At 53.5% G+C, this 100,189-nt stretch carries 86 protein-coding genes; 59 read left to right on the top strand and 27 right to left on the bottom strand.

What is annotated here, in order from left to right:
- Positions 1–208 precede the first annotated feature (208 nt).
- Genes argB through MRY86_RS22835 form a run of 5 tightly spaced genes read right to left on the bottom strand, consistent with a single transcriptional unit; the run spans position 209 to position 4,702 of the window.
- Entirely contained in the window at positions 209–979 is a 771-nt protein-coding gene (gene argB, locus MRY86_RS22815; protein ID WP_293568286.1) for an acetylglutamate kinase, read from the bottom strand.
- 1 nt (position 980) lies between these two features.
- Positions 981–1,928 (bottom strand): N-acetylornithine carbamoyltransferase, encoded by a 948-nt coding sequence (locus MRY86_RS22820; RefSeq protein ID WP_293568284.1) that lies wholly within the window; start codon positions 1,926–1,928, stop codon positions 981–983.
- A gap of 5 nt (positions 1,929–1,933) precedes the next feature.
- The gene (gene argC / locus MRY86_RS22825; protein ID WP_293568282.1) at positions 1,934–2,902 is read right to left on the bottom strand and encodes an N-acetyl-gamma-glutamyl-phosphate reductase; all 969 of its coding nucleotides are present in this window, start codon (positions 2,900–2,902) and stop codon (positions 1,934–1,936) included.
- Entirely contained in the window at positions 2,895–4,106 is a 1,212-nt protein-coding gene (locus tag MRY86_RS22830; RefSeq protein ID WP_293568280.1) for an argininosuccinate synthase domain-containing protein, read from the bottom strand. The genes argC and MRY86_RS22830 overlap by 8 nt, the downstream gene beginning before the upstream one ends.
- 14 nt (positions 4,107–4,120) lie before the next feature.
- On the bottom strand, positions 4,121–4,702 hold the full coding sequence (locus MRY86_RS22835) for a GNAT family N-acetyltransferase (RefSeq protein ID WP_293568278.1): 582 nt from the start codon (positions 4,700–4,702) through the stop codon (positions 4,121–4,123).
- A gap of 366 nt (positions 4,703–5,068) precedes the next feature.
- Between MRY86_RS22835 and MRY86_RS22840 the strand changes: the two genes are divergently transcribed.
- Positions 5,069–5,332, top strand: coding sequence for a DUF202 domain-containing protein (locus MRY86_RS22840; protein ID WP_293568276.1), 264 nt, complete (start codon positions 5,069–5,071; stop codon positions 5,330–5,332).
- Positions 5,333–5,557: 225 nt separating this feature from the next.
- On the opposite strand, the gene MRY86_RS22845 is transcribed toward MRY86_RS22840, so the two are convergent.
- On the bottom strand, positions 5,558–6,304 hold the full coding sequence (locus MRY86_RS22845; protein WP_293568274.1) for a hypothetical protein: 747 nt from the start codon (positions 6,302–6,304) through the stop codon (positions 5,558–5,560).
- Between the two features lie 676 nt (positions 6,305–6,980).
- Here MRY86_RS22845 and MRY86_RS22850 point away from each other — a divergent pair.
- Entirely contained in the window at positions 6,981–8,117 is a 1,137-nt protein-coding gene (locus MRY86_RS22850; RefSeq protein ID WP_293568272.1) for a DUF4407 domain-containing protein, read from the top strand.
- A gap of 17 nt (positions 8,118–8,134) precedes the next feature.
- Here the strand turns inward: MRY86_RS22850 and MRY86_RS22855 are convergent, their stop codons facing one another.
- Positions 8,135–9,997: a patatin-like phospholipase family protein gene (locus tag MRY86_RS22855; protein ID WP_293568270.1), complete on the bottom strand. Its 1,863-nt coding sequence runs from the start codon at positions 9,995–9,997 to the stop codon at positions 8,135–8,137.
- A gap of 360 nt (positions 9,998–10,357) precedes the next feature.
- Here MRY86_RS22855 and MRY86_RS22860 point away from each other — a divergent pair, with 360 nt between their 5' ends.
- Both MRY86_RS22860 and MRY86_RS22865 read left to right on the top strand, forming a co-directional pair.
- Positions 10,358–10,867: a hypothetical protein gene (locus MRY86_RS22860; protein ID WP_293568268.1), complete on the top strand. Its 510-nt coding sequence runs from the start codon at positions 10,358–10,360 to the stop codon at positions 10,865–10,867.
- Between the two features lie 170 nt (positions 10,868–11,037).
- Positions 11,038–13,026: an ATP-binding protein gene (locus MRY86_RS22865; RefSeq protein ID WP_293568267.1), complete on the top strand. Its 1,989-nt coding sequence runs from the start codon at positions 11,038–11,040 to the stop codon at positions 13,024–13,026.
- A 10-nt stretch (positions 13,027–13,036) separates the two neighbouring features.
- Here the strand turns inward: MRY86_RS22865 and MRY86_RS22870 are convergent, their stop codons facing one another.
- Together MRY86_RS22870 and MRY86_RS22875 are read right to left on the bottom strand one after the other, a co-directional pair.
- Positions 13,037–13,885, bottom strand: a complete 849-nt coding sequence (locus MRY86_RS22870) for a universal stress protein (protein WP_293568265.1) — start codon at positions 13,883–13,885, stop codon at positions 13,037–13,039.
- 275 nt (positions 13,886–14,160) lie between these two features.
- Positions 14,161–14,403, bottom strand: coding sequence for a thioredoxin family protein (locus tag MRY86_RS22875; protein WP_293568263.1), 243 nt, complete (start codon positions 14,401–14,403; stop codon positions 14,161–14,163).
- A gap of 337 nt (positions 14,404–14,740) precedes the next feature.
- Between MRY86_RS22875 and MRY86_RS22880 the strand changes: the two genes are divergently transcribed.
- Complete coding sequence (locus MRY86_RS22880; RefSeq protein ID WP_293568261.1) at positions 14,741–15,505, top strand: hypothetical protein; 765 nt, start codon at positions 14,741–14,743, stop codon at positions 15,503–15,505.
- A 220-nt stretch (positions 15,506–15,725) separates the two neighbouring features.
- Here MRY86_RS22880 and MRY86_RS22885 read toward each other — a convergent pair whose 3' ends face one another.
- Positions 15,726–16,337, bottom strand: coding sequence for an SPOR domain-containing protein (locus MRY86_RS22885; RefSeq protein WP_293568259.1), 612 nt, complete (start codon positions 16,335–16,337; stop codon positions 15,726–15,728).
- A gap of 257 nt (positions 16,338–16,594) precedes the next feature.
- Here MRY86_RS22885 and MRY86_RS22890 point away from each other — a divergent pair, with 257 nt between their 5' ends.
- From MRY86_RS22890 to MRY86_RS22930, 9 genes are all read left to right on the top strand, one after another.
- Positions 16,595–17,734, top strand: coding sequence for an ankyrin repeat domain-containing protein (locus MRY86_RS22890; protein WP_293568257.1), 1,140 nt, complete (start codon positions 16,595–16,597; stop codon positions 17,732–17,734).
- A gap of 246 nt (positions 17,735–17,980) precedes the next feature.
- Entirely contained in the window at positions 17,981–18,904 is a 924-nt protein-coding gene (locus tag MRY86_RS22895; protein ID WP_293568256.1) for a hypothetical protein, read from the top strand.
- The gene (locus MRY86_RS22900) at positions 18,901–20,076 is read left to right on the top strand and encodes an adenylosuccinate synthetase (protein WP_293568255.1); all 1,176 of its coding nucleotides are present in this window, start codon (positions 18,901–18,903) and stop codon (positions 20,074–20,076) included. Before MRY86_RS22895 ends, MRY86_RS22900 begins: the two co-directional genes overlap by 4 nt.
- 31 nt (positions 20,077–20,107) lie before the next feature.
- Positions 20,108–20,617 (top strand): hypothetical protein, encoded by a 510-nt coding sequence (locus MRY86_RS22905; protein WP_293568254.1) that lies wholly within the window; start codon positions 20,108–20,110, stop codon positions 20,615–20,617.
- 111 nt (positions 20,618–20,728) lie between these two features.
- A complete protein-coding gene (locus tag MRY86_RS22910; protein ID WP_293568252.1) occupies positions 20,729–21,145 on the top strand; it encodes a hypothetical protein in 417 nt (138 codons plus the stop codon).
- 181 nt (positions 21,146–21,326) lie between these two features.
- On the top strand, positions 21,327–22,082 hold the full coding sequence (locus MRY86_RS22915; protein WP_293568250.1) for a hypothetical protein: 756 nt from the start codon (positions 21,327–21,329) through the stop codon (positions 22,080–22,082).
- A 16-nt stretch (positions 22,083–22,098) separates the two neighbouring features.
- Positions 22,099–22,560 carry a CBS domain-containing protein gene (locus MRY86_RS22920; RefSeq protein WP_044219468.1) on the top strand — a complete coding sequence of 154 codons (462 nt, stop codon included), beginning with the start codon at positions 22,099–22,101 and terminating at the stop codon, positions 22,558–22,560.
- A 19-nt stretch (positions 22,561–22,579) separates the two neighbouring features.
- Positions 22,580–23,026: a CBS domain-containing protein gene (locus tag MRY86_RS22925; protein ID WP_293568247.1), complete on the top strand. Its 447-nt coding sequence runs from the start codon at positions 22,580–22,582 to the stop codon at positions 23,024–23,026.
- A gap of 316 nt (positions 23,027–23,342) precedes the next feature.
- Positions 23,343–29,870, top strand: a complete 6,528-nt coding sequence (locus tag MRY86_RS22930) for a M43 family zinc metalloprotease (RefSeq protein WP_293568245.1) — start codon at positions 23,343–23,345, stop codon at positions 29,868–29,870.
- A gap of 17 nt (positions 29,871–29,887) precedes the next feature.
- On the opposite strand, the gene MRY86_RS22935 is transcribed toward MRY86_RS22930, so the two are convergent.
- On the bottom strand, positions 29,888–30,424 hold the full coding sequence (locus MRY86_RS22935; RefSeq protein WP_293568243.1) for a YraN family protein: 537 nt from the start codon (positions 30,422–30,424) through the stop codon (positions 29,888–29,890).
- A gap of 201 nt (positions 30,425–30,625) precedes the next feature.
- On the opposite strand from MRY86_RS22935, the gene pheS reads away from it, so the two are divergent.
- The 10 genes from pheS (at position 30,626) to MRY86_RS22985 (ending at position 39,446) form a co-directional block, all read left to right on the top strand.
- On the top strand, positions 30,626–31,630 hold the full coding sequence (gene pheS / locus MRY86_RS22940) for a phenylalanine--tRNA ligase subunit alpha (protein WP_345894595.1): 1,005 nt from the start codon (positions 30,626–30,628) through the stop codon (positions 31,628–31,630).
- A gap of 11 nt (positions 31,631–31,641) precedes the next feature.
- Positions 31,642–33,009 carry a histidine--tRNA ligase gene (gene hisS, locus MRY86_RS22945; RefSeq protein WP_293568240.1) on the top strand — a complete coding sequence of 456 codons (1,368 nt, stop codon included), beginning with the start codon at positions 31,642–31,644 and terminating at the stop codon, positions 33,007–33,009.
- Positions 33,009–33,635: a hypothetical protein gene (locus tag MRY86_RS22950; RefSeq protein ID WP_293568238.1), complete on the top strand. Its 627-nt coding sequence runs from the start codon at positions 33,009–33,011 to the stop codon at positions 33,633–33,635. The genes hisS and MRY86_RS22950 overlap by 1 nt, the downstream gene beginning before the upstream one ends.
- A gap of 6 nt (positions 33,636–33,641) precedes the next feature.
- Positions 33,642–35,066 (top strand): Asp-tRNA(Asn)/Glu-tRNA(Gln) amidotransferase subunit GatA, encoded by a 1,425-nt coding sequence (gatA, locus tag MRY86_RS22955; protein ID WP_293568236.1) that lies wholly within the window; start codon positions 33,642–33,644, stop codon positions 35,064–35,066.
- Positions 35,067–35,080: 14 nt separating this feature from the next.
- Positions 35,081–36,889, top strand: a complete 1,809-nt coding sequence (locus MRY86_RS22960; protein WP_293568234.1) for a MutS family DNA mismatch repair protein — start codon at positions 35,081–35,083, stop codon at positions 36,887–36,889.
- Between the two features lie 139 nt (positions 36,890–37,028).
- Positions 37,029–37,238 carry a hypothetical protein gene (locus MRY86_RS22965; protein WP_044219445.1) on the top strand — a complete coding sequence of 70 codons (210 nt, stop codon included), beginning with the start codon at positions 37,029–37,031 and terminating at the stop codon, positions 37,236–37,238.
- Positions 37,229–37,621 carry a type II toxin-antitoxin system VapC family toxin gene (locus MRY86_RS22970; protein WP_293568230.1) on the top strand — a complete coding sequence of 131 codons (393 nt, stop codon included), beginning with the start codon at positions 37,229–37,231 and terminating at the stop codon, positions 37,619–37,621. Before MRY86_RS22965 ends, MRY86_RS22970 begins: the two co-directional genes overlap by 10 nt.
- A 324-nt stretch (positions 37,622–37,945) precedes the next feature.
- The gene (locus MRY86_RS22975) at positions 37,946–38,599 is read left to right on the top strand and encodes a peroxiredoxin (protein WP_293568228.1); all 654 of its coding nucleotides are present in this window, start codon (positions 37,946–37,948) and stop codon (positions 38,597–38,599) included.
- A gap of 218 nt (positions 38,600–38,817) precedes the next feature.
- Entirely contained in the window at positions 38,818–39,042 is a 225-nt protein-coding gene (locus MRY86_RS22980; RefSeq protein WP_293568227.1) for a hypothetical protein, read from the top strand.
- On the top strand, positions 39,039–39,446 hold the full coding sequence (locus tag MRY86_RS22985; RefSeq protein ID WP_293568225.1) for a putative toxin-antitoxin system toxin component, PIN family: 408 nt from the start codon (positions 39,039–39,041) through the stop codon (positions 39,444–39,446). The genes MRY86_RS22980 and MRY86_RS22985 overlap by 4 nt, the downstream gene beginning before the upstream one ends.
- 39 nt (positions 39,447–39,485) lie before the next feature.
- Here MRY86_RS22985 and MRY86_RS22990 read toward each other — a convergent pair whose 3' ends face one another.
- From MRY86_RS22990 to MRY86_RS23000, 3 genes are read right to left on the bottom strand one after another with little or no spacing between them, the layout of a single operon-like run.
- Positions 39,486–40,433 carry an FAD:protein FMN transferase gene (locus MRY86_RS22990; RefSeq protein WP_293568223.1) on the bottom strand — a complete coding sequence of 316 codons (948 nt, stop codon included), beginning with the start codon at positions 40,431–40,433 and terminating at the stop codon, positions 39,486–39,488.
- A 1-nt stretch (position 40,434) separates the two neighbouring features.
- Positions 40,435–41,766 carry a Gfo/Idh/MocA family oxidoreductase gene (locus MRY86_RS22995; protein ID WP_293568221.1) on the bottom strand — a complete coding sequence of 444 codons (1,332 nt, stop codon included), beginning with the start codon at positions 41,764–41,766 and terminating at the stop codon, positions 40,435–40,437.
- A 50-nt stretch (positions 41,767–41,816) separates the two neighbouring features.
- Positions 41,817–42,755 (bottom strand): SUMF1/EgtB/PvdO family nonheme iron enzyme, encoded by a 939-nt coding sequence (locus tag MRY86_RS23000; protein ID WP_293568219.1) that lies wholly within the window; start codon positions 42,753–42,755, stop codon positions 41,817–41,819.
- 264 nt (positions 42,756–43,019) lie between these two features.
- Between MRY86_RS23000 and fdhD the strand changes: the two genes are divergently transcribed.
- The 6 genes from fdhD to MRY86_RS23030 all read left to right on the top strand — a co-directional run bounded on the left by fdhD (position 43,020) and on the right by MRY86_RS23030 (position 49,615).
- Positions 43,020–43,871 carry a formate dehydrogenase accessory sulfurtransferase FdhD gene (gene fdhD, locus MRY86_RS23005; RefSeq protein WP_293568217.1) on the top strand — a complete coding sequence of 284 codons (852 nt, stop codon included), beginning with the start codon at positions 43,020–43,022 and terminating at the stop codon, positions 43,869–43,871.
- Between the two features lie 110 nt (positions 43,872–43,981).
- Complete coding sequence (locus MRY86_RS23010; RefSeq protein WP_293568215.1) at positions 43,982–46,324, top strand: FdhF/YdeP family oxidoreductase; 2,343 nt, start codon at positions 43,982–43,984, stop codon at positions 46,322–46,324.
- A gap of 137 nt (positions 46,325–46,461) precedes the next feature.
- Positions 46,462–46,803 (top strand): XisI protein, encoded by a 342-nt coding sequence (locus MRY86_RS23015; RefSeq protein WP_044219416.1) that lies wholly within the window; start codon positions 46,462–46,464, stop codon positions 46,801–46,803.
- A gap of 72 nt (positions 46,804–46,875) precedes the next feature.
- On the top strand, positions 46,876–47,877 hold the full coding sequence (moaA, locus tag MRY86_RS23020) for a GTP 3',8-cyclase MoaA (protein WP_293568209.1): 1,002 nt from the start codon (positions 46,876–46,878) through the stop codon (positions 47,875–47,877).
- 438 nt (positions 47,878–48,315) lie between these two features.
- Complete coding sequence (locus tag MRY86_RS23025; protein ID WP_293568207.1) at positions 48,316–48,870, top strand: methyltransferase; 555 nt, start codon at positions 48,316–48,318, stop codon at positions 48,868–48,870.
- A 10-nt stretch (positions 48,871–48,880) separates the two neighbouring features.
- On the top strand, positions 48,881–49,615 hold the full coding sequence (locus MRY86_RS23030) for a DUF6503 family protein (RefSeq protein ID WP_293568205.1): 735 nt from the start codon (positions 48,881–48,883) through the stop codon (positions 49,613–49,615).
- A gap of 13 nt (positions 49,616–49,628) precedes the next feature.
- Here MRY86_RS23030 and MRY86_RS23035 read toward each other — a convergent pair whose 3' ends face one another.
- Together MRY86_RS23035 and MRY86_RS23040 are read right to left on the bottom strand one after the other, a co-directional pair.
- The gene (locus MRY86_RS23035; protein ID WP_293568203.1) at positions 49,629–51,221 is read right to left on the bottom strand and encodes a sulfatase; all 1,593 of its coding nucleotides are present in this window, start codon (positions 51,219–51,221) and stop codon (positions 49,629–49,631) included.
- 21 nt (positions 51,222–51,242) lie between these two features.
- Positions 51,243–52,556 carry a DUF5009 domain-containing protein gene (locus MRY86_RS23040; RefSeq protein WP_293568201.1) on the bottom strand — a complete coding sequence of 438 codons (1,314 nt, stop codon included), beginning with the start codon at positions 52,554–52,556 and terminating at the stop codon, positions 51,243–51,245.
- A 93-nt stretch (positions 52,557–52,649) separates the two neighbouring features.
- On the opposite strand from MRY86_RS23040, the gene MRY86_RS23045 reads away from it, so the two are divergent.
- The 5 genes from MRY86_RS23045 to MRY86_RS23065 all read left to right on the top strand — a co-directional run bounded on the left by MRY86_RS23045 (position 52,650) and on the right by MRY86_RS23065 (position 59,515).
- Complete coding sequence (locus MRY86_RS23045) at positions 52,650–53,555, top strand: hypothetical protein (RefSeq protein ID WP_293568199.1); 906 nt, start codon at positions 52,650–52,652, stop codon at positions 53,553–53,555.
- Positions 53,556–53,753: 198 nt separating this feature from the next.
- Positions 53,754–54,035 carry a co-chaperone GroES gene (locus MRY86_RS23050; protein ID WP_282784359.1) on the top strand — a complete coding sequence of 94 codons (282 nt, stop codon included), beginning with the start codon at positions 53,754–53,756 and terminating at the stop codon, positions 54,033–54,035.
- A 36-nt stretch (positions 54,036–54,071) separates the two neighbouring features.
- Positions 54,072–55,706: a chaperonin GroEL gene (gene groL, locus MRY86_RS23055; protein WP_293568195.1), complete on the top strand. Its 1,635-nt coding sequence runs from the start codon at positions 54,072–54,074 to the stop codon at positions 55,704–55,706.
- Positions 55,707–55,862: 156 nt separating this feature from the next.
- A complete protein-coding gene (locus tag MRY86_RS23060) occupies positions 55,863–57,647 on the top strand; it encodes a serine hydrolase domain-containing protein (RefSeq protein ID WP_293568193.1) in 1,785 nt (594 codons plus the stop codon).
- Between the two features lie 335 nt (positions 57,648–57,982).
- On the top strand, positions 57,983–59,515 hold the full coding sequence (locus MRY86_RS23065; RefSeq protein ID WP_293568191.1) for a hypothetical protein: 1,533 nt from the start codon (positions 57,983–57,985) through the stop codon (positions 59,513–59,515).
- Between the two features lie 171 nt (positions 59,516–59,686).
- On the opposite strand, the gene MRY86_RS23070 is transcribed toward MRY86_RS23065, so the two are convergent.
- Positions 59,687–60,145, bottom strand: a complete 459-nt coding sequence (locus MRY86_RS23070; RefSeq protein ID WP_293568189.1) for a hypothetical protein — start codon at positions 60,143–60,145, stop codon at positions 59,687–59,689.
- Positions 60,145–60,984, bottom strand: a complete 840-nt coding sequence (gene tatC, locus MRY86_RS23075) for a twin-arginine translocase subunit TatC (protein WP_293568187.1) — start codon at positions 60,982–60,984, stop codon at positions 60,145–60,147. Before tatC ends, MRY86_RS23070 begins: the two co-directional genes overlap by 1 nt.
- 305 nt (positions 60,985–61,289) lie before the next feature.
- On the opposite strand from tatC, the gene MRY86_RS23080 reads away from it, so the two are divergent.
- The 4 genes from MRY86_RS23080 to MRY86_RS23095 all read left to right on the top strand — a co-directional run bounded on the left by MRY86_RS23080 (position 61,290) and on the right by MRY86_RS23095 (position 65,206).
- Positions 61,290–62,807 (top strand): GldM family protein, encoded by a 1,518-nt coding sequence (locus MRY86_RS23080; RefSeq protein ID WP_293568185.1) that lies wholly within the window; start codon positions 61,290–61,292, stop codon positions 62,805–62,807.
- Positions 62,808–62,824: 17 nt separating this feature from the next.
- A complete protein-coding gene (gene gldN, locus MRY86_RS23085) occupies positions 62,825–63,643 on the top strand; it encodes a gliding motility protein GldN (RefSeq protein ID WP_293568184.1) in 819 nt (272 codons plus the stop codon).
- A 112-nt stretch (positions 63,644–63,755) separates the two neighbouring features.
- On the top strand, positions 63,756–64,685 hold the full coding sequence (locus MRY86_RS23090; protein ID WP_293571967.1) for a calcium/sodium antiporter: 930 nt from the start codon (positions 63,756–63,758) through the stop codon (positions 64,683–64,685).
- Positions 64,686–64,690: 5 nt separating this feature from the next.
- Entirely contained in the window at positions 64,691–65,206 is a 516-nt protein-coding gene (locus MRY86_RS23095; RefSeq protein ID WP_293568028.1) for a gamma carbonic anhydrase family protein, read from the top strand.
- A gap of 17 nt (positions 65,207–65,223) precedes the next feature.
- On the opposite strand, the gene MRY86_RS23100 is transcribed toward MRY86_RS23095, so the two are convergent.
- From MRY86_RS23100 to MRY86_RS23115, 4 genes are all read right to left on the bottom strand, one after another.
- Positions 65,224–66,654 (bottom strand): transglutaminase-like domain-containing protein, encoded by a 1,431-nt coding sequence (locus tag MRY86_RS23100; RefSeq protein WP_293568026.1) that lies wholly within the window; start codon positions 66,652–66,654, stop codon positions 65,224–65,226.
- Positions 66,655–66,686: 32 nt separating this feature from the next.
- Positions 66,687–67,877, bottom strand: a complete 1,191-nt coding sequence (locus tag MRY86_RS23105; RefSeq protein ID WP_293568024.1) for a C40 family peptidase — start codon at positions 67,875–67,877, stop codon at positions 66,687–66,689.
- A gap of 33 nt (positions 67,878–67,910) precedes the next feature.
- Positions 67,911–69,554, bottom strand: a complete 1,644-nt coding sequence (locus tag MRY86_RS23110; protein WP_293568022.1) for a caspase family protein — start codon at positions 69,552–69,554, stop codon at positions 67,911–67,913.
- 314 nt (positions 69,555–69,868) lie between these two features.
- Positions 69,869–70,441 carry an alkylphosphonate utilization protein gene (locus tag MRY86_RS23115; RefSeq protein WP_293568020.1) on the bottom strand — a complete coding sequence of 191 codons (573 nt, stop codon included), beginning with the start codon at positions 70,439–70,441 and terminating at the stop codon, positions 69,869–69,871.
- A gap of 187 nt (positions 70,442–70,628) precedes the next feature.
- Between MRY86_RS23115 and MRY86_RS23120 the strand changes: the two genes are divergently transcribed.
- From MRY86_RS23120 to MRY86_RS23130, 3 genes are all read left to right on the top strand, one after another.
- Positions 70,629–72,998: a TonB-dependent receptor gene (locus tag MRY86_RS23120; protein ID WP_293568018.1), complete on the top strand. Its 2,370-nt coding sequence runs from the start codon at positions 70,629–70,631 to the stop codon at positions 72,996–72,998.
- A 21-nt stretch (positions 72,999–73,019) separates the two neighbouring features.
- Positions 73,020–73,835, top strand: coding sequence for a DUF4249 domain-containing protein (locus MRY86_RS23125; protein WP_293568016.1), 816 nt, complete (start codon positions 73,020–73,022; stop codon positions 73,833–73,835).
- 155 nt (positions 73,836–73,990) lie between these two features.
- Positions 73,991–74,674, top strand: a complete 684-nt coding sequence (locus MRY86_RS23130; protein WP_293568014.1) for a hypothetical protein — start codon at positions 73,991–73,993, stop codon at positions 74,672–74,674.
- On the opposite strand, the gene MRY86_RS23135 is transcribed toward MRY86_RS23130, so the two are convergent.
- The 4 genes from MRY86_RS23135 to MRY86_RS23150 all read right to left on the bottom strand — a co-directional run bounded on the left by MRY86_RS23135 (position 74,671) and on the right by MRY86_RS23150 (position 78,899).
- Positions 74,671–75,810, bottom strand: coding sequence for a mechanosensitive ion channel domain-containing protein (locus MRY86_RS23135; RefSeq protein ID WP_293568012.1), 1,140 nt, complete (start codon positions 75,808–75,810; stop codon positions 74,671–74,673). The genes MRY86_RS23130 and MRY86_RS23135 overlap by 4 nt on opposite strands.
- Positions 75,811–75,893: 83 nt before the next feature.
- Positions 75,894–77,315 (bottom strand): cytochrome c peroxidase, encoded by a 1,422-nt coding sequence (locus tag MRY86_RS23140; RefSeq protein WP_293568010.1) that lies wholly within the window; start codon positions 77,313–77,315, stop codon positions 75,894–75,896.
- 199 nt (positions 77,316–77,514) lie between these two features.
- Positions 77,515–78,108: an HD domain-containing protein gene (locus tag MRY86_RS23145; protein ID WP_293568009.1), complete on the bottom strand. Its 594-nt coding sequence runs from the start codon at positions 78,106–78,108 to the stop codon at positions 77,515–77,517.
- A gap of 266 nt (positions 78,109–78,374) precedes the next feature.
- Positions 78,375–78,899: a DUF4920 domain-containing protein gene (locus MRY86_RS23150; RefSeq protein WP_293568007.1), complete on the bottom strand. Its 525-nt coding sequence runs from the start codon at positions 78,897–78,899 to the stop codon at positions 78,375–78,377.
- A 396-nt stretch (positions 78,900–79,295) separates the two neighbouring features.
- Here MRY86_RS23150 and MRY86_RS23155 point away from each other — a divergent pair, with 396 nt between their 5' ends.
- From MRY86_RS23155 to MRY86_RS23235, 17 genes are all read left to right on the top strand, one after another.
- Positions 79,296–80,546, top strand: a complete 1,251-nt coding sequence (locus MRY86_RS23155) for an HlyD family efflux transporter periplasmic adaptor subunit (protein WP_293568005.1) — start codon at positions 79,296–79,298, stop codon at positions 80,544–80,546.
- Between the two features lie 42 nt (positions 80,547–80,588).
- Positions 80,589–82,016, top strand: coding sequence for a TolC family protein (locus MRY86_RS23160; RefSeq protein ID WP_293568003.1), 1,428 nt, complete (start codon positions 80,589–80,591; stop codon positions 82,014–82,016).
- 21 nt (positions 82,017–82,037) lie between these two features.
- A complete protein-coding gene (locus MRY86_RS23165; RefSeq protein ID WP_293568001.1) occupies positions 82,038–82,703 on the top strand; it encodes an ABC transporter ATP-binding protein in 666 nt (221 codons plus the stop codon).
- A gap of 22 nt (positions 82,704–82,725) precedes the next feature.
- Entirely contained in the window at positions 82,726–84,066 is a 1,341-nt protein-coding gene (locus MRY86_RS23170; RefSeq protein WP_293567999.1) for an FtsX-like permease family protein, read from the top strand.
- The gene (locus MRY86_RS23175; RefSeq protein ID WP_293567997.1) at positions 84,063–85,235 is read left to right on the top strand and encodes an FtsX-like permease family protein; all 1,173 of its coding nucleotides are present in this window, start codon (positions 84,063–84,065) and stop codon (positions 85,233–85,235) included. The genes MRY86_RS23170 and MRY86_RS23175 overlap by 4 nt, the downstream gene beginning before the upstream one ends.
- A 44-nt stretch (positions 85,236–85,279) precedes the next feature.
- Positions 85,280–86,650: a sigma-54 dependent transcriptional regulator gene (locus MRY86_RS23180; protein WP_293571968.1), complete on the top strand. Its 1,371-nt coding sequence runs from the start codon at positions 85,280–85,282 to the stop codon at positions 86,648–86,650.
- Positions 86,640–87,941, top strand: a complete 1,302-nt coding sequence (locus tag MRY86_RS23185) for an ATP-binding protein (RefSeq protein ID WP_293567018.1) — start codon at positions 86,640–86,642, stop codon at positions 87,939–87,941. The genes MRY86_RS23180 and MRY86_RS23185 overlap by 11 nt, the downstream gene beginning before the upstream one ends.
- 269 nt (positions 87,942–88,210) lie before the next feature.
- Entirely contained in the window at positions 88,211–88,903 is a 693-nt protein-coding gene (locus MRY86_RS23190) for a succinate dehydrogenase cytochrome b subunit (protein ID WP_293567019.1), read from the top strand.
- A complete protein-coding gene (locus MRY86_RS23195; protein ID WP_293567020.1) occupies positions 88,900–90,816 on the top strand; it encodes a fumarate reductase/succinate dehydrogenase flavoprotein subunit in 1,917 nt (638 codons plus the stop codon). Before MRY86_RS23190 ends, MRY86_RS23195 begins: the two co-directional genes overlap by 4 nt.
- Positions 90,816–91,562 carry a succinate dehydrogenase/fumarate reductase iron-sulfur subunit gene (locus MRY86_RS23200; protein WP_282773676.1) on the top strand — a complete coding sequence of 249 codons (747 nt, stop codon included), beginning with the start codon at positions 90,816–90,818 and terminating at the stop codon, positions 91,560–91,562. The genes MRY86_RS23195 and MRY86_RS23200 overlap by 1 nt, the downstream gene beginning before the upstream one ends.
- A gap of 23 nt (positions 91,563–91,585) precedes the next feature.
- Positions 91,586–92,194 carry a hypothetical protein gene (locus MRY86_RS23205; protein ID WP_293567021.1) on the top strand — a complete coding sequence of 203 codons (609 nt, stop codon included), beginning with the start codon at positions 91,586–91,588 and terminating at the stop codon, positions 92,192–92,194.
- A gap of 27 nt (positions 92,195–92,221) precedes the next feature.
- Entirely contained in the window at positions 92,222–93,043 is an 822-nt protein-coding gene (locus MRY86_RS23210; RefSeq protein WP_293567022.1) for a DUF2764 family protein, read from the top strand.
- Positions 93,040–94,815, top strand: a complete 1,776-nt coding sequence (locus MRY86_RS23215; protein ID WP_293567023.1) for a V-type ATP synthase subunit A — start codon at positions 93,040–93,042, stop codon at positions 94,813–94,815. The genes MRY86_RS23210 and MRY86_RS23215 overlap by 4 nt, the downstream gene beginning before the upstream one ends.
- 10 nt (positions 94,816–94,825) lie before the next feature.
- Complete coding sequence (locus MRY86_RS23220; protein WP_363325419.1) at positions 94,826–96,151, top strand: V-type ATP synthase subunit B; 1,326 nt, start codon at positions 94,826–94,828, stop codon at positions 96,149–96,151.
- Positions 96,152–96,157: 6 nt separating this feature from the next.
- Positions 96,158–96,754 carry a V-type ATP synthase subunit D gene (locus MRY86_RS23225; protein ID WP_293567025.1) on the top strand — a complete coding sequence of 199 codons (597 nt, stop codon included), beginning with the start codon at positions 96,158–96,160 and terminating at the stop codon, positions 96,752–96,754.
- Positions 96,751–98,535, top strand: a complete 1,785-nt coding sequence (locus tag MRY86_RS23230; protein WP_293567026.1) for a V-type ATPase 116kDa subunit family protein — start codon at positions 96,751–96,753, stop codon at positions 98,533–98,535. Before MRY86_RS23225 ends, MRY86_RS23230 begins: the two co-directional genes overlap by 4 nt.
- 29 nt (positions 98,536–98,564) lie before the next feature.
- Positions 98,565–99,017: a hypothetical protein gene (locus MRY86_RS23235; protein WP_282773688.1), complete on the top strand. Its 453-nt coding sequence runs from the start codon at positions 98,565–98,567 to the stop codon at positions 99,015–99,017.
- Between the two features lie 114 nt (positions 99,018–99,131).
- Here MRY86_RS23235 and MRY86_RS23240 read toward each other — a convergent pair.
- Positions 99,132–100,189: T9SS type A sorting domain-containing protein (locus MRY86_RS23240; protein WP_293567027.1), on the bottom strand; the 1,058-nt coding region annotated here is incomplete at its 5' end.

Raw genomic sequence — 100,189 nt, forward strand, 5'->3', positions numbered from 1 at the left:
CTAATCTATGAAATTTTCAAAGAACTTGCTCAGATGCTAAACATAGCATCTGACATTGAGTAGGTTTGCTGTGGCAAACCACTTAATCGTCAGTATAGAGTACCTCATTCAAAAAGATGAACAAAAGCGTTTGGAAGAAAGCCATAAGGTGAAAAACCACTTAAAGTTTAGGGCCTAGGCTATAGTTGTTTTGTTCCCTGCAGATGGACTAGTCAACTACTTCTGTCCCAGTCCCGGATTTCAAGCCCGCCAAATCCGCAATCACCGCCCGCTTCGCCCCCGCCTGCACCGCCCGGAAGGCGTTATCTAATTTAGGCACCATGCCGTCTACGATCACACCCTCTGCCCGGTAGGCAGCGTAGCTGTCTGGATTTAAGGACGGGATGAGGGATGCCGGGTCTTTGATATCTCGCATCACGCCGGGCTGCTCAAAGCAGTACTGCAATTCCACCTCGTAATCGGGCGCCAGCCCAACCGCAAGGGAAGCGGCAATGGTGTCCGCATTCGTGTTGAGCAGTTGCCCCTGCCCATCGTGGGTGATGGCACAGCAGACGGGGACTAAGCCGGCCTCCAACAGGGCCCGTAGCTGCTCCGCCTGCACACTGATCACGTCCCCTGCATAGCCGTAATCCACAGCGCCGCCCCGCCGCTTTTCCGAAAGGATAATATTCGCATCCGCCCCGCTCAGCCCGATGGCCGGGCAGCCGAGGGCTTGCAGCTGGGCGACGGTACGCTTGTTTTCCAGGCCAGCATATACCATCGTCACCACCTCAAGCGTGGCCTCATCGGTAAGGCGGCGGCCTTCGTGCATGCGCGGAGTGATGCCCAGGGCTTTACTGACTTGGCTGGCGCGCCGCCCACCGCCGTGTACCAGGATTTTATGCCCTGGTAGCTCATGGAAGTAGCGCAGGCAGTCGCTGAGGGCTTCGGGCTGCTGTAGCAGGGCCCCGCCGATTTTTAGGATGGTGAGTGTGGGCATGTTATTGGCTTTTCAGCAATTCTTTAATCGCCGCCATCGCCGCCCAGGTCCGGTTATTACTCTGCTCGAGATGCAGGGAGCGCGGACTGTCGATCACGGCGTCTGCAACTACCACATTGCGGCGTACCGGCAGGCAGTGCATAAAGCGGCCGTCATTGGTCACCGCCATTTTTTCCGGGCTGATCATCCAGTTGGCATCCTGGTTTTGCGCTTGCCCGTAGGCATGATAGGGCGACCAGTTTTTGACGTATACAAAGTCGGCTCCTTCCAATGCCTTTTTTTGATCGTAGATGACCGGGGTATCGCCCACGAATTCCGGAGCCAGCTCGTAGCCTTCGGGGTGGGTCAGGCAGAGGTCCACATCGGCTACCTGCATCCATTCGAGGAAAGAATTGGCGACCGCCTGTGGCAAAGCTTTGGGGTGAGGCGCCCAGCTCAATACGACCTTAGGGCGGTGGGCCGGGCGGTGCTCAGCTATTGTCACCCAGTCAGCCAGGGACTGCAGCGGGTGACGGATAGCCGATTCCAGGCTGAGGACCGGCACTTTCGCATGTGTTTTGAACTGCTCCAGTATAAAATCCTGATAATCGCGCTCGCGGTCTGTCAGGCTGGGGAAGGTGCGCACACCGATAATATCCGCGTACTGACTGATGACACCCGCCGCTTCCTTCACATGTTCTGCCTTATCGGCATTCATAATGGCCCCATCTTCAAATTCGAGCTGCCAGCCCTGACCGGCGTTGTGCACCATCACCTGCATGCCGAGGCGGAGCCCGGCTTTCTGCGTGCTCAGCCGGGTGCGGAGACTGGGGTTGAAAAACAAGAGGACCATCGTCTTGTGCTGCCCAATGGAAAGCAGGTCTTCCGGCGGGCTTTGCTTGAGCTCCAGGGCATTTTGAACCAGCGCTGCCGGGTCCGCTACATCGTGTACGGAAGTGAAATGCTGCATAAGGTTTAGAATTGAGAAGGTTTGAGCCGCAGGCCAGCCGCTTCGTCCAGCCCAAACAGCAGGTTCATATTTTGTACCGCCTGCCCGGATGCGCCCTTGAGCAGGTTGTCGATCATACTGACGATGAGAAGCTTGCCTTCATGCCAGTCGAGGTAAACGATGCCTTTGTTGGTGTTCACCACCTGCTTGAGGTCCGGATTGGTGGGCGAACAGAATACAAAGGGGGAATCCGTGTAAAACTCCTCGAACAGCTCCGTGGCTTTTTCAGCTTTCAGGTCCGTATACAGGTAGGCACTTGCGTAAATACCCCTGGGGAAATTGCCCCGCAGCGGCAGGAAGTTGATGTCCATATCAAAATCAGGCTGCAACATGCGTACGCTCTGCCCAATTTCCTGTAGATGCTGATGCCGGAAGGCTTTGTAGATGGAGATATTGTTGTTGCGCCAGCTGAAGTGGGTGGTGGCGGAAGGCGCCTGCCCTGCCCCGGTGGAACCCGTAACGGCGTGCACGTGCACATGGTCTTCCAGCAGCCCGTTTTTAGCCAGAGGCAGCAGCGCCAGCTGAATCGCCGTGGCAAAGCAGCCCGGGTTGGCAATACGCGTAGCCGAGCGGATGCGGTCGCGCTGCAGCTCGGGCAGGCCGTATACAAAATCATGGTCTTCGTTTTCCGCCCGGAAGTCCGTGCTCAGGTCAATGATGCGGACCTCCTCCGGCACTTCATTTTCCGAAAGGAAGCTGGCCGAGCGGCCGTGCCCCATGCAGAGGAAGAGCACATCCACACTGCCATAGTCTGCTTCGGCCTGAAAATGGAGGTAAGTCTCGCCCAGCAGGCTGGTATGCAATGCAGTGACCGGTTGGCCTGCCTGACTATTACTTTGTACCCAGGCGATTTCAACATCCGGATGATTGATAAGAATACGGAGCAGTTCTCCGGCCGTGTAGCCCGCTCCGCCTACAATACCTGCGTTAATCATCTTTTGATGCATTTTGCTGTACGAAATGGTGGATTTTTAGGTTGGTCGACAGGATTTTGGTGAAGCCTTTGACATCCTCCCCGCTCCAGGCCTTGTTCATCTCCCCGTACTGCCCAAAGCCGCTGTTCATCAGGTCGTAACCTGACTGAATACCAATGAGCTCAAAGCGGTAGGGGTGCAGTTTGACGGTAACGCTACCAGTCACTGTCGCCTGTGTTTCAGTCAGGAAGGTTTCGATATTGCGCATCACCGGCTCCAGCAGTTGCCCCTCGTGCAACAGCATGCCGTACCAATTAGCCAGTTGCTCTTTCCAGTACTGCTGCCACTTGGTAAGCGTGTGCTTTTCCAGCAAATGGTGCGCTTTGATGATAATGAGCGGTGCTGCCGCTTCAAAACCCACCCGCCCCTTGATGCCGATGATGGTATCGCCCACGTGCATATCGCGGCCGATGGCGTAGGGGGCTGCCAATTCCTGCAGTGCTTGTATGGCTTCCAGCGGGTGGGAGAAGGTATGGCCATTGAGCCCGGTAAGCTCTCCTTTGTTGAAGTGGAGGGTAGCCTCCTGTGGCTCTGTTTGCTTAAGTGGGCTAGGGTAGGCCTCTTCCGGCAAGGTTTGGTGGGAAGTCAGGGTTTCCGCGCCGCCTACACTTGTGCCCCATACGCCCTGATTGATGGAGTATTTGGCTTTTTCCCAGGGCCAGTCGATGCCATGCTTTTTCAGGTAGTCGATTTCTTCCTGCCGGGACAGTTGCCTATCGCGGATGGGCGTGATGACTTGCAGGTTGTTGCCCAGCACCTCGAAGACCAGGTCAAAACGGACCTGATCATTACCAGCGCCGGTACTGCCGTGGGCTACGGCATCTGCGCCCAGGCTATTGGCATATTTTACCGTCTCCAGCGCCTGAAACATCCGCTCCGCACTTACGCTCAGCGGGTAGGTGTTGTTGCGGAGCACGTTGCCGTAAATGAGGTAGCGCAGGCATTGGTCGTAGTAGGTGGGCAGGGCGTCTACAGCTTTATAGGATGCCGCGCCCAGCTGTAGGGCTTTCCTTTCCAGCGCTTTGAGCTCCTCGGAGGAGAATCCGCCGGTATTTACCGTGAGAGCATGCACTTCCATGCCTTTATCGGCGGTCAGGTGTTTTACGCAAAAAGAAGTATCGAGGCCGCCGCTGTAGGCGAGGACCACTTTAGGTGGTTGGCTCATATTTATTGAAGGGTTTAACGTTGGTTGACAATCATGTCGCTCCTATCGTAGGCCATGGCATCTGCCTCCTCTTTGGAAGGCGCGAGCATGGCTGTGCACAGGCACATCCGGCGCTGATTGCGGTCGAGGATATCATAGTTGGGGCAAGACTTGCAGCCGGCCCAGAAGGCCTCATCCTGTGTCAGTTCAGAGAAAGTGACCGGCCGGTAGCCCAGGTCGGAGTTGATACGCATGACGGCCATGCTCGTGGTGATACCGAATAGTTTGGCCTGCGGGTACTTGTTGCGCGAAAGCTCGAAAGCTTTGGCTTTGATTTGCCGGGCCAGGCCGTGCTGCCGGTACTGCGGGAAGACGATGAGGCCCGAATTAGCGACGTAGCGCTCGTGGCTCCATACTTCTATGTAGCAAAAGCCGGCTACCTTACCGTCCTGAAGGGCGATAATGGCGTTGCCATTCTGGATTTTAGTACGGATGTACTCGGGCTGTCGCTGAGCGATACCGGTACCACGGGCGCGGGCAGACTCAGCGTACTCGCGGCAGATTTCTTCAGCATAAGCCTCGTGAGCAGCGTCCGCTATTTGGATATCAAACTTCATGTGTCAAATTGATGCATTTAACATTTGGTACAGAGACCAAATGGTATTCAGATTGATGAATGCAAAACATGGTTTTATTTTCAGCAGGGAAAAGGAAAGGGTAAGCAAAGCTACACCCCGGACGGGTTATATGTTAAGTATACGCCCCTATGGGCGACGTGGGAAGCGTCGACGAGCACCTGCCGGGAATGTCCGCAGGAATAATGGTGAAGTGATAATATTTGCTACGTCGTGTTGCATTTAGACATGCAATCTATAGGAGATTTCAAGAAAATGCAAAATTTGCCCGGAAAAAATTAAAATTTGCCCTTTTGTGATCTAGTGCATTGAAGGAAAACAGCCAAAGCCAGAGATTTGCAGCAAAAAATGAGTCAAAAGGCACCCTTGATTACCCGAGATGTTTTGGCCATAGAGCGCACAAGACTGGCCAATGAGCGCACTTTTCTGGCCTACTTTCGAACTGCCGTCGTTTTTCTAAGTGCAGGATTTGCTATACTTGAGATGTCCGCCCTGGAGGAAATCCGGCCTCTTGGCTGGTTCCTCCTATGTCTATCCCCATTAATTCTGGCCGTAGGTATCGGTCGCTTAGTTTACATCCGCGCGCACATCAAAAAATACTATCAGTTGTGACAGTGCAGTTGCTTTTTACCGGCACAACCACTATATTTGAGGTACCAAACTACTTTTTAAGGAACAAAAACCTCCGTAGCTGAAGGGCTGCGGGGGTTTTGTTTTTTAATCTTCAGCCCAAAACTCAGGGATTATCACGTACCTGAGAAAAGGAAAAAGCCACACCCGGCAACTCCGGATGCAGCTTTTTTCTGGGCAAGTCAGTCAGATTGTGATTTCAGTGCTCTATTTCTCAACGTATTTTTTAGGCAGCTCGCCGGAAGCACTCACCCACTCCTGTAGTGCATAAGCAAATCCTCGGCCGGAGTGTTCTACCTTAGCCAAAAGGCCTTTCTTATTAGCTAGTTTGTGGAGGCTGGCATTCAGCTTAGTCTTGATCTGTGCAGCGCCCAGCTTTATGGAAGGTTCTGCCACTCCTATTTTCGTCAGTTCAGCAGTGGTCAATACTTTGCCTTTTTCATTGAGGCTTTTCAATACAAAATCATCCCATTCTGACAGGCGGTAGCCCGGGACATCCTCATTGGCAGGCGTCTCTTTTGCCGTTTGGCTCGCCTTGTCTTTAGCGGCCTTAGGCTTGGTTTCTGTCGTTGCTTTCTTTTTGCTTTTGGAGCCAGGCGGGCGCCCAGGGCCCTTTCCTTTTCCTTTTGTCTTGCCTGCCGCAGGTTTTGTGGCCTTTTTCTCTGTGGTTTTCTTATTCTTGGCACCCTTTGGACGACCGCGCCCTTTGGTCTTTGGAGCCGCTTTCTGCTCTTGCTCCTTTGCTTTTTCAGGAGTGGCCTCTACCTGAGGTACTTCCACGGTGGCTGTTGAAATTTCCAGGCCGAGCGCTCTTTCTGCTTCAGATAAGTAACCTTCCAGTTCGCTGACCATAGATTGCGTCCTCACCACCTGATATTGCAATTTTCTAAGGTCAGAAGTATACTTATTGATTAGATCCCTTAGTTCCAAAGGGGATAACTTTTTAAAATCCATTTTCTGTTATTTTTTTATTTCGTTCTCAATTAAAATGCAAAACTAATTAAAACGTTTAATTTACTGCCTTTTTTCTATTAAATTTCAAAATAGATAAAATAAGAGCGATAATCAACAATGAAGCAATGGCAGGCATTCTAAGTATTGATTTTAACATTGAAGCCTTATTTGTCCTTCCTGAATTTTAAAGATATAACCTATCCTACGTTGTATCATTATCCTGACAGCACCTCAAAAAATGGGCAGACTATGTTTATACTGACGATTAAGTGGTTTGCCATAGCAAACCTACTCAATGCTTGCCCGTGTCTCCTCACTTGTGGGCTTTGGCCACCGGAGACTATACTTAAAGGCAGGAGGGTCAGCATTTACACTGAGAAGTGGCTTGCGCCTGTCCTGACAAGCTACGCTTCGTCAGTGGCCGATGTCGCAAACCACTTCGTATTGCGTATAAAGTTTATCCCAACCACAAATCGAGTGCCCGGTTAAGCTGTTGAGGCTAAGCAGACCGCTCAACTGCCCAATCATCAGGCAGATAAAGGGTATTTCAAACCTCTCCATCTTATAGTCATCCAGCGTTTATCGAAAAAAATGGAGAATTTAACGGACATGGTGTAAGATTGGGGCATCACAAGGCGTTAACAGCCTGTTGTTCAAACCAAAACACCCGACCACTATGTCAAAGGTTAAGCAATTCCTACTGTATTGTTCCGGAGCAGATACGGCCATTCTCGAAAAGTGCCCCACAGATGAAAACAAGTTTATCGGCATCGGCGGTACGGTCCTTTTCACTGGCTTACTGGCATTTTTCTCTGCCGGCTATGCCGTGTATACTGTTTTTGACAATTATTTCTTTGCTTTCGTATTTGGCCTGATTTGGGGGCTGATGATCTTCAACCTTGATAGGTACATCGTAGCCAGCATGAAAAAGCGCGGAACATTCTGGAAGGACTTCGCAATTGCCTTTCCCCGCCTGCTGATGGCGGTATTGCTTGCGCTGGTCATTTCTAAGCCTCTGGAGCTAAAAATCTTCGAAAAGGAGATAAACGCCGAATTGCTGGTGATGGAACAAGAGGTCTTTAAAGACCAGGAGGCTACCATACAGGATCGCTACCAGTCGTCTATCCAAGCCCACCTCGACCGCATACAGGGGCTGCAAACCGAAATCAACACTCAGGCCGCCATACGTGACACACTCGCCCTGATGGCCCTAAAAGAAGCAGATGGCACTGGTGGGTCGGGCAACAAAAACCTCGGCCCTATTTACCGTGCTAAAAAGGCAGATGCCGATAAAGCGGAAGCCGAACTGCAAACCATTAAAATGCGTGCCCTCCCGTTAATCGCTGAGCAGGAGGCCGCAGTAACCGAGCTGGACAGCATGATGAAAGCAGACATCGCCGGGCTGGAGCGGGGCGCTTACGGAGGCATGGCGGCTCGCATGGAAGCGCTGCACCGGCTGGGCTCGGAAAGCGATGCGATTTACTGGGCCAGCATTTTTATCATGCTACTTTTCATAGCAGTCGAAACGGCACCAATTTTTGTCAAGCTCATTTCACCGCGCAGCCCCTACGACTACCTGCTGTACAACTATGAGCATGAGTTTGAGATGGACAACCTCGAAAAGGTAAGCCTCCGGAACAATGCCATCAAAAATAAGGTGCGGTTCGATACCGAAACCAGCCTGTACCGGACTCAGCAAGAGATCAAAATAGAAAAAGAGCTGACCAATACCTATCTGCGCCGCAAAAAAGAAGCGATTGAGCAGACCCCTGTGGAGTGGGAGCGCCCACCGTTCCTCCGGGAAGCAAGCTAGGCGTTCGCCCAATAGCATTAACCCAGGGCCTGTAGCCCTTTCAGTTCCGCTTCCGGCAAAGCCTCGAGCACTTCCTTGCCGTGCCGATACCCTTCGTCCCGAATGTGCTCATAGGCTTTCCAGGAGGCAAACCCAAATTTCTGCACCTTGGGATTGAAGTGGATGTCGAGGTACTGAATGGTCTCTTTGCGCCGGGCGGTACTGTACAAGAGCGAGGACTTGGTGATGATGCTGGTCATGGAAGGCATTTTGTACTTTCTTTTCTTCCTTCGGAATTTATCCCGCAGCAGCTCCCATGAAGTCGGAGTTTCATCAAAGTCCAGGGTATAATTTTTATCGGATAGAAAATCTACGCCAATAACAGAGCCCGCGCCCATCTTGCGCATCACGTCTACCGGGAAGTTATTGAAGTTGCCCCCGTCAACCAGGAGGTCATCCCCTAATGGGACAGGTGGGAAAACGCCAGGCACAGCTCCTGAGGCCGTAAGCAGTTTCACGGCCGAACCACGCGTGAAGACTTCCTCCCGGGCTTTGCTCAGGTTGCTCACCACCACGTGCAGCGGAATCCAGGAATCAGCCAGGTCAACGTCCGGATGGCCCGTCAGGCATTCAATAGCCCGGCTGATCATGTCCCGGAACCGCTTCCCTTTAATCAGGGAGACCAGTGGAAGCACATTCAGGTCTTTGGTCGGGTTGTAGGCTGCGGCTCCTTTCAGGCATTTATCGGTCTGCTCATAATTCGTATCAAAAGAAATCACTGCTGCCAGCATCGCTCCCGCACTCGTTCCGCCTACGATATCGACTGGCACACCCTTTTCCAGAAGGGCCCGGTATACCCCGATATGTGCAAAACCCTTAGCGCCTCCGCCTGCCAGGGTCAGCCCTATGGCATTGCCACACAAACTCCGCACCAGGCGGGGTAGGTCCCGCTGGTTATCCTGACGGATGTGAAAGTGACGGTGCAGCCACGGGCGCTGATCGAGCCATTTTACAGTTCCTCTCGGAAAGGGCGCGCCTGCCGGATGTTGCAGCACCAGTATCTTGGGGGCCATTCCAGAAGCGAGGGTCGTTTCCAGCTGTTCTTCCATAGGGGTCAGGTCAGGGCCGGCAGTGAAGGGGGCCCAGATCAAGACCTGATCAGCCTGCCGCATGCAGCGGCGGATCCAGCCTGTCTGTTCCGGTTGACCGGAAAAAAGGAGAAAGTCGTGTGCAGATTCTTGTTCCTCCAGCCAGTGGCTCAGGCGTTCTGAGGCCAGGTCAGGGGTGGCATTATCTGCTATTCCAAATTTTTCATGTACATCGGCTTCTGTTAGGACCTTGACGCTACCGATTTCCTGAAGGGCTTCCTGCAGTTGCTGGAAATACTTCGTGAAGTCCTCATTCTGATCCTGAGCGAGCAACAGCAGCGTCGCCGGTCGTTTGACCTGATGCTGCCCGGCATCATCTCTGCGCAGCCGCTTGATGATGCGCTTGGTAATGCGATGCCCTAACTTTGGAAAGTGCTGAAGGGCCTGAAAGTAAGCCTGGGCAGAGATTTTGATCAGGACACTGTCCCGTATCGCCATCACACCAGCCATACGGGGCTCCTCGGAATGAACGGCGATTTCTCCCACGACCTCTCCCCGGGCCACCTCGCCCAATACTTCAGAGGGGTTTCCTTCTCCGGCAGACCGGCGCAGCGCAAGCAACCGCCCCCGCACCAAAAAGTAAACGGCATCACCCTGATCACCTTCCTCAAAAAGATAATCGCTGCCGTGCAGCTTCACCCATTGGATGTGAGGCAAAAGAAAATCGAGCAGCGCTTCATCGAATTCACCGAATATTTCACCCAGGCCTTTGTGCAGCAGGTGAGTATCGTCCTTTTTTGTTGCAGAAAACATAAACCATCAATTTTAGTCACACGCAATCCATGTTATATTCCCCGGAGTATGGCACTACAGGAAAAGTCTTGCCTGCACCGCTCTGGCACAGACAGCTCCGACTTTTTAAGGGGAAATTGGTCTGACAAAAATCGATTAGACCCTGAAGGGAAAGCATTGTTGCCGCGTTTCCAGGTCTCCAAGGCGCTTTAACGCAGCCACAATATAATTGTTTTTGGGTAAACACCGAAACACGATGCCTCCTGAATTCCCCATCCCTCTCTGCTAGGAAATCAACAGTAAAGGTTAAAAACTCACCCTGATTTTTACTTCCAACCCCGGCTGGAAGTATCTTTGGCAGGAATAATCAAAGCAAAACGTATGGATTTAAGTCAGGCTGCTGTCCAGGTTTTACGGCAGGCGGAATATTGCCTGCCCCACCTGGCCTCCCGGCAATATACCGAACAACCGCAACTGTTGCAGGGGAGCTCCGTGGGGCAGCATACCCGCCATTTCATTGAGTTTTTTGAATGCCTGATTGAGCAAAGCCAGCAACCTGCAGGAGAAATTGACTACAGCAAACGACGACGCTCGCCCGAAATAGAAACCCAACCTGATAAGGCCCTTCTAAGGATCGAGGCGGTCTGCAAACAACTTTCACAGCTGGAAGCACCTCAACCGCTCCGGCTCCAATGCAATGACCTGCAAAAGATTGTGGCTTCCAGCACCATAGCCACTAACCTGGAACGGGAGCTGGTTTACAATATCGAGCATACCATCCACCACCTCGCCATTATCAAAATTGGCCTTGCCTTGGTAGCGCCTGAGCTAGTGATCCCGGAAACATTTGGCACCGCTCCCTCAACGATGGCTTTCAGGGCATTGCAGTAACTACCCGACTTTTGCCGGGCAACAGCTCCCACTGCCAAACTTTGTCCGGCATTTAAAGGCTAATTTGCTTATATTGATGCCGTATCGGCTAGCTTCAACGCTCCACGTCAATATACTAAGCCGTTGATGCGTAAAAAAGTAAGACTAGCCTAAGCAAATGCACAACCTTTATGTCACAAAGCCTGCCTATTCCACCTAATGAGGAAGAACGCCTGAGGGCACTGGCGTCCTACCAGATCATGGACACCCTTGCTGAAGAAGAGTTCGATAACCTGACCCGCATTGCTTCCCACATTTTCGACGCACCGATCGCACTGATCACCCTACTGGATGACAAGCGACAATGGTTCAAGTCCAAAATAGGCCTCGAAGTAGAGGGTACACCCCGGGAAATTTCCTTTTGCCAGTACGCCATAGTGGATGGAGAGACCCTTATCGTCAACGATGCACACGAAGATGAACGCTTTGAGGACAATCCGCTCGTAATCGGTGACCCCAATATCCGGTTTTATGCCGGGCACCCCATCACCAATGAGCAGGGGCACAGCCTGGGCACCCTTTGTGTGATTGACGATAAGCCCCGCTCCGTCACTGCAGAACAAATCGAATTGCTCAAGGGGCTTGCAGAAACCGCTATGAGCCTGATAGCGTGCAGAAGGGTCAACTACCGCCTAGAAATCTATAAACGCTTCTTTGATGAATCTCTGAACCTGATGTGCATCGTGGATATGCAGGGCATCTGCAAAGAGGTTAACCCCTTTTTCATGAGAAAGCTGGGCTGGGAACAGGGCGAACTCCTTTCCAAGCCACTCATGGACTTTTTCCACCCGGATGATCAGGAGCGAGCTCATACACAGCTGGCAAAACTCAACGAGGGCGAGCCCGCCGTAGAGTTTGAAAACCGCCTGCGCAAAAAAGATGGGTCTTACATTTGGGTACAATGGAACTGCCAGCCTGATCCTGCCGCCGGGCAAATGTTTGCCATTGCCTACGACATTACGCCACTAAAAGAAAAAAACGCCGCTCTTCACGAGGCCATCCACCACAAGGACATCTTCCTTTCCAATATGAGCCATGAGATCAGAACACCGATGAACGCGATCATTGGGTTTTCGGACTTGATGGAGCGAACTGAACTCGGGCCCACTCAACGGGAATACCTGGACGCCATCTCCGTGGCTGGCAATAACCTGCTGGCGATCATAAACGATATCCTTGACCTCTCCAAAATTGAGGCCGGCAAAATTGACTTGGAATCCAAGCCGCTGGAGCTAAAAAAGGTCATACAAGATGCCATCAAGCTTAGCCAGTCCAAGGCTGAAGAAAAAGGGCTCCGCCTGAGGGCTAGCCTGGACATGAACGCACCGGAATACATCATGGGCGACCCTACCCGCCTGCACCAGATTCTGGTCAACCTCATTTCTAATGCCGTTAAGTTTACCAATCAGGGCGGTGTAACGGTAGAAGTGGAGGTTCGGGACCGGGATGAAGAGCACGCGGATCTATGTTTTAAAGTCACAGATACCGGCATTGGTATTTCTGAGGAAGACCAGGAGCGCATCTTCAACCGGTTTGAGCAGGCCCGGCAGCCTAAGGAAGTACTCTTTGGAGGCACCGGGCTTGGCCTTAGCATCGTGAAGATGCTGGTAGAATTGCATGGTGGCCGCGTTGAGTTGGAAAGCCAGCCCGGTCAGGGGACGACATTCTCCTGCTACCTGCGCTTGCCGCTCGCCCAATCTCCTGAAAAACCTAAAGCAACAGATGTGGATACCAACTCAACCTTGAAGCTTTCCGGCGTACGGATATTACTGGCTGAAGATAATAAGCTCAATCAGAAACTCGGCTCGTTTGCCCTGAAAAACAACGGTGCCATCGTGGAATTTGCGGAAGACGGCGAAGCTGCCGTCGAAATGGCCCAAAAGCAGGCCTATGACATTATACTGATGGACCTGCAGATGCCAAAAATGAACGGCTATGAAGCGACCAAACAAATAAGAAAAACGGTGGAGGCTGAGACGCCTATCATTGCCTGCACAGCGCACTCCCTCGTTGGAGAACGAATGAAATGTATTGAAGCGGGGATGAACGATTACATCTCGAAGCCATATACCGAAGCTATCCTTGTGGAGGCTATTCAGAAAGCCCTTGATGAACGTTGACACCGAGGTGTTATCCCAGGATATGAGACGGGATAGACAACAACGGCATGTTGCAGTGGTACGACATTTCCTTCGCGTGGCTGTACCGGAGCAGTTCCTGGAAGAAGTTGCGCTTATGCGTGACCATCACCAGCACGTCTACCGAATGGGTCTCCATATACTTGGTCAGCCCTTCCCGGATATCTGTACTCTCGATTACCTCAAAGGTTGTATTTTCGTAAGGGACTAATTTATCCTTAAACTGATCCATTTCGTGCCGGTAATCTTCGGCGTGGGATAGGTCTACATTGACGCAGTGGATTTTAGCGTTGAAGGGCTGGCAAATCTCCACTACCTTTTGGAAAGCCTCTACTTCCTCATCCTGATAGTTCACAGCAAAGGCGATATCATCGATCTCTCCGTCAAACACTGCCTTTTCCGGAATAGCAAGCACCGGGCAATTGGCATTCTCCAGTACTTCTCCGGCCACACTGCCCATGAAAATCTCTTTCAACCCCCGCGCACCAGTCGTGCCCATCACAATCATTTCCACGCCTTCCTCTTTGGCCACCTGCAATATGGTTTCCACAGTGCGGCCAGGCTTGAGCAGGTGCTGTACGCTGAGGGCTTCAAAACCTTCCCGCTGCTGTATATCACGCAACACCGGGATCGAGTCCTTGAAATTCTCAAACTCATCCAGGTCATAGCTTTCGTAAAACTCGGAAAGGGTATGCGGCAAGCCTCCGCCTCTGACCTCTGGCTTTTGGTAAACGTTTAGGGTAATCAGCTCGGCTTCCACATTTTTAGCGATGTGCAAGGCGTAAATAAAGGCACGCTCTGCTGCCGCAGAAAGGTCGGTCGGAAAAAGGATCTTTTTCATGGTAAGTTGGTTTCTTTTGCTTAGAGCTCAACCAGGAAACCCGGACATGGCCCTTTAGGACAACATATAGAAGTATGAACCGAAAATTAGTGAATTTCGGAAAGTTGAATGCGATAAATGTGGGAATTTTTCAGATTATACGCTTAACAAAGTGGTTTGCGACATCGGAGCAGGCCACTTTCCAGCGTTTATGCCGACCTGTCTGCCGAAGTACCGACACGCAGGCAGGCATCAAGTCGGTTTGCTGTGGCAAACCACTTTATCGTCGGTATACTTCAAATCTTCAGCAACGACTTGAGCTCTTCTACTTCTAGTACCTGCCCGCTTGCCACCACCTGCCCGCCGATTTGCAGCGCAGGAATAGCTGTGATGCCCAGGTCCATCATCTCCTGAATATCAGAAACTTCCTCTATTCTCACCTCCAGGCCCAACTCTTTAGCGGCCCTTTGCATGTTGGCATGCAGATTGCGCGAAAGGTTGCAACCAAGCCCAAAAAGTCGTACTTCTGTATTAGTCATGGCGTTCAATTTGCCTGAGCAGGTAAATTCATGGAATTCGTAAGTAAACCGGTCCGCAGTACGTAAATGAATTCCGTACAGCTTATTTCACGGTTCAAAATTGCAGTAATACCTTTGTTATTCTATTGACATTTGTCAGCCCCCTTTCTGATTTTTCTCAAAAAAGGGGCTACCTTGAGGTATACTGTCAACGTTACCATAAATAAATTACTTGCCGATTAGTTCTGGTTTATGGAAGTGACTTTTATCACCCTGCTGTACTTTTGCAGCGTTCCTGCGGCCAGCCAAAGACTGTATATACATGCTTAGATACTTTATATTCTTATCCTTTTTGCCTTTGAGCACTATCCTCTGTGTGGCTCAAGGTGAAGAAACCCTTCGCGAGCTGCCTCCGGAAGCCATTCAGCTCTATCCCACCCTGGAGGATATGGAAGGTTACGCAGTTGGGCAGTACAAGGACTACCTGCTTATTTTTGGGGGGAGTATTCGTTCCAAAATATCGGATAACAATTACCAAAATTTTCCTAACCTTGATATCCTGCTCATTGATTTTGATGAAAACCGGGCAAGCGCCTATACGAATGGCAGCTTTGAGGGCAGCCTTGGAGAACAAATCAGCGCCACGGGGCTGTCTTATTATCAAAATGACGGCCTCCTCTATCTGCTAGGAGGCTATGGCTATAGCGAAACGCATAATCAATTTATCACCTTCCCCTATATCACCGTTATTAATGTGAAGCAAACCGTCCTGGCGCTCCTCAATGGCGTGGACCCAGTCGCTAGTTTTTACCAACTTTGCGACGACCGCATGGCTATTTTTAATGCCGAAATGGACTACAACGGTGATGAGTTTTTCCTCCTGAATGGCAAATTCGCGTATAAATTGCGCCCTTTTGCTGATAACCCGCAGTATGTGGAGGAAAAATACAATGAAGAGGTCCGCACTTTTAAGATAAGTAGAGACGGAGCAGATTGGCGCCTGGAGCATTTTGAGACCTGGTACGACCTTGAGACCTTTCAGGAGCAGTACGGCACGCTCATTCCGGAACGCATCGAACAACAACTACAACAGCTGCAACAGTCCAAAACCCTGAGCCAGTGACAATAGTCACCCTGCGCGCTGAGGGAAGTCATTTAGCTGGCCTGAAAACCCCATTACATTTGTAGTGTAAGCAGAAGAATTGATAGAGATCGATTCAAAGCTAACATGGTCAATTGGGTGTTCAATCATTTTTGCCGGAGTAGCGTAAGTTTTTTGAGACGAAACGATCAACCGGCTATACAGCCGCACTGTCAAATTTTTCAGTGCGGCTGTTTTTTTCCTATTTCTGCTTCACATAAGCCTCGACTCCCTTGCCAGACAGCTCTGATTTAAGGGATTTGGCATCGCTCAGCCCATCAAATCGGTCGACCAACGCGACGGCGTAACGCCCCCGGTCGAAAAGCTCTACGGAAGCATTCGTATACCCCATGCCTCTCAGCTTGCTAACCATTTCTTCGGCGTTATTGCGGTATTTGAAAGTGCCGGCCAGTACCATGTACTGCCCACTGGCAACAGAGGCATAATCTGACTCCGCTTTTCCCGAAGTGCTTCCGGGGCTCCGGCTGGAAGATTGCAGGTCACTGTCCGCAGCCTCGTAGGTAGGCTCCGCTTCTTCATACCCGGATTGCCCGCCTTCACCAGTATTACTATCTGCATTATCGGATACCGCCCCGCCTTCATCGTAGTAGCCATCATCAAAGGTCGCAGTGGTATCTTCTGGGTAGTACTCCTCTTCTGCATATTCATCCTCAGGCTCCGAAACCATTTGATCTGCACTAGCCGGGGCTTCCGGACTGCTCCCTAGCAGGTTGGTGGTCATGTAGATCAGATAGACGAGCGCGGCAACGCATACAGCAACAATAGCAATGGTGACATAATCGAGTCTTGACATAGTGACGATGGTGTTGTTTGGTGATGAAAATAGGTATTTTTTACTAACTGCCGTTAAATCTGTAACCAAGCTCAACTTTTAACAGCTTAAATGCAATATCTAAACGCTCCAATGGGTTAATGTTCCCGTCTGTCATCGACGCTTCCCCTGATAAAACTTTCAAATACCAAAAATCAATTGCTCATCCGGAGTACCTCTACGCTTTTGCCTGGAAGCCCGCCTGCGGCTTCTATTGTCAAACTCAAAATCCTTGGAACATGAACGCCAAATTGCTCAAAACCTGGATGATGGTACTCGGCTTTGCGCCCTTTTTCCTGACTGCGCAGGAAGCCGCTGCCCCTCAACCCAACGAAGCTAATCCGGAAACGGAAGAAAGCATCCCTATTGATGAAATGACGGAGGAACAACGCACGCAAGCTATCTTCAATGCAGTAAGCAGCGGAGATACAGAAGGGGTCAAGCCACTGCTCTCCTGCCTCACGTACTATAAGCACAATAAAGATGGGGAAACAGCCCTCACAAAAGCCATCAAACAACAAGACCATGCGATGGTGGCACTCCTGACGGAAGATGCAGTGATCAACCTCAAAAACCAGTCTGGAGAAACCCCGCTCACCCTGGCGATTAAGCAGGGCAACTTGCCCATTATCCAGCTCGTGATGCGCCGGGCCAAAGCCGGGCTGAAAAATGATGCCGGAGAAGCCCCTCTGTTCCTGGCTATAGACCTGGAAGACCTCTACCTCTTGCAGGAGCTCATCAGCCGGGGCGCTGATGTCAACCGCAAGTCGAATGGCATTACCCCTTTGGCCAGGGCCACCTTACAAGGCCAAATACAAGCGGTAGCCCTGCTCATCCGAAATGGCGCGGATCCCAGCATCCCCAATGACAACGGCGACCTGCCTCTCTACCTCGCTACCTCAAACGGGCAGGCGGTCATAGCGGGTATTTTGCTCCACAAAAGCCCACAAGCGGTTAAGGATGCCAACTGGACCACCAAAATCGGGCAACCGCTGATTGTGATCGCTACGGAACAGGGCTTCGATCAAATTGTCAAAACCCTCCTCGATTTCGGTGCCGACCCGAATCAGTTTGACCACCTCGAAAACACCCCCCTCAACATCGCCGCCGAACAGGGCAGGTATGCGCTTTCCAACCTCCTTGTGCAGTCCGGCGCTGATCCAAACCACGCCAATATCATGGGAACCACCCCCATTGCTGCTGCCGCTAAAAATGGCCACAACGAAGTCGCCAACCTGCTGGCAGAACAAGGTGCCAACCCCAATACCCGAAACTACGAGGGCATCGCCGCTACCGATTACGGGAGCTACCTCAATAACCGAGAGCTGGATGCCGTCATCAATGCCTTTGACCAAACGCAGGGGGCTGATAACCCTTAAAGGCATCCTAAGAACCGATTGATCCCCCATTACCTGACCGGGGCCGGCTTTGTGCTGGCTCTGGTTTTTTTATTTTTTAACCTCTTAGTTTGACTTTTAAACTAAGAGTACGTATACTTGTAGTGCAATAGATAGTTTTAAAACAAAACTAAGACTGTTTTTACTGAGGTTAGAGCGCCTTGTAAATCCAGGCAGGCTATTGTCCCTGGGGATTTCATTATTCTTAAATCCTAAAATTTAAACAAGATGGGTTATGCAAGATGGTCGAGTGATGCCTACCGGCATCTCCGGGCAAGTTATGCCAACAAGTCAAGAGACGATATTTTTCAGGCCAACCGCCACCGGCGGATGAATGCCGCTGTGAACCCGTATGGCCTCCGCGTACGGGAAAGCCGGGACTCCCAACGGCACCCTAATTCCTTAGCCATTGGAGTCTTCCTCGATGTGACGGGCTCAATGGGCCGCATACCGGAGCAGCTTGTGCGCTACAAGCTGGGGGCACTTATGAATACGCTGATTGCCCACGGCGTTGAGAGCCCGCATATCATGTTTTCTGCCATTGGCGACCACCTCTCTGATCAGGCTCCTCTGCAGGCCGGGCAGTTTGAGGCAGGAGCGGATGAGCTGAGCCATGGGCTGTCCAAACTGTGGCTGGAAGGCGGAGGCGGCGGCCAGATACAGGAGTCCTATCTTCTCGCCTGGCTGTTGGCGGGCCGGCATACCTCCATCGACTGCTTTGAAAAGCGGGGGCAGAAAGGTTTCCTCTTCACCGTAGGGGATGAAGCCAGCTGGGAACGGCTTTCGCCTGAGCAGGTACAGCGCATTATGGGATACCGCCCCCAACAAACACTTAATGCAGCCACACTGCTACGGGAAGCCCAGCGGATGTACCACGTTTTCCACATCCACATCAATGAAACCGGCTACCGCAACCACCCTGAAGTGATCGGCTTCTGGAAAAGCCTGCTGGGGGAGCGGGCCCTGATCCTGAATGACCATAATGCCCTGGCGGAGCTTATCGCCGCCACGGTAGCTGTGGTCAGTGGGCACCCATTTAAGCAAACGATGGCGGGCTTTGAGCCGGCTGCCGCGCAGCAGGTGTCACAGGCTTTGGCTCCGGGCACGGGCTGGAACAAACGGTCTTCTAACACAACCATTCTTCCATTATGAGCACACAGATTGTCATTGGGCTGGGCTACGGCGATGAAGGCAAGGGCCTGGCCACCGATTATCTGAGCCGCCGGGCGGCGCACCCTGTTGTGGTGCGCTTCTCGGGTGGCCATCAGGCGGGGCATACGGTGGTAGGCCCTAAAGGGGAGCGGCATGTTTTTTCAGGCATAGGCGCGGGCACTTTTCAGGGTGCACCTACCTTTTGGAGCCGGTACTGCACGTTTTCGCCCCCTGCCCTGCTGAGCGAGTATCAGGCATTATCAAAGCTGGGCTATCCGCCTCAGATTTATGTAGATGGCCTGTGCCCGGTCACCACGCCTTATGATATGGCGTACAATCAACTGCTGGAGCGCAGTCAGCGGCATGGCAGCTGTGGAGTAGGCTTTGGGGCTACCGTGGCCCGGCATTCGGAAACGCCCTGCCGGCTGTTTGCGCAAGACCTGGCCTACCCGGTGGTGGTGCAGCAAAAACTCCAAGCCATTGAGCAATACTACGTGCGAAAAGCCAATGGGCTGTTGTCGGCAGAGGACTGGAAAGAGGAGGCCCGCGCCTGGCAGGAACAGTTGCTGGCGGTGCTAAAACGCATCCATCTCACCTCCGAATCCAGCTTTTTTGAGCGGTACGAAGGAGCTGATTTTATCTTTGAGGGCAGTCAGGGTATTCTGCTGGACATGGACCATGGGTTTTTTCCGAATGTCACCCGGGCGCACACCACCTCCCGCAATGCTCAGGCCATTATCCGGCGCAACGGGCTGCCGGAGCCGGAAATCTTTTGCATCACCCGGGCCTACCAGACCCGGCATGGCAATGGTTTCCTGAGCAATGAAGGCATTCCTGCCACCCTGGTTCCCAACCCCAAAGAGACCAATCAGGAAAACGAGTGGCAGGGGGCACTGCGCTACGGCACTTTGGATGTCGACCTCCTGCGCTATGCTCTTCAGTCTGAGTCCAACTACTCCGCCGGGCAAAAACGCCACCTGTTCCTTACCTGCCTCGACCAGTTGCAAGGGCCGCTGCAGGCTACTCTTGGCGGAAAACGGCATACTTATCAGACACCGGATTTAATCGCCCGCCTCCTCCCGGGCATTTCCGGCATAGTTTACCAGAGCTACTCCGATGACGGGCAGCGGGTCAAAGGCGCTACTTTTACGGCAAAGGCCATAGGCAAATAATTATCTTTGCGCGGACCATAATCCGCAACCTATGACACTAAGGGAATTTTTTGACGCACTGACCAACGATCCGACTTATGTACTGGTTTACCTGTCCATCATACCGGTCATGGCCTTTGTGGCCGGTCTGACGGGTCAGGAGAAAGGGCATGAAGCGCCCTGGAAATACCTTTACTCCACGCTCATTTACTTCATTTGTGTACCAGGTATTTTTTCCATTACGGTCTCGGTATATCAATTTCTGTTTGAGCGGCGCAGCATTTGGGATGCCGATGTATTTGTGCAGGTTCTGCCCATTGTATCCATGGTTGTTACCCTACTCATCATCCGGCGCAACGTCAACCTGGACTACATCCCGGGCTTCGACAAGCTGGGTGGGCTGGTGATGATCATTGCCTCCACGCTCATTATTATGTGGTTTATTGACCGGATGCGGATCATTGTGTTTTCGTACCTGCGCTTTGAGTATGTCATTCTGTTTTTCATCGGCTTGCTGCTGGTCATCCGCCTGGGGTGGAAGCGGGCGTTTGGGAGTGCCTGAAGTCATTAGCAAATAAACGACATTTAAAATTCATTTTTTGCATCAGTGTTGCATCTTTGCAATTCCTGTATTACTTTTGCAACATCGTTGCATTAAATTAAAACTCAAAAGATGAAAATGCTGAAGTATTCCTGGTTGTTTATGCTGGCGCTTGCCGTAACGGTCTTCTCTGGTTGCGAAGATGATGATCATGATCACGACCATGGCGACAATGACATTACGATCAGTATCCTGGAGCCCGGTGCTGATGAGGTGGTGGCAGATGCCAGTGATGTGCACATTCATATCGAAATCGAAGCGACTGAAGACAACCACGACATCGATATAATTCTCCACCCGGACGGGGATGTATCTGACAAGATCATCGAAACGAACCTGCACGAACATGATCAGAAGGTCAGCTTTGAGCAGGATGTTGACTTGTCTTCCTACCCTGCGGGCACCAAGTTTCACCTGGAAGTGGAAGCCTGCAAAGATCACGACTGTGAAGAGAAGGAATTTGCTGATGTAGAATTCTCGATTCAGTAAGGCAAATTTTTCCACCCGGCTAAGCCTTAGCGCCGGTAGTGCACCCGTTGCATTACCGGCGTTTTTTATGCCCGCTTCCCGGCCACCACCTAAGTAAAGTCACTGAAAACCACTGAGAAAAGTCATCTGCTTTGCGCTGAAATTCCGGTTACATTTGAATAGAACATAAAACCAGCGCATCATGAAAACTTTCATCCGCACTACGATACTGCTTTTGGCGACTTTGCTGATGACCAGCGCTGGCAGGCGGGATGTGCGCCCCGGTATGGTGCAGTTTGACCGGGCATTTCTGCCGGCATTGGATTACACCCTGCACGCCAATACACACGATGCCAAAAAGGCGGTCTTCTACCTGGAATTCCGCTGGCGACGGCTGCGCGGTCAGCTTGCGCATCAGTACCCGGCAGAAACAGAGACTCTGCGCCGCATTGATAGTTGGCTGGGGGATGCGTACTATGCCATTGATGCCAACCGGCCCTACACTGCAGCCAATCAGCTGGAGCATGTGAAGTACGAACTGATGGTACTCCGTGGCCACTACGGCATCGACTACTACCTGGATGACCTATACGACTTTCAGGGCGGGCTGGAGCTGCTTACAGAAGCTGCCAACGATGAAATGCTTTGCCTTATGGACTGGGGTGAATTTATTGCCCTCGGCAAGGAGCTCCGCCTGGAATGGCAGTACATTATGCAAAAGCCTTTTGATCAGGAACTGTACGACTTTGACGACCAAACCGTCAAACGACTAACATACGAACAACGAGCAATGGCGGAAGCTCTATATACTTTCGCAAAAGCAACCAACCGGGCAGACCGGAATGCAGTAGCCACTGCGGCCAAAGACCTCATGCCTCACTACAACGAAGTACTCCGGCTCTTTGGCGACTACCAGTCTACACAAACCTTCTTTGCCCGGCACAACCTTATTAGATAACCGAAAATCGGCCATTATGAATCCGGACACACCTATTCGGGAAATTATGACAACCAACCTCATTACGGTTGGGCCCGACCGCACCGTAGAAGCCATTCAGGAGCTGTTCCGCGAAAATGAATTCCATCATATCCCAGTCGTTGACCGGGGCGAACGCCTGATCGGCATCATTAGCAAGGAAGATGTTTTCAAGCTGTCTTATGTACTGTCGCTGCAAACCACCGGCAAGAAGTATTCTGAAAAGGAATACCAAAGCCTGAAAGCAACCGACATTATGACCCGCTATCCGGTCACGCTTGACCCCGACGATACCGTGGGGCTGGCAGCAGATATCTTCCTGGCCAACAAGTTCCACGCCCTGCCCATCGTCGAGGATGATCAGCTAATGGGGCTGGTGACCACGCACGACCTGCTTTCGTACCGGTTTGGAGAGCCTATGCCTCCCAAGCAGGAAGAAGTATTCGAAGAAGAACTTTAAATCCGAAAAATTAGCAGCCATGACTGATAAAACCACCACCGTTGCTCAAATCATGAGCACACCTGTAATCACAGTGGGACCAAATGACACGATGAGCGATGTACAGGATATCTTCCGCAAAAACAACATCCACCACATCCCTGTGGTCGACGATGGCAGAGTGGTGGGTATCATCAGCAAGTCTGATTACTATCGCCTGCTGCACGGTTTCACCTTGTTCAAAACACAGAAAAGCGAGCAATACAACGATGCCATCATGCGCTCCCTCCTGGCCGGAGAAGCCATGACCCGGCAGGTGGCCACCCTTGCTCCCGGTGATTCGCTGGAAATGGCCGTCGGCTTTTTCCGGGAGAACCTCTTCCACGCCTTGCCGGTAGTGGACAAGGGCCGCCTCATCGGCATTGTGACGACTTTTGATTTGCTTACGCATGCTTATGCTACTCCGTTTATGATGGAGGAGCAATAAGTAAAGCGCATACACTTTCTAGTTTTCTTCAGCCGCTTCCGGAGCACTTCGGGAGCGGCTGATTTTTAGTGGAAAATCCTTATCTTAGGGGAGCTTTACATGACGCACGGGCCTGCAGACGAACCAAAACACGGTTTAGCCGGTCTTATATGCGACATTGCTTTACTGACGCTGTTTGGGTTTGGGCGGGTCAAACCTCCAACAGGTCAGCATTTCCTCGGTCGTCGTGGTTTAGCTACTGACGATCCTGTGGATGTCAGCACAGGTTCGCCCAAACCACTTCGTGACGAGTATATTTTCCACAATGCTCTCAGCTATGAAAACGCCATACCCATTGCTTTTCCTCAAAAGTGGCGCCGTCCTTTGCGGTGCACTTGCTTTTCTGATCATTACTGCTCCGTCTGCTGCAGGGCAGAAAACTTGCGCACAATCGCTGCTCCACGAGCGGCTCATGGTCGAAGACGCTGCCTACCGGCAGCGGCATTTAGCCTTTGAGGAAAGGCTGGCGGACAAGCGCTCCCGGATCAGCGGATCAGCCCGGTCCAATGACGAACTGCTCGTCCTCCCCGTTGTCTTCCATATCATTCAGAGCGATGACCAGGACCCCGTGCCGGATGCGCAGATGCAACAGGCCTTGCAGCACCTCAATGATGCCTTTGCAAATACCGGCTACTACAATGCCGCGCAGGGCAGCAATACCTACATTCAATTCTGTATGGCGCAGCGCACTCCAGACAATTTACCCTCCACCGGTGTGGAAAGGGTGACCTCCCCGCTAGCTGTGATGGAGGGGCTAGAAAACGACATTGAACTGAAAAACCTGAGCCGGTACGAGCCCCTGCACTACATCAATATCTGGGCGGTGGAGGATGTATGTCTGAACGGCAATTGCAACGTCACTGGCTACGCCAACCTGCCCGGTACGCACGGTCAGGACCGCGATGGTATTGTCGTAGATATTGACTACATCGGTACATCGCCCGACAGCAGCAGTCTCCTTGCTCACGAAATGGGGCACTACCTGGGGTTGTACCACACCTTCGAGGGCGGGTGCGAAAATGACAACTGCCTGTTCGACGGCGACCGCGTTTGTGATACGCCGCCCGATCAGACGACTGCCAAGCCGCCCTGCGACCAACCTGATAACAGTTGCTTTACCGATACCGTCGATGTTTCCGACAATAACCCCTTCCGCCCCCTAAGCCTGGGCGGGCTGGGGGATCAGCCGGATGACTACCGCAACCATATGGACTACAGCCGCCTGGAATGTGGCATTCATTTCACTCCGGGCCAAATCGAACGCATGCGGCTGTCCGCCCCGAACCAACGGCAAAGCCTCCTGAGTTCCTTCGGCTGCCGCCCGCCCTGCCCGGCACCGGTTACGGCCGATTTTGCGCCCCTGCCGGCATCCGTCCCTCTGAATGCGCCCATCCCTTTGGAAAACCTCTCGACTAATGCGGACACCTATGTTTGGTACCTCAACGACAGCCTGATCAGCACCGCCGCTAATCCGGTGTGGACGCCCGGCACCCTGGGCCCGCAGCAGCTCCAATTGGTAGCCATGAGCGGAGATACGCTCTGCCAGCCCGCAGTATTTCAGCAGCAGGTCACGGTCTTTTGCCCTGTTGTCCCCGCCTTCACGCCCACGGATACCACTGTGCTTGTCGGCGCCACGCTGAATTTTGAGAATACCTCCACCGGTGCCAATGCTTACCGGTGGTTCCTACAGGACAGCCTGGTCTCAACAGGAGATTCCTACATCTTCAGCAGCAGCACGCCTGGTTTCTACGAGATTTGCCTGGAAGCAAGCACCGGTCTCTGTGCCGAGGCTATTTGCAACCGTTTTCAGGTACAGGGGCCCTACAATGGTGGCCCGTGCGAGAATACCTTTATCACATCTGTCACAGATACTTTTACAAATGAAGTGGAGTTTCCACATCTAACGGATATCGAATTCGCCCCGGATGGTGGGTTATACTTTTCAGGCTATGTAGGCAGTAGCTTTTTCAATAGTCAGAACTCCTTCATCAGTAAAGTCAACCCGGATGGACAAATCGGTTGGACCAGACAAATTGATATTGACCCGGATTTGAGGATATTTCAGATTACCCCCTCCGAAAACGGTATAATAGCTTGCAGCGGTAATGGATTCAACTATGGGTTCAACTTGATGGAGATCAATACCCAAACCGGAAATATTGACTGGGCAGAAAGGTGGTGGGCAGGTCCCGACACAACAGTACTTATTCAAAACATAACCCCTCTTGAAAATAGCGATAGTTACTGGCTAGCTGGATACTACAATATTGACCTGGGAAATAACAACTACTTACAAAGAGACTTTTACGGCAAGTACAATAGCCATACCAATTCACTGGACTTCATACGGTCCTTCAATTACTATGAAAATGCCTACACTATAGACATCTCCGGCCCAATTGAAAACGCTGTTCTACTCAATGAGCATTTTTACCAGACCGTTCATTGGGCTGATTCGACCTCCAGTAATGTTATACTTGAAGCGCTACAGCCAGATGGAACTATACTTTTTTCCAAAGAATATTTACCTCAAGTTGACTCAGGCACAACTTATTTCCCTGGTGCTATGCTTGCCACCGAAGATGCACTTTTCCTGACCGGCACTGTCGCCACGGAGAATATTTTAGGTAGTGAGACACTAATAATTAAACTTACGCCAAACGGAGAGGTCATTTGGTCAAAAAGCTATAGTTCGGAGAGCTTACTTTACCTTCAAGGTGGATCCAGCCTTTCGCAAAAGGCCAACGGAAACATTTTATTGGGTTCACAGGGAGCATCAGGCACCATAGAGAACCCCAACAATTTTCACGCTTTTATAGAAATTGACCCTGATGGGATACCCGTGGAAGCCGTAAAGGTGGACAATACTACACTGAGCGACAACCACTTTTACACTTTTTACAAATTACTGCACCGGGACAGCACCACCACTTTCGTCACCATTAATGAAGACCTAAGCTTCGAAATCCGAAAAGTGTACGAAGACTGGACAGGCTGCACCCCTTTCCTCCCATTAGCAATAGAGAGCGAAGATGTGGCCGCCGAAGTCATTGAGCACCAACCCACTTTGGAAGATGTACCACTGGAATGCATCCCCATTACCGGGAGCACAAGCCCTTTTTACAGAAACCATGAGGTCACCTGTTACTTCGAGCCTGCCCCCTGCCCGCAGGCGGAAATCTGCGACAATGGACTAGACGATAACTTCAACGGGCTGACCGATTGTGAAGACGAAGCCTGCCCCTGCTCGGCGGACTGCGGGCAGACATTTGTCCAACTGCTAGATGCAGGCACCGGGGCAACCACACTGGTACAAGGCAACAACGGCGATTTCTACCTGGGCGGCCATGCGGGTGAAGCCGCTGCCATTACCCGCGCCACACTGGCGGGTAGCATCGTCTGGCAGTACACCTTTGACCTGAGCCCGGGCGCAGACCGCATCGTCCACCTGCGCCCCGACGGCAGTGGCTTGCTGCTGGGCGGCGCTATCGGACAAGCCGGGGACGAGCGCTGGGGCACCCTGTTCAAGTACGACCCGGTAGATAACGCCCTGCTTTGGTCGACCACCCTGCCACTTGGCAACAACGGTAGCCTCCGGAAAATCGCCCTGAACCCCGAAAATGGCCATCTTTTCTTTACGGGCAGCCTGGGGCAGGGCAACACCACAGCGGGCCTGCTGGGCGAAGTAGACACTGGTTCCGGGGCATTGCTCTGGCACCGGCAACTGGCGCAGGGCGATCAGGCTTTTCTGGAAGGGCTGACGGTTGTAGGCAGTGCCATTTACGCCACCGGACAGGCAGGTTTTGAAAACGGCCCGGGCAGCGCCCGCCCGGTCAATGCCGCCTTCACCCTGACAGGCGCAGAAGTCTGGTCGAGGCAGTACCTTGCTCCCCCCGGCGTCACCGCCCAACTCTCAGGAAGAGCGATTGCGCCGGATGCCACCGGGCTGATTTCCGCTTTTCAGGGCGCACCGGCGGGCACCGATGCGCAGGGTGAAGGTATCGTTGGGCTATACAAAACGGACTTCTCCGGCAATCTGGTTTGGGGCAGGGCCTTCGAGGTGCCCGGCTATACCGCGCTGCAGCCCGGGCTGGAACTGGTCAGGGCGCAGGATGGCTTCCTCCTGAGTGCGGTGGGCCAGGGAGAAAGCCAGGATTTGCTCCTCCTCAAAATCGATGCTGAAGGCAATCCGCAGTGGGCGAGAAAATATGGATTACCGGATCAAAGCACCCTTGCTTTCGCGGATGGCGGCGGCAACCGCATTTTGCAAACCGGCAGTTCCATCTATCTGGTGGGCACTTCAATAGATGCCGGAGGGACCGAAAATGCGCTATTCATCCGCACCAATCTGGAAGGGGACGTCCTGGAGGGGGAATGTACCTTCACCGCACCGGTCACCGTCAATGCAACCGACTGGGAGGTACTGCACGAAGAGGCCTACACCGCTCAGGCCCTGCCGCACAGCTTCGACCCGACCATTTCCCAGCCAGAGCCCGGGGTGGGCAGCCTGGGCAACACCTTCCTGTGCAGCCCACCGACCTGCGAAGACCTCTGTGTCCAAAACCTGGTACTGGAAGTTGACAGCGTATTCTGCAACGGGGACAGCCTGCGCACCCGAATCCGGATTTGCAACTCCGAAGCCGGCCCGTTCTTTGGTGCGTTGCCTGTAACTTACTACGATGGGGACCCGCAGTCCGGCGCAGTCGCAATAGACAGTTTTGTAGTACAGGTAGACAGCATCCTGAACAACCGCTGCGACACCCTTTGGCTTGACCTGCCCTATCCTTCGGGCACTGGATATCTGGTGCTGAATGACAACGGCAGCACCGCACCGCCTTTCGACCCGGAGACTGCTTTTGCCGGAGGTGCCATCATTGAATGCACCTATCTGGACAACCTCGCACCTTTGCCCTTGCAGCGCACCGCGCCGGTGGCGGACCTTGGACCCGATCAGGAAGCCTGTGAGAATGCCACCGTTGTCCTATCGCCCGGCAACTTTGACGAATACCTTTGGCAGGACGGCAGCACAGAAAGCACCTACACCATTTTCGATGCCGGTACTTTTTGGGTGGAAGTGACGAACCGCTGCGCCCTTAGCGATGCAGATACTATTCAGGTGACCTATACCGACCCCGTAGTGCTGAGGGCAGACCCGGCGGTAGGCTTCCTCTGCCCGGAGGATACCGTACAATTATCAGCCGAAGCCCTCAGCGGCTATACCGTGGAGTGGTCGCCTGCGGGCAGCCTGAGCTGTACCAACTGCACCACGCCCCTTGCCAGCCCGGACAGTACGACCCTGTACGTTGTCACCTCTGAGAATGGTGAAGGTTGTGCCAGCGTGGACAGCATTACCCTCAGTCTGATTCCCTGCGACCAAACACTGGACACGGTTGTCTGTGCCAATGACAGCCTTTTGCTTGAAAATTCCTGGTTCCTGCCCGGAGATACCGATACCCTGACCGATGCCTCCGGCGCACTGCAACTAATCCGGGTTGCACCTATTGATACCCAACTCGTGTTCCTGGATACGCTGGCCTGCGCTGCCGGGACAATCGACTATGCCGGCACCACACTCGCTCCGGACACCACTGCTCTATTCACCTTTACCAACGCGGAAGGCTGTGACTCTACGGTTGCCCTCAACGTCGGAGCAAGGCCACCCATAACCGGCAGTTCAAACCTACAGATTTGCGCGGGCGATACGGCAACGGTTTTTGGCTTGCCGCAGACCGAAGCCGGTACGTATGCTCAAACCTTTGCATCAGTTACCGGCTGCGACTCCGTCCACACTTTAACGCTGACAGTGGTTGATACCCCATCCGTTCAGTTGGATGATGCACGGCTCGATTGCACGACCCTGACAGGCGAATTGGAGGGCAGTCCTTTCGGGGGCACACCGCCCTACGCTTACACATGGAGCAATGGCCCTACCACTGCTTCAAATACCGAGCTGATGCCAGGGTTGTACACCATTACCATCACCGACGCTAATGACTGCAGCAATTTCGCCAGTGCTACGGTACTGGATGAGCTGCCGCAAATCGCCCTTTCGGTCCTTGTGGATTCCGCCTCCTGCTTTGGCACGCCCGATGGACAGATTACCGTTTCGGAAAGTACCGGCGGCACGCCTCCTTATGCCTACCGCCTTAACGATGGTGATTTCTCCGAAGACCGTCAGTTCGACAACCTGGAAGCTGGCGTCTATACCCTGTCCATTCGCGATGTGCGGGGATGCCTGAGCGACACCCAAATCGTGATAGGCAGCCCCCCTGAATTACTGTTAGCCCTTCCCGCCGACACAACTTTGGAGCTAGGACAGACGGTGGAGCTTGCTGCGCAGGTCAGTGGCGGGTCGGACTTGTTTGAATGGTCTCCTCCAGACGGCCTTGATTGTACCGATTGCCCCAACCCAATAGCCCAACCAGTAGAGACCACCACTTATCAGCTGCTGATCAGCACCCTGGAAGGCTGTACCACGGCGGAAAGCATCACCATTATTGTGGAGCGGCCCAGAAAGCTTTACATCCCAAATGTCTTTTCACCCAATGGTGATGGCAGAAATGATGTATTCCGGGTTTTCCCCGGTCCCGGGGTTCAGCAAATTGTACAATCACAGATTTTTGACCGTTGGGGCGGGTTGGTCTTTGAAGCAGGCAACTACACACCGGATGCCACGCAACCTACCTGGGACGGCACCGTTGGCGGCAATCTGATGTCCTCCGGGGTCTTCACCTATACGATTGAAGTGTTGTTTATCGATGGGCAGGTGGAGCGCTTTTCGGGCAGTGTGCTGCTTTTACGGTAATAAAGGCCCTGTTGGGGCTAAAACACCCGCGGCTCAAACCCCTCCGCATTCATAATCGCAGCGGAATCACCGGTGGCACGAATGACGAACAAACCTCGTTTTTCGGCCATATCTTCGCTGTTCTCTTCGGCGCGTAGGAAAGCAACGGCACCGTAAACGTTGTGGTCATGGTATTCGGACAGCCAGGTTTTTACCTGTTGCAGCTTTTTGATGTGCTGACGGACATGCTTCGTGCGCAAGGTAGTCTTGACTTCGATGACTACGATCTCTTTGCCATTGTGGGCAATGATGTCGAACTCATAGCTGTTGCCTTCGTAGTTGCCTTTCACACGGGTGGAGGTCCGGTTAATTTTGATGCCCTTTTCCTGAAGGATACGCACCACATCACCCTCAACCAGGGACTCCATGAGGCGCCGCCACTGTGATTCGAATAAGTCGAAAGCCTGTTGAATGCGTTTGTCGGTTTCCTTAAACCTTGCATCCGTTTCTTTGAACTTCGCGTCCGTCTCTTTGAACAGTTGCTTGATTTCTGCCCAGGTCAATTCTTCTGCCATGAGTAGTCCGTTTTGAATTAACGCTGAATACAAAACTCCTGTAAGGGCGGTTAAGTTCCCACCTCATCTTCCCCAACCCGCCTTTTACAAGCCCTCAGGCAGCATATCTACCACAATTTTTCTACCTTTGGGCGTCTTAAACTGGACTTGAAAAATATCCGAACCGCTATGTCAGCAGACACCTTCAGCAAAGTAGACGAAATGAAGGCGGCCATTGAGGCCGATCAGCCGGGCGACCTGCAGGCGCTTGAGCAGTTTCGCATCAAATACCTGGGCTCCAAAAACGTCATAAAGGCGCTGTTTGGGGAAATCCGCAACATCCCGAACGAGCAGAAAAAGGAGTACGGGCAGCGGGTCAACGCCGTGAAGGAAGCCGCAGAGGCCAAGTACAACAGCCTGAAACAGCAGCTCGAAACCGCTGCAGAAGAAGCGGCCGTCAAAGACATTGACCTGACCGCACCGGGCGAACCCATCGAACTGGGGTCCCGCCACCCGATTGCAGTGACCATGAACCGCATCATCCGCATCTTTGAGCGTATTGGTTTTGTGGTGGCCGACGACCGGGAAATTGAGGACGACTGGCACAATTTCACCGCTATGAATACGCCGGAAGACCACCCGGCACGCGATATGCAGGACACTTTCTACCTTCAAAACAGCATGGAGATGCTCCTGCGCACCCACACCTCTTCGGTACAGGCACGGGTGATGAAGCATACACAGCCGCCCATCCGCATTATTGCGCCGGGCCGGGTGTACCGCAACGAGACCGTCTCCGCACGCTCCCACTGCCAGTTCCATCAGGTGGAAGGCTTGTATGTGGATGAGAATGTCTCTTTCGCCGATCTGAAGCAGACGCTGCTGTACTTCGCCCGGGAGATGTTCGGGCCCGATGCCCAAATCCGCCTGCGCCCTTCTTACTTCCCGTTTACTGAGCCCAGCGCGGAGATGGACGTCTACCTCGGCACTGAAACCGAGAAGGACTACCGCCTCACCAAGGGCACCGGCTGGCTGGAAATCCTGGGATGCGGCATGGTTGACCCCGCTGTACTGGAAAACTGTGGTATTGACTCGACTAAGTATACCGGCTTTGCCTTCGGCATGGGCATTGAGCGGCAGGCCCTGCGCCTGTACGACATCGGCGACATCCGCCTTTTCTTTGAGAACGATGTGCGCTTCCTGAAGCAATTCGCTTCTACGATCTAGAAAAAACGACTATGAAACCGAGTATCCCAAAAGGTACACGCGACTTCGGCCCGGCTGAGGTCCTCAAACGCAATTACATATTCGACACCATCAGGGAAGTCTTCGTGCGCTATGGCTTTCAGCCTATTGAGACACCAGCCATGGAAGACCTCTCCACCCTTACCGGCAAGTACGGGGAGGAAGGCGACCAACTGCTGTTCAAAGTACTGAATAACGGCGATTTCCTCTCCAAAGCGGATGATCAGGCGCTGCAGGCTAAGGACTCGGCAAAGCTGGTCCCTTCCATTTCCAAGCGGGGGCTGCGCTATGACCTTACCGTGCCCTTCGCCCGCTTTGTGGCCATGCACCAAAACGATATTCCTTTTCCTTTCAAGCGCTACCAAATTCAACCGGTTTGGCGTGCCGACCGGCCCCAAAAAGGGCGTTATCAGGAATTTTACCAATGCGATGTGGATGTGGTGGGCTCGGAGTCGCTCATGTTCGAAGCCGAACTCGCACAGATTTACGATGAGGTCTTCCAAAAGCTGGGGCTCAAGGTGGTCATCAAGCTCAACAACCGGAAAATTCTGGCGGGCATGGCAGAAGCTGCCGGATTATCTGAAGACCGCTTCATGGACATGACTATAGCCATCGATAAGCTCGATAAAATTGGTATGGATGGTGTGAAACAGGAGCTCAGCAAGCGGGATATTTCGGACGACGCTATTGCCAAAATTGAGGCCATGCTGGGCACCACCGAGCTGGAAGCCCTGAAAGCCACCTTTGCGGCAAGCGAAACCGGGCTCAAAGGCATTGAAGAACTGGAAACGGTCTTCAGTTACCTCAATCTGGGCGACACCCACAACACCATCCAATTCGATATCACACTGGCCCGCGGGCTCAACTACTACACCGGCTGCATTTACGAAGTAGCGGTTGACCTGAGCGCACAGGGGCAGGAAAACATCAAAATGGGCAGCATAGGCGGAGGCGGCCGCTACGCCAACCTCACTGAAAACTTTGGCATGAAGACCAATGGTTCCGGTGTGGGCGTGTCCTTCGGGGCGGAGCGCATTTACGATGTCATGGAAGAACTCAGCCTCTTCCCGGAAGACAAAGCAAATACCCTCCAACTGCTGTTCATTGCCTTTGATGAGAAGGCGCACCGCTACGCTTTCAAAGCGCTGCAGCAGGTACGGGCAGCGGGCATCAATGCGGAGCTTTACCCGGAACCCACCAAGTTGAAAAAGCAGATGAAGTATGCCGATCAGCGGAATGTGCCTTACACGATCGTTATTGGAGACCGCGAGATGGAATCGGGCGAGCTGGCCTTCAAAAACATGGCGACAGGCCAACAGGAAAACCTCCAACTGAATGCGATCATAGACCAACTGAAGTGATGAAGCGTTTTTACCTCAGCTTATTGCTTTGTGCCATCAGCAGCCTCGTTATTGCGCAGGAGTTGCAGCTGGAAAACACCGCTAGCGGGCGTAGCTTTATCCTTAAGCCAGGCAGCACAGTCGATTTGCACCTGGATTTGCCCGCCGCTCAGATGGTTCGTACCAACAACCGGGTGCTGACCGGTGCGCTGCAGGCCCCGGAAAAAGGGCTGCTGCAAATCCTGCCCGTGCAGGAAACCAAGCAGTATATTTTTGAGAACGGGCTGGAGCGGGAAGACAATACCTATTATGAAGCGCTCCTCGGCCGCCAACCCTTCCGCCTTCCCCTGGAAGAGGTCAATTCAATCCATTACCGCACTCCGGCTATCGAGCACCTGAATAAAGCGGGCAAAATCCTGCTGGCTGCTGGCGCTGCCGGTGCGTTGCTCGTTGCTCCACTGGCCAGCATTGATTACGGTGAAGGCAGCTTCAATGGGGACCGCTACTTCCGCATCGCCGGGTACAGCCTGATTACGGCTGGCGTGGGCGTAGCTGTGAAATTTGGCACCCGCAAACGTAAATTTACCATCCTGCAGCCCGGCGAAAGCCCGGATAAAAACCGCTGGACCTTAAAGATGCTTAACTAATCTGCCATGCCCAAATTCACCCAACTCTCCCAAGTACGTACGGCTATTGAAGATGGCGACCTGACCTGCACACAGCTGGTGGAGTATTATCTCAATCAAATTGAGCAGCAGACACATCTGAATATCTATGTGGAGGTGTATGCGCAGGAGGCACTGGAACGTGCCCGTACTCTTGATGCCCGGTATCAGCAGTCGCCCGGAGAGCTTGGCCGGCTGTATGGAATGGTACTTTCGCACAAAGACGTCATCTGCTACGCCGGGCATGGCGTTCAGGCCGGCTCTAAGATTCTGGAAGGCTTTGAATCCCTCTATTCTGCCACCGCTATTGAGCGGCTGCTGGCTGAAGATGCCATCATCATCGGGCGGGTGAACTGCGATGAATTTGCCATGGGCTCCTCCAATGAAACCTCCCACTTCGGCCCTGTACGCAACGCCGCTGACCCGGAGCGCGTGCCCGGTGGTTCTTCCGGAGGGTCTGCGGTAGCCGTACAAGCAGACACCTGCCTGGCTTCCCTCGGTTCAGATACCGGAGGCTCAGTTAGACAGCCGGCATCGTTTTGCGGGGTGATTGGAATGAAACCTACCTACGGGCGGATTTCCCGCCACGGGCTGCTGGCCTATGGCTCCTCTTTTGACCAAATTGGCACACTGACCCATTCGGTAGAGGATGCAGCGCTGCTTTTGGAGGTCATGGCCGGACCGGACGAATTCGACAGTACGGCCAGCCAAAAGCCGGTACCATTGGCAGAGAAAATCAAGTCTGCTGCCTCCGGGAAGCGCATTGCCTATTTCCCTTCGGCCCTACAGCACGAAAGCATACAGCCCGAGGTAAGGGCCACTGCCCAGTCCTTCATTGAGCAACTGCAAGAGGAAGGGCATACGGTGGAGGGCGTTGAGTTCGACCTCCTTGATTACCTGATCCCAGCCTATTATGTACTGACCACTGCCGAGGCATCTTCCAACCTCAGCCGGTACGATGGCATCCGCTATGGCTACCGCAGCCAAAATGCCACTGACTTGCTGTCTACTTATCAGCAGTCCCGGACAGAGGGCTTTGGCACAGAAGTCAAACGCCGCATCATGCTTGGCACCTTTGTGCTCAGCGCGGGCTACTACGATGCTTACTACACCAAAGCCCAAAAGGTACGCCGCCTGCTCAAAGAAAAAACGGATGCCATTTTCCGGGACTACGACTTCATTATGATGCCCGCTGCACCGACCACCGCGTGGAAGCTGGGGGATAAATCCGCCGACCCTGTAGAGATGTACCTGGCGGATATTTTTACGGTACAGGCCAACATGGCTGGCATTCCGGCTATTTGTATCCCTGTAGGATCAGACGACGAAGGACTGCCCATTGGCATGCAGCTGATGGGGCCTAAATTTGCGGAAGCAGCACTGCTGAGCCTGGCCAGCACCCTGATCCGTTAATCAGAATACTTAACATGACCCGACCCAAATATACGGAACGCGTAGCTCAGTTTGAATCGGCTGCCGAAGCCCTCAGCCAGCGTTACAACCGTCTTTCCATCATTCGCCTGCTGATCTTTCTGGGGGGTATTGCTGCGGTGGTACTCCTCTGGAATGGGGCAAACGCTCTCGTGGGTGTGGTTAGCATAATTGTCTTTCTGGCAGGCTTCTACCGCTTCGTCACCTGGCACCAACGGTTGAAAGCCGAAGAACAACATCAGCGCAACCTCGCCAAAGTCAATGATTGGGAGGCTGCGGTGGAACAGCACGATTTTTCAAACTACGACGATGGCGCCCGCTTCCTTGATCACGGGCACCCCAATGCTATCGACCTGGATCTCTACGGGCCTTTTTCCATGTTTCAGTACCTCAACCGGGCGGTGACTGCCCTGGGACAGCAAATGCTCGCCCGATGGCTGGCCGAACCGGCCACACCTGAGGCCATCCAACAACGGCAGACAGCTATACAGGAACTCGGCCCAATGCTGGAGTGGCGGCAGCACTTTCAGGCCTACGGACTGGAAACAGAGGATAACCTGGAGCAAATCAGCCTGCTGCACCGATGGATGAAAGAGCCCCCTTTTCTGACTGACAAAAAATGGGTAGCTGCTGCCCTTTACATCATACCGCTATGGTCGGTTGCAGCTGCCGTAATCTGGGCGCTGTACCTGCCCTGGTACCTGGGCATTTTACTGTACCTGCCAGCCCTGCTTATCCTGCGGCGCTTCGTGGAACGGGTCAACGAAACGCACCAAAAAACAACGCATGCGGAACTAGCCCTGCGGCACTATGCACAGCTCATTCAGCATATTGAAGGGCAAAAATTCCAAAGCCCCCTCCTGCGTCAGCTCCACGATGAGCTGTCGACCGAAGGGCAGCCCGCCTCTGCTATGATCCGCCGCCTGTCCTATATCATCCGGCAGCTGAATGTACGCTACAATGCCTTTTCTTTTATCTTCAACATCTTTGGATTGTGGGAATTGCAGTATATCTACCGGCTGGAGCAATGGAAAGCCGCTGTACAGGGGCACCTGCCCAAGTGGTTTGAAGCCATGGCCAGTTTCGAAGCGCTGAGCAGCCTGGGCAATATTCATCATAACAATCCGGAATGGGCTTTCCCTACCATCACCGATGGTGCCGTGGTGGAAGCCGAAGAGCTGGGGCACCCCTTGCTGCACCGGGACAAGCGCGTATGCAATGATATCCATCTGCCCACCAATGGCCACATCAAGCTCATCACGGGGTCGAATATGGCCGGCAAGAGCACCTTTTTGAGAACGGTAGGCCTGAATATGGTACTTGCTATGGCTGGTGCCCCGGTTTGCGCCCGTAGCATGGCCCTCCCACCCCTGCAGGTCTACACTAGTATGCGCACACAGGATGCTCTGCAGGAAAGCACTTCCTCCTTTTACGCCGAACTCAAGCGCCTCAAGTTCATCATCGAAGCGGTGGAGGACACCGCTGACCATCAGCCGCCGCAGTTGCAGGCTTTTTTCCTGCTCGATGAGATACTGAAAGGCACCAACAGCAACGACCGGCATACCGGCTCCAAGGCGCTCATTCGGCAGCTCATCCGCAGCCGGGGCTCGGGCATCATTGCCACCCACGACCTTGAACTGGGGCAGCTCGAAGCTGAAGCCAACGGCACCATTGAGAACCTCCGCATAGAAGTGGAGATTCAGGATGGCGAACTGCACTTCGACTACAAGCTTAAGAAGGGCGTGAGCCAGTCCTTCAATGCCACCCTGCTGATGAAGCGGATGGGGATCAAGATTGAGGAATAAGCTTTACGGGCAAAATATTGACCTTTTTCTTCTAAATTTGTGTTGATTGTACAAATGGTTGAAATGCTACACTCTATATCAATAGTCTGTCATTCCGCCATGAAGCAACACAGCTGTTTCTCATTTAACGATCAGTAATATGCGGACTATCACAGTAGATATTATAAACGAAAAAGCACTGAACCTTTTACGGGACATGGAGTCTTTGGAGCTTATCCGTTTGAGAAACAGCAAGCCCGAAGAGCATGGAGAACCTGTAGACTGGACTAAGTATAAGGGAGCTATGTCCAAACAGCTTTTAAGCGAGATTGACCAACAGTTAGACGAATTGAGAGGCGAATGGGACTAAAATATCTTTGGGACACCAATACCGCTATTTATTACTTGCAGCAACAATTTCCGCCCTCAGCTGAAAAGTTCATCGATGAGACCGTACTGGATTCCAGTCCTGCGATTTCAGTGATCACCGAAATAGAGTTGCTCTGCTGGAAGACAGATTCGGAGAAAGATTTGATTGTTCTTCGTAACTTTATTCATGACGCCCAGGTCCTCGAGCTGGAGAAGGCTATAAAGTTAAAAACCGCAGAAATACGAAAGGCTCATAAAATCAAGCTCCCGGATGCAATCATTGCTGCTACTGCCCTGGCTCATGATTTTACACTACTCACCAGAAATGTCAAAGACTTCAAGCATATTGAAGGTCTAAGCCTCATTAACCCTTATGAAAAATAAGTGGGTGTGCTTTCTGAATAGTTTCACCTGTCCTTCCCTCAGAACCAAAAGGCGTTTAGGGTTAAGTTCTGCATCAGTCTGCTTATCTATCATTACTATTTGGATGCTAAAAAAGCATCTCTAAACAGTTCAACATTTGAGCAATTAAGAGTCAAAATATAATTCTGAATTGCACTGAAAAATAGAGGTCGCCGTCTTGTCGAAAGTATAGTTTTAACCAATAGCACCATAGAAAAACCTGATGCTTTGTGTGATAGCCGGCACATAACTCATGTCCATATGATCATAGATTTGTGTTATCAAATAATAAAACAAATAGAAAACATGGAAGATAACACCACGATCAATCAAATGCCGCGCATCGGCGATCAGGCACCTGACTTTACCGCCTCTACGACTACCGGACCGCTGAAGCTTTCCGAGTACAACAAAGACAGCTGGGTGATTCTATTCTCTCACCCTGCCGACTTCACACCGGTTTGCACGACTGAGATGAGCGCTTTTGCGGTTGACCAGCAATTCTTTGACGAGCGCAACACCAAGCTGCTCGGTCTTAGCATCGATAGCATTCACTCCCATCTGGCCTGGGTAAACAACGTAAAGGAAAAGACAGGCGTCTATTTCCAGTTCCCGATCATTGCTGACCTCGATATGAAGGTGTCTCAGCTGTACGGCATGCTGCACGATAAGGAGAGTACTACTGCTGCTGTACGCGCGGTATTCTTCATCGACCCTAAAGGCACCATCCGCCTGATGATGTACTACCCCCTCAATGTGGGCCGTAACATGGAAGAAATCAAGCGTGCACTGATTGCCCTGCAAACAGCAGACGAGTGTAACTGTGCCCTGCCTATCAACTGGACTCCGGGCGAAAAAGCCATCGTTCCTCCACCCAAAACACTGGCAGAGATGGACGAGCGCATCAAGAATACAGAATACGAAATGGTAGACTTCTATCTGGCGAAGAAGGATATCTAAGCCTGGATTAGAAGTTCGTCAAGACCGATAACGATAAGGAAATGGGCGCAGCAGGAATGTTGGGCTCATTTTCTTTTGGGCGGTAATAGGTGCTTGTAGAATATCTCGCCATTGATTTACCTGAAACACCTGTTAAGCTTGGGCGCAAATGTAGCCCAAGAAGCAGGGAACTTTAGGAAAGTGTTTTGTGTTATTTAGCTTTAAGCAACATTATAATAATGGACACAACAAAACAGCCTCCCTTAAACGAGATACAACTCACGCTAATCCGTTTGTTTAGCAGAGAAATGTCCTCTGATGAAATGGCACACATCAAACAGTTGCTGATGGATTATTACGAAAATGAACTACAAAAAGAGCTGGATGAGGTGATAGCAGACAAAAACCTTACAGCAGCTGACTTTGAAGAGCGCCTAAATCAACAACAACGTAATGCCCATTGAAAGTTGTCATTGACACCAACTGCTTAATCGTTTCCATTCCTCGAAAAAATCCTGAGTTTTGGCTATATAAAGCATTTTCGGATGGATTATTTGAATGGTTGGTTAGTAATGAAATTCTCACTGAATACGAAGAACAACTCTCTTCCTTTTACTCTCCTAAAACTGCCGACTTAGTTTTAAAAATTCTTTCAACTGCTCCCAATGTCACTTTTACTGAACCATATTTCCGATGGGGGCTTATAGAAACTGATCCTGATGATAACAAGTTTGCAGATTTGGCGATTTCAGCCAACGCCAACTATCTGGTAACTCATGATAAACACTTCAAAGTATTAGACACTATTCCTTTTCCCACCGTAAAAGTCGTTGACCTGCCCTCTTTCAGGCAGGCGCTTTTCTATTGATCGCCACTACTTTTTGATTTCGATCCATCGGCTAACATGCTATTTCCGTACCACCCAACCCTCACAATCCGGATAAGCCTGCAGCAGCCCTCCCCAATCCGCATCCGGCCCCATCACACTAATAGCAGACGCCAATGCATCAGCTGTAGCACAATCGGAGCAAAGCACCGTAACCTGTGCACCGTGCTGCACCCCAAGCCCGGTACGAGGGTCAATAATATGGCTATAGCGTTGCCCTTCCCAGCTGAGGTAGCGGTAGTGGTCCCCGGAGGTGGCGATAGCGCGGTGGGCCAAGTGCAGGGTGACCGATTGGAATTGTCCGAGGCTGTCTGTTTGCTGCACCTGAATGGCCCAGCCAAGCGCATCCGGCGGGGGCGACGTGACGCGGATATCTCCGCCCCCATCCACGAGGCTACTTTGGATACCATGGGCGAGCAGAACTTCAGTCATAGCATCCACTGCGAAGCCTTTGGCAATCCCTCCGGCATCGAGCTTAATCCCAGGCCGCAACACCTGCAGGCGCAGTCCGGGCAATACCTGAATGGATTCATACCCCACCCGCATCCGGGCTTCTTCAATCTGCTTCAAATCGGGAAACTGCTGTTGACGGAAGGCACGGCGCCAGAGCTTGGACAATGGCCCAATCGTCAGGTCAAAGGCACCCTGACTCAATACGGATAACGCCTGCCCCTGCTGCACCACTTCCCAAAGCGGGCGACTGACCTTCACTACAGCACCGGAGTCTAATTCGCTTAACCGGCTCAGCTCACTTTGCGCGTCGTAGTCGCTGAGGCGGGCATTGAGGGCATCAAGCGTATCAAAAGCGGCCCCGGCAGCAGTTTGAGCAAGACTGTCGGAATCTGCATACAGTATTACCCGAAACTCCGTCCCCATCTGTGGGCGCGTGAAGGCATAACGCTCTTGCGCACCTGCCACCACGCACCACAAACAGCTGAGCCATATTAACGGGCTGTGCAGATTCAACATCCTACAGCACCTTGGTTTCTCCAGGCACTGCGATTGGGTAAGTGCCATCTTCCCGCGGCATGACCTTCGGGTTCGCATCCCAGGCCAACTTCTCCGGCATCAGGCTGAGGTCCGAATTCAGGGCAGCGTCCCACTCAATGACTTGCCCGGAGTATGTCGCCATGCGCCCCATGATGGCCGTTAGGGTTGCCTTCGCACCATTCTCTGCATCTTCGTATTTGTAGTCGCCCTTAGCAATAGCTTCGAAAAGGAGGTCGTGCTCGTACTGATACGGATTCGGATCCTTTCGGTCGTTGTAATCCAGGATGTTGTGGCCACTGCGGGTCAGGATGACGCCCGGCTTCGGTGCTGTGCCATTGGTCCCGTGAAAAGCTTCCGTCACCATAGTGGGGCAGCCCTTGATATGGCGGCATTGGCTGTGCATGAAGGAGCCATCAGCATATTCGTACTCGACCATGTGGTGGTCAAAAATCTCACCATGCTCTGGCCCGGTGCGCACTTGACGGCCGCCCATACCGGATGCCCTCACCGGGTACGCCTGCTTGACCCAGTTGCCCACGTCGAGGTTGTGGATGTGCTGCTCATTGATGTGGTCGCCACAGAGCCAGTTGAAGTAATACCAGTTTTGCATTTGGTATTCCATCTCAGTTTGGCCTGGCTTGCGCGGGCGTACCCACACACCACCGCTGTTCCAGTACACACGGGAAGAAGTGATATCCCCGATAGCGCCCTCATGCAGCAGGTCGACCCATTTTTGGTATTTTTTTTGGTAATGCCGCTGCAGGCCCACCACTACATTCAGTTTTTTCTTTTTCGCCACTTCTGCGGTCTCCAGCACCTTGCGTACCCCGGGGCCATCCACGGCCAGGGGTTTCTCCATGAAGACGTGCTTGCCGGCTTTGATGGCGGCCTCGAAATGGTCAGGACGGAAGCCGGGAGGGGTGGCAATCAAAACCACATCACACAGATCAATCACCTGTTTGTAGGCATCAAAACCATGGAAACGGTGCTCCACGGGGACGTCCATACGGGCCGAATCGATTTCGTAATTAGGCATTTCCGCCTGCAGCTGCTTATAGCTGCTTTCCAACTGGTCCTGAAATGCATCCGCCATAGCGACTAACTTCACGGATTCTTTAACGGACATCGCCTGAAGGGCAGCACCTGTGCCCCGCCCGCCGCATCCAATGAGCCCGACTTTGATGGTGTCTTCGCCTGCTACATAAGCTTTGGCGGAAAGTATGGAGGGCGCCATCATCAGGCCACCCGCCGCGAAACCGGTCTTTTTGACAAAGTCCCGGCGTTTCATTTTTGAAGGTTGATCGTTCTGCATAGTCTTACAATTTTCTGGTTAGGTATTTTAGTGACGGATAAAAATAGATGTTACCACTTGATCGCTTTTCCGAAAAAAGCCTCTACTTCTTCCGGACTTGGCTGCTTTGCCGGCTTCACCAACCGAAACCCTACGAAGGGCGAGTCGGTATTCCACCAAAGGCTTTTGGGAATCTGCGGGTCGCGCTGCTGCCAGCGGATGGAGGACTTCTCGCGGGCCATACAGGTGCAGTCTTCCGCATCAGAATCAAAGGAGCCGCCTTTGACTACCCGCCCGTAACGTTGCTCCGGCACCGCCCATGGGTTGTTGAGTACTTCCTCCCCGGCAGTCTCCGGTTCGGTGTAGGCATCGATCGTCCACTCGGCAACGTTGCCTAAAAGGTCGTAAATGCCCAGCCCGGTGGGTGCCTTTTCACCAGCTTTGTGGTAAGTTTCTTCACTGTTTTCATAATGCCAGGCGTGGGCATCTAATTCCCCCATTTCTTTGGCGCTCAGCTGACAGGCATAGGCCCACTCCGCCTCGGTGGGCAGCCGGTAGAACTCTCCGGTTTTTTGGTACAGCCAGCCGCAAAAGAGCAGGGCCGCCTGCTGCGTCATATTCACGGCGGGATGGCGGAGCTCATGCCCCATGCCAAACGTTACATCGATATAGGGCGGAGTTGGGCGGCTTACCGCATCTGCCTCAAAACCACCGCCTTCCCAATTGCTCTCATAAGTGTCTTCTTCCCGGTGCTGGAAAAGGCTAAATAGGTCGTGCGTGACTTCATAGGTGCCTATCCAAAAGGGGGCTAACTTTGTTTTTTGAGTCACCTCGCCCCTCTGCCACTCGAAGGTCCCGCCGGGCAAATAGACCGTTTCCACTGTTACCGTAGTCCCGGGAATGGTTGTTGAAGAAGCCGCGCCTGTTTCGGGAGCCTGGGCTTGGATAGGGGTCCATATAGCCAGCCCCAGAAGCAGGGCCAACAGCGGGGCTTTCGTCCAATGCTGCATAGTATAGATTTTAGTTAAAGGACGTTGTTGCCGTCTAAATGTAATGAAAATGGAGGCAATTACAGAGCGGCTTGTGCGGTAAAGTCGCAGAAGGTCTACAAAAAAGAAAAGCACCAGCTACCTTAAAGCAACTGGTGCTATCCGTTTTGAATCAGACGGGTGATTTCCTACCGTGGCAGGGTTTGTAGTGTATGTATAGCCATGATGCGGCAGCCTCTGCTAAACCCCTACTCCGGCTATGGTGTTTTTCTAAAAAATCTGTCTATGCCCCAATCAGCCGGCATCAAGTCCACAACCATATTCCAATTCCATAACGGCCAGCGCAAGGAAAGAACCGATACGGTAGCTTGTGAAGAGCCGCTGGAAATCAAACTCGCTTTTGGCAAGGAAGTGCAACGGGAACACCGCAGCTTAGCCATCACCATGCGCACCCCCGGGCAGGATGAAGCTCTGGCTATCGGGTTCTTGTTTACGGAGGGCATCATCGGGCAAGCCTCGGAAGTGATCGGGGTACGGCATGTCGGGCAGGCACTATCTCCTGAATCTGAAAAAAATATTCTTCTGGTGGAATTATCGCCAGATACTTTGGTCGATTTTGAACAGCTTAGCCGGCATTTCTACACCTCCTCCAGCTGTGGGGTGTGCGGCAAAGCCTCCATTGAGATGCTACGAGCGGTCAATTTGTACTATCCACGGCATGGTTTTCCCACCTACAGCCCGAAACAAATTCAGCAGTTCCCTTGGCAGATGATGGACCATCAGCCCATTTTCGAGCAGACCGGTGGCATACACGCGGCGGCGGCTTTTGATGAGCAGGGCCAGCTGCTATGCCTGCAGGAGGATGTTGGCCGTCATAATGCTATGGATAAGCTGATCGGCCAGACGATGCGTACCGGTGATTTCCCCATGCGCAATCAGGCGGTCATGGTCAGTGGCAGGTTAAGCTTCGAGCTGGTGCAAAAAGCTGCCATGGCTGGCGTCCCTTTGCTGGCGGCGGTGGGTGCCCCTTCGAGTCTGGCGGTGGAGCTGGCGGAGTCGCATGGCATGACGCTTATTGGTTTCCTCCGGGGGAGGCGGTTCAATGTCTATACCGGGGTGGAGCGGGTGGTGGTTTAATCTGGAAATGTTTTTCTGCCTACTGTCTTTAGACCTTCCTCCTGATAGTTATATCAATATTTCGTACTTTGTACACCCCCGATTAATCACTGAACGACGAGGAGTAAATTATGGAGCCACAACCGGACGCGCAAGGGCAGGGACAGCAAGACAAGCCTGCCATCAAGGTAACAGGTGCACAGCCGCCACTGGAATTCACCGGGCTTAAGCTGAGCAAGCCAGCCAATACCTCAGCGGGCATCAAAGGCATTACAACGGCCTTTACGCACGCCACCCGCTATATGGCAGCCGGGCAGGCAGTAAAGACCATGTTCCGGCTCAACCAGAAAGGCGGCATCGACTGCCCGGGCTGTGCCTGGCCGGACCCTGACGACGAGCGTTCTAAACTCGGGGAGTACTGTGAGAATGGCATTAAAGCGATTGCTGAGGAGGCTCAGAAAAAGACCATCGGCCGTGCCTTTTTCCAACAGCATTCGGTTGCAGAGATGCGCCAATGGAGTGATTTTGAACTGGGCAAAAAGGGGCGGCTCGCGGAGCCTATGGTGCTACAGGCTGGCGGTACGCACTACGAGCCTGTCAGTTGGGAAGCGGCCTTCGAAATGATTGGGCAGGAGCTTCGCACCCTCGACACGCCAGACCGGGCGATTTTCTATACTTCCGGGCGGACCAGCAATGAGGCGGCTTTCCTTTACCAGCTCTTTGTGCGGGAGTACGGCACCAACAACCTCCCGGACTGCTCCAATATGTGCCACGAATCAAGTGGGCAGGGGCTGGCTCAAACGGTAGGTATCGGAAAAGGCTCCGTCACCCTTCCTGATTTTTACGAAGCGGAGGTTGTCATCGTTATGGGGCAAAACCCCGGCACTAATCACCCGCGCATGCTCTCCGCTTTGGAGCGCTGTAAGGAGAATGGCGGGCAGATTATCACCGTCAACCCACTGCCGGAAGCAGGGCTTCAACAATTCAAAAATCCTCAGCGGCCTGGCAAAATGCTGACTGGTGGCACAAAGCTCACCGACCTCTTCCTGCAGGTAAAAATTAATGGCGATATTGCCCTGCTCAAAGCCCTTATGCTGCAGCTTTGGTACGAGGAGCAAAAAGCGCCGGGAACGGTATTCGACTGGGATTTTATACAAGAGTACACCCAAGGGTACGAGGCATTTATCGCCGGACTGAAGCAGCACGATTTCGAAGACCTGGTGCAGGCATCGGGCGTGCCCCGGGCAGCGATTAAAGCCGCAGCCGAAATGCTGAAGCGCAAAAAGAAAATCATCATCTGCTGGGCGATGGGACTGACGCAGCATGAGAATGGCGTGGACAACATACGCGAAGTCGTCAACCTGCTGCTGCTCAAAGGCAGTATTGGCAAGGCCGGGGCAGGCACCTGCCCGGTACGCGGGCACAGCAACGTGCAGGGCGACCGGACCATGGGCATCTGGGAGGCCCCCAAACCCGCTTTCCTGGACCAGCTCAAGTCCGTCTTTGGCTTTGAGCCGCCCCGCAGGCATGGTTTTGCGGTAGTGGATGCGATCAAAGCCATGCATCAGGAACAAGCCTCCGTCTTCTTCGCCATGGGCGGCAACTTCCTTTCCGCTTCGCCCGATACTGAATATACAGCCGAAGCCCTCCAAAAATGCAGCCTGACGGTACAGGTTTCCACTAAGCTCAACCGCAGCCACCTGATTCATGGCAAGCGGGCCCTGATTCTACCCTGTCTGGGGCGCACGGATATTGACCGGCAGGAGTCGGGGCCGCAGTTCGTGAGTGTGGAAAACTCTATGGGCGTAGTGCACAGCTCAGAGGGTGTCCTTGAGCCGCCATCCGATACCCTCATGAGCGAGCCTGCTATCGTTGCAGGGGTTGCCCGGGCTACCCTGGGGGAACGAAGCAAGGTCGACTGGGCACAAATGACCGGCAACTACGACCACATCCGGGAAGCCATCGCCAAGGTCGTCCCTGGTTTTGAGGACTACAATCAGCGGGTGCGGGAGCCGGGCGGTTTTTACCTGCCCAATGGGGCGCGCAACCGGCAGTTCAACACACCTTCTGGTAAGGCTTTGTTTTCCGTAACAGCGGTGCCCCAAAAATCTGTTGACGAAGACGAGTACATCATGATGACCGTGCGCAGCCACGATCAGTTCAACACTACAATCTACGGGCTGAACGACCGCTACCGGGGCATCTACAATGAGCGCCGGGTGGTCATGATGAATCAGGAGGATATTGTACAGGCGGGGCTGAAAAGCGGGCAGGTCGTTGACCTGATCGGCCAATACAAAGGACAGGTACGCACCGCCCGGAAGTTTATCGTAGTCCCCTACGATATTCCCCGCCGTTGCATAGCCACTTACTTCCCGGAAGCCAATGTGCTGGTCCCCGTCGATGCTTACGCGAAGGGCAGCAAAACGCCGGCCTCAAAGTGGGTGGCGGTGCGGATTCGGGTGCAGGAGTAAATAAAACAAATGTTATGGCAAGGGATATCTATCATGATATAGTCGTAACTGCTCTGAAAGAAAATGGTAAAAGACGCTATTTCGGAACTAGGTTTGAAAATTTTGGTTGTTAATGTCAAGACAAAAAGCGTAGACTTATGGGTAAAATAGATTCCTACACGGAAAAGATAATACAAGTCTTACAGCAGCATGAGGCTTTTCGTCCCATTGGCGACTGGGTAGAATACGAGAACCAAGTCATTATTGATCGAGATAACTTACATTTTCAGTTACTTCGAGTTGGCTGGAAAGAACTGGAGCGCACACACCACTGCGTAGTCCATATCGACATTAAAAACAATAAAGTCTGGATTCAAGAAGACCGAACTGAAGTAGGCATCGCTAATGAGCTTATGGAGATCGGAATACCCAAAGAAGACATTGTCCTCGCTTTCTACGCGCCATATAGAAGAGCTCATACCGGCTTTGCCAAAGCATAAGCACCATGGTCCGCAAAAGCGAAACGAAAGGGCTGCGCTGCCTGATTTTTCAAACGCAATCCATTTACTCCAATGACCTTAACCAAACTTTACGACAACCATGGGCGCCACATCAACTATGTGCGCCTGGCTGTTACGGACCGCTGCAACCTCCGGTGCTTTTACTGTATGCCGGAAGAGGGCATTAAATACGTTTCCAAGGAAGCCCTTCTGTCTTACGAAGAGATGCTGCGCCTCATGCACCTGCTTGCGGGCATGGGTATTGAAAAAGTGCGGATTACCGGTGGAGAGCCCTTTGTGCGCCGCGATATGATCTACTTCCTGCGGCAGCTCTGCGCCATTGAAGGGATTAAAAAAGTCAATATCACCACCAACGGTACGCTGACCGAGGACCTGGTACCGGAACTTAAATCCATTGGCATCAACTCCGTCAACCTCAGCCTTGATGCGCTGGACAAAGGCCGCTTTTTTGAAATCACCCGGCGCGACGCCTACGATAAAGTGATGGCTACCTACCGGGCATTGCTGGAGCACAACATTTCCACCAAAATCAACGCGGTGGTCATGGAGGGCAAAAATATTGAGGATATCATCCCAATGGCTATGCTCACCAAAGCGGACCCGGTCAGCGTTCGCTTCATTGAGGAAATGCCCTTCAACGGGGAGGGCGCCCACTACGAAACTCTGGCCTGGAACCATCGCCAAATTCTGAAGCACCTTCAGGCCAGCTTTCCCGATATGGAGAAGCTGCCAGATCCGCCCTATTCTACTTCCTACAATTACCAAATCCCCGGGCACAAAGGCTCAGTGGGTATTATCGCCGCCTATAGCCGGACGTTCTGCGGCACTTGCAACCGGATCCGCATCACCCCCAAGGGCATGCTCAAGACTTGCCTCTACGACGATGGCGTCTTCAACATCCGGGATATTATGAGGCAGGGCGCTACGGATGAGCAACTGAAGTCCACCTTCCTGGAAGCGCTGGGCAACCGCGCCAAAGATGGCTGGGAGGCGGAGCGCAACCGGTCATTTGGGCTGCCAGTACAGGAATCAATGTCTACGATTGGGGGGTAGGACCTTATGCACAGGAGAGAAGGGGCTGCTAAGGAAACTTGCCAATCTTTGGAGAACCCCTCGCTGACGCTGCGTAAAAAAATCACTATTGGGCGGGCAAAGTGCATTTAGAGTTGCCTGGGAGCTACAGGTTCCAGGTGCTTGAATAAGTGCCGTTATTCTTTCTGCGAAAATCCTCGTCCATACGGACTCCGGTTTTCTCGTGCCTGATTAAGGAGCGTTACTTGTTCTGCGAAAATCCTCGTCCATACGGACTCCGGTTTCTCATGCCAGATTAAGGAGCGTTACTTGTTCTGCGAAAATCCTCGTACTTTAGCGGTCTGTGCTTTACACTCCACAAACCTAATCTCAGCCCCGTGAATAATTGAGCAACCAGTTTGCGGCCGGGATTGGAGCATACAAGCATAAGAGACATCTTGCGACTTTAATAAAAAATGAATGGGAACGATAGAATTTTTCAGAGAGGGCATTCGGAACCTCCAAACGGTAGGCACGCTGACCCGCAGCTCCAAGCAGCTCTGCAAAGGCATGATCAAACATATCGATTTTGAGCAGGCTAAGGTCATTGTGGAACTGGGTGCCGGCGACGGAGTCATTACCAAGCACATCCTTCGCAGCATGCGGCCCGATGCGAAGTTGATTGCCTTTGAGGTCAACCCTAAATTTTGTGCGCTGATGCGGGAAATACAAGACGACCGGCTGATTGTGGTAGAAGATTCCGCTGAGCATATCGGCAAATACCTGGAGGAAGCCGGCGCTGAAGAAATTGATTTTGTCGTCTCAGCTATCCCCTTTGTTGCCCTTCCAAAAGAGCTGGGTCGCCTGATTGTTGGAAAAGCACATCAGTACCTTAAAAAAAGTGGCTTGTATATTCAGGTGCATTATTCTCTTGTTATGCGGCCGCTGTATAATGCTATTTTTGGCAATGTAGATACGAATTTTGTGCCCATCAATGTGCCTCCTGCCTTTGTTTTGGTGAGCCAGAAACGATAAGCGACCCTAAATGAACCGACTCCTGCTATTCCTGCTTTTAGTTTCCGCCTGTAGCCCTGCTCCAGAGGCTAATGAATCGGGAAGTGAATTGCCTTCTGCACCTGATGTCCTCCGCCAAAGCCTGCAGTTTCATGACCCACAGGAGCAATGGCTAACCAGTCAGTTTCAGATGGTGATCGATGAGCCCCGGACTAACTTCCCGGAGCGGCAAAGCACCATTCTGATCAATTTGCCTGAGCAGATCTTCGAGGTTACTCGGAATTACGAAGGGACCATCGTGCGGCGGGGTATTAACACCGACCGCTGCTACAGCTTTATTGATGATCAGGCCGTAGACCCTGCCGACTCTGCTACCGTAAACCAATACCGGTTGCAATGTGACCGCACTCAGGGCTACCAAAGCTTTTACCAGCTGTTGACGGGGTTGCCGATGGCCTTGTTTACCCCGGAAGTCTCCCTTGGGGAAACCGTCGATGCCGTAGAATTTGGACCCTATGCCTGCTATGCCGTCTCCGCCCGCCTCAACAATCCCATCATCAGCGAACAGTGGATCTTTTACTTCGACCGGGCCGATTATCAGCTCAGAGGATACCGGGCTGCGGGCGAGGGCGCTGCGGAATACCTGGAGCTCGACGGGCTTGTCTCGTTCAACAATATGCAGCTGCCCCGCATGCGGCATTGGTACAATCTGGCAGACACCACTTACCTGGGCTCAGATATCGTGATTAACATCGAAGCGCTTTAACAGCACAGCCCGATCACTTGTCTGCCTGTTTGTACAGGTCAATATAGTGCTGATCCAATTTCTCCGAATCTTTGTACTTCACCCGCAGGGCCTGTAGCTCCTTTTTCAGCTGTGCCCGGATTTCTGAGTAGGCGAAATCATTGATCAGGTTGTTCATTTCCAGTGGGTCACGCTTGCGGTCGTAGAGCTCCCAGGTATCGATATCATAGTAGAAGTGCACGAGCTTGTAGTCCTCCGTTACGATGCCGTAGTGCCGTTTCACCATATGTACGGCCGGATACTCATAGTAGTGGTAGTACACCGCCTCCCGGTCCCAGGCCGAGGTGTCTCCTTTGAGCAGAGGCACCAGGCTTTCGCCCTGCATGTCATCGGGCGCTTCCACACCGGCTACTTCCAGCAGCGTTTGGGCGAAGTCGAGGTTTTGTACCATTTCGGTCGTTACGGAGCCGGCCTCCACCTGCCCGGGCCAGCGCACCAGCAGTGGGGTTTTGAAAGACTCATCGTAGATGAAGCGCTTGTCGAACCATCCGTGCTCGCCCAGGTAAAAGCCCTGATCGGAGGTGTAGACGACGATGGTATTTTCAGTCAGCCCGTTCGCATCCAGATAATCGAGCAGGCGGCCAACATTCTCATCTACTGCCGCGATGCTGGCCAGGTAGTCCTGCATGTAGCGTTGGTAACGCCACTGCATTTTCTCCTTTTTGCTCATATTGGGATAGCGCTCCTTAAAGTCTTCATTCATTTTGCCGTAAGCAGCGTGCCAGGCGGCTTTTTCTTCAGGTGTCATGCGCTCTACTTCGTGCTTGAAAGCATTAATATCCCAATCCGTGGTGGGCTCAATGCCCAGTTCCTCCATCACTTCCGGATAGATTTTGGAATCGCCCGACCAGTTCATGTGCTCCAGGAGGTTCATCTCCGCCTGTTGGGCTGCTTCACGGCCTTCATAATCGTCAAAAAGGGTTTCCGGCTCCGGGAAGGTCTTTTTTAGGTACTCTTCGTAGTAGCGCTGCGGGGGCAGCCACTCGCGGTGGGGCGCCTTGTGCAGGTACATCAGCATGAAAGGGCGGTCCGGATCACGGCGGTTGTCCATCCAATCGAGGGTAAGGTCGGTGATGATATCCGTGGTGTAGCCTTTGATGATCGTGTCTCCCGTGTTGGTGATGAAACGGGGGCCATAGTATTTGCCCTGTCCCGGCAGGATTTTGAATTCATCCACCCCCTTGGGGCTATTCCCAAAGTGGAGCTTGCCAAACATAGCGGTTTGGTAGCCCGCATCCTGCAGCAGCTGCGGGAAGGTCACGTTGGTGGTATCAAAAGGAAAACGGTTATCAATTTTGCCATTGATGTGGCTGTGCTTCCCGGTAAGAATGACCGCACGGGAAGGCGCACAGATGGAATTCGTTACGCAGGCATTGGTGAACAACATCCCCTCCTGAGCCAGCCGGTCAATATTTGGCGTTTGGATCAGCTTATTGTTGTAGGCGCTGATGGCCTGATAAGCGTGGTCATCGGCCATCATAAAAACGATATTGGGCCGCTCCGGCGTGCCCTGCCCGAAGGAAAGACTGGCCCACAAAAAACACAGGAGTAAAAAAGATAATCTCATGGTATAGCTTGGTTTTAACTTCTAAACTTTGATGTAAATCCGATTGCGGTACAGCAACCACGCCAGCGCCCAGAAAAACAGCACATTCGTGATGGCAAACGCCAGGGAAGCATTGTAGGGGCTGAGAACCGAAGTGTAAAAAGTATCGTAAATCCAGGTTTTGAGTGTCACGGCCTGTCCGCCTGCCTCCCAGCTGATGGTATAGCTCAGTTTTGCAACGAAGCCTGACAGGACGAATACGAATAAGGCATTAGCCCCATACACATAGAATGGCTTACCCCAGGTAGTGTAACCTTTCACATCCGCCAGCCAGTAGATGAGACTTAGAAAGACGAGGGCAACGCCACTGCTATGCAGGACATAGGAGCTGGTCCACAGCGCTTTGTTGATAGGCAACGCCAGGTTCCAGAGCTCGCTTAGCGCAATAAGCACGACGCCGGCCCCAAGGAGCCCCAGAAAGCGCCGGTGGTCATCCGCTTCGTTCTTCATCCAGTAGGTCGCCAGCATACCGCTTATGCCGGTAGCAATAGCGGGCAGGGTACTCAGCAAGCCTTCCGGGTCCCAGGTTTTGGATTGGCTCCAAAGGTGCCCGGTCCCCAGCAGCGTTCGGTCGAACCAGGCGCCCAGATTGGTCTCCGGCTCCAGATTGGGCGCAATGCCGCCCGGCACCGGCACGAGGGCCATCATGCCCCAGTAGCCCAGCAGCAATGCCAGGGCGATCCCCAATTGCCCCTTCCAGGAAGTATTGAGAAAAAGCAGGGCACAAATGGCATAAACGATGGCGATCCGCTGCAGTACTCCTGGAATGCGCAGGGTGCTGTAATCGGCATAAAACAGCCCAATGAGGGCAATGCCTGCGCCGGAAGCGAGGACGAGGTACCATGACCGTTGCGCGAGGGTGGCCTCTACCGGTTTTTGCCCCAGAGCGACGCCCCTCAAAAACAAGCTCACCACAAATACAGCAACCAGCACATAGTGCAATAGGAGCAACCCCGATGGTATAGCGGCTGTGAGTTTGAAATGCGGAAAAGCCGCCAACAGCAGCCCCAGTCCGAAAATGAGCAGACTGCGGATGCCAATTTTGCGTAGAATTTGCCCCTGTGGCTGCCCCAGGCGCTTGCCCAGCGCCAGCGGGGTGGCCATCCCCACCGCAAAAAGGAAGAAGGGAAACACCCAGTCCGTGGGTGTCCAGCCGTGCCATTTGGCATGCAGCAAAGGTGGGTATACCGTAGACCAGGACCCCGGGTTGTTTACCAGGATCATACCGGCAATGGCCAGCCCCCGGAAGATGTCGAGGGAGATGAGGCGTTGATTTTTCGTTGTTGTGGCTGTCATTTCTGGTTTTAGCAATTGGTAACCTGAAGAAACAAAATTTATTTTTGCCCTGCCAACACCATAAGTAGTTTGACATAAATAAAATTGCACCCTATGCCCCGAATAACCCTGCTCTACCTGCTGCTCACCGTCACCATTGCTCACCTCCGGGCGCAGCCGGTGGAGGTGCAGCCGTATGCCGGAGGTACGCTTTTAATTACCGCTCTGCCTACCGCCCCCTTCCCGGCAGCCGCCCGGGCAGATGGGCACGACTACAACGGGCAGCACTATCTACGGGAAAAACATTATCAGGACAGCACCGTAGCCATTTTTATCCCGGCAGGGTTTGAGCGGAGTGACTCGGCTGATTATATCGTCCACTTTCATGGATGGTGGAATAGCGTGGACAGTGTGCTGGCCACCTTCAATCTCCCGGAGCAACTCGATGCTTCCGGTAAGAATGCCATTTTGGTGATCCCGCAGGGCCCCCAAAACGCACCGGACTCTAATGGCGGAAAGCTGGAAAACAGCGGAGCCTTTGCCGCCTTCCTAAAAGACGTCAGCCGTGTAGCCGCCCGCCACCTGAACCTCCGTAGCCTGCCGCCCCGGCACCTCATCCTCTCCGGTCACAGCGGAGGTTACCGGGTCATGAGTTACATTCTGCAGCAGGGGGGGCTTCCGGAGCTGATCCGGGAGGTGTGGCTGTTCGATGGGCTGTACGGGCAACTGGAAAAATATGCGATGTGGCTGGAACGGGGCGGGCCGCGCCTTGTCCTGCTCTACACCGATGAAGGGGGTACTGACTCCACCACTCTTGGCTTCCGGGACAGCCTCAAAGCCTGGGGGCTCCCATTTACGGAAGTGGAAAGCAGAAACGGGCAACCGCTGCCTGCCCTGCCGGACAGCGGCACGATTTTCTGGCATACGGACCTGGGGCATAATGCGGTACTCCACGAGCGGCAGCAGTTTGTGCACTTGCTCAGGCATTGCGCATGGCTTCAAGACAAGCGTAAAAAATGACAGGTTTGACATTTTGACAGCGCTGACAGCCTAAATTAATTGCTAACCTCTGGTACCTCCCTCTGACTTTTTGTCACTCACCCATTTTTGCTACAGCATGGAAAACGGAATTGGCATCTGATTTGCTTGTCGAATTTTCAGACACCGCCCTTTCTGAATGCTGGTGTCAGGCAATTCATCACCAAAATTTTGTTTGACATGAGTGAAGTACACTTCAAACCGATCAACGACCGCGTGGTGGTAAAGCCACTACCGGCAGAGGACAAGACCGCAGGAGGCATCATCATCCCGGATACGGCTAAGGAAAAGCCACAGCAGGGAGAAATCGTGGCAGTAGGCCCGGGCAAGGAAGGCGTCAAGCCAACCGTAAATGTAGGTGACCGGGTACTCTACGGCAAGTACGCCGGACAAGAGCTGAAGTACGCGGAGGCCGAGTACCTCATCATGCGCGAAGATGACATCCTGGTCGTCCTCAACTAATCTTCATTTTGGTTAACGCTCAAAAACTTTTGAAACATGTCAGCTAAGGAATTGAACTGGGGCAATGGTGCCCGCGAACACCTCAAAGCCGGCATTGACAAGCTGGCCAACGCTGTTAAAGTGACCCTGGGCCCTAAAGGCCGCAACGTGGTCCTGCAGAAAAGCTTCGGCGCGCCCCGCGTCACCAAAGACGGGGTAAGCGTGGCTAAGGAGATTGAACTTTCCCACCCGCTCGAAAATATGGGCGCTCAAATGGCCAAGGAAGTGGCCAGCAAAACGGCCGACCTCGCCGGTGATGGTACCACTACCGCTACCGTTTTGGCGCAAGCTATGATCACCGCCGGGCTGAAGAACGTAACTTCCGGCGCAAGCCCGATCGACCTCAAGCGGGGCATCGACAAGGCGGTAAAAATCGTGGTGGACAACCTCCACAAGCAAGCCGAGCCGATCAAAGGCAATTTTGAGAAAATCCGTCAGGTAGCGACCATCTCTGCCAATAACGACGAGGAAATTGGCAAGCTGATCGCCGATGCGATGGAGCGCGTAACCACCGATGGGGTCATCACCGTAGAAGAAGCCAAAGGCACAGAGACCTACGTGGACGAAGTGCAGGGCATGCAGTTTGACCGCGGCTACCTTTCGCCTTACTTCGCCACCAATACAGAGCAGATGGTGACCGAGTACGACAATCCGTACATTCTGATCCACGACAAGAAGATTTCCAATGTCAAGGATATCGTACCGGTGCTCGAGGCTGCTTCAAGAGAGAACAAGCCACTGCTGATCATTGCGGAAGACATTGAGGGCACAGCGCTGAGCACCCTTGTGGTCAACCGCCTGCGCGGCACCCTTCAGGTGGTAGCAGTGAAAGCGCCGGGCTTTGGTGACCGCCGCAAGGCTATGCTGGAGGACATTGCCGTGCTGACCGGTGGTACTGTCATCAGTGAGGAGCGCGGCTACAAGCTGGAGAATACCACCCTCGATCTCCTCGGGCAGTGCGAAAAGATCAAGGTGGACAAGGACAACACCACGATTGTGGGCGGCAGCGGCACAGAAGACCTGATCCGGGCCCGTGTCAATCAGATCCGGCAGCAAATTGAGCAAACCACATCCGACTACGACCGCGAGAAGCTGCAGGAGCGCCTGGCAAAGCTGGCCGGCGGAGTGGCTGTCCTGCACGTAGGCGCGGCCACAGAAGTGGAAATGAAGGAGAAGAAAGACCGCGTAGACGATGCCCTGCATGCGACCCGGGCAGCCATTGAAGAAGGCATTGTGCCTGGCGGTGGCGTATCTCTGGTCCGCGCCATTAGCGCCCTGCGGCAGGTGAAGTTCGACAATGAGGATGAGTTTATCGGAGCAAGCATTGTGAGCAAAGCCCTTGAGGCACCGATCCGCACGATTGCCGGGAATGCAGGGGTGGAAGGCAGTGTGGTGCTGCAGCGCGTACTCGATGGCGAAGGGGCTTTTGGGTACAACGCCCGCACTGGCAACTACGAAGACCTCAAGCAGGCCGGCGTGATCGATCCTGCCAAGGTTTCCCGTATTGCGATTGAGAACGCTGCTTCCATTGCTGGCATGGTCCTGATGACCGAATGCACCATCAATGATGCGCCTGAGCCTAAGGACAAAGGAGCGACGGCTGGTGCCGGCATGTACGATGACATGATGTAAACCACTCTGTCTTTTTAATGGACGCTTGCCCGCCTCTGGCTACTGCCGGGGCGGGCATTTTGTTTGTGCAGGCTGGCGGACTGGGGGATTTCAAATTTTGCTTTATTTTTGTTGCTGATGATTGCTGCGCTTTCAAAAAACCAAACCCTTACCGAGATGACGCGCCTGAAAAATGTTTGCTTTCTGCTGTTTATCCTGGCCCTTCAGGTTACCGCTACAGGACAGCCCTACGATCAAATCAGCAAATACGCCAAATCGAGAATCGACTACCACTTCAAGGCTATGCTGAAAGCCAGAGCAGTGGTTGGTGCGAGTATTGCCATCGTTGATAATGGACAGATTGTGTACGCCACCGGCTATGGCTTTGCCGACCGCGAGCGCCACCTCGCCGCCGACGAGCACACCCTGTACCGGGTAGGGTCTGTCACAAAATCGTTTACTGCCCTGTCGGTACTGCAGTTGCAGGAGGCAGGACAATTGCACATCAATGACCGGCTGGGAGCACATTTGACCGATTTCAGCATAAAAAGCCGGGAAGATGGCCGTCCCCAGCCCGTGTATATCAAAGACGTGCTTACGCACACGGCGGGCTTGCCCAGCGACCTGCTCAATGGCTTTTTCGCCACCAATCCTCCGGACCAGTCCTGGTCCATTGCAGCCATGAACAATCAGTACGCCATTGGGCCGGCGCAGCACCTGATGGCTTACTCCAACATAGGTTATGGCTTGCTGGGAGAATTGATTGCCCGGAAAAGCGGGCAGTCCTACGCTGACTATTTACAAGCGCATATTTTCGAGCCCCTGGGCATGGACCATACTGGCCTATTGTCTCCCGGCGCACCTTTTCCGGAAGGGTATGCACGAGCTTACATTGACGATATGGCTATGGATGAACCGCCCCTCAGAGATGTAGCGTCAAGTATGGTGCACAGCAATGCGATAGACCTGGCACGCTACACGATGCTCCACCTCAATCAGGGCGAACTCAATGGGCAGCAGGTATTGAACCAAGAATTGTTCCAGGCCATGCAGCAAAACCAGCTTGGAGCGCTCACCATTCCAACCCGGAGGCAGTATGGCTACGGCTTGTTGCTGGAACCTATGATGGTCAAAGACGCGAAGCGGGGCGACACGACGATGGTAACCTACAGCGGGCATTCCGGAAACACCTACGCCTACCACGCCTCCTTTGGGTACATTCCGGAACTCGGCATTGGGGCAGTAGTCCTTACCAATACGGATAAAGGCCAGGCGTTGGCCCGTGCGGCTGAACTCCTTGAGCTTTATGCCGAAACAGAAAAGCAGCTGGACCTGCACCGGTACAATACGGCACCTCATCCCCCATTGGAACTGGCCACGGCTGAAGAAAGACTTGGCACCTATAATTCGTGGTTTGGACCTGTAAAAGTGGAGCGGCCCGACAAATTCAAATTCAAATGGCGCAAGTATAGAGTTATCATGAAACGCGAGGGTGAAGGCCCCGCTTTTACCGAGACCATCCTGCGGTATGGCATTTTCCCCAAAAAAAGGAAAGACTGGGAGTACACCTTTGTCAGAATCGGGGGTAATACCTATCTCCGTTGGAGTAACCCTTCCTCTCAAGCCAGCGCTATACTCGGCAAAAGAGTGGCCCCACAGCTCGTAAGTGCCACCTGGAAAGCAGCGTTAGGCACTTACGAGCTAACCGGAGATCCGTTTCCTGTCCCACCTGAGTTCCCTTACCGCACGCAGGGGACCACCGCCACGCTCCGCCTAAAAGACGGCGTGCTTCTTTTCACACTGGAATCGCCCGTAGAAAGGCTCAATACGTCCTTCCTCCTGCACCCTCTGAACGATCAGGATGCAGTCGGCTATACCTATGCCCGGAGCACCGGCCACACGGTTTCGGTATTACCCGGTGGGAAGCTGTTGTTTAGCGGTTTTGAATTTCAGAGAGATTGACGTTAGTGGCCCAGGGTTAAACTTCCTTTTTGTGGGTCACTTTTTTAACAGCATGCGAGAGAATGAAATCTTTTTTCATCCGCTTTTTCCATACTTTAAAGAAAAAAACCAGTTGGTAAGACGATTAATTAATCAACTCACTCCTGCAAAGCTAGCTGATTAATTTTTTCAAGTCAAAGACAAAACTGCCTATGTCTAACACCCCATTTTGGTGAATAAAAAATTACAACCATTCCGTTTTTAGATTTATATTTAACTTAATGACCAGATTAAAAGCGCGAACTCCTAAATGCTCATTAAAAATCTGGTGTCCCCACACCCCAACTAACGCTAACATGAAAGCGCTACGTGAGCTTGTCGACATCGTCACCAAGCACAAGAAAAAGCAAATGGAAGTGATCGGACTGGACAAAGACAGCCCGAATCGTTACGATGAATTCTATGATCTGCTCGTTACTGAGCAACTATCCACAGAACAAGATGCGGCTCAGCATTTCTTTGGGAAAGACAAGTCCGCTTCCTTTACCCAATACCGCAACTTCCGCAATAAATTCTTTCGTAGACTGGTTAATGCTGTCTTTTTGCTGGATGTTAAGAAGCCAATGTTCAATGAATTGCAGACTGCTATGTATCATATTCGGAAGAATACAGCTGCAGCAGGAATCTTAGCTGCTAAAGGTGCTACACATGCCGCTATTGAGCTGGCAGAGAAAACCATTAAACCTGCAATACAGTATGAGGCGACTACAGAAATACTGGAACTGGCCAGGCTTATCAAATTCAAGTATGCATTTTTAACCGATAATCATGAAAAGCATTTGGAAGCTCAAGCTATTGTCGATAAAAGCCTTTTAGACCTTAACCTTTTAGTAAAAGCAGAAAGCTTGTATTATGATATAACTAAGCACTACACCACCTCAAGAAGTACAAAACCAAAAGTAGCCGCACTAGCAGAGAAGTATAAAAGAGAACTTGAGAAAGAATTAACGAAAAGTGAGTCCTTTAAATTCAGATATTTTTATTTTTTGATTGCCAAGTTGTCCTATACTACCCGTAATGACTACCGTGGCTCTATGAAGGTTTGTAGGGAGGCTATTTCAGACCTAAAAAGAAGGAAAGCAGCTCCCCCTTCAGTCATTGCAGCCTTTCTACGCCCCTTACTTGTAGCCGCTACAATGCTAAAACAATTTGATGAAGCAGAATCGGCAGTAGCTGAGCTTACTAGCTCGAACGTCCCTGGCGCCCACAATTGGTACAAAAGCATGGAACTCATCGTCCTCTTCCGCCTACACCAGCAAAACTATCAGGAGGCTTATCGGGTTTTCAAACAAGCCCGGAACCACAAGCGGTTCTCTCATCTTTCGGCAGCCAATAAGGAGCAATGGTACCTCTTTGAAGCTTACGTCCATCTACTGATTGCGATGGGTAAGATTAAGCGTTCAGAGGCAGAGGAAAAGCGTTTGAAGCTCCGCCCGGCCCGGTTGCTTAATCAGATGCCGCTGTTTTCTAAAGATAAGCGGGGGCTGAATATTCCTATTCTAATCGTACACGCCATTTACCTGCTCCACCTGCGCCGGTACGAGGAGGCATACGACCGTATGCAGGCGCTGGAAAAATACGCCGACCGGCACCTCAAAGCGGCTGATGACAGCTTCCGGTCCTACTGTTTCATCAAAGCGCTCTCTAAAATCCCAGCTTCTGACTTTAACCCGGAGGCGGCACAGCAAGCCACAGCAGATATGCTCCGGGAAATGGGAGCGCAACCGCTGCAGTTTGCGGATACGCAATATGAATTGGAGTATATGCCCTACGAGCACCTGTGGGCTTTGGCTATGGAGGCTCTGATGCGATCAGACCGAATCATTTGATAATATTTTCACGCTAAAGCCCTGATGGCTGTCTGACCTTCAACGGTCAAAAAATAGGACTCAATCCAATAGGCGCAGGCAAGATGCGTACTTCAGAAGCTAGGCTACCACCCAAAAGCATAGTACTGCTGCTCTCCGGGCACATCCTCACAGATACCCTACGGGGGAAGATTACCTTTCCTCCTCATTTAATAGCTGCGCCTTAAGCTCAGGATAGGCGGCGAAGTAGCCATCCACAAGGTGGCGGCTGGCCAGGAAAAAGATGCGCTTACCAAAAATGCCGGACTCCCGGAATTGAACGGTGGCGAGCTGCAGGAACAGGAACCGGCTCAACCGGAAGCTGGAAACGTTGTGGAAAGGGTAGCGGGCTGTCTTAAAGTAGTTGGTGACGTACAGGAAGTCGCCATCGGCTTCCACCCGCTTGAGGCGTAGGAGGGTGAAGACAAACAAGAGCACCCCGGTAACATAGAAGAAGACCATGCCCCCTTTGAAATAAATCGCAGGCGTATTGCCCACATAGTCGTATTGATAGAACACGGCAGCAAGGGTGCTCGCCCCAAAAAAGACAATCCAGAAAACCGGAATGAAAAACTTCAGCAGTAAAGTCGCATTACTTGATAGTCGGTGCATTAAAATTCTTCGTTTTCTCGGTTAACGCGGGCGGAAACTACAATACTGACCTCGTACAGGATATAGAGTGGAATGCCGATCAAAAACTGCGTGACCACATCCGGTGGGGTGATCATGGCGGCCAGCATCAGGACACCGATGATGGAGTGCCGACGGTATTTTTTCATGCCCTCCGGCGTTACCAGCCCTATCTTAGAAAGGAAGTAGACGATAATGGGCAGCTCAAAGATCAGCCCGGCCGGAGCCGTAAACATGATCATGTAGTTAATGAAGGACGACATCGTGGGGGTATTCTGAACGCCTGGAATCTGGTAGCCTGCGAGAAAATTCACAGCGAATGGCGAAATGATGTAGTACCCAAACAGCACACCGAGCATAAACAAGCCTGAGCAGATGCCCACCATGCCACGCGCCGCTTTCCGCTCTTTGGAATACAAGCCGGGCTTGATGAATTTCCAAAACTCCCACAGCACGTAGGGGAAGGCTATAATCAGCCCCATGATAAAGCAGACCTTGATGCTCATGATGAACGGCTCACCGAATCCCGTAGCAATTTTTGGGAAATCCGGTGGCACAAAGCACATCATATCCCCCAGGCCTACCGAATTTGACAGGCTGCAAATGGCGCGGTAGGAAAAGAAATCCGCTTTGGTCGGCCCGAAGATGACCGTATCAAACAGCCACCCCTGAAAGAAGAACAATACAATACCCAGGCCCACCACGGCTACAAGAGACCGGATGATGTGCCAGCGCAGCTCTTCCAGGTGCTCCAGGAAGGTCATTTCCTGAGTCTCTTCCCCGGTACCGAGCTTGTCTACGTCTATTTGGTCGAGTGGCATATGCGTCTGCTAATTTTCATCTGCAAAAGTAACAAAAAACCGGTCCCCGGCAATTTTAACATTTAGCCCCTGTAACGGATGCTAACCACAGCATTATAAGGGCACAACATCGGAAAAACCGAGGGTAAAACCTTCGCTCCTCTGTCAAATTATTTACTAGTTTTTTAGGACCATCGTTTCATCTTATTTTTTAACCGGGCCAGGTAAGCACCGCTGCACCTGACTGACTGTCATTGCACTGTACCGGCGTATTGGCTTGCGCACTATGCATGTCTTGCTACCGCTTTGCCCACAACCAAACGATCATGTCCATACCTAAAGATCCGCGGCAGCTGATGATCAACCTGATGTACATTGTGCTGACCGCCCTGCTGGCCCTCAATGTGTCTGCCGAAATTTTGGAGGCCTTTTTCACTATTGACCGCAGCCTGGGCGAGAGCAGCGCCGTGGTACAGTATTCCAATGAGCAGATGCTTCAGGCTATACGGGAAGAAGCGGAGGCTTACGAACAGTACCGGCCCTATGTGGCTAAGGCCGAAAAGCTGGGTCAAATTACCGGGCAGCTGCAAGAGCAGCTCCGGCAGGTCAGGGCGGATATTGTGGAGGCCGCCGGCGGGCTCGATCAGCAGGGTATTCCCGTAAGGGAAACCGACAAGGATATCCCCACCCGCATTCTCATCAATGAGGGGCATGGCAAAGCACTCAAAACGGCTATCCTGCAGGCCCGGCAGGATCTCCTTTCCCTCATTGAAAACGAAGAACAAAGGCGCCGGCTGGAAGCTAGTATTCCGCTGAGCATACCCGCTCTGCCCCCAGATGCCACTCAACCTACCTGGGAAGCGCATACTTTTCAGCAAATGCCCGTAGCTGCAGTCCTGCCTATTCTGCGCAAGTTTGAGAACGATGCAGAAGTGGCTGAAGCCGCTATCCTCAACTACTTCCTCAGCAAAATGGGCGCGCAGATTGTCATGGATGCCTACGAAGCCGTTGTCGCTGCCCCCGAAAGCTACATCATTCGCGGGGACACCTATCGAAGTGAGATTTTCCTGTCGGCCTACAGCAGCACCGCTGACAATATCCGCATTAGTGTGGATGGGCAGCCGCTGCGGGTAGAGGGTGGGAAAGCCACGTTTACCACTTCGCCCGCCCGCCCCGGGCAACATGAGCACATCGCCCGGATCGAGCTGGAAGATCCTGTGACGGGCACCGTGCAGCGTTTTGAGCGGCCGTTCCGGTTCCAGGTAGGCGAACAGGCAGTGGCCGTAGCCGCCGATAAAATGAATGTGCTTTATGCCGGGGTGGACAATCCGGTCACCATCTCAGCAGCGGGTATACCAAGCGCAACGATGAGGGTCAATGCCAGTGGCACGGACCTGCAGCCGCTGGGTGGTAGTGCCTATATCGCCCGGCCTGATCAGCCTGGCAAAGCTGTCATCACGGTATCCGGCGAAGGCTTGGCTCCAGTTAACTTCGAATACCGGGTTAAGAAAATACCGGACCCCGTCCTGGAAATTGCTCAAAAGCGCGGCGGCACCCTGCCTGCTGGTACTTTCCGGGCACAACAGGGTATCATCCCGGTGCTGGACAACTTCGACTTCCAGGCGCGTTGTGAAATCACCGGCTTTGAGGTCGTCCGCAAACCCGAACAGGCCGATATCGCAGTAGCCCGCAATTCGGGCGCCCGCTTTGCCGGCACTGCCCGGCGCCTCATCGACGCGGCGGAGCATGGAGATACCTACTACTTCAATGAAGTAAAAGTGCGTTGCCCGGGCGATACCGGCCCGGCCCGCGAACTGAACAGCCTCATATTCAAAATTCGTTAACTCAAAACTGAAGGAAAATGAAGTATTATCTGATCCCCGCGCTGAGCCTGCTGCTCGCGCCCCTCTTTGCGCAGACCGAAAGCACCCGGCTGCCGCTGAATGACATCACCCACCGCACCCTCACCCACGAAGAGCGTCCGCTGCCCTATCCGCCAATACGGGAAGCCGACATCCTCTGGGAAAAACGCGTGTGGCGGGTCATTGACACGCGGGAGAAAATCAACCTCCCTTTCCGCTACCCCAAACAACCTTTTGTGACCCTTTTGACCGAAGCAGTGGAGTCCGGCAGGCTGCAGGCGTTTAGTACCGCTAACGACGAGTTCAGCCTGCCGCTTTCTCAACAGGAAGTCACCGGCATGCTCTACCGCATTGATACGGTACCCATCTATGACTTTGACACCGATACGGAAATTTATCAGGTGGTTAAGGATGAGCTCAATCCGGAAGATGTCAAGCGCTTCCGCATTAAAGAACACTGGTTTTTTGATACCCGGACCTCTACCCTTCAGGTGCGCATCCTCGGTATTGCCCCCCTTATTGAGGAGTACGATGACAACGGCAACTTCCGGTACGAGCGCCCCCTGTTCTGGATTTACTACCCGGATGCGCGCGAACTACTTGCTCATGCAGAGGCACCAACCGATGGCCTCGCCCACAGCCCCATGAGCTGGGCTGATGTTTTTGACATGCGCAAATTCTCCAGCTACATCATGAAGGCCTCCAACATACACGATGAACGCCTGGAAGGCACCTATACCGGTGTGGACCTCCTGCAGCAATCGCATAGGCTGGAACAGGAAATCTTCAATTTTGAGCATGACCTTTGGTCTTATTGATATTTGTTGGCCAGAGCACAAAAGTCCATTCTAGTTGTTACTTTTGCGGCACGCTTAAAAATAAGCGTAAGGGGCGCAGGAAAGAACTGTGCCCCGCCGCAGAAGAAAGATTATGGAGATATTAATGTATGCCGGGCTGTTTATTGTTAGCCTGGGTGTGTTGTTGAAGGCATCAGACTGGTTTATTGACTCCGCGGAGCAGATTGGCTTATCGCTGGGGGTTTCGCCCTTTATCATCGGAGTCACCATTGTGGCATTTGGCACTTCCCTGCCGGAACTGGCCACCTCTATCGCCTCTGTGCTGAGTGGGGAATCGGAAATCGTTACCGGCAATGTCGTGGGCTCCAATATCACCAATATAGCCCTGGTGCTGGGGCTGGCGGCTTTAGTCGTTGATAAAATCGAACTGGAATACAACATCTGGCACGTGGATATGCCCTTCCTATGGGGCTCTGCCTTTTTGCTATGGTTTGTGCTCAGGGATCTGCATTTTTCGCTCTTTGAAGGCATTCTCTTCATCATGGGCATTGTGGTCTTTCTGGCCTACAGCTTCAAAAGCGAGCAGGAACCCGAAGAAATCGAGCGGCCTACTGTAACCTGGAAAACCTACACCATGCTGGCCATAGGCGGGGCTTTTGTGTACCTCGGTGCCGATTACACCATTTTGGCCATTCGCAAACTATCCACCTTTGCCGGTATTGATCCGGAAATCATCGCGCTGTCTGCTGTAGCCCTGGGCACTTCCCTGCCGGAGGTCATTGTGAGCCTCAATGCTGCCCGCCGGGGCAAGGCCTCTATCGCGGTGGGCAATGTACTGGGCTCCAATATTTTCAATACGTATATCGTGATGGGCGTCTCTTCCTTTTTTGGGAAGCTGGTCATCCCCACCAATATCAACGAGCTGTTCCTGCCCCTCATGGTGGCCATGACGATCCTGTTCGGCATCATGGCTAACAATAAAAAAATCACCCGCTGGGAAGGCGTACTTCTGCTGATGTTCTACGCTTTCTTCTTCGGGCAGCTTATCGAATCCGCAATCTAATCCTTATGGCACTGATCAAACCTGTAAAAGGCATCCTCCCTCAATTTGGCGACAACTGTTACCTGGCTGAAAATGCCACCATCGTTGGCGATGTGCAGATGGGTGACGACTGTAGCGTTTGGTTTCAGGCCGTCATCCGGGGCGATGTGCACCGCATCCGCATGGGCAACAAAGTGAATGTGCAGGACGGCGCCGTTATCCATTGCACTTACCAAAAAGCGCCGACAACCATTGGCAACAACGTCTCCATCGGGCACCGGGCGCTGGTGCACGGCTGCACCCTAAAAGACAACGTGCTCGTGGGCATGGGCGCTATCGTCATGGACCACGCCGTGGTGGAAGAAAACGTGCTGATCGCAGCGGGTGCGGTAGTCCTGGAAAACAGCCACCTGGAATCCGGCTACATCTACGCTGGAGTCCCGGCACGCAAAGTTAAAGCCCTAAGTGCGGAAGCCTTCAGCGATTCCATAGAGCGGATTGCCAACAATTATGTGATGTACAGCAGCTGGTTTAAGGAGTAGCCATCCGCTGACAGCAATTACTCTTCTTCGAACTCAATCGCCATATTGTACCGCCACTGATTGAAGTACAAATTCCCCCCACGCCATTCCACCTCGCCCCGCTGAAAGTCCACTGTTTCACTGCGGGGGTGCACCTTGGCCGGGAAGAAATCGCCGGAAAAGTCATCGTTGACAATCAGGCGGTAGGCATCAGCTCCGCCAAAGAAAAAGCGTTGGGCTTCCGGGTGGTCTTCAATGGCCTGTAGGTTGAAATCGGGGTCAACGGGCACCCAGCCCATCCCCTCGAAGTACAGCTCCGACCAGTCGTGCAGGTTTTTGCTGACCGGATACAGAAACCACCCGCTTTGCCACTTCGCCGGAATGCCCACATAGCGGCAGAGGGTGATAAACAGCAAGGCTTTCATTCCGCAGTCCCCGCGCTGATTTTCGATACAGTAGGCTGGGATATTGGGCATGGTAGAATACTCCAGCGCACTCGCCCAGGGAATATTTTCGCCAATCCACTGATAGATGAGCCAGGCTTTTTGGACGGGGTCCTGCTCATTGCCAACGATGTCCTGAGCGAGCTGCTGTACCTCCGGCGTGAAGCGGATGTGCTGTGCCCGCTCCTGCGTGTAGAATCGGTACAGCATGGAGGCCGTATCGTAAGGCTCCACTTTCGCATTCCGCAAATCCTGCCAGTGGTCGTAAGCCGTGTAGGATACTTCGTACTGAAATTCCGTCCACTCCCCCGCCACTGCCGGCTTTTCCATGTAAATGGACGTATGCGGATAGCTCAGGGGCGAAATAATGTAGTGCGGCTCACTGGCATTGAGCAATTGCGGAGCAGCCAGGCGGTCGCGGCTCGGGCGGGGATAGGGCAGCCAGGCGCGGATCATCTCACCGTGGGGTACGGCATCGGGCTTCACGCGCAGGGTGTAAGTAAGCTTAAGGGTGCGGGGACGGGCAACGGACGCCTCTTCCCCTTTTACCGCCTCCACCGCGCGAGGCAGGTAGGCCTGCAGAAAACTGTCCAGCGTTTGGCTGCCGGGGCCATCCACTTCCTCCTTCCGGGCTTTGGCCTCTGCATTTACCCGGAAAAGGTTCCACACGGCATTGCGGAAGTAGCGCTTCTCGCCCTCAATAACGCGCATTTCCAGCTCGCCGCTCTCCTCCCAGGCCTGTAGCTGTGCATCGGTCAGTTTGGGAAAATAAGCGCCTAGCGTCTCCCGGATGTAGGCTTCATCCCGCGAAAAGTCAAGCTTAATACGGTCGAGCAGTGCGGACTGTAGTTGTAGCTGATAGGCAGTGGTTTCTTTTAGCCCTCCTTCAGCAATGCGGCTGGCCATGAGGTCCTGAGCGGTCCGGTATTCCCCTTCGGCTATAGCCTGATCAATGTCAGGAAAGCCGGTCTGAGCGGACAGAGGAATCATCATCAGCAAGATTAGTGCAGACAGTAAGCTTCGCATGGCGTATGGACTTGATTTTTTTATTTGATATGTTAGTAGCCCGGCACTTCCGCTAAGGGCAATATCCCGTACTCCGTGGGCTGATCCACGAGCATACGCTTCGCCCGTACAAAAGACGTCAGCCGGTATTCTGTAAAGGTGGAATCGCCCCGGCGCAGGCTTTCTTCCCGTACCTGCCCGGAGGCGTGAATGATCGCGCCGTCGCCCTGATAAATGGCTACATGGGAAATCTTCTCCGGCTTGTCGGCGGTAGCCTTCCTGCCAAAGAAAAGGAGGTCACCGGGGAGGAGGTTGGAGAAGGTGGTATCGGTTTCTACTTCCACGCCAGTGTGCACCTGCTGGGAAGCGTCCCGGGGCAACATCAGCCCGTTAAGGTAGAAAACCGTTTTGGTAAACCCGGAGCAGTCCACGCCTTTGCCAGAGGTGCCGCCCCAAAGGTAAGGGCGTCCCATGAAGCGGCTTGCGGTACGGAGGATGTTCTCCGCCGTAGGCGAGCGGCTGTCGAGCCAGGCCTGATAATCCATGGCTTCATCGGCCATAATGTAGGCTTCCCGGCCATCGGGGTACTGTACTTTCGTAAAGCCGCCCTCCTGTCCGAGCTTGCGCAGGATATTGCCGGCCACCAGATCAGAAACGATGCCTGAACCGCCCGGGCTGCTGTAGGAAAAGCCAAAATCCGGCAGGTAAATCACCCGTTCGCTATTGACCCAGGCCTCTGCACCGGCCTTATCGGTCAGCTCAAAGCCTCCGGAATCCAGCCAGCCCAGGTAGCCATCTGGGGTTTGCACGAGGTACCAGCCGTCTTCTTTTTTGAGTACGTTGAGCAAGGTGCCTAGAGTGGATTGTGTAGACAACTCAGAAGAATGCCCCGGCTTAGAGCGAATATTGCAGGCGGAAAGATTCACGATGCCGTAATGCAGGCCTTCCAGGGCTTCATCCGGCAATTGCTGCACTGCGGTGGCGTACCCCAATGCTTCCGCTTCTGATTCCAGGGCTTTTTTAGCATTAGGCAAATTGGTTTCGCCGGTGAGCAGCCACTGACCGTCCTGCTGTTCAGCGCGGATATCGAAGAGGGCCACCCGCTTGTCGGGAGCGTGGGCAGCCTTGAGTTGGTCAATCAGGTTGGAAAGCTCGGTTGGTGGCTGTGGTGCCTCCGTCTGCCCGCCGGAGTTGCAGCCTGCGGCGAGCAGTAGGAAAGCCAGGGCAAAAAGAAGGTTTCGCATCTTTTTTACCGGGAAGATAAAAAACTCTGTTCACTAATCCTCCCGCACCACCGCAATCGGCATACGGTGGTCAAACTCACCGGTGAGCGTTGGCGTCTGCACATTTCCGGTATAGCGGCGCACCTGCTGATGCACAAAATCAAACAACTCCTGAATATTCACGATGCCGTCGTGATTGTTGTCTGCTTCTCCTTTCAGCCCGCGCACCATGAAGTGGCTGAAAATACCGGAACGCAGCCCGCCGTCCTCCAGAGAGTACTCTTCCCCTTTGGAGGACATCATGAGGGCCAGTCCGCCCTTGGTATCTTCAAAGGCTTTGTACAACCGGCTGAGATCACCGGCTGAACCACCGCGGCGCGCCAGCAAGCTACCGGAGTGGCAGGCATCCGCGAGTACGACTTTGTGCTTGGCCCGGCTGTTCTCAAGCATAAACTTGATGTCTTCGTGCATGAGCTTGTTGTGGTAGCCATCGTAGTCCACCGGCATGAAGAAACCCTGCAGGCCATGGCCGGAGAAGTAGAACAGGATCACATCATTCTCGTCGGCCCGCATAAAGGTAGTGCGCATGGCTTCCTTAATATTACGATAGGTCGCGTCTTCATCGATGAGCAACCGCATTTGATTATCGGGGATAGCACCGCCTTCCGGGCTCTTCAGAAAAGCATAAAGCTGATAGGCATCATCATCCGTATAGCGCAGGGTAGGCATGTAGGAGTAGGTCGCCGCACCAATAATGACGGCCCAGATTTTCACTTCGGGGTCTCTTTCCACCGCTACCGGCATTTGCTGATCGGTACCGCCTTCTATGAATAACTTTTTGGCGGGCTTGCCGAAGTCCCAGATCGCGCCCACCACGCGGCCACTTGCGTAGTACATCACGCCCCGCCCGTGCGGGGTATGGTCTTTCCAGCTGCCCATGTATTTGCTGCCGCTTACGTAGTATACGGTACCATGCCCTTCCGGCTGCCCCTCCCGGAAGTCGCCCACATATTTGGAGCCATCCTCATAGGTAAACTTGCCTTTGCCATTTTGGCAATAGATGTTGTTGCAATTGCGGAGGTTGGTGGTGTCGCCTTCGTAACCAAATTTGCTCCAGTCAGCCAGGTACTGCCCATCCGACCATTCGCCAACGATCTCCTCGCCATCCGGAAAAGACAGGTTGCCCCGGCCGTGGCGGTCATTGTCTTTCCATTGGCCGTCGTAGACAGAGCCATCCGAGTAGTACATCCGGCCCATGCCATTGAACTGCCCGGCCATGAAGCCGCCCTCATAGCGGTCCCCATTAGCGAAATGGAAAGTCCCTTTGCCGGATTGCTGCCCGTTCACCCAAAAGCCTTCGTAGCGGTTGTCATTGGCATACGCCATAATGCCGCGGCCATGAAACTTGTTGTCCCGGAAATCGCCAGTGTATTTGTCGCCGTTGGGATAGGTGAGAATGCCACGGCCTTCTTTGAAGCCATTTTTCCAGTCGCCGGTATATTCCCGGCCATCGGAGAAGATCAAGGTGCCGTTGCCCTGTGGCTTGCCGTCCCGGAAGCGGCCCTCGTAGCGGGCACCGCTGGGGTAGATGCAGACGCCTTCCCCGTTGATGCAATCGCCAGACTTGCAGTCAATCTGGGCAGTTAGCGAAATAGTCAATACAGTGCTTAAAAGTGCAAATAGTGCAGCCCTCCTCATGGTTGTGTTGTTTTGGTGCCCTGATGCTGCCACTTCCAAACGTAAAAAATTACGATGCGGAATTAGCCATCAAAGCTGGTGTTCAAGCAGGCTTTAGGGTCAGGTGTAAAGCCCAAAGAGTAGTTGTCAAGTGTAGGGGGTATTACCATAAGGAATAGCTCGGTTTTGGATGTCAGTCAATATGTTTTTCAAAACTGCACAACGGGTGCATGTATTGCCAAGTTCAAAACCTTTAATAAAACATTAGGACTTTTTCGATGTATGTCGTCGTTTCCCGGACAGGTGAAAATCACCTGCTGGACAAGCCCGGCCCATCAGCTCCTTTTCTTCACATACTCGGTCAAAATGACGATTTGCTGCCCTTCTACTTTGCCTTCGATCTGGCCGGCATTGTCGTGCACCAGTGATATGCGGCGCACGGCGGTGCCCCGTTTGGCCGTAAAATTGGCGCCTTTGACTTTCAGGTCTTTGATCAGGGTCACGGTATCTCCGGCTTCGAGTACCTGTCCGTTGCTGTCGAGGTGGACCAATGCATTTTCATCCGGTAGCCCGGCTTTTGCCCAGGTTAGGGTATCCTCGTCCAGGTACATCATATCGAGCAGCTCAGCGGGCCAGCCCTCTCCGCGCAGGCGGTTGAGGATGCGCCAGGCTACGACCTGTACCGCCGGGACGGTGCTCCACATGCTGTCATTGAGGCAGCGCCAGTGATTGGGGTCGAGATTGTCCGGATCAGTAAGTTGCGTATGGCAGGCCCCACAGACCAGAATGCTTTCGGCTACGGACGGGGCATCAGCCGGCGGGACCGTATATACCTCAAGGGATTCCCTTTGCCCGCATAGCTCGCAGGCCTGGCCGCTGCGGGCCATCAATTCTTTCTCTACAGACATAGTGACTTTTTTGGCTGCCGCAAAGGTAGGATAAACCCGGCATTCATTCGTCGGGTAAGGCCATCTATTGGTCGGGAACGGTGTCAAGTTGGCAGCATTCTCAAAAAAAGACAGGGGGGAGGTAGGGGGCGCAAGCATCAGTATAGCGATTCCGACACACTTTAGAAATCATCCGAAAATCAAAACCATGAAAAAGCGAGCCATTTTGGCCAGCCTGCTTTGCCTGTTCATCATTCAGGCAGGGATGGCACAAAACGAACCTCAGTACACCCTCAGCGGGTACATCAAGGACAGCAGCAGTGGAGAAGAGCTGTTGTATGCCAATGTCCTTGAGCCTACCACCAGCGCCGGGGCCACCACCAATCTCTACGGATTCTACTCCCTCACCCTGCCTGCCGGGCAGTACGAACTCACGTTCACCTACCTGGGCTTTCAGTCGCTTACCCGGGCCATCACCCTGAGCGCAGACACGGAGCTGAATGTGGAGCTCACGCCCTCTTCCGCTGTCCTGCAGGAAGTGGTGGTGACGGATAAGGCCGCCAACGAATCCGTGAAGCAGGTAGCCATGAGCCGCATCGCCCTGCCCATTGAGGACATCAAGAAAATGCCTTCCCTGATGGGCGAGCCGGATGTGATCAAAACCATCCAAACCCTGCCGGGCGTAACGAGCGCGGGCGAAGGGACCTCCGCCTTCTTCGTGCGGGGCGGCAGCGCTGATCAAAACCTGGTGCTGCTCGACGAGGCGCCGGTCTATGATGTCAGCCACCTCTTTGGGCTCTTCTCGGTCTTCAATGCAGATATCATTAAGAATGCCGAGCTGTACAAGGGCGGTATCCCCTCCAAATACGGAGGCCGGTTGTCTTCCCTGCTGGAAGTGACCACCCGGGACGGCAACGCCAAACAATTTTCCGGCTCAGGCGGCATCGGCATTCTGGCGGCAAAAGGCACCATTGAAGGGCCGATTGTCAAAGACAAAGCCTCTTTTATCCTGGCGGGCCGCCGCTCCTATGCCGACTTGTACACCCGCAATAGCGAACAGCTGGACGGCACAGCGGTCATCTTCCACGACCTAAATGCCAAAGTCAACTGGAAAGCAAGCAACAAAGACCGCTTCTTCCTGTCTGCCTACAGCGGGCGCGACATCTGGCAGTTTGATGATGCTTTCCAAATGGACTGGGGGAATACCACGACCTCTTTCCGCTGGAACCACCTGTTCAGCGAGCGTCTATTCTCTAACCTGACGCTGATCTATAGTGACTTTGACTACGCCCTGCAGGACAAGGACGAAGTGCAGGGCTTTGAGTGGATAGCCAATCAGCGGGAAGCATCGCTGAAGCAGGATATGACCTTCTTCCTCAATCCGGACATCACCCTAAAATTTGGTTATCAGGGCATCTACCGCCGGTTCACACCGGGCACCATCACGCCCAATGGCGACGACAGCATCTACGAAACGACCGAGATGCAAAAGCAGTTTGCCCTGGACCACGCCCTGTACGCAGGCGCAGAGCATCAGGTGAGCGACCGGCTGAGCCTGGAGTATGGCGTGCGCTACAGCCTTTTCCAGAATATTGGCGAGGGCACAGTCTATGACTATGCGGAGCCAGGCAATAACGGCAATATCGAGGTGGTGGACTCCACCGTCTATGGCAACTTTGACATCATCAAAAGCTTTCAGAATCCAGAGCCCCGGTTTGGTGCCCGCTTTATGATCGACGACAGGCAGTCCCTGAAGCTATCGTACAACCGCATGGTGCAGTACGTGCATCTGGTTTCCAATTCGACGGTGCCCATTCCGTTTGCGACCTGGTCACCGAGCTCACCCTACCTCGACCCGCAGCGGGCAGACCAACTGGCAATGGGCTACTTCCGGAATTTGCAGGACAATACCTACGAGTTCTCAGCAGAGGCTTACTACAAGAAATCCACTGATGTGACCGACTTTGTGGATAATGCCCAGCTGTTTTTCAACCCACACATCGTGACCGAGTTCCGGCAGGGCGAATCCGAAGCCTACGGGCTGGAGCTGTTCCTGCGCAAAAACAAGGGCAGCCTGCGGGGCTTCGTCAGCTACACCTGGTCTAAGGCCGAAATGGACGTGCCGGGCCTCAATGCAGACCAACCATTCCCCGCCAATCACGACCGCCGCCACAACCTGAATGTAGCCATGAACTACGACATCAACAACCGCTGGAATGTGGGGGCCAACTTCACCTACGCCACCGGCCGCCCTATTACGCTGCCGGTCGGGCAATACGAGTTTGACGGCTACCTGGCCAACTACTACTCCGAACGCAACGGCTACCGCCTACCAGACTTCCACCGCCTCGACCTTTCTGCCACCTACGAGCCTAAGAAAAACGAAGGCCGGCGGTGGAACAACAGCTTCAGCTTCGGGGTGTACAATGCGTACAACCGCAAGAACCCCTGGACGATTTACACCCAGACCAAACAGGATGATGACGGCAACATCATAGGCGATGGCACCGAGAAGGAAGCCCGGATGGTCTACCTTTTTGGCGCAATGCCCTACTTCACCTGGAACTTTAATTTTTAACCACCCGAATTGACCCACACCATGAAAAATATTATCATTATTCTCTTGTCTGTGATTGCGCTAAGCAGCTGCGATGAAGTCGTCGAGTTAGACATTCAACAGGCCGAGCCCAGGCTCATCATAGAGGCCCTGGTTACCAATCAGCCAAGCCGGCAGTATGTACAACTCACCCGGACTATTCCCTTTGGGGCAAAGGAAAAGGTACCCACCGTCAGTGGAGCATCGGTAAGTGTTTCGGATGCGTATGGCTATGTGATGGACTATACAGAAAGTACGCCAGGCTACTATGTACCTGCGGAGCCTTTCGCGGGGACACCCGGCATTACTTACACCCTTCATGTGGAAGTGGACGGACAAACCTACACCGCTGAAGAGGTGATGCAGGACGTCTCACCCCTGGACAGCCTATCCGTGCGGGAAGACCCTGCGGAAAAAGCCGACCCGGAAGAGGAAGGCCGGTTCTACGAGGTCCTCATCTACGGTAAAGAACCACAGGAGACTGAAAACTTTTACCTGTTCAAGTTTTACCGCAATGACACTCTTTTCACGAATGACGGCAGCTGGATTTTCGCGTATGACGACACGATACTGGGGGGCAATATTCAGGCACTTCCGGCCCCGCTCTACTACGCCGCATCAGACAAAGCAAAACTGGAGATGTACCCCATTACCCGGCAGGCTTACCGGTACTATCTTGATCTCAGTTCCAATATCAACAACGATGGCGGCATGTTTAGCGGGCAGCCTGCAAATGTGCGGACCAATATCGAAGGCGGAGCATTAGGATACTTCCAAGCTTCGGTCCTACACACGCTGGAGACAGAGGTGAACCCGTAGCACTCTGTTTATCAAAAGAAGTAGCATAGCCCGGTGCAGCCCTTTTTGCGCCGGGCTTTTGTTTTTTGAACACCTGCTCAGACCGTCCGTTAAAGCAGTAGCAAAAGCAACGGTTGGTGACGATTGCCATTTCAGCCGTCAAAAAAACAAAAACTATGCTGTACTTAAAACAGAACATGCTCGTACTCGCCTTACTGACTTTCAGCTTTGGAATTGCCCTTGGGCAGCCTTTTGCAGAAAGCGAACGCTCCATGAGCAAGGGCGTACACAACAGTTTCCTGGTGGACTTTCAAATTGGTGAAGCCGATGACATCGCTGACCTGTGGGTGGACTACCAAAAGGACTTCGATGCCCGCAATCCAAAGAAGAATGATGCCGGCGAATACTTTGGCGATAATGCCGAGATCGAAGCCATCAGCGCCAATACGATTGACATTTATTCCACGGTAAAATCCAAGAAGCCGGCACCGGGCGCTATCGTGACCATCTGGTTTGACCTGGGCGGCGCTTACCTGTCCTCCGCTACCCACCCTGACCGCATGGAGGGTGCCCGCAACTGGCTGGAAGGCTTCCGCAATTTCGTGATGAAGGAATACGCCGAGGAAGCCCTGGAAGCCGAAGAGGACAAGCTCAAGGACATGGAAAAGGCGCTCAAGGATGCCCGTGATGCCGAAGAAGACATTACTGAAGACATCAAGGAAATGGAAGCCGAGCTTGCTGAACTAAAGAAAAGACTAGGCAGTGCGGAAAAGGACGCTCAGATGAAAGCCGAAGCCGTCAACAAGCAAAAGCAGATTGTGGAACAGGCCAAGGCGAGAGCGAAATCGCTTAAGAATTAATCCGGTGTACCGCCTTCCCCCCCGGAAGGCTCGCCCTGGGAAGTGAACTCCGGTGCACCGTTCTGTGCATTTGTACCTTCTTTGAACGGTGCCCATTCCACCCGTGTCCGGGGCAGGCTTTCGGGGTACTCTTTTTGTATGAAGGTAATCAGCCCTTCGCGGACCTGGCAGCGCAAGTCCCAGGCTTCCGATGCATTGCGGGCACTGGTGAGGGCACGTATTTCCATGGTGTGCCGGTCGGCATTCGTAACCTGTACCACGTTGACGCGTTGGTCCCACAACGGATTGCCCTCCAGCAACTCGGTGAACTTTTGCCGCAAGGCATCCACCGGTACCCGGTAGTCCGTGTATAAAAATACATAGGCCAGGAGCTGTGAAGAGCTGCGCGTCCAGTTTTGGAAAGGCTTTTCGTTAAAGTAATTCAGCGGAACTACCAGGCGGCGCTCATCCCAAATGCGGACGACCACGTAGGTAAGCGTAATCTCCTCCACCCGGCCCCACTCATTCTCTACGATCACAACATCATCAATCCGGATAGGCTGTGTAAAGGCCAGCTGAAAGCCCGCCAGTAGGTTCGCGATCGACTTTTGGGCGGCCAGACCAATGATGATACCCGCTACGCCGGCTGAGGTCAGCAGGCCGGTACCCAATTCCCGTACCTTATCAAATTGCAACAGAATGAAGGCTACCGCTACAATGAATACCACCACAGAAACCACCCGCTTGATGTACTGAAACTGTGTGATGATTTTGCGCTCCGTCAGGTTATTCTCCTTGGTGAGGCGGTAGCGGTCGCGGACCAAATCGCTCACCACATCGGTCAGTTCGATCAATGCCCAGCCACCGAATACATAAATGAGGCTTTCAAACAAGATGCTGAGATTGCCTGCTACCCGTTCACTTACTTCAATAAAGGCTATGGCTATATTCAGCCCGACCACCACGCCCAGAAAGCGGGCAGGGCGGCGGAGATTCCGGTTAAAGGATTGAAAAGGCAGGCTGTCCCGGCGCTCTCCGTACCAGTGGATCCCTTTAAAAATGCCCCAAAAGAGTACGAAGCCGGCAAGCCCTGCCAGTACAAGCTGTATTAAAGGCAGTAGCCAGGCATAAGAGGTTGCTAAAAGTTGGTCAAACATAGACAGGCTTTTTAGAGGTTATCCAAAATAGGGTACTACAGATACAACTCGTCTTTTGCCCGGCTTTGTTCGATCCTGGTTGCTTATTCGAAAACAATGGGCTGAGTGGATGCCCCGTTTTGCCCCTGCAATACCAAATAGTACAAGCCCGGCGCCAGTTGTTGGCGGTGGAGTTGCAGGGCCGGTTGGGAGACTGTCCAGGAGCGGAGTTGCTGCCCGTTGCTGTTCATCAACCTGAGCTGAGCCGGCTGTCCCGACCAGTTGTCCAGGCGCACGGTAAAGGTAGAGCTGGCAGGGTTGGGAAAAACCATCCATCCCAATTGTGGCAATGGCTCCAGTGTAGAGGAAGGTGTACCGCAGAAGGGGTCTGACCAGCGCTCATCCGTAATAAAAACTTCATCGGTCAGGGTGTGGAGAAAGGCAACGAGGGCCTCCTGTTCTTCCTCCGTCAGGTCGAGGCGGCGGGGCGGCCCGCTGGGCCCGATACGGAGCTGATGAGACAAATTAGGATGAGGCTGCACGTTGCTGTTGTAGTGGTCCACCACTTCCTCCAGCGTTTCGAAGCGGCCATCGTGCATGTAGGGGGCAGTCAGCCCAATATTGCGGAGGGAAGGCACCTTGAAAAGCCCGATTTCCTGCGGGATACCGGTTACACCTCCCAGGCCCGGGTCGATAGAGGGGTCGGTATCCAGGCCGTTGTTGCGCGCCTCGGACGCAATGAAAGCATCTGTTCCATGGCAAACGGCACAATTCCCCAATTCCGGATCAAAAAAGACGGCTTTACCGAGGTTCTCCTGATCCGTAAAGTTGGGCAGCGGGCCCTGATTCGGCGGGCCCGGAGGGGCCTGCTGCCGTCCCTGATCCCATTTGGACTGATAGCTGACCATCGAGCGGATGAACTGGGCGAGCGCCCGGGCAATGCGGTCTTCTGTGATTGCAGCATCGCCATAGGCACTTTCAAAAAGGGAAGGATAGAACTCCGTGGTTTCCAGACGGTAAATAAGTTCGTCCAGCGTAAGTCCCATTTCCACGGGGTCCTGAATCGGCAACAGCGCCTGTTCTTCCAGGGTGCCGGACCGCTCATCCCAAAAGAAATGCCCGTTAGGATAATACTTAGCCATGCTCAGCCCCATGGAGTGCCGGGCGGTATGTTCCCCATCGAAGCCTTCGCTCAGCGCGGCATCATCCGAGAAAGCGAGTTCCTGTTTGTGGCAGGAGGCGCAGGCTACCGTTTGGTTGACCGACAGGCGGGTATCGTAAAAGAGGACCCGGCCCAGGGTTGCCCCTTCATCGGTGACGGGGTTATCAGCGGGTGTATTATCTGCACCCTGAATGGGGGGCGCATTGAAAAAAGGCGGCAAAGGCAGGTTGGCATAATTGAAGGGCGCTTCTTCAGGCAGGTCCAGGCAGTCATTACCAACAGGGTCAAAATCGGGGCCGAATGCCGTTAGGGCTAACAACAAAGCGAAAACAGCGGTGAGGGTTACGATCCGGGGCATAGTCATAGCAGTAGGGTGTTTTTGTGTCACCTTTAGACTAGACAAAAATAGGAAAGTTTAAACGGGGAAAAGAGTGGGAGAGAAAAGTAGGCAGCCCCTACAATTAAAACTAGTGAGTGTAGCTAGGGGCTGCTTACAAAATTTACGCCTATATCATCAAACTATAACGTAAACGGCCGGGCAGCCCAATGCGCTGCTTTGCGCACTAATTTTTTTCGTATTCGGCTACAAGTTCCTTTAATTCAGACAGGTAGCGCTGTTTTTTGGGGGCGCGCCGCTTGCGGTTGGTGTGGGTAAAAAAGCTGTGCTGTTCCAGAAAACTGACCTGAATGCGGTTCCAGGCTTCCTCAGAAGTGAGCACATTGGAGGCTTTAAGCTCCTCAAAAAGGGTACGGCCAATATCATAGAAATCGTCACGGCCCAGGTAGTCGAGGTCGGCATCACACATGATTTGCTCCAGTTCATTGTTGGGAGTCTGTGGGATTTTAGTGGCCATGATCATACCGCAGATGCGCTCGATTTCCTTTGGTTTGTAGCCGTAGCGGGGCAGGTGGTCGCGGGCGATGCCGCAGCCGAGGCGCTCGTGCTCCTGTGCGGAGATGGTAAAGCCGGAATCGTGGAACAGGGCGGCTGTTTTCAGCAGCATCTCCTCGTAGGGGGTCACCTTTTCGTAATAGCAGAGCTCCTCTACGGTGTACAGTACATCAAGCGTGTGATGAATGCCGTGGTAGTAGAGCTGATTACTAAGTTCGGATTCCAGTTTGTCGAGGATAAAAGCTTTCGCTGCGTGAAAATTCATGGTTTAGCTTTAATGCCGGTACCGGTTGGTTTCCTGCTGTTCGTTTGATGATCGGCTCCTAAATTTAACCACTTCGCACGGATTACGCAAGGGGAGTGCTTGCGCACAAAGCCGAAGGCAGTCTGTTTCAGGGGTCTTTTAACGAAACGGAAGTGGCAATTCTTATGCAGGGTGGGATTTTTTTTGGGTTTGCGGGCAATAAAAAAATCGCGACCGCAGCAGTTGTTGCCCCGATCGCGATTCCGTTCTGTCTGAAATATTAATTTCTATTCCTCCAGCAGCAGTACACCGCTCGCCAGGAACTTTGTTTCCTTTTTAGGCTCGGTGATGGCCTCAATTTCTTCCTGTGACTTGCCTGCGTCCTCAGCGTAGTGGCGCAGCTCGTCTACCGGTGTTTCTTCCACGAATGCGTAGCCGTCCATGATGACCTTGCGGCCAGCGATGTCCTTAGGCATGAAGAAGCCGTAGTCCTTAAAGCGCACCATGATGGGCTCTGCGTCCGGATCGTCAGAAGCGATGGTCATCCAGCAGCCTTTGGCCTGACAGACTTCCTGTACCGTACCGGTGAACTTAACGGCTACAGAGTCCGCAGCTTCAGTTTCCATCTTGCTGCTCAGGTCCTGATAAGAAATGGCCCCATCGGCAGTGATGGCTTCGCCAAAAGTTTGCGGCTCGGCAGGCGCTTCCGTTGCTGTGGTTTCAGTAGTTGCTTCTTCCGCCGGAGCGCTTTCGGAATTACAGGAAAACAAGAGGGCGGCAAAGGTGCCGGCAAATAATAGTTTCTTCAACATGATTTCTTGATTTTGATTTCTTTACGGCCTTTTGGGGCGTAGCAGCGCAAAGATACGGGCTCTGGAGCAGGTTGCCAATATTATATGAAGGAATTGTCGGATGAGTGTGTACAGTGAGGACTAGCGCATGAAAGCGGTTTCAGTTCCAAAACGGTGTTCAATGCATGCTTCAAAAAGATGAAAGGCCTGATGCACGGTGAGTGGGTAAGGCGGCTATGCAAACCCAATTAAGGCTTCCATCCCACGTTGTTTGAACTACCCCAACGCCCACTTCCAAACACCAACCGTCCGATATCGAACAGGTAGCAAAAACCCGAAAGCGTAAAACCCTGTTAATCAACACCTCTATTTTTGGCACGACTCCTGCACCCCTCTCAGCAAAACAATACCTGAGAGATGGACCGACCAATATCTGACACCAAGAAAAAGCGCCGCCTGGGCAAAAACGCCCTCCGCATTACCGGGCTGATTGCTGTATTAGTTGGCGCCCTGTTTGTGCTGCGCAGCATGCTCACCAAAGAGCTGGACCGCAAAGATTTTCAAACAGCTACCGTTGAGGTGGGCAAAGTGGAAGAGGCCATCACCGCTTCCGGGCTGGTCGTGCCGGCCTTTGAGCAGCAACTCACCGCCCCTGTCACCGCTGCTATTCAGGAGGTGCACCGGCAGTCTGGCGATCAGGTGGAGCGGGGAGACACCATTCTCCAACTCGACGAAGAATACATCCGCCTGCAGTACGAATCGCTGGCCGATCAGCTGGAGCTGAAGAAGAACAAAATCACCCGGCTACGGCACGAGTACGACAAAAACATTCAGGACCTGGCTTACGAAAGCGAAATCAAAGCCCTGCAAATCTCCAGTCTGGAGGCTCAACTGGCAGACACCAAGCGCCTGCGTGAAATCGGCTCCGCTACCCCGGAGGAAGTCGATCAGGCTCAACTACAGCTGGATATTGCCCGCCTGGAAAAGCAAAAACTGGACAACGAACTGCGCTTCCGTGAACAGGTCCTGCCCGGCGACCGCCGCAACCTGGAACTTGAAGTCCGCATGGAGGAAAAGAAAAGCAGTGAGCTCTCCCGAAAGCTTCGGGAAACGAGCGTCATCGCACCCCGCTCTGGTGTCATCACCTGGATTAATGAAGACCTCGGCAAGCAGGTCAGCGAAGGCGAACTCCTGGTCCGTCTGGCCGACCTTCAGCGCTACCGCATCGAAGCGACCTGCTCCGACCGCTACGCCGCTCAGGTCAAAATAGGGCTGCCGGTGCGGGTGCGCATCAATCAAACGGACCTGAACGGGCGCATCTCCACTATCCTGCCGGCAGTGGAAAACAACACCGTGGCCTTCATCGTCGAGCTGGACGAGCCCGACCACCCCAAACTGCGCCCCAACCGCCGCGTGGAGGTCTTCCTCATCGCCAATGCCCGCGAGCAAGCCCTGCGCCTGAAAAACGGGCCGGCCTTCCGTGGCAAAACCATACAGCCGCTGTTTGTCGTGGACGGCACGGAAGCCCGCCGCACGGAAGCCCGCATTGGCCTCACTAGCGTCGACTACGTGGAGCTGCTGGAAACCGACCTGCAGCCCGGCCAGCAAGTCATCATTTCCGATATGGCTGCCTACGAACACCTGGATAAAATCAAGCTCGAAGAATAAACGCTCGCTGCCACCCATTCACAAGCGATCAAAACCTAAGCCATGAAACGAATCATCACCTTCTACCTAAGCCTGTTGCCCATCGCCCTCGTGGCACAGGTGCTGCCCGACAGCCTGCAACTGGAAGCCTTCCTCCAACTGGCCGAAGCGCGCAGCCTGGACCGGCAGCAAGCTGAAACAGACCTGGAACTGGCAGAGCTGGATTTCCGGTTGTTCCGCGCCAGCCAGCGGCCACAAATTCTGGCGAGCGCCAATCTCCCCAACTACCAGCGTACCGTAAGTGAAATTGTGCAGCCAAATGGCACGGTGCTCTTCCAGCCCATCCGCAACAACAACAGCGCCCTGGGGCTACGCCTCACACAGGCCATCCCGGCTACCGGGGGCACCCTGTTTGTGCAAAGCAATCTGCAGCGCTTCGATGACTTTGAAGGGAACAACTCCCTCTACAACGGCATTCCCGTCCGCATAGGACTGGCACAACCCCTGTTTGGCTTCAACGAGCAAAAGTGGGCGCAACAACTGGCGCCCGTACGCCTGACCGAAGCGCAGAAGCAATACCGCGCCGACCGGGCTACCATCCGTACCGCAGCCACCCGACTGTTTTTTAATTTCCTTTATGCCCGTACGGAACTCGACATCGCTATTGCCAATCAGGAAAGCAATCAGGAGCTGTTCGAAATCGCACAGGAACGACATAACCTGGGCAAAATTTCGGACAGCGACCTGATGCAACTACAGGTCAGCCTGCTTTCTGCACAGCGCAGCCGCCGCAATGCAGAGCAGACCTACCGCGACCGGGCAGCTCAAATCCGGGCTTTCCTGGGCTTGTCACCGGAGGCAGACCTGCCTTATCCCAAACGGCCAGGCACGCCTCCCGAGGTTACCCTTGAACCGGAAGCAGCCATTGCCGAAGCATTCAAAAACCGCCCGGAGCTGGACCGATATGCCCGCCGCATCCTCGAAGCCGAACAGGAAGTGGCCCGCGCCAAAGGGCAGGGCGGCTTTCAGGCTGACCTGATCGCTTCTGTGGGCTGGACCCGTTCGGCTCAGGACCTGGAGCAGATTTACCAGTCGCCACTGAACGAACAGCTGATACAGGTACAAGTGAGCGTACCTATACTGGACTGGGGCGCACAGCGTAGCCGCGTAGCCCTGCAGCAGGCCCGCCTCGAACTCGAGCAGCGGCAGGTTCAACAGGAAGAACTGGATTTTCAGACCGATGTACGGCAGACCTTGCAGCAGGTCCAAAACCTGCAGCAGGAGGTACAACTGGCACAATCCCTGACCAACCTGGCACAGGAGCGCTTCCGCATCGCACTGGAAAGCTACCGCCTCGGCGGCATTGATATCACGAATCTCATCATCAGTCAGCAGGAGAAAGACCTGGCCATGCGCACCTATATTTTCGCCCTGGGCGACTACTGGCAGGCCTACTACGAACTGCAGCGGCTGACTTTAATCGAATTTTAAATTTTCAAAAATACCTACGCCATGATACAGCTTGAAAACATCACCAAAGTCTATCAGACCAAAGTCATTGAAACCACTGCCCTTGACAACATCAACATCGAAGTGCCGGAGGGCGAATTCCTATCCATCATGGGCCCGTCCGGCTGCGGCAAAAGCACCCTGCTCAACATCATGGGCATGATTGATGAGCCCACTACCGGGCAGGTCACGGTTGCCGGAAAGTTGGTGGGCAATTACCACTCCAAAGCCACGGCCCGTTTTCGCAATGAGCAACTGGGCTTCATTTTCCAGAGCTTTCACCTCATCAATGAGCTGTCGGTCATCGATAATGTGGAGTTGCCGCTGATTTACCGTAAGGTGTCAGGCAAGCAACGGCGGCAGATGGCCGAAGCGGCCCTCACCCAAGTCGGGCTAAGCAACCGCATGAAGCACTTCCCCTCGCAATTGTCGGGCGGTCAGAAGCAGCGGGTAGCCATCGCCCGGGCCATCGTCGGGCAGCCGCGCATCATTCTGGCTGACGAGCCTACGGGAAATTTGGACTCCGCCATGGGCAACGAAATCATGGACATCCTCATGCGCCTCAATCAGGGACAGGGCACGACCATCGTCATGGTCACCCACGATGAAACCATGGCCCGCAAGACCCACCGCCTGGTCCGCCTTTTTGATGGGCAGCAAGTATCCTAAAACCCTGTAAAACGAACTTCTTATGTTTAGCAGTTATTTCAAATTAGCGATCAAGGTGCTGGGGCGGCACCGGTTCTTCACCTTCATCAGCCTTTTCGGCATCAGCTTCACCCTGATGATTTTGATGGTGACGACTTCCTTCCTGGAGACCGAGCTGGGCAGCCATCCGCCCCTGACTGAAAAAGACCGCATGGTCCTCCTGCCCCGCCTCATCATGAAGCAGATGGTGACCGACACTACCTGGTCTGTAGACACCACGATGCTCGATGGGCAGCCTGCTTACGACAGCACCTTCACGGTGGGTAAGAAGCGGCAGAACAGTTATTCTTCCTCTTCCCTGAGCTATTCCTTCCTGGACCGCTATATGCGGGATATTCCAGGTGCGGAAGCACACAGTTTTTTCTGTTCGAATACCCAATTTGATATTTTTATCAACGGCAAAAAGCTCAACTTTAAAACCTTGTACAGTGATGCCACCTACTGGGAAATTTTTGACTTTAACTTTCTGGCGGGGCGCCCCTTCCAGCCTTCCGAGGTGGAGCGGCAGGTACAGGTAGCGGTATTGTCGCGTAAAGCCGCCGTGGATTACTTTGGGACAACAGAGCAGGTAGTCGGCCGCAGTATCGAGATGGATGGGAAACAACTGGAAGTCATCGGCATCGTGGAGCAGCCTTCCAACTCCAAGGATTATGTGACCTCAGAGGTGTACCTGCCACTCACCCTGATGTCAGGGTCTGCCCTGACGGAAACTGGCTTCCACGGCCCATTTGCAGCCGTCTTTCTGGCAGAAAGCCCGCAGGCCCGGTCAACAATCGTGGAATCGATCCGCCAAAAAGCCGACCGTATCCCATTGCCTAACCCGGAAGACTACAACAAGCTGGAGCTCATGCCGGCTACAGTGATCGGGCTGTATGCCTATTACATGATGCCGGTACAGGACGACCCGGAAGGCGCGCTGCAAATGTTTACCCTGGTAGCCATCGGCCTCATGCTGTTGTTTATCCTCCTGCCCACCCTCAACCTGATCAACCTCAACATCAGCCGGGCCATGGAGCGCTCCGCAGAAATCGGGGTGCGCAAGGCTTTTGGGGCGTATTCCGGCAGCATCCTGGCACAGCTTGTGTTTGAGAATGTCGTGCTGACTTTCCTGGGCGGTGTCCTGGGATGGGTCTTTGCCCTTACCCTGATTTACCTGGTCAATGACAGTCAGGTGCTGGGCGATACCCAACTGCAGTTCAACACCGCCGTCTTCCTGTACAGCCTGCTGATCTGCCTGGTCTTTGGCATCCTTTCCGGCCTGCTGCCCGCCTACCGCATGTCCAAACTTCATATCGTGAACGCCATAAAATTCAATGCCCTATGATACGCCATATCTTTCAACTGGTCTGGAACAAGAAGCGGAGCAATGCCCTGCTGTTCCTCGAAATCTTTTTCGCCTTTGCCATTCTTTTTCTGGTGCTGACCTGGGTGACCCGCAACCTGCGCCTTTTCAGTACCCCCCTGGGGTTTGAAACCGAAAACACCTGGATTGTCCACCTCGATTTTTACGATGCAGAAGACACCCTGGCCGCATCGGAAACCAAAGTCAGGCTGCGGGAAGAACTGCTGGCCCTGCCACAGATAGAGGCAGCTTCCTACGGTGGCGATGTGAGCCCGTTTGGTGGATCTACCTGGTCGACCAATAACGACAACAACGGTTTTATGATCCAAACCCACCTGGTATTCGCCGACGAGCACTACAAGGATGCAGCCAAGCTGCAACTGGTACAGGGGCGCTGGTTTGACGAAACAGACCGGGATGCCAGGTACAAACCTGCGGTCATTAGCAAAAAGCTTTTCGATGAAAGCTTCGAGGGCCGCAACCTAAAGGATAGCGTGTACACCATTGACGGGGAAAATAAAATCGTCGGTGTAGTGGACCACTACAAGTACCACGGCGACTTTTCACCGGAGTACAATGTGACCTTTTTCTACGAGCCCTCCTCCGCTATTGACATGCCCAATCTTCATCTTTTACTCGCACCGGGCACACCGGTCGCTTTCGAAGAGGAAGTCAACCGCATCGTCACCGATGTCACCGGCAAGAGCGATTTCACCATTGAGCACCTCCAAAAAAGCCGGGATCAGGCTGCCCGGAGTGTATGGGTGCCTATGATCAGCATGCTGAGTATTTGCGGATTTCTGGTGCTTAACGTAGCGCTGGGCCTGTTTGGCGTACTCTGGTACAACATCAGCAAGCGGCGGGCGGAAGTAGGGCTCCGGCGTACCCTTGGCGCGAGCCGGACAGAAGTAAGCCTGCAGTTTGTAGGAGAAATCATGATCGTAAGCCTGCTCGCCCTTTTGCTTGGGGTCGTCTTTGCAGTACAACTCCCTCTGATGGGTGTGCTGGAAGGTGAAATCGAAGCCTTTGACTACTACGTCGCCATGGGGGTGGGTGCAGCCTTCATCATTGGGTTGGTCTTGCTTTGCACTTTCTATCCGTCGCAGGAAGCCGGACGACTGCAGCCTGCGATTGTGCTGCACGAAGAGTAAGGAAAAAGCACCCTATCCCACATAATTTAACTACTTTTCATCCTATGAAACCCAATTCAGCCCATATCCTGATCATTGACGATGACGAAGCGGTCTGCGTTTCAATGAAGCTGCTGCTCAAGCGGGCAGGCTACAGCACCGCTTCCATCAACCGGACTCAGGACATGGAAGAGGCGATGGCTAAAACACTGCCTCATCTTATCCTCCTTGATATGAATTTCACGATCGACACATCGGGGCGGCAGGGGCTGAGGGTCTTGCAACAACTACAAGCCAAACATCCGGAAATTCCGGTGGTGCTGATGACCGCCTGGGCGACCGTCCAACTGGCGGTGGAGGGTATGAAGCTAGGGGCCCGCGACTTCATCGCCAAGCCCTGGGACAACAAAGCGCTGCTGAAAACCATCAAAACGCTGCTGGATTTGCAAAACCCAGCGGATGAACCCACACCTTCTAATGTAGGTTTTGAACACATCGTAGGTGAAGATCCGGCTTTCCTGGAGACGCTGGCGGTCGCCAGACGCATCAGCCCCACAGACGCAAGCGTGCTGATCCTGGGCGAAAGCGGCACCGGCAAGGAGGTCCTGGCAGAAGCCATCCATTATCAGTCGGAGCGGCAGCAGGCGCCTTTTGTGCGGGTCAATCTGGGGGGCATCAGCTCCAGCCTTTTCGAGAGCGAGCTGTTCGGGCATAAGAAAGGCGCCTTTACCGATGCCATCGCTGAGCGCGAAGGGCGGTTTGCCAAAGCCAACGGCGGCAGTATTTTTCTGGATGAGATTGGTGATCTGCCCCTGCCCAATCAGGTGAAACTGCTTCGGGTACTGCAGGAGAAGACCTTTGAGCCCCTGGGCAGCAGCGAAACGCTCCGGGTAGACTGCCGCGTCATCAGCGCCACCAACAAAGACCTTTCCGCCATGGTCGCAGAGGGGACTTTCCGGGAAGATTTGTTCTACCGCATCAACCTCATTAAGCTCACCCTGCCGCCACTGCGGGACCGCCCGGGCGATATCCCCCTGCTAGCCGATCATTTTCTGGCAACCTTCAAGCGCAATTATCAGCGCCCGGAACTGCACCTAAGCCCGGGTGCAAAAAAGTGGCTGCGCCAACAGCGTTTCCCCGGCAATATCCGGGAGCTGCGCAACCTCATTGAACGCAGCGTGCTTGTCTCCGGAACGGCTGCACTGGAAGCGGCAGACTTGCAGCAGCTCTACCAGCCGGCAACGGGCCAATTGCAGGGCGGCCTGCCCCTGCCTGAAGTCGGTAAAGCCTCGTTGGAGGAAATGGAAGTAGAAATGATCCGCCGGACGCTGCGCCACCACGATGGCAACATCACCCTCGTGGCTCAGGACCTGGGGCTGACCCGGTCTGCAGTATACCGCCGGTTACAAAAATACGGAATCCCCTATGCGACTTAACTGGCAATACTTCCTGTACATTGGGCTCCTCCACCTGCTGCTGGGAGTTCTGGCGTATTGGCTCCTGGAAGAAGCTACCGCCTGGCTGCTGCTGATCGAGTTGGGGCTGCTGTGCTCACTGGTCATTGCCTATGTGCTGTACCGCAAGTTCACCCATCCGCTCCGTCTGCTCGGCAATGGCATTGAGGCGATCAAGGATCAGGATTTTGCAGTTCGTCTGCGGCCCACCGGCTCTCTGGAGATGGACCGCCTGGTCAAGGTATACAACCACATGCTGGACCACATCCGGGAGGAGCGGCGGCAGGTGCAGGAACAGCACTATTTCCTGGACCGCCTGATACAGGCCTCTCCGGCAGGTATCGTCCTCCTTGATTACGACGGCCACGTTACGGAAATCAATCCTATGGGGCTGGAACTGCTAGGGCTGGAAAAGCCGCCGGTTGGACAAAGACTGGAAGCTGTAGCTCACCCTTTGCTGCAGGAGCTTGCCCAATGGCAGGTTGGCCAGTCGGGTATTCTTTCCGGAAAAGGACAGGAGCGTTACCGATGCGAAGTGGTGCAGTTTATCCACCGGGGCTTCCACCGCCGGTTCCTCATGATACAGGAATTGTCAAAGGAAATGCTGGCCACTGAGAAGCGCGCCTACGCTAAAGTCATCCGCATGATGGCCCACGAAGTCAATAACTCCATTGGTGCCATCAACTCCATTCTGCAGAGCACCATCGAAGCCTATCCTGAAGTGCCCGGTGACGAGTTTGCCGAAGATATTAAAGCCTCGCTTGCCGTTGCCCATCAGCGCAATCAGCGGCTGAACCAGTTTATGCGCAACTTTGCCGAAGTGGTACGCCTGCCCGAGCCCAACCGGGCATGGGTAGCGATAAGCGAAGTCCTGGAGCGCGTAAAGCAGTTGATGCTTCCCCTGGCCCAACAGCAAAATACTAATCTTGAACTGGAAATCCCCGACCAGCCTATCCGCTTCGAAATCGACGAAGAGCAAATCGAGCAAGCCCTGGTCAACATGGTCAAAAACGCCTTGGAATCGCTCGGCAGGGGCGGCAACATCAAACTGATGAGCACTGCCCACCCCGCTCAGATCGTGGTAGCCGACAACGGTCCGGGCCTGCCGCCGGGTGCTGAGCAGGAATGGATGTCTCCTTTCTTCAGCACCAAGCCCGACGGTCAGGGCATAGGGTTGACCCTCATCAAGGAAATTGCCCGGCAGCATGGTGGCCGCTGTGAGCTGGAAACCCTGCCCAATGGGTGGACGGAGTGCAGAATCCGCTTTCATTGATTTACAACAATAGACTTCCAGCCTCAGCGCTTTGACAGTGTACAGCTTTGCGGCTCTTGAAAAGCACAGCCTGAGCCGATGAACGCAAGCACGACTAAAATACAGTGCATGTTCAGCATATATGCGCCCCGTTTTTTTAATTTTTGACAACTCTCACCCCACTGCGATGACAATTGTCACCCCCCTTTTTGGCGATGGCCCTTAGCTTTAAGTCCAGAACGAAAAGAGAACGAAAAACCTCTTTTCCTAGATCGCAAAACAAACAAAACATGAGCCGAAGCCTATTCCTTAGGGACAGCGTCGTGCGCAAGAACCTTATGGCGCTCACCGGATTGTTCCTGTGCCTGTTTTTAGTGATTCACCTTGCCGGCAACCTACAGCTCCTTCTGCCCGCCGAACAAGCTCAGGTGCAGTACAACCACTACTCAGAGCTGTTGTCCCATAACTTTTTCATCAAGGCCGTTTCCTATGCCCTTTACGCAAGTATCCTCGCCCACGCTTTGTATGCGCTGGTCCTGACACTCCGGGCGAAGCAGGCACGCGGCCCGCAGGGCTATGCCTACGACAAGCGGGGACAGGTTACGCCCTGGTACGTACGCAATATGGGCGTGCTGGGGGCATTGCTCCTGGCCTTCATCATCATCCACATGCGCGACTTCTGGTTTCAGTACAAGTTTACCGAAATGCCGCTGGACGCTGAGGGGCGCAAGGACCTCTACACTATAGTCGCCGTTGCCTACCAACAGTTTTGGTACGTTGCCCTATACGTGGGGGCTATGCTTGTACTGGGTTTCCACCTGCTGCACGGCTTCCATAGTGCATTTCAAACCCTGGGGCTATACCACAGCAAATACAACCGCTGGGTCAAATGGGCCGGCTATGGGTACACCTTTATTATAACCGCCGGCTTTACCATCATCCCCATCTACATGTACTTCACCCAAAACCAGCCCCTGCCATGAAATTAGACGCGAAAATACCAGAGGGCCCGCTACAGGAAAAATGGAACCGCTACAAAGCGACCTGCCGCCTCGTGAGCCCCAACAACAAGAAGAAACTGGACATTATCGTCGTGGGCACTGGCCTGGCAGGCAGCTCTGCAGCCGCATCCTTTGCGGAAATGGGCTACAAGGTCAAATCCTTCTGCTTTCAGGACAGCCCCCGCCGGGCACACTCGGTAGCGGCGCAAGGTGGTGTGAATGCCTCCAAGAACTATCAGAACGATGGCGACAGCGCCTTTCGGATGTTTTATGATACACTAAAGGGGGGCGACTTCCGGGCACGCGAAGCCAATGTTTACCGCCTGGCAGAATGTTCTGCCAACCTGATCGATCAGGCTGTTGCGCAGGGCGTTCCTTTTGCCCGCGAGTACGGCGGGTACCTGGCCAACCGCTCCTTTGGAGGGGTGCAGGTCCGGCGTACGTTCTACGCCCGTGGCCAAACCGGTCAGCAGTTGCTCCTCGGGGCCTACTCTGCCCTCAACCGGCAGGTGGCCGAGGGCAATATCGAACTCTTCTCCCGTCACGAAATGCTGGAGCTCGTGCTCATCGATGGCAAGGCCAGGGGCATCATCGCCCGCAACCTGGACACTGGTGAGATCGAGCGCCACGCAGCTCACGCCGTTGTACTGGCGACCGGGGGGTATGGCAAAATTTACTACCTCTCCACCCTGGCGATGGGCTGTAACGGCTCGGCCATCTGGCGGGCGCATAAAAAAGGCGCGGGGTTTGCTTCCCCAAGCTGGACACAGATCCACCCCACCTGCCTGCCGCAATCGGGCGACTATCAGTCCAAACTCACACTGATGTCGGAGTCCCTGCGCAATGACGGCCGCATCTGGGTACCCCAAAAAGCCAATGACCCTCGCGAACCAGGCGATATCCCTGAAGACGAGCGCGATTATTACCTGGAGCGCCGGTACCCGGCCTTCGGCAACCTCGCACCCCGGGACATCGCTTCCCGTGCCGCTAAGGAACGCATCGATGCCGGGTTTGGCGTCGGTCCACAGCGCAACGCAGTTTACCTCGACTTTGCCCACGCCATTCAGGAGTACGGAGAAGATACCATCCGGGAACGCTACGGCAACCTCTTCCGGATGTATGAGAAAATTACCGGGCATAACGCCTACCAACGGCCAATGATGATTTCCCCGGCTGCCCACTTTTCTATGGGCGGGCTATGGGTGGACTATGAGCTCATGACAAGCATTCCGGGGCTCTATGCCATCGGAGAGTGCAACTTTTCCGACCACGGGGCCAACAGACTGGGAGCCAACTCCCTGCTGCAGGCTTGTGTGGATGGCTACTTTATTCTGCCGTACACCATCGGCAACTATCTGGCGGATGAGCTGCGGGCGGGCAAGATCAGCACTGATCACCCCGCTTTCGCGGAAGCAGAAACGCAGGTCCGGGAGCAGCTGCAACGTTTCCTCGACATCAAAGGCAACCGTACTGCTACCGACTACCATAAGGAACTGGGCCTGCTGCTCTACGATAAGTGCGGAGTACAGCGTACAAAAGAGGGGCTGGAAAGCGCTATCGAAAAAATCCGGGCACTGCGGGCCGATTTTTGGGAAAACCTACGCGTACCCGGCACCTCTGAACACGTCAATACCGAGCTGGAAAAAGCCGGCCGGGTTGCCGACTATCTGGAACTGGCAGAGCTGATGTGCTACGATGCCCTCACCCGGGACGAGTCCTGCGGGGCCCACTTCCGGGAGGAGTTCCAGACGGCAGATGGCGAAGCCGAACGGCGGGACGAAGCATTCCAATTCGTATCTGTATGGGAATATGCGGCAGCTGATCAGGAGCCGGTACTCCACCGGGAGGAACTGGAGTTTGAAACCATTCAACCTAGCGTAAGAAGTTACAAGTAATGAAGATACAACTGAAAATATGGCGGCAGGAAAACGCCCAGGCAAAAGGCAAAATGGTGGACTACAACCTTCCGGATGTCAACCCGGAAATGTCCTTCCTCGAAATGCTTGATGTCCTGAACGAAAAACTGATCCGCTCCGGGGATGACCCCATAGAATTTGACCACGATTGCCGGGAAGGCATATGCGGGCAATGCGGGCTCTTCATCAATGGGCGGGCACACGGCCCGATGTCAGCAACGACTACTTGCCAGCTGCATATGCGGCACTTTGAGGACGGGGACACCATCTATGTAGAGCCCTTCCGGGCCAGCGCTTTTCCAGTGATTAAAGACCTGCGCATCGACCGCTCCGCTTTTGACCGCATCATTCAGGCCGGGGGCTTTATTTCCACCCGTACCGGTGATGCGCCCGAGGCCAATGCCATTCCAATCGGGCACCAAACCGCGGAGGATGCCTTTGATGCTGCCGCCTGTATTGGCTGCGGTGCCTGTGTGGCGACTTGCAAAAATGCCTCTGCTGCCCTCTTTACCGGCGCAAAGGTCAGCCACCTGGCTATGCTGCCACAGGGCGAGCCGGAATCTCCCGAACGGGCAGAAAAGATGGTCGCGCAAATGGAAGCCGAAGGGTTTGGGCACTGTACCAATACCGGAGCCTGTGAGGTCGAATGCCCGCAGGAGATCTCCATCGAGCACATTGCCCGCATGAATTTTGAATACAACAAAGCCGCTGTGCTCGAAAAATAGCACCCGGCAAGACACACAATATTATGGAACAAAAGCTTCAATCCCTACTCGAAAAGATTCAGCAGGAGGGCGTAGACAAAGGGCAGGAGGTGGCCAACAGCCTCATCAACGATGCCGAGCAAAAAGCGGAGGACATCGTTACTGCTGCCCAGCGCCGTGCCGAAGAAATCCGTAAGCAGGCCGAACAGGATGCGGAGGAGCTGAAACGCAACGTCACTTCTGAGCTGAAGCTATCCGCAGAACAGACCGTGGAAGCCCTGCAGCAACGCATTACCGAACTGATCACTGCTAAAGCGACAACCGCCCCAACGCAGGCCGCTTTTAGTGATAAATCCTTTCTCAAGGGGGTAATACAATCACTGATCGAACAGTGGCAAAAGGACGGTCAGGGCGCAGCCTTGCACCTCTCGCCGGAGCGGGAAAAGGAGCTTTTTGACTTCTTCTCCGCCCGGGCTCAGGAAAGCCTGAAGGAGGGCCTTGTGGTCAAACCTGCGCCCTCCCTTGCAGAAGGCTTCCGTATTGGCCCGGCGAATGGCAGCTATGTGGTGTCTTTTACAGAGGAAGATTTTCAGGCTTTCTTTGCCGATTTCCTGCGGCCACGAACCAAAAAACTGCTTTACGGAGCGGACTAAATTTTATCATCCACCATACCGCTTAACATGAGCCAACTGCAAAAACGCGATTACTTCTACCTCATCTCCAGCTTACCGGAGATGGTGCTCGACCAAAGCCGGGCGCCATACACCATGGTGGACTTTGTGGCGCAGTTGGAAGAGGCGCTTGAGCCTGATGATTTTAAACTCGTCCGCATCCTGCTGCGCCCCCACGACAACCGCAATCTGCTCCTGCTCCTGGAAGAACAAACTGGCGGCTGGGATACGCTGGGGCAATTTTCAGAAGCGGAAATGCAGGAAGCTCTCAAAGCAGACAACGGGCTACCAGAATACATGCACCGGTTTTACCGGGCGTACCAAAGCGAGCAGCCCATCCACCCGGAGCAAAGCTGGGCCAATCAGTTATCTGGGCTCTACTACGAGGCCGCACTCCGGCAAACGGAAGGTTTCCTCCACGACTGGCTGGTATTTGAGCGCGGGCTGCGCAACATACTGACAGCCTGGAATATCCGACATTATGCTCTACAGGGCGAAGGGCAACTGATCGGTCAGGGCGAAAATATTGAGGCACTGAAAAAATCCCGCGCCCGCGACTTTGGGCTGGGCACCGAATACCCCTACCTACCAAAACTACTCAATCAATTGGAACGCGACGACCTCATGATCCGCGAAAAGGACATCGATCGCGTACAGTGGAATTATATAGACGAACAGCTGACCTTCCACTACTTCACCATAGAAGTGGTGCTGGGCTATCTGTTGCAGCTCCGTATGCTGCAGCGGTGGCTTTCTCTTGACCCGGAGGCCGGGCAGGAACGGGTACGCAGCTTCATTTCCGAAATGGAACAAAAGATAGAACGCTCATGACGGCAACGCAGCAACATACCACCGGCCGTGTCAACGGCATCATCTCCAACCTGGTCCTCGTAGAAGTGGACGGCCCGGTTGGGCAAAACGAAATCTGCTTCATACAGCATGGCGACACCTCGCTGATGGCAGAGGTCATTAAAGTGATGGGCGACAAAGCCTATGTGCAGGTCTTTGAGAGCACCCGCGGGCTCCGGCCCGGCATGGAGGTGCGCTTCGAAGGGCACATGCTTGAGGCTACTTTTGGCCCGGGCATTCTTTCCTGCAACTACGATGGGCTTATGCACGACCTCAGCACCATGAGCGGCATCTTCCTGCAAAGGGGCGATTACACCTCCGCCCTGGACCTGGAAAAGGAATGGGCATTCGAACCTTTGGCCAAAGCCGGAGACGAAGCCACCGCCGGGCACTGGCTCGGGAAGGTAGACGAAAATGGTATTGCCCACAAAATTATGGTGCCTTTTAAAATGCAGGGGCGCTATACAATTACTGAGGTGATGCCTGCCGACAACTACAAAGTTCAGGATACTATAGCGGTGCTCAAAGATGAGCGCGGGACCGAGTATAAAGTGAGCATGCTCCAAAAGTTTCCGGTAAAACAGGCGGTGAAGGCCTACCGGGAAAAACCGCGCCCGTTCCAACTGCTGGAAACCGGCGTGCGTACCATTGATACCCTCAACCCGATGGTGGAGGGCGGTACGGGTTTCATCCCCGGCCCCTTCGGTAGCGGCAAGACCGTACTGCAGCATGCCATTTCCAAACAGGCAGAAGCTGATATCGTAATCGTAGCCGCTTGTGGTGAGCGTGCCAATGAGGTGGTGGACCTGTTCGTGGAATTCCCCGAACTGGAAGACCCCTGGACCGGCCGTAAGCTCATGGAGCGGACCACCATCATTGCCAATACCTCTAATATGCCAGTAGCGGCACGGGAAGCTTCCGTTTACACCGCGATGTCGATTGCCGAGTACTACCGCTCAATGGGGCTGAAAGTGCTGCTGTTGGCCGACTCCACCTCCCGCTGGGCACAGGCGCTCCGGGAGATGTCTAACCGCATGGAGGAACTGCCAGGCCCGGATGCTTTCCCGATGGACCTTCCGGCTATCGTGTCCAACTTCTACGCACGGGCGGGTTATGTGTACCTCAATAACGGAGAGACCGGCTCGATCACCTTCATCGGTACGGTATCCCCTGCTGGTGGTAACCTCAAGGAGCCGGTGACGGAGTCGACCAAGAAAGTGGCGCGTTGTTTCTACGCCCTTTCCCAATCGAGGGCGGACAGTAAGCGCTACCCGGCCATTGACCCCATCGAGAGCTATTCCAAATACCTGGAATACCCCGAACTGCAGCGGGTCCTGAACGAGCAAATTGAAGAAGGCTGGACCGAAAAGGTCAACGAGCTAAAGAATATCCTGCTCAGGGGCAAGGAAGCCGCAGAGCAGATCAACATCCTCGGTGATGATGGGGTGTCTATTGATACCCACCTGGTCTTTTGGCGCTCAGAGGTAGTCGATGAGATCATCCTGCAACAAAACGCCTTCGACGAGGTGGATGCCCGCACACCTATGGACCGGCAGCAGTATATGGTCAACAAAGTGCTCGATGTGGTGGCTACGCCCCTAAGCTTTGAGGGCTACGAGGAAATCAACCCCTACTTCAAGCGAGTCATCAATGCCATGAAGCAGATGAACTACTCGGAGTTCGAGTCGGAAGCCTTCAACCAGAATATGAAGGAGCTGGAGGACACCCTGGCTGAGCGTAAACAAGCAAACTAAAAAACGAATCATCATGCCCACCGCATTTCAAAGGATATACACCAAGGTAGAGGAAATCACCAAAGCGACCTGTACGGTGCGTGCTACGGACGTTGGTTACGAAGAACTGGCCACCGTGAACGGACAACTGGCGCAGGTGGTAAAAATCATGGGCGACGAAGTCACCCTGCAGGTATTCGCTGGTACGGAAGGGGTACCTACTAATGCCGAGGTCATTTTCCTGGGCAAAGCCCCAAGCCTGAAGGTGAGCGAAGCCCTGGCCGGACGCTTCTTCAATGCCTACGGTAACCCCATCGACGGCGGGCCGGAAGTGGAAGGGGAAGAACAGGAGATCGGCGGGCCCTCGGTAAATCCCGTGCGGCGGAAACAGCCTTCGGAGCTCATCACCACCGGCATTGCCGGTATCGACCTCAACAACACCCTGGTCACCGGGCAGAAGATCCCCTTCTTTGCCGATCCCGACCAACCCTTCAATCAGGTGATGGCTACCGTGGCCCTGCGTACCGCTGCCGACCGTATTGTGCTTGGCGGTATCGGGCTGACCAACGATGACTACCTCTACTTCAAAAGTGTATTTGAAAACGCCGGCGCCCTCCACCGTATCGTCAGTTTCGTGAATACCACCGAAGACCCGACTGTGGAGCGCCTGCTCGTACCCGATATGGCACTTACCGCTGCGGAATACTTCGCCGTGGAGAAAAAGGAAAAGGTGCTGGTGCTTCTCACCGACATGACCCTCTACGCCGATGCCCTGAGTATCGTCTCCAACCGTATGGATCAAATCCCGTCCAAAGACAGCATGCCGGGCTCCCTGTACAGTGACCTGGCCAAGCTATACGAAAAAGCTGTGCAGTTTGATGATGGCGGTTCCATTACGATTGTAGCCGTGACTACGCTTTCCGGTGGAGATATTACCCACGCCATTCCGGATAATACCGGGTATATCACCGAGGGGCAGCTCTTCCTGCGCCGCGATACGGATATCGGTAAGGTGATCGTAGATCCCTTCCGGAGCCTCTCCCGCCTCAAGCAGCTGGTGATTGGCAAAAAGACCCGGGAAGACCATCCGCAAGTGATGAACTCAGCTGTGCGCCTCTATGCCGATGCCGCTAATGCCCGTACCAAACTGGAGAACGGCTTCGAGCTGACCAACTACGACGAACGAACCCTGGAGTTTGCCCGGGAATATTCCGATAAGCTCTTGGCTATCGACGTGAATATCGATACGGACAAAATGCTGGATACGGCCTGGCAGCTGTTTGCCGCTCACTTCTCCAAAGCCGAAGTGGGCATTAAGCAATCTCTGACTGACCAATACTGGCCCGAAAACCAATAATGAGCTATGGCAATCGCTTTCCAATACAACAAGACGTCCCTGCAGCACCTCAAGAAGCAGCTCAAGATTCGTGAGAATGCCTTGCCCATCCTGAAGAATAAGGAGGCAGCCCTGCGCGTGGAGGTCAAAAAAGCCCGTAAGGAAGCAGAGCAGGTGGCGGCAGAATTGGAACAGACGATTGACCGGCACGAAAGTATGGCCGGGCTTTGGGAAGAGTTTGATTTCGACTTGCTGGAGGTGGAATCCGTGGAAATAGGCAGTCAAAAAGTGGCCGGCGTAGCCACGCCGGTCCTCAAAGACATACAGTTCATTCGGCACCCGTTCAGCCTGTTCAACCGGCCGGCTTGGTTTCCGGCGGGGATGGAATTGCTCAAGCAGTGGATAGAGCTCGCGCTGCGCCGCAAGGTCATCCTGCAGAAAATGGACCGCCTGGAGTTTGCCCGAAAGAAGACCACCCAAAAGGTCAACCTGTACGAGAAAGTACAGATTCCAGGTTATGAAGATGCCATCCGAAAGATTGAGCGCTATCTGGAGGACGAAGAGAATTTGGCGAAAGCCGCCCAGAAGATTGTGAAAAAGCGCAGCAACAGCGATGCCTTATGATTGTACCGATGCAAAAATACCTGTTCCTGGTCCACCACTCCGAATACACGACATTCCTGGAGGGGCTGCGGCAGCTGGGCGTACTGCACGTGCAGCAACAGGAAGGCGAACGCTCGTCCGGGCTAATGGACCGTTTGGCGCTGCAGCAGCAATTCCAAAAGGTGCTGAAAGCCCTGGAAAAGCGGGAAGTGGATGTGGAACAACGTACCGCCACCGCAGAGGAGGGGCACAGTGTAGCCGCAGAATACGATACCCTGACGGACCGTCTTGAGCCACTCCTGCAGGAACGCGCCACCGTGCGCAAGGAATTTGATATTCTGAAGCCCTGGGGCGACTTTTCCATCGAGGCCGTTAAAAAGCTGGAGGCCGCCGGGCTGGAAGTGCAGTTCCTGGTTTGCCCCACCAAAAAATACAATGCGGACTGGGCGAAAGAATACCCCATTGCCCATCTGCGCAACCTGGGCGCCAATTCCTACTTTGCAGGCATTACAATGGCAGAAGCGCCCGTTGAAATTCTCGGCGTGGAGATGATCCCCGACCCCAAAAACGGGACGGTGGAGCTTCAGGCCCGGCAGAAAGAGCTGGACAATTCCATCGCTGACATCAATGCCCGCCTGGACCGGCTGGCACAAGTCGGCATACCTGCTCTGCAAGCGGCTCTGCGCGACCTGCAGGACACTACACAGCTGATGAGTGTCATTGAGCATACCCGGCGGGAAGCCGATGAGCAGCTGATGCTTTTGGAAGGCTATGCGCCGAAGCCCAAAACAAAGGAAGTAGAATCCCTGTGCGAACAACAAGGTATCCCCTTTCTGACCGAGCAGCCCAAGCCTGCCGATCAACCACCGGTATTGTTGAAAAACTCAAGCTTCAGCCGGTTATTTGAACCGATTGCAAAGCTCTTTGCCCTGCCTTCCTACGGGGAGATGGACCTGACCCCTTATTTTGCGCCCTTCTTCCTGCTCTTCTTCGGCTTCTGCCTGGGCGATGCGGGCTACGGCATTGTGCTGTTGTTGGGCGCTACCGCTTATAAATTCAGGGCAGCAAAAGACATGAAACCTACACTGACGCTCGTGCAGTTTTTGGGCGTGGCCACAGTACTATTCGGGGTGCTCACCGGCACGGTCTTCGGCATCAACCTCCTGCAGGATCAGTTTGCCTGGCTGGGCAACATCCGGGAAATTATGCTGAACAGTGATCAGGCTTTTCAGCTCGCCCTAATCCTGGGGGTCGTTCAGATTCTCTTTGGGCTGGGTGTGAAAGCCGTTAACAAGAGCAGACAGTACGGCTGGATGCACGGCATAGCGCCGGTGGGCTGGATACTGCTGGTGCTGAGCCTGGCGGACATTGGGCTGACCAAACAGTTGCTGCCGTATTCACAGTACGCCGCCTGGGCAGCAGTAGGACTGATCCTCCTCTTTAGCGACCCGGAAGGAGGCCTCTTCAGCCGGCTCGGCAGCGGCGCCTGGGCTTTGTACGGCATCACCGGCATTTTCGGGGATCTGCTGAGCTACATCCGGCTCTTTGCGCTGGGTATTGCGAGCGCCATCCTCGGGCTGGTCGTCAATGATATCGGCCTGCAGATCAAGGGCTCTATGGAGATTGTAGGCCCGATCCTGTTTGTGGTATTCCTGCTCGTCGGGCATACCGCCAACCTGCTGATTGCCTCTTTGGGCGCCTTCGTTCACCCGATGCGCCTCACCTTTGTGGAATTTTACAAAAATGCCGGCTTTGAGGGCGGAGGAAAACCCTACGACCCGCTGCGGCAACAGGAATCATAAACGCGAACAAAAGAAAAACAATAAAAGACATGAGTGCGATTGTAATAGCTTATCTGGGGATTGGATTAATGATTGGCCTTTCGGGCGTGGGCAGCGCCATTGGCGTTTCTATGGGCGGTAATGCGACCGTGGGTGCCCTGAAGAAAAACGAAGAGGCTTTTGGTAGCTATATGCTGCTGAGCGCCCTGCCCAGTACACAGGGATTGTACGGCTTTGCCGGCTTCTTTATCATTAATGCTTCCGGCGTACTGACGGATGACATCACCATGCGGCAGGGCATTGCGGTCTTTGCTGCGGGTTTTGCGCTGGGGCTGGTTGCCCTGATTTCTGCCATGCAGCAGGGACGGATTTGTGCCAACGGTATTGCCGGGGTAGGCGCGGGCTACGATGTATTTGGTAAGACGATGGTCCTGGCGGTATTCCCCGAGCTGTACGCGATTGTAGCTTTCGCAGCGACCTTCCTGATTAACGCAGGGCTGTAAAATAAACCTGCCCGGCAGCAAGTCATGCAACCGGGCAGGAAGTCAAACGAATTAGAAGGCGCGTCGTAATGGGAATGATGATTCAATCGCTAATTGCGTGGGGGACAACCGAAATTAGTCCACCAAAATCAACCTATGGGATTCTAATCCGCCTTTAGCCTGTACCTGAATCAGGTAGCTTCCGGCGCTCATTTGAGTGTAGTTTAAAGTTGTTTGCCCTGCAGACACCTGCTGTGTACGCAACAGCTGCCCGGTTGCCAGTGACCGGATGCTAACCGAAACTTCATTTCCGAAGTGGGTAGGAATATTTAGTTGCACACGGCCAGTCTTAGATGGATTTGGGTTGACAGAGCTGCCGCTGAGATTGCCATCAGCGCTGTTAGAGGAAGTGATTTCGCACTCCTCCTGAAATTCAAAAGCACCAATGTCTCTCTGCATGCCAAACACCATCGCGCCGGTTTGATCAGGCATGTTATTGTCTGGCGCACCGGCATTAATTGCCGGGCTTGGGCAGATCAACGCATGGGTTGGTGTCATACCGCCGTTGTCAGCAAGCGGGGCGAGGTTAGGCACAAAAGGCATACCTGCTCCTCCTACAATATCAGTCATCAATCCGGCAAAAACATCAGTATCGTCTTCTCCGATAAGGTTGTAGCCTGAGGAAGTCATCATGCCCATTCCAGCTACATCCTGCCCCGTGGCATCTGCACGGTTAGCTGCAACGATGCTGCTGCTGAAATCTGCACTATTCCCTGCCTCCAGTTGAATGAAACCACCGCCCATCATCATAGCAGAGTTGTCGGCTATGGTAGAGGCTTCGATCATCAATGTACCGTTGTTGGCAATACCACCGCCGTTGTTGGAAGTGCTGTTGCCGGAAATGGTGCTCAGCGTCAGGGTGACCATACCGGATGCATCATTGTGAAGACCACCGCCGTTGCTCATGTTGGTCGACATATTATTGGAAATGGTGGATGTCATCACCTCAATCGTGCCGCCTGCGTTGAAAACGCCGCCGCCACCCTGATCTCCGCTGTTACCCATTGCAGTATTGCCGTCGATCATCACGTTGGTGACCGTCATGAGGCCCGCGCCGTTCCATAGGCCGCCGCCCTCGGCTGCTGCGGTATTGCCGGTGACCATTCCGCCGGTGATGTCCATATCGCCAGGGC

The sequence above is a fragment of the Phaeodactylibacter sp. genome (assembly GCF_022763345.1).
GTDB lineage: Bacteria > Bacteroidota > Bacteroidia > Chitinophagales > Saprospiraceae > Phaeodactylibacter.

Bases quoted from the DNA above. Each gene is read 5' to 3' on its own strand.
- argB (WP_293568286.1), bottom strand. From the start codon at position 979: ATGCCCACACTCACCATCCTAAAAATCGGCGGGGCCCTGCTACAGCAG.
- MRY86_RS22820 (WP_293568284.1), bottom strand. From the start codon at position 1,928: ATGCAGCATTTCACTTCCGTACACGATGTAGCGGACCCGGCAGCGCTG.
- argC (WP_293568282.1), bottom strand. From the start codon at position 2,902: ATGATTAACGCAGGTATTGTAGGCGGAGCGGGCTACACGGCCGGAGAA.
- MRY86_RS22830 (WP_293568280.1), bottom strand. From the start codon at position 4,106: ATGAGCCAACCACCTAAAGTGGTCCTCGCCTACAGCGGCGGCCTCGAT.
- MRY86_RS22835 (WP_293568278.1), bottom strand. From the start codon at position 4,702: ATGAAGTTTGATATCCAAATAGCGGACGCTGCTCACGAGGCTTATGCT.
- MRY86_RS22840 (WP_293568276.1), top strand. From the start codon at position 5,069: ATGAGTCAAAAGGCACCCTTGATTACCCGAGATGTTTTGGCCATAGAG.
- MRY86_RS22845 (WP_293568274.1), bottom strand. From the start codon at position 6,304: ATGGATTTTAAAAAGTTATCCCCTTTGGAACTAAGGGATCTAATCAAT.
- MRY86_RS22850 (WP_293568272.1), top strand. From the start codon at position 6,981: ATGTCAAAGGTTAAGCAATTCCTACTGTATTGTTCCGGAGCAGATACG.
- MRY86_RS22855 (WP_293568270.1), bottom strand. From the start codon at position 9,997: ATGTTTTCTGCAACAAAAAAGGACGATACTCACCTGCTGCACAAAGGC.
- MRY86_RS22860 (WP_293568268.1), top strand. From the start codon at position 10,358: ATGGATTTAAGTCAGGCTGCTGTCCAGGTTTTACGGCAGGCGGAATAT.
- MRY86_RS22865 (WP_293568267.1), top strand. From the start codon at position 11,038: ATGTCACAAAGCCTGCCTATTCCACCTAATGAGGAAGAACGCCTGAGG.
- MRY86_RS22870 (WP_293568265.1), bottom strand. From the start codon at position 13,885: ATGAAAAAGATCCTTTTTCCGACCGACCTTTCTGCGGCAGCAGAGCGT.
- MRY86_RS22875 (WP_293568263.1), bottom strand. From the start codon at position 14,403: ATGACTAATACAGAAGTACGACTTTTTGGGCTTGGTTGCAACCTTTCG.
- MRY86_RS22885 (WP_293568259.1), bottom strand. From the start codon at position 16,337: ATGTCAAGACTCGATTATGTCACCATTGCTATTGTTGCTGTATGCGTT.
- MRY86_RS22890 (WP_293568257.1), top strand. From the start codon at position 16,595: ATGAACGCCAAATTGCTCAAAACCTGGATGATGGTACTCGGCTTTGCG.
- MRY86_RS22895 (WP_293568256.1), top strand. From the start codon at position 17,981: ATGGGTTATGCAAGATGGTCGAGTGATGCCTACCGGCATCTCCGGGCA.
- MRY86_RS22900 (WP_293568255.1), top strand. From the start codon at position 18,901: ATGAGCACACAGATTGTCATTGGGCTGGGCTACGGCGATGAAGGCAAG.
- MRY86_RS22905 (WP_293568254.1), top strand. From the start codon at position 20,108: ATGACACTAAGGGAATTTTTTGACGCACTGACCAACGATCCGACTTAT.
- MRY86_RS22910 (WP_293568252.1), top strand. From the start codon at position 20,729: ATGAAAATGCTGAAGTATTCCTGGTTGTTTATGCTGGCGCTTGCCGTA.
- MRY86_RS22915 (WP_293568250.1), top strand. From the start codon at position 21,327: ATGAAAACTTTCATCCGCACTACGATACTGCTTTTGGCGACTTTGCTG.
- MRY86_RS22920 (WP_044219468.1), top strand. From the start codon at position 22,099: ATGAATCCGGACACACCTATTCGGGAAATTATGACAACCAACCTCATT.
- MRY86_RS22925 (WP_293568247.1), top strand. From the start codon at position 22,580: ATGACTGATAAAACCACCACCGTTGCTCAAATCATGAGCACACCTGTA.
- MRY86_RS22930 (WP_293568245.1), top strand. From the start codon at position 23,343: ATGAAAACGCCATACCCATTGCTTTTCCTCAAAAGTGGCGCCGTCCTT.
- MRY86_RS22935 (WP_293568243.1), bottom strand. From the start codon at position 30,424: ATGGCAGAAGAATTGACCTGGGCAGAAATCAAGCAACTGTTCAAAGAG.
- pheS (WP_345894595.1), top strand. From the start codon at position 30,626: ATGAAGGCGGCCATTGAGGCCGATCAGCCGGGCGACCTGCAGGCGCTT.
- hisS (WP_293568240.1), top strand. From the start codon at position 31,642: ATGAAACCGAGTATCCCAAAAGGTACACGCGACTTCGGCCCGGCTGAG.
- MRY86_RS22950 (WP_293568238.1), top strand. From the start codon at position 33,009: ATGAAGCGTTTTTACCTCAGCTTATTGCTTTGTGCCATCAGCAGCCTC.
- gatA (WP_293568236.1), top strand. From the start codon at position 33,642: ATGCCCAAATTCACCCAACTCTCCCAAGTACGTACGGCTATTGAAGAT.
- MRY86_RS22960 (WP_293568234.1), top strand. From the start codon at position 35,081: ATGACCCGACCCAAATATACGGAACGCGTAGCTCAGTTTGAATCGGCT.
- MRY86_RS22965 (WP_044219445.1), top strand. From the start codon at position 37,029: ATGCGGACTATCACAGTAGATATTATAAACGAAAAAGCACTGAACCTT.
- MRY86_RS22970 (WP_293568230.1), top strand. From the start codon at position 37,229: ATGGGACTAAAATATCTTTGGGACACCAATACCGCTATTTATTACTTG.
- MRY86_RS22975 (WP_293568228.1), top strand. From the start codon at position 37,946: ATGGAAGATAACACCACGATCAATCAAATGCCGCGCATCGGCGATCAG.
- MRY86_RS22980 (WP_293568227.1), top strand. From the start codon at position 38,818: ATGGACACAACAAAACAGCCTCCCTTAAACGAGATACAACTCACGCTA.
- MRY86_RS22990 (WP_293568223.1), bottom strand. From the start codon at position 40,433: ATGTTGAATCTGCACAGCCCGTTAATATGGCTCAGCTGTTTGTGGTGC.
- MRY86_RS22995 (WP_293568221.1), bottom strand. From the start codon at position 41,766: ATGCAGAACGATCAACCTTCAAAAATGAAACGCCGGGACTTTGTCAAA.
- MRY86_RS23000 (WP_293568219.1), bottom strand. From the start codon at position 42,755: ATGCAGCATTGGACGAAAGCCCCGCTGTTGGCCCTGCTTCTGGGGCTG.
- fdhD (WP_293568217.1), top strand. From the start codon at position 43,020: ATGCCCCAATCAGCCGGCATCAAGTCCACAACCATATTCCAATTCCAT.
- MRY86_RS23010 (WP_293568215.1), top strand. From the start codon at position 43,982: ATGGAGCCACAACCGGACGCGCAAGGGCAGGGACAGCAAGACAAGCCT.
- MRY86_RS23015 (WP_044219416.1), top strand. From the start codon at position 46,462: ATGGGTAAAATAGATTCCTACACGGAAAAGATAATACAAGTCTTACAG.
- moaA (WP_293568209.1), top strand. From the start codon at position 46,876: ATGACCTTAACCAAACTTTACGACAACCATGGGCGCCACATCAACTAT.
- MRY86_RS23025 (WP_293568207.1), top strand. From the start codon at position 48,316: ATGGGAACGATAGAATTTTTCAGAGAGGGCATTCGGAACCTCCAAACG.
- MRY86_RS23030 (WP_293568205.1), top strand. From the start codon at position 48,881: ATGAACCGACTCCTGCTATTCCTGCTTTTAGTTTCCGCCTGTAGCCCT.
- MRY86_RS23035 (WP_293568203.1), bottom strand. From the start codon at position 51,221: ATGAGATTATCTTTTTTACTCCTGTGTTTTTTGTGGGCCAGTCTTTCC.
- MRY86_RS23040 (WP_293568201.1), bottom strand. From the start codon at position 52,556: ATGACAGCCACAACAACGAAAAATCAACGCCTCATCTCCCTCGACATC.
- MRY86_RS23045 (WP_293568199.1), top strand. From the start codon at position 52,650: ATGCCCCGAATAACCCTGCTCTACCTGCTGCTCACCGTCACCATTGCT.
- MRY86_RS23050 (WP_282784359.1), top strand. From the start codon at position 53,754: ATGAGTGAAGTACACTTCAAACCGATCAACGACCGCGTGGTGGTAAAG.
- groL (WP_293568195.1), top strand. From the start codon at position 54,072: ATGTCAGCTAAGGAATTGAACTGGGGCAATGGTGCCCGCGAACACCTC.
- MRY86_RS23060 (WP_293568193.1), top strand. From the start codon at position 55,863: ATGACGCGCCTGAAAAATGTTTGCTTTCTGCTGTTTATCCTGGCCCTT.
- MRY86_RS23065 (WP_293568191.1), top strand. From the start codon at position 57,983: ATGAAAGCGCTACGTGAGCTTGTCGACATCGTCACCAAGCACAAGAAA.
- MRY86_RS23070 (WP_293568189.1), bottom strand. From the start codon at position 60,145: ATGCACCGACTATCAAGTAATGCGACTTTACTGCTGAAGTTTTTCATT.
- tatC (WP_293568187.1), bottom strand. From the start codon at position 60,984: ATGCCACTCGACCAAATAGACGTAGACAAGCTCGGTACCGGGGAAGAG.
- MRY86_RS23080 (WP_293568185.1), top strand. From the start codon at position 61,290: ATGTCCATACCTAAAGATCCGCGGCAGCTGATGATCAACCTGATGTAC.
- gldN (WP_293568184.1), top strand. From the start codon at position 62,825: ATGAAGTATTATCTGATCCCCGCGCTGAGCCTGCTGCTCGCGCCCCTC.
- MRY86_RS23090 (WP_293571967.1), top strand. From the start codon at position 63,756: ATGGAGATATTAATGTATGCCGGGCTGTTTATTGTTAGCCTGGGTGTG.
- MRY86_RS23095 (WP_293568028.1), top strand. From the start codon at position 64,691: ATGGCACTGATCAAACCTGTAAAAGGCATCCTCCCTCAATTTGGCGAC.
- MRY86_RS23100 (WP_293568026.1), bottom strand. From the start codon at position 66,654: ATGCGAAGCTTACTGTCTGCACTAATCTTGCTGATGATGATTCCTCTG.
- MRY86_RS23105 (WP_293568024.1), bottom strand. From the start codon at position 67,877: ATGCGAAACCTTCTTTTTGCCCTGGCTTTCCTACTGCTCGCCGCAGGC.
- MRY86_RS23110 (WP_293568022.1), bottom strand. From the start codon at position 69,554: ATGAGGAGGGCTGCACTATTTGCACTTTTAAGCACTGTATTGACTATT.
- MRY86_RS23115 (WP_293568020.1), bottom strand. From the start codon at position 70,441: ATGTCTGTAGAGAAAGAATTGATGGCCCGCAGCGGCCAGGCCTGCGAG.
- MRY86_RS23120 (WP_293568018.1), top strand. From the start codon at position 70,629: ATGAAAAAGCGAGCCATTTTGGCCAGCCTGCTTTGCCTGTTCATCATT.
- MRY86_RS23125 (WP_293568016.1), top strand. From the start codon at position 73,020: ATGAAAAATATTATCATTATTCTCTTGTCTGTGATTGCGCTAAGCAGC.
- MRY86_RS23130 (WP_293568014.1), top strand. From the start codon at position 73,991: ATGCTGTACTTAAAACAGAACATGCTCGTACTCGCCTTACTGACTTTC.
- MRY86_RS23135 (WP_293568012.1), bottom strand. From the start codon at position 75,810: ATGTTTGACCAACTTTTAGCAACCTCTTATGCCTGGCTACTGCCTTTA.
- MRY86_RS23140 (WP_293568010.1), bottom strand. From the start codon at position 77,315: ATGACTATGCCCCGGATCGTAACCCTCACCGCTGTTTTCGCTTTGTTG.
- MRY86_RS23145 (WP_293568009.1), bottom strand. From the start codon at position 78,108: ATGAATTTTCACGCAGCGAAAGCTTTTATCCTCGACAAACTGGAATCC.
- MRY86_RS23150 (WP_293568007.1), bottom strand. From the start codon at position 78,899: ATGTTGAAGAAACTATTATTTGCCGGCACCTTTGCCGCCCTCTTGTTT.
- MRY86_RS23155 (WP_293568005.1), top strand. From the start codon at position 79,296: ATGGACCGACCAATATCTGACACCAAGAAAAAGCGCCGCCTGGGCAAA.
- MRY86_RS23160 (WP_293568003.1), top strand. From the start codon at position 80,589: ATGAAACGAATCATCACCTTCTACCTAAGCCTGTTGCCCATCGCCCTC.
- MRY86_RS23165 (WP_293568001.1), top strand. From the start codon at position 82,038: ATGATACAGCTTGAAAACATCACCAAAGTCTATCAGACCAAAGTCATT.
- MRY86_RS23170 (WP_293567999.1), top strand. From the start codon at position 82,726: ATGTTTAGCAGTTATTTCAAATTAGCGATCAAGGTGCTGGGGCGGCAC.
- MRY86_RS23175 (WP_293567997.1), top strand. From the start codon at position 84,063: ATGATACGCCATATCTTTCAACTGGTCTGGAACAAGAAGCGGAGCAAT.
- MRY86_RS23180 (WP_293571968.1), top strand. From the start codon at position 85,280: ATGAAACCCAATTCAGCCCATATCCTGATCATTGACGATGACGAAGCG.
- MRY86_RS23185 (WP_293567018.1), top strand. From the start codon at position 86,640: ATGCGACTTAACTGGCAATACTTCCTGTACATTGGGCTCCTCCACCTG.
- MRY86_RS23190 (WP_293567019.1), top strand. From the start codon at position 88,211: ATGAGCCGAAGCCTATTCCTTAGGGACAGCGTCGTGCGCAAGAACCTT.
- MRY86_RS23195 (WP_293567020.1), top strand. From the start codon at position 88,900: ATGAAATTAGACGCGAAAATACCAGAGGGCCCGCTACAGGAAAAATGG.
- MRY86_RS23200 (WP_282773676.1), top strand. From the start codon at position 90,816: ATGAAGATACAACTGAAAATATGGCGGCAGGAAAACGCCCAGGCAAAA.
- MRY86_RS23205 (WP_293567021.1), top strand. From the start codon at position 91,586: ATGGAACAAAAGCTTCAATCCCTACTCGAAAAGATTCAGCAGGAGGGC.
- MRY86_RS23210 (WP_293567022.1), top strand. From the start codon at position 92,222: ATGAGCCAACTGCAAAAACGCGATTACTTCTACCTCATCTCCAGCTTA.
- MRY86_RS23215 (WP_293567023.1), top strand. From the start codon at position 93,040: ATGACGGCAACGCAGCAACATACCACCGGCCGTGTCAACGGCATCATC.
- MRY86_RS23225 (WP_293567025.1), top strand. From the start codon at position 96,158: ATGGCAATCGCTTTCCAATACAACAAGACGTCCCTGCAGCACCTCAAG.
- MRY86_RS23230 (WP_293567026.1), top strand. From the start codon at position 96,751: ATGATTGTACCGATGCAAAAATACCTGTTCCTGGTCCACCACTCCGAA.
- MRY86_RS23235 (WP_282773688.1), top strand. From the start codon at position 98,565: ATGAGTGCGATTGTAATAGCTTATCTGGGGATTGGATTAATGATTGGC.